Annotated in this window: 107 protein-coding genes and 2 pseudogenes (1 of these 109 cut by a window edge); 57 read left to right on the top strand and 52 right to left on the bottom strand. The window is 62.7% G+C overall.

Features of this window, described 5'->3' with window-relative positions; genetic code table 11:
- A protein-coding gene (locus tag ABDW49_RS10765; RefSeq protein WP_343611828.1) for an asparagine synthase C-terminal domain-containing protein crosses the window boundary here: on the top strand, positions 1-712 show its 3' end. Its footprint begins 1052 nt before the window's first position; only the last 712 of its 1764 coding nucleotides appear in the window; the start codon falls outside the window, past its left edge; the stop codon is at positions 710-712.
- On the opposite strand, the gene ABDW49_RS10760 is transcribed toward ABDW49_RS10765, so the two are convergent.
- The 5 genes from ABDW49_RS10760 to ABDW49_RS10740 form a co-directional block, all read right to left on the bottom strand.
- A complete protein-coding gene (locus ABDW49_RS10760; RefSeq protein WP_343611826.1) occupies positions 695-2827 on the bottom strand; it encodes an Atxe2 family lasso peptide isopeptidase in 2133 nt (710 codons plus the stop codon). The genes ABDW49_RS10765 and ABDW49_RS10760 overlap by 18 nt on opposite strands.
- 17 nt (positions 2828-2844) lie before the next feature.
- Positions 2845-5271 (bottom strand): TonB-dependent receptor, encoded by a 2427-nt coding sequence (locus tag ABDW49_RS10755; RefSeq protein WP_343611825.1) that lies wholly within the window; start codon positions 5269-5271, stop codon positions 2845-2847.
- Between the two features lie 242 nt (positions 5272-5513).
- A complete protein-coding gene (locus tag ABDW49_RS10750; protein WP_343611824.1) occupies positions 5514-6542 on the bottom strand; it encodes a FecR domain-containing protein in 1029 nt (342 codons plus the stop codon).
- A complete protein-coding gene (locus ABDW49_RS10745) occupies positions 6539-7135 on the bottom strand; it encodes a sigma-70 family RNA polymerase sigma factor (RefSeq protein WP_343611823.1) in 597 nt (198 codons plus the stop codon). The genes ABDW49_RS10750 and ABDW49_RS10745 overlap by 4 nt, the downstream gene beginning before the upstream one ends.
- A 353-nt stretch (positions 7136-7488) precedes the next feature.
- Positions 7489-7902, bottom strand: coding sequence for a hypothetical protein (locus ABDW49_RS10740; protein ID WP_343611821.1), 414 nt, complete (start codon positions 7900-7902; stop codon positions 7489-7491).
- Positions 7903-8190: 288 nt separating this feature from the next.
- Between ABDW49_RS10740 and ABDW49_RS10735 the strand changes: the two genes are divergently transcribed.
- Positions 8191-8694 (top strand): hypothetical protein, encoded by a 504-nt coding sequence (locus tag ABDW49_RS10735; RefSeq protein ID WP_343611820.1) that lies wholly within the window; start codon positions 8191-8193, stop codon positions 8692-8694.
- A gap of 350 nt (positions 8695-9044) precedes the next feature.
- Here ABDW49_RS10735 and ABDW49_RS10730 read toward each other — a convergent pair whose 3' ends face one another.
- From ABDW49_RS10730 to ABDW49_RS10700, 7 genes are all read right to left on the bottom strand, one after another.
- Positions 9045-11147 carry a catalase gene (locus ABDW49_RS10730; RefSeq protein WP_343611818.1) on the bottom strand — a complete coding sequence of 701 codons (2103 nt, stop codon included), beginning with the start codon at positions 11145-11147 and terminating at the stop codon, positions 9045-9047.
- Between the two features lie 522 nt (positions 11148-11669).
- Positions 11670-12404: a Crp/Fnr family transcriptional regulator gene (locus ABDW49_RS10725; protein WP_343611816.1), complete on the bottom strand. Its 735-nt coding sequence runs from the start codon at positions 12402-12404 to the stop codon at positions 11670-11672.
- A gap of 130 nt (positions 12405-12534) precedes the next feature.
- Complete coding sequence (locus ABDW49_RS10720) at positions 12535-13068, bottom strand: hemerythrin domain-containing protein (protein WP_343611814.1); 534 nt, start codon at positions 13066-13068, stop codon at positions 12535-12537.
- A 169-nt stretch (positions 13069-13237) separates the two neighbouring features.
- On the bottom strand, positions 13238-13753 hold the full coding sequence (locus ABDW49_RS10715) for a cupin domain-containing protein (RefSeq protein WP_343611812.1): 516 nt from the start codon (positions 13751-13753) through the stop codon (positions 13238-13240).
- Between the two features lie 324 nt (positions 13754-14077).
- Entirely contained in the window at positions 14078-15073 is a 996-nt protein-coding gene (locus ABDW49_RS10710) for a hypothetical protein (protein ID WP_343611810.1), read from the bottom strand.
- 470 nt (positions 15074-15543) lie between these two features.
- Positions 15544-15729 carry a hypothetical protein gene (locus tag ABDW49_RS10705; protein WP_157098851.1) on the bottom strand — a complete coding sequence of 62 codons (186 nt, stop codon included), beginning with the start codon at positions 15727-15729 and terminating at the stop codon, positions 15544-15546.
- Between the two features lie 354 nt (positions 15730-16083).
- Positions 16084-17319, bottom strand: coding sequence for a cation:proton antiporter (locus ABDW49_RS10700; RefSeq protein ID WP_343611808.1), 1236 nt, complete (start codon positions 17317-17319; stop codon positions 16084-16086).
- Between the two features lie 135 nt (positions 17320-17454).
- Here ABDW49_RS10700 and ABDW49_RS10695 point away from each other — a divergent pair, with 135 nt between their 5' ends.
- A complete protein-coding gene (locus tag ABDW49_RS10695; RefSeq protein WP_343611805.1) occupies positions 17455-17871 on the top strand; it encodes a DUF4186 domain-containing protein in 417 nt (138 codons plus the stop codon).
- A gap of 64 nt (positions 17872-17935) precedes the next feature.
- Here the strand turns inward: ABDW49_RS10695 and ABDW49_RS10690 are convergent, their stop codons facing one another.
- A complete protein-coding gene (locus tag ABDW49_RS10690; RefSeq protein ID WP_343611803.1) occupies positions 17936-18199 on the bottom strand; it encodes a DksA/TraR family C4-type zinc finger protein in 264 nt (87 codons plus the stop codon).
- A 269-nt stretch (positions 18200-18468) separates the two neighbouring features.
- Between ABDW49_RS10690 and ABDW49_RS10685 the strand changes: the two genes are divergently transcribed.
- The 10 genes from ABDW49_RS10685 (at position 18469) to ABDW49_RS10640 (ending at position 30084) form a co-directional block, all read left to right on the top strand.
- Positions 18469-20382: a methyl-accepting chemotaxis protein gene (locus ABDW49_RS10685; protein WP_343611801.1), complete on the top strand. Its 1914-nt coding sequence runs from the start codon at positions 18469-18471 to the stop codon at positions 20380-20382.
- The gene (locus ABDW49_RS10680) at positions 20342-21784 is read left to right on the top strand and encodes a chemotaxis protein CheW (RefSeq protein ID WP_343614239.1); all 1443 of its coding nucleotides are present in this window, start codon (positions 20342-20344) and stop codon (positions 21782-21784) included. The genes ABDW49_RS10685 and ABDW49_RS10680 overlap by 41 nt, the downstream gene beginning before the upstream one ends.
- Complete coding sequence (cheB, locus tag ABDW49_RS10675) at positions 21781-22866, top strand: chemotaxis-specific protein-glutamate methyltransferase CheB (RefSeq protein WP_343611799.1); 1086 nt, start codon at positions 21781-21783, stop codon at positions 22864-22866. The genes ABDW49_RS10680 and cheB overlap by 4 nt, the downstream gene beginning before the upstream one ends.
- The gene (locus ABDW49_RS10670; protein WP_343611797.1) at positions 22863-23708 is read left to right on the top strand and encodes a protein-glutamate O-methyltransferase CheR; all 846 of its coding nucleotides are present in this window, start codon (positions 22863-22865) and stop codon (positions 23706-23708) included. The genes cheB and ABDW49_RS10670 overlap by 4 nt, the downstream gene beginning before the upstream one ends.
- Positions 23705-25645 carry a chemotaxis protein CheA gene (locus tag ABDW49_RS10665; RefSeq protein WP_343611795.1) on the top strand — a complete coding sequence of 647 codons (1941 nt, stop codon included), beginning with the start codon at positions 23705-23707 and terminating at the stop codon, positions 25643-25645. The genes ABDW49_RS10670 and ABDW49_RS10665 overlap by 4 nt, the downstream gene beginning before the upstream one ends.
- Positions 25642-25905: a hypothetical protein gene (locus ABDW49_RS10660; protein ID WP_343611793.1), complete on the top strand. Its 264-nt coding sequence runs from the start codon at positions 25642-25644 to the stop codon at positions 25903-25905. Before ABDW49_RS10665 ends, ABDW49_RS10660 begins: the two co-directional genes overlap by 4 nt.
- Before the next feature lie 60 nt (positions 25906-25965).
- Complete coding sequence (locus tag ABDW49_RS10655) at positions 25966-26349, top strand: response regulator (protein WP_343611791.1); 384 nt, start codon at positions 25966-25968, stop codon at positions 26347-26349.
- Positions 26346-26984: a chemotaxis protein CheX gene (locus ABDW49_RS10650; protein WP_343611789.1), complete on the top strand. Its 639-nt coding sequence runs from the start codon at positions 26346-26348 to the stop codon at positions 26982-26984. The genes ABDW49_RS10655 and ABDW49_RS10650 overlap by 4 nt, the downstream gene beginning before the upstream one ends.
- 7 nt (positions 26985-26991) lie before the next feature.
- Positions 26992-28941, top strand: coding sequence for a PAS domain-containing protein (locus tag ABDW49_RS10645; RefSeq protein WP_343611787.1), 1950 nt, complete (start codon positions 26992-26994; stop codon positions 28939-28941).
- A gap of 159 nt (positions 28942-29100) precedes the next feature.
- On the top strand, positions 29101-30084 hold the full coding sequence (locus ABDW49_RS10640) for a cation diffusion facilitator family transporter (protein WP_343611785.1): 984 nt from the start codon (positions 29101-29103) through the stop codon (positions 30082-30084).
- On the opposite strand, the gene ABDW49_RS10635 is transcribed toward ABDW49_RS10640, so the two are convergent.
- Positions 30081-31382, bottom strand: a complete 1302-nt coding sequence (locus tag ABDW49_RS10635) for a Gfo/Idh/MocA family oxidoreductase (RefSeq protein WP_343611783.1) — start codon at positions 31380-31382, stop codon at positions 30081-30083. The two genes, ABDW49_RS10640 and ABDW49_RS10635, sit on opposite strands and share 4 nt — an antisense overlap.
- A gap of 312 nt (positions 31383-31694) precedes the next feature.
- Between ABDW49_RS10635 and cyoA the strand changes: the two genes are divergently transcribed.
- The 6 genes from cyoA to ABDW49_RS10605 all read left to right on the top strand — a co-directional run bounded on the left by cyoA (position 31695) and on the right by ABDW49_RS10605 (position 36561).
- Positions 31695-32588 carry a ubiquinol oxidase subunit II gene (gene cyoA / locus ABDW49_RS10630; RefSeq protein WP_343611781.1) on the top strand — a complete coding sequence of 298 codons (894 nt, stop codon included), beginning with the start codon at positions 31695-31697 and terminating at the stop codon, positions 32586-32588.
- Positions 32578-34596 carry a cbb3-type cytochrome c oxidase subunit I gene (locus ABDW49_RS10625; RefSeq protein ID WP_343611780.1) on the top strand — a complete coding sequence of 673 codons (2019 nt, stop codon included), beginning with the start codon at positions 32578-32580 and terminating at the stop codon, positions 34594-34596. The genes cyoA and ABDW49_RS10625 overlap by 11 nt, the downstream gene beginning before the upstream one ends.
- On the top strand, positions 34593-35261 hold the full coding sequence (gene cyoC / locus ABDW49_RS10620; protein WP_343611778.1) for a cytochrome o ubiquinol oxidase subunit III: 669 nt from the start codon (positions 34593-34595) through the stop codon (positions 35259-35261). Before ABDW49_RS10625 ends, cyoC begins: the two co-directional genes overlap by 4 nt.
- Positions 35258-35638: a cytochrome o ubiquinol oxidase subunit IV gene (gene cyoD, locus ABDW49_RS10615; protein WP_343611776.1), complete on the top strand. Its 381-nt coding sequence runs from the start codon at positions 35258-35260 to the stop codon at positions 35636-35638. Before cyoC ends, cyoD begins: the two co-directional genes overlap by 4 nt.
- A gap of 75 nt (positions 35639-35713) precedes the next feature.
- Entirely contained in the window at positions 35714-35884 is a 171-nt protein-coding gene (locus ABDW49_RS10610; RefSeq protein WP_157098850.1) for a hypothetical protein, read from the top strand.
- A 68-nt stretch (positions 35885-35952) separates the two neighbouring features.
- Positions 35953-36561, top strand: a complete 609-nt coding sequence (locus ABDW49_RS10605; RefSeq protein WP_343614237.1) for an NAD(P)H-dependent oxidoreductase — start codon at positions 35953-35955, stop codon at positions 36559-36561.
- A gap of 49 nt (positions 36562-36610) precedes the next feature.
- Here the strand turns inward: ABDW49_RS10605 and ABDW49_RS10600 are convergent, their stop codons facing one another.
- From ABDW49_RS10600 to ABDW49_RS10575, 6 genes are all read right to left on the bottom strand, one after another.
- Positions 36611-38137, bottom strand: coding sequence for an efflux transporter outer membrane subunit (locus tag ABDW49_RS10600; RefSeq protein ID WP_343611772.1), 1527 nt, complete (start codon positions 38135-38137; stop codon positions 36611-36613).
- On the bottom strand, positions 38134-39708 hold the full coding sequence (locus tag ABDW49_RS10595; RefSeq protein WP_343611771.1) for a DHA2 family efflux MFS transporter permease subunit: 1575 nt from the start codon (positions 39706-39708) through the stop codon (positions 38134-38136). The genes ABDW49_RS10600 and ABDW49_RS10595 overlap by 4 nt, the downstream gene beginning before the upstream one ends.
- Positions 39708-40901, bottom strand: coding sequence for an HlyD family secretion protein (locus tag ABDW49_RS10590; protein ID WP_343611770.1), 1194 nt, complete (start codon positions 40899-40901; stop codon positions 39708-39710). The genes ABDW49_RS10595 and ABDW49_RS10590 overlap by 1 nt, the downstream gene beginning before the upstream one ends.
- 155 nt (positions 40902-41056) lie before the next feature.
- Positions 41057-41410, bottom strand: coding sequence for a response regulator (locus tag ABDW49_RS10585; RefSeq protein ID WP_343611769.1), 354 nt, complete (start codon positions 41408-41410; stop codon positions 41057-41059).
- 4 nt (positions 41411-41414) lie between these two features.
- Positions 41415-42572 (bottom strand): HWE histidine kinase domain-containing protein, encoded by a 1158-nt coding sequence (locus ABDW49_RS10580; RefSeq protein ID WP_343611767.1) that lies wholly within the window; start codon positions 42570-42572, stop codon positions 41415-41417.
- Positions 42573-42602: 30 nt separating this feature from the next.
- Complete coding sequence (locus ABDW49_RS10575; RefSeq protein ID WP_343611765.1) at positions 42603-42869, bottom strand: hypothetical protein; 267 nt, start codon at positions 42867-42869, stop codon at positions 42603-42605.
- Between the two features lie 263 nt (positions 42870-43132).
- Here ABDW49_RS10575 and ABDW49_RS10570 point away from each other — a divergent pair, with 263 nt between their 5' ends.
- A complete protein-coding gene (locus ABDW49_RS10570; protein WP_343611763.1) occupies positions 43133-43522 on the top strand; it encodes a response regulator in 390 nt (129 codons plus the stop codon).
- Between the two features lie 24 nt (positions 43523-43546).
- On the opposite strand, the gene ABDW49_RS10565 is transcribed toward ABDW49_RS10570, so the two are convergent.
- Positions 43547-44692: a carbohydrate porin gene (locus tag ABDW49_RS10565; RefSeq protein ID WP_343611762.1), complete on the bottom strand. Its 1146-nt coding sequence runs from the start codon at positions 44690-44692 to the stop codon at positions 43547-43549.
- Positions 44693-45084: 392 nt separating this feature from the next.
- Here ABDW49_RS10565 and ABDW49_RS10560 point away from each other — a divergent pair, with 392 nt between their 5' ends.
- A complete protein-coding gene (locus tag ABDW49_RS10560) occupies positions 45085-45279 on the top strand; it encodes a hypothetical protein (protein ID WP_343611760.1) in 195 nt (64 codons plus the stop codon).
- 61 nt (positions 45280-45340) lie between these two features.
- Entirely contained in the window at positions 45341-45514 is a 174-nt protein-coding gene (locus ABDW49_RS10555) for a hypothetical protein (protein WP_343611758.1), read from the top strand.
- Positions 45515-45711: 197 nt separating this feature from the next.
- Here the strand turns inward: ABDW49_RS10555 and ABDW49_RS10550 are convergent, their stop codons facing one another.
- Positions 45712-47589 carry a CocE/NonD family hydrolase gene (locus tag ABDW49_RS10550; protein ID WP_343611756.1) on the bottom strand — a complete coding sequence of 626 codons (1878 nt, stop codon included), beginning with the start codon at positions 47587-47589 and terminating at the stop codon, positions 45712-45714.
- 199 nt (positions 47590-47788) lie between these two features.
- Between ABDW49_RS10550 and ABDW49_RS10545 the strand changes: the two genes are divergently transcribed.
- The 6 genes from ABDW49_RS10545 to ABDW49_RS10520 all read left to right on the top strand — a co-directional run bounded on the left by ABDW49_RS10545 (position 47789) and on the right by ABDW49_RS10520 (position 54282).
- Positions 47789-48157, top strand: coding sequence for a hypothetical protein (locus ABDW49_RS10545; RefSeq protein ID WP_343611755.1), 369 nt, complete (start codon positions 47789-47791; stop codon positions 48155-48157).
- Positions 48158-48324: 167 nt separating this feature from the next.
- Positions 48325-49047, top strand: coding sequence for a DUF4142 domain-containing protein (locus tag ABDW49_RS10540; protein ID WP_343611753.1), 723 nt, complete (start codon positions 48325-48327; stop codon positions 49045-49047).
- A gap of 451 nt (positions 49048-49498) precedes the next feature.
- Positions 49499-50050 (top strand): PAS domain-containing protein, encoded by a 552-nt coding sequence (locus tag ABDW49_RS10535; RefSeq protein ID WP_343611751.1) that lies wholly within the window; start codon positions 49499-49501, stop codon positions 50048-50050.
- Positions 50047-53478: a chemotaxis protein CheB gene (locus ABDW49_RS10530; RefSeq protein WP_343611749.1), complete on the top strand. Its 3432-nt coding sequence runs from the start codon at positions 50047-50049 to the stop codon at positions 53476-53478. Before ABDW49_RS10535 ends, ABDW49_RS10530 begins: the two co-directional genes overlap by 4 nt.
- Positions 53475-53837, top strand: a complete 363-nt coding sequence (locus ABDW49_RS10525; RefSeq protein WP_343611747.1) for a response regulator — start codon at positions 53475-53477, stop codon at positions 53835-53837. The genes ABDW49_RS10530 and ABDW49_RS10525 overlap by 4 nt, the downstream gene beginning before the upstream one ends.
- A gap of 91 nt (positions 53838-53928) precedes the next feature.
- On the top strand, positions 53929-54282 hold the full coding sequence (locus ABDW49_RS10520; protein ID WP_343611746.1) for a response regulator: 354 nt from the start codon (positions 53929-53931) through the stop codon (positions 54280-54282).
- A gap of 93 nt (positions 54283-54375) precedes the next feature.
- On the opposite strand, the gene ABDW49_RS10515 is transcribed toward ABDW49_RS10520, so the two are convergent.
- The gene (locus ABDW49_RS10515) at positions 54376-55941 is read right to left on the bottom strand and encodes a glucan biosynthesis protein (RefSeq protein ID WP_343611745.1); all 1566 of its coding nucleotides are present in this window, start codon (positions 55939-55941) and stop codon (positions 54376-54378) included.
- A gap of 315 nt (positions 55942-56256) precedes the next feature.
- Between ABDW49_RS10515 and ABDW49_RS10510 the strand changes: the two genes are divergently transcribed.
- Positions 56257-57984, top strand: a complete 1728-nt coding sequence (locus ABDW49_RS10510) for an FAD/NAD(P)-binding protein (RefSeq protein ID WP_343611743.1) — start codon at positions 56257-56259, stop codon at positions 57982-57984.
- Between the two features lie 158 nt (positions 57985-58142).
- A complete protein-coding gene (locus ABDW49_RS10505; RefSeq protein WP_343611741.1) occupies positions 58143-58376 on the top strand; it encodes a hypothetical protein in 234 nt (77 codons plus the stop codon).
- A gap of 9 nt (positions 58377-58385) precedes the next feature.
- Here the strand turns inward: ABDW49_RS10505 and ABDW49_RS10500 are convergent, their stop codons facing one another.
- From ABDW49_RS10500 to ABDW49_RS10490, 3 genes are all read right to left on the bottom strand, one after another.
- Entirely contained in the window at positions 58386-58694 is a 309-nt protein-coding gene (locus ABDW49_RS10500; RefSeq protein ID WP_343611740.1) for a hypothetical protein, read from the bottom strand.
- A gap of 110 nt (positions 58695-58804) precedes the next feature.
- Positions 58805-60112, bottom strand: a complete 1308-nt coding sequence (locus tag ABDW49_RS10495; RefSeq protein WP_343611738.1) for a sorbosone dehydrogenase family protein — start codon at positions 60110-60112, stop codon at positions 58805-58807.
- Positions 60109-60588 carry a DUF2231 domain-containing protein gene (locus ABDW49_RS10490; protein ID WP_343611736.1) on the bottom strand — a complete coding sequence of 160 codons (480 nt, stop codon included), beginning with the start codon at positions 60586-60588 and terminating at the stop codon, positions 60109-60111. The genes ABDW49_RS10495 and ABDW49_RS10490 overlap by 4 nt, the downstream gene beginning before the upstream one ends.
- Positions 60589-60794: 206 nt before the next feature.
- On the opposite strand from ABDW49_RS10490, the gene ABDW49_RS10485 reads away from it, so the two are divergent.
- Positions 60795-61046: a DUF2171 domain-containing protein gene (locus tag ABDW49_RS10485; protein ID WP_343611735.1), complete on the top strand. Its 252-nt coding sequence runs from the start codon at positions 60795-60797 to the stop codon at positions 61044-61046.
- A 57-nt stretch (positions 61047-61103) separates the two neighbouring features.
- Here ABDW49_RS10485 and ABDW49_RS10480 read toward each other — a convergent pair whose 3' ends face one another.
- A complete protein-coding gene (locus ABDW49_RS10480) occupies positions 61104-61868 on the bottom strand; it encodes an SDR family oxidoreductase (RefSeq protein WP_343611734.1) in 765 nt (254 codons plus the stop codon).
- Positions 61869-62054: 186 nt separating this feature from the next.
- Between ABDW49_RS10480 and ABDW49_RS10475 the strand changes: the two genes are divergently transcribed.
- The gene (locus ABDW49_RS10475) at positions 62055-63458 is read left to right on the top strand and encodes a dihydrolipoyl dehydrogenase (RefSeq protein WP_343611732.1); all 1404 of its coding nucleotides are present in this window, start codon (positions 62055-62057) and stop codon (positions 63456-63458) included.
- Between the two features lie 30 nt (positions 63459-63488).
- A complete protein-coding gene (locus ABDW49_RS10470) occupies positions 63489-63887 on the top strand; it encodes a hypothetical protein (RefSeq protein ID WP_343611731.1) in 399 nt (132 codons plus the stop codon).
- Positions 63888-63893: 6 nt separating this feature from the next.
- On the opposite strand, the gene ABDW49_RS10465 is transcribed toward ABDW49_RS10470, so the two are convergent.
- The 4 genes from ABDW49_RS10465 to ABDW49_RS10450 all read right to left on the bottom strand — a co-directional run bounded on the left by ABDW49_RS10465 (position 63894) and on the right by ABDW49_RS10450 (position 66403).
- On the bottom strand, positions 63894-64454 hold the full coding sequence (locus tag ABDW49_RS10465; protein ID WP_343611730.1) for a flavin reductase family protein: 561 nt from the start codon (positions 64452-64454) through the stop codon (positions 63894-63896).
- 72 nt (positions 64455-64526) lie between these two features.
- The gene (locus ABDW49_RS10460; RefSeq protein ID WP_343611729.1) at positions 64527-65462 is read right to left on the bottom strand and encodes a hypothetical protein; all 936 of its coding nucleotides are present in this window, start codon (positions 65460-65462) and stop codon (positions 64527-64529) included.
- A gap of 133 nt (positions 65463-65595) precedes the next feature.
- Entirely contained in the window at positions 65596-66087 is a 492-nt protein-coding gene (locus tag ABDW49_RS10455; RefSeq protein WP_343611728.1) for a nucleoside deaminase, read from the bottom strand.
- Positions 66088-66178: 91 nt separating this feature from the next.
- On the bottom strand, positions 66179-66403 hold the full coding sequence (locus tag ABDW49_RS10450) for an SDR family oxidoreductase (RefSeq protein ID WP_343611726.1): 225 nt from the start codon (positions 66401-66403) through the stop codon (positions 66179-66181).
- Between the two features lie 36 nt (positions 66404-66439).
- Between ABDW49_RS10450 and ABDW49_RS10445 the strand changes: the two are divergent.
- Together ABDW49_RS10445 and ABDW49_RS10440 are read left to right on the top strand one after the other, a co-directional pair.
- A pseudogene (locus ABDW49_RS10445) lies at positions 66440-67607 on the top strand (IS3 family transposase).
- A gap of 834 nt (positions 67608-68441) precedes the next feature.
- Positions 68442-69515 carry an aspartyl protease family protein gene (locus ABDW49_RS10440; RefSeq protein WP_343611724.1) on the top strand — a complete coding sequence of 358 codons (1074 nt, stop codon included), beginning with the start codon at positions 68442-68444 and terminating at the stop codon, positions 69513-69515.
- Positions 69516-69724: 209 nt separating this feature from the next.
- On the opposite strand, the gene ABDW49_RS10435 is transcribed toward ABDW49_RS10440, so the two are convergent.
- A complete protein-coding gene (locus tag ABDW49_RS10435) occupies positions 69725-70600 on the bottom strand; it encodes a LysR substrate-binding domain-containing protein (RefSeq protein WP_343614235.1) in 876 nt (291 codons plus the stop codon).
- Between the two features lie 125 nt (positions 70601-70725).
- Between ABDW49_RS10435 and ABDW49_RS10430 the strand changes: the two genes are divergently transcribed.
- The 5 genes from ABDW49_RS10430 (at position 70726) to ABDW49_RS10410 (ending at position 75181) form a co-directional block, all read left to right on the top strand.
- Positions 70726-71403, top strand: a complete 678-nt coding sequence (locus ABDW49_RS10430) for a peroxiredoxin-like family protein (protein ID WP_343611723.1) — start codon at positions 70726-70728, stop codon at positions 71401-71403.
- Positions 71404-71489: 86 nt separating this feature from the next.
- Positions 71490-72158: a glutathione S-transferase family protein gene (locus ABDW49_RS10425; RefSeq protein ID WP_343611722.1), complete on the top strand. Its 669-nt coding sequence runs from the start codon at positions 71490-71492 to the stop codon at positions 72156-72158.
- A 613-nt stretch (positions 72159-72771) separates the two neighbouring features.
- Positions 72772-73326 carry a CGNR zinc finger domain-containing protein gene (locus tag ABDW49_RS10420; RefSeq protein ID WP_343611720.1) on the top strand — a complete coding sequence of 185 codons (555 nt, stop codon included), beginning with the start codon at positions 72772-72774 and terminating at the stop codon, positions 73324-73326.
- On the top strand, positions 73323-74234 hold the full coding sequence (locus ABDW49_RS10415) for a cyclase family protein (protein ID WP_343611718.1): 912 nt from the start codon (positions 73323-73325) through the stop codon (positions 74232-74234). The genes ABDW49_RS10420 and ABDW49_RS10415 overlap by 4 nt, the downstream gene beginning before the upstream one ends.
- Before the next feature lie 62 nt (positions 74235-74296).
- Positions 74297-75181: an NAD(P)-dependent oxidoreductase gene (locus tag ABDW49_RS10410; protein ID WP_343611716.1), complete on the top strand. Its 885-nt coding sequence runs from the start codon at positions 74297-74299 to the stop codon at positions 75179-75181.
- Here ABDW49_RS10410 and ABDW49_RS10405 read toward each other — a convergent pair whose 3' ends face one another.
- The 3 genes from ABDW49_RS10405 to ABDW49_RS10395 are packed head-to-tail and all read right to left on the bottom strand — an operon-like array spanning position 75182 to position 77589.
- Positions 75182-76015 (bottom strand): EamA family transporter, encoded by an 834-nt coding sequence (locus ABDW49_RS10405; protein WP_343611714.1) that lies wholly within the window; start codon positions 76013-76015, stop codon positions 75182-75184.
- A gap of 6 nt (positions 76016-76021) precedes the next feature.
- On the bottom strand, positions 76022-76804 hold the full coding sequence (locus ABDW49_RS10400) for a GNAT family N-acetyltransferase (RefSeq protein WP_343611712.1): 783 nt from the start codon (positions 76802-76804) through the stop codon (positions 76022-76024).
- Positions 76805-76836: 32 nt separating this feature from the next.
- Positions 76837-77589, bottom strand: a complete 753-nt coding sequence (locus ABDW49_RS10395) for an NAD(P)-dependent oxidoreductase (RefSeq protein ID WP_343611710.1) — start codon at positions 77587-77589, stop codon at positions 76837-76839.
- Between the two features lie 206 nt (positions 77590-77795).
- Here ABDW49_RS10395 and ABDW49_RS10390 point away from each other — a divergent pair, with 206 nt between their 5' ends.
- The 3 genes from ABDW49_RS10390 to ABDW49_RS10380 are packed head-to-tail and all read left to right on the top strand — an operon-like array spanning position 77796 to position 79337.
- The gene (locus ABDW49_RS10390) at positions 77796-78236 is read left to right on the top strand and encodes a GFA family protein (protein ID WP_343611708.1); all 441 of its coding nucleotides are present in this window, start codon (positions 77796-77798) and stop codon (positions 78234-78236) included.
- Between the two features lie 34 nt (positions 78237-78270).
- On the top strand, positions 78271-78561 hold the full coding sequence (locus ABDW49_RS10385; RefSeq protein WP_343611706.1) for an NUDIX hydrolase: 291 nt from the start codon (positions 78271-78273) through the stop codon (positions 78559-78561).
- Positions 78558-79337 carry a PhzF family phenazine biosynthesis protein gene (locus ABDW49_RS10380; protein WP_343611705.1) on the top strand — a complete coding sequence of 260 codons (780 nt, stop codon included), beginning with the start codon at positions 78558-78560 and terminating at the stop codon, positions 79335-79337. Before ABDW49_RS10385 ends, ABDW49_RS10380 begins: the two co-directional genes overlap by 4 nt.
- 280 nt (positions 79338-79617) lie before the next feature.
- Here the strand turns inward: ABDW49_RS10380 and ABDW49_RS10375 are convergent, their stop codons facing one another.
- The 7 genes and pseudogenes from ABDW49_RS10375 to ABDW49_RS10345 form a co-directional block, all read right to left on the bottom strand.
- Positions 79618-80247 (bottom strand): MarC family protein, encoded by a 630-nt coding sequence (locus ABDW49_RS10375; protein WP_343611704.1) that lies wholly within the window; start codon positions 80245-80247, stop codon positions 79618-79620.
- 92 nt (positions 80248-80339) lie between these two features.
- A complete protein-coding gene (locus ABDW49_RS10370; RefSeq protein ID WP_343614396.1) occupies positions 80340-80927 on the bottom strand; it encodes a hypothetical protein in 588 nt (195 codons plus the stop codon).
- A 217-nt stretch (positions 80928-81144) separates the two neighbouring features.
- Positions 81145-81414: pseudogene (locus ABDW49_RS10365) on the bottom strand (NADH dehydrogenase ubiquinone Fe-S protein 4); the annotation flags it as partial.
- Positions 81398-81919 carry an Hsp20/alpha crystallin family protein gene (locus ABDW49_RS10360; RefSeq protein WP_343611703.1) on the bottom strand — a complete coding sequence of 174 codons (522 nt, stop codon included), beginning with the start codon at positions 81917-81919 and terminating at the stop codon, positions 81398-81400. The pseudogene ABDW49_RS10365 and the gene ABDW49_RS10360, both read right to left, overlap by 17 nt.
- Before the next feature lie 93 nt (positions 81920-82012).
- A complete protein-coding gene (locus tag ABDW49_RS10355; protein ID WP_343611702.1) occupies positions 82013-82486 on the bottom strand; it encodes an Hsp20 family protein in 474 nt (157 codons plus the stop codon).
- A 210-nt stretch (positions 82487-82696) separates the two neighbouring features.
- Positions 82697-82966: a protein usg gene (locus ABDW49_RS10350; RefSeq protein WP_343611701.1), complete on the bottom strand. Its 270-nt coding sequence runs from the start codon at positions 82964-82966 to the stop codon at positions 82697-82699.
- Positions 82963-83199, bottom strand: coding sequence for a hypothetical protein (locus ABDW49_RS10345; RefSeq protein WP_343611699.1), 237 nt, complete (start codon positions 83197-83199; stop codon positions 82963-82965). Before ABDW49_RS10345 ends, ABDW49_RS10350 begins: the two co-directional genes overlap by 4 nt.
- A 271-nt stretch (positions 83200-83470) precedes the next feature.
- On the opposite strand from ABDW49_RS10345, the gene groES reads away from it, so the two are divergent.
- Positions 83471-83785: a co-chaperone GroES gene (gene groES / locus ABDW49_RS10340; RefSeq protein WP_068081727.1), complete on the top strand. Its 315-nt coding sequence runs from the start codon at positions 83471-83473 to the stop codon at positions 83783-83785.
- Between the two features lie 55 nt (positions 83786-83840).
- Complete coding sequence (gene groL / locus ABDW49_RS10335) at positions 83841-85460, top strand: chaperonin GroEL (RefSeq protein ID WP_343611696.1); 1620 nt, start codon at positions 83841-83843, stop codon at positions 85458-85460.
- A gap of 101 nt (positions 85461-85561) precedes the next feature.
- On the opposite strand, the gene ABDW49_RS10330 is transcribed toward groL, so the two are convergent.
- Positions 85562-85954 (bottom strand): response regulator, encoded by a 393-nt coding sequence (locus tag ABDW49_RS10330; RefSeq protein ID WP_343611695.1) that lies wholly within the window; start codon positions 85952-85954, stop codon positions 85562-85564.
- 313 nt (positions 85955-86267) lie between these two features.
- Here ABDW49_RS10330 and ABDW49_RS10325 point away from each other — a divergent pair, with 313 nt between their 5' ends.
- Positions 86268-86657: a hypothetical protein gene (locus ABDW49_RS10325; RefSeq protein ID WP_343611694.1), complete on the top strand. Its 390-nt coding sequence runs from the start codon at positions 86268-86270 to the stop codon at positions 86655-86657.
- 680 nt (positions 86658-87337) lie between these two features.
- On the opposite strand, the gene ABDW49_RS10320 is transcribed toward ABDW49_RS10325, so the two are convergent.
- From ABDW49_RS10320 to ABDW49_RS10310, 3 genes are all read right to left on the bottom strand, one after another.
- The gene (locus ABDW49_RS10320) at positions 87338-88672 is read right to left on the bottom strand and encodes an amidohydrolase (protein ID WP_343611693.1); all 1335 of its coding nucleotides are present in this window, start codon (positions 88670-88672) and stop codon (positions 87338-87340) included.
- Between the two features lie 11 nt (positions 88673-88683).
- Positions 88684-91002 carry a TonB-dependent receptor gene (locus ABDW49_RS10315; RefSeq protein WP_343611691.1) on the bottom strand — a complete coding sequence of 773 codons (2319 nt, stop codon included), beginning with the start codon at positions 91000-91002 and terminating at the stop codon, positions 88684-88686.
- Positions 91003-91161: 159 nt separating this feature from the next.
- Positions 91162-93624, bottom strand: a complete 2463-nt coding sequence (locus ABDW49_RS10310; protein WP_343611690.1) for a TonB-dependent receptor — start codon at positions 93622-93624, stop codon at positions 91162-91164.
- Positions 93625-93756: 132 nt separating this feature from the next.
- Between ABDW49_RS10310 and ABDW49_RS10305 the strand changes: the two genes are divergently transcribed.
- From ABDW49_RS10305 to ABDW49_RS10255, 11 genes are all read left to right on the top strand, one after another.
- Positions 93757-94254: a sigma-70 family RNA polymerase sigma factor gene (locus tag ABDW49_RS10305; RefSeq protein ID WP_343611689.1), complete on the top strand. Its 498-nt coding sequence runs from the start codon at positions 93757-93759 to the stop codon at positions 94252-94254.
- A complete protein-coding gene (locus ABDW49_RS10300) occupies positions 94251-95183 on the top strand; it encodes a FecR domain-containing protein (RefSeq protein WP_343611688.1) in 933 nt (310 codons plus the stop codon). The genes ABDW49_RS10305 and ABDW49_RS10300 overlap by 4 nt, the downstream gene beginning before the upstream one ends.
- 149 nt (positions 95184-95332) lie before the next feature.
- Positions 95333-96520 (top strand): TetR family transcriptional regulator, encoded by a 1188-nt coding sequence (locus tag ABDW49_RS10295; protein ID WP_343611686.1) that lies wholly within the window; start codon positions 95333-95335, stop codon positions 96518-96520.
- A gap of 30 nt (positions 96521-96550) precedes the next feature.
- Positions 96551-97900: an MFS transporter gene (locus ABDW49_RS10290; protein WP_343611684.1), complete on the top strand. Its 1350-nt coding sequence runs from the start codon at positions 96551-96553 to the stop codon at positions 97898-97900.
- 73 nt (positions 97901-97973) lie between these two features.
- Entirely contained in the window at positions 97974-100376 is a 2403-nt protein-coding gene (locus tag ABDW49_RS10285; protein WP_343611683.1) for a TonB-dependent receptor, read from the top strand.
- A gap of 25 nt (positions 100377-100401) precedes the next feature.
- Entirely contained in the window at positions 100402-101601 is a 1200-nt protein-coding gene (locus ABDW49_RS10280; RefSeq protein WP_343611681.1) for a Ca2+-dependent phosphoinositide-specific phospholipase C, read from the top strand.
- Between the two features lies 1 nt (position 101602).
- The gene (locus ABDW49_RS10275; RefSeq protein WP_343611680.1) at positions 101603-102361 is read left to right on the top strand and encodes a hypothetical protein; all 759 of its coding nucleotides are present in this window, start codon (positions 101603-101605) and stop codon (positions 102359-102361) included.
- A gap of 105 nt (positions 102362-102466) precedes the next feature.
- Complete coding sequence (locus ABDW49_RS10270; RefSeq protein ID WP_343611678.1) at positions 102467-103033, top strand: chromate transporter; 567 nt, start codon at positions 102467-102469, stop codon at positions 103031-103033.
- A complete protein-coding gene (locus tag ABDW49_RS10265) occupies positions 103030-103566 on the top strand; it encodes a chromate transporter (RefSeq protein ID WP_343611676.1) in 537 nt (178 codons plus the stop codon). The genes ABDW49_RS10270 and ABDW49_RS10265 overlap by 4 nt, the downstream gene beginning before the upstream one ends.
- Before the next feature lie 75 nt (positions 103567-103641).
- Positions 103642-104463, top strand: coding sequence for an alpha/beta hydrolase (locus ABDW49_RS10260; protein WP_343611674.1), 822 nt, complete (start codon positions 103642-103644; stop codon positions 104461-104463).
- A gap of 177 nt (positions 104464-104640) precedes the next feature.
- Positions 104641-104790 (top strand): lmo0937 family membrane protein, encoded by a 150-nt coding sequence (locus ABDW49_RS10255; protein ID WP_343611672.1) that lies wholly within the window; start codon positions 104641-104643, stop codon positions 104788-104790.
- On the opposite strand, the gene ABDW49_RS10250 is transcribed toward ABDW49_RS10255, so the two are convergent.
- From ABDW49_RS10250 to ABDW49_RS10225, 6 genes are all read right to left on the bottom strand, one after another.
- Positions 104787-105116, bottom strand: a complete 330-nt coding sequence (locus ABDW49_RS10250; RefSeq protein WP_343611671.1) for a P-II family nitrogen regulator — start codon at positions 105114-105116, stop codon at positions 104787-104789. The genes ABDW49_RS10255 and ABDW49_RS10250 overlap by 4 nt on opposite strands.
- A gap of 14 nt (positions 105117-105130) precedes the next feature.
- The gene (locus ABDW49_RS10245; RefSeq protein ID WP_343611669.1) at positions 105131-108241 is read right to left on the bottom strand and encodes a CusA/CzcA family heavy metal efflux RND transporter; all 3111 of its coding nucleotides are present in this window, start codon (positions 108239-108241) and stop codon (positions 105131-105133) included.
- Entirely contained in the window at positions 108241-109371 is a 1131-nt protein-coding gene (locus tag ABDW49_RS10240) for an efflux RND transporter periplasmic adaptor subunit (protein WP_343611668.1), read from the bottom strand. Before ABDW49_RS10240 ends, ABDW49_RS10245 begins: the two co-directional genes overlap by 1 nt.
- Positions 109368-110651 (bottom strand): TolC family protein, encoded by a 1284-nt coding sequence (locus tag ABDW49_RS10235; RefSeq protein ID WP_343611667.1) that lies wholly within the window; start codon positions 110649-110651, stop codon positions 109368-109370. The genes ABDW49_RS10240 and ABDW49_RS10235 overlap by 4 nt, the downstream gene beginning before the upstream one ends.
- 381 nt (positions 110652-111032) lie before the next feature.
- Complete coding sequence (locus ABDW49_RS10230) at positions 111033-111932, bottom strand: OmpA family protein (RefSeq protein ID WP_343611665.1); 900 nt, start codon at positions 111930-111932, stop codon at positions 111033-111035.
- Between the two features lie 435 nt (positions 111933-112367).
- A complete protein-coding gene (locus tag ABDW49_RS10225; RefSeq protein WP_343611664.1) occupies positions 112368-113321 on the bottom strand; it encodes a GNAT family N-acetyltransferase in 954 nt (317 codons plus the stop codon).
- Positions 113322-113340 lie beyond the last annotated feature (19 nt).

The raw sequence follows: 113340 nt of genomic DNA, 5'->3' as shown, positions 1-113340 counted from the left end.
GCAGTCAGGTGCCCCGGCTGCGGATCGCCTGCTGGCAGAAGGCATTGGCCGGGGCTTCCTTCACACGCTCAGCGATATCAGCCAGTCGGCATCGGCCAGCATTTGGGCCGTGCTGCGCGATGCGCTCGCCCGCGCCTGGTTTGGCAGACCAGCCTTCCGCCACCGTCCTCGCTTCGATCTGCTGACCGATGCGGCACGTCAGATCGCCACAGCCGGCCCGGCCCACCCATGGCTAATCCCTCACGGAAACGTCCTTCCGGGAAAGGCTTTTCATGTTTGGGGCCTGGCGTTTTTCAAAAGCTATGTCGAATGCCTCGATCCTCAAAGCGAGCTGCAAGTCGTCGCCCCTCTCCTGAGCCAGCCACTGGTCGAGGCCTGCCTCACCATTCCCAGTTGGCTGTGGTTCGATGCGGGCCATAATCGCATAGCCGCGCGCCGGGCATTTGACGGCCTGCTACCCGCCGAAATCCTCTCGCGCCGCTCCAAGGGCGTGCCGACCAGCTTCAGCTTCGAAATCATGGAGACGCACCGTGACGCGATCCGCAGCATGCTGATCGACGGGCAACTTGCCCGGCAGGGCTTGATCGACCTGCCGGGCGCTTTGGCCATCCTTGACGCGCCGCAACTGGCGAGTGAAGACGATGTGGGTCGCGTGCTCGGCTTTCTCGATGTCGAGGCGTGGGCTTCGAGCTGGTCAGCTCCCGCCGGATGAATCCGCCTGATCGCGCCTGGCCTTCATCGCCTCCCAGCGCGCAAATTGCGCCGCCTTCGCCGGGTCCGGATCGACCTGGCCCTGAAGCCAGAAGGAGAACCAGTCGAGATTACGCTCATAGACCGCCTGCCGGTGAACCGGTTGCCATTTGTTGTGGTACTCGTCGGGATAGATATACATCTCGACGGGCTGCCCTGCCTCGCGGAGCGCCGTGAAGGTTTCCAGCGCCAATTGCGTTTCCCGATCCGCGAGTTGCATCAGCATTGGTCTGTCCATACGCGTTGCCGAAAGCGACATGGACCATGGGGCCCAGAACGCCTCATCATGGGCAATCGTCCTCGGGTAGCCGACAGCGTGCTCGGCATCGGCAAAGGCAATGCCGCCGGCATTCATCATGGCATTGGTGTCGGTGCAGCATGTGCTGATGGCCGCCGCAGCAAAGAGGCGGGTGTTGACCAGGGCAAAGCGCGTTCCCGATGCGCCATCGCTCAGGCCCGTGATGCCGATCCGTGCCGGATCGACAACACCGCGTGCCAGCACGGCTTTGACTCCGGTGACGAGCGACGACAGGAGACTGCGCCGCTCATTCCAGTCCTTGACGCCAGCTGCGATGATGGCGGTTTGGTCATGAAGATCGGGGTTGTCACTGCCGTAGGGAGCCGGACGGTCGAGGCTCAGCACCGCAAAGCCGCGGGCTGCAAAGGCATAGACGGGGTACTCGTCCCCCGTGCCGCCACGCAGGAACCCGAGGCTATGATATTGGGTGATGACCAGCGGCAGTTTCGTGCCCGGCTTGTAGTCGGGCGGCAGCACGAGATCGCCCCAGGCCGGCAGACCGATGTCATTGGCCCAGGTCAGACGCGTCACCGTGCCAAGGCGGAGTGACTTGAATTCAGGATTGGGATCATAGACCGTCCGCTGCTTGCCGCTCTTGAGGTCAATCTCGACAATATGGCGCGGTGTCACTGAATTCTCCGAGGCGCAGACCAATGCCTCTCCGCGCGACAGGCACCCCCGCAACACATCATCGGTGAGCAGGATGCGATGAAACTGCGATGTCCCTGGCACCCAGCGGATCAGAGACATCTGTGACAGGTTCCAGCCCTCGCGACGCAGAATGATCAGCGAGCGCCCGTCGCCGGACCACCAGAGCTTGTGGAAGCTGCCTGTGCAATCCTGACCGGTGCAGGCCATCCGCTTCCCATCAGCCCCCTCGACCAGAAGCCGCAAGGGGCTGTTCGGGTTTGCCGAGACGTGCTCGGTCCATGCGTGAAGGCCAGAGGGCGATCGGGCTGACGGCAGGCTGTCCTCCGGAGGGAGCAACAGATCACGCTGAGCCTGTGTTGCAGCGGCGATGGTTCCCCCCTCCAGATCGGCAGTCGAGACCACCTGGGGAAGCGACGCCGGTGCCAAGGGGCGGACCGATTGGGTGGTCATGATCCGCGCATCATTGAGCCAGCCGCTCCTCCCTTCCCGGTCGATTGCCTTCTCAGCCTCGACCAAGGCAGGCGTCGAGCGATAGATCAGAAAACGGCTGTCCGGACTCCAGGCAAAGCGCTCCACATCGACAGGTGACTGGGTGACGGGGTGCCCTCGAGCCCCCACGCCCGGCTTGCCGTCGGCGCGCGCGCGCCAGAGCTGGGTCACGCCGTGATCGCGGCGCAGATAGGCAACCCACTGGCCATCAGGTGACCAGACGGGCGGAGGCGCCACCGGTGTACCGCTGTGCTGGATGACACCACCGGGGGCGCCAGGCACGACGCCGGTCCCCGTGAGGAGATCGCCGCCCTGATCAAGCGCATGAGGCGCAGGCGGGCCGTCGAGATTGACCACCACCAGAGCGCGGCAATAGCCATTGCTCTCCGGGTCCGCCTGATTGAGCACCAGGGCAAGCCTGCGCCGATCGGGCGAAAGCGCAAGCGGCATCGAATAGGACCAATAAGCCGCGTCGGGAACACCGATGTCCCTAAGCCGCAAGATGTCATTCGCGGTGACAAGCCGCGAGGCAAACGGCTTGTCTCGGGATCCGGAAACCAGATCATCGCAGGAGGCCTTGGCCTGGGGCGCGGCGCCAAGGCAGGCGATGGACAAGCCCACACTCGCGGCCAGGCGCATGCGGTAAAAAGCCGAATTTACCATGACTTGGTCACTCCCATGCCGATGGTGCGGCCGATGGCCGAATAGTTCGTGCTGTCGAAAGAGGTCTCGTAATAAAGGCTTGTGGCGATCACCGGCGGCTTGTCGTTGAGCAGATTCTGCACCGTCAGGCTAAGCGCCAGTCCACGAAGCGGACCCTCGGTCGCGCCAAAGGCATAACGGGCGGTGAGATCCTGCGTCACCATGCCGCCCAGGCGGATCGGCGTCGCGGTGCGGGTGTCGGTGACCCCGCCAATCACAGTGGTCACCGTGTTGAGGGTGAGCCCCCCCTTGCCCCAGGTCAGATTGGCATTGCCGCGCCAGTGCGGCGGATTGTAGAGCGTCCCGGCCAGATCGGTGGTTGGGCCCCCGGCTATGAGCTGCTGATGGCTGACGAGATAGGCGACATTCCCGCTCAGCCTGAGGTCCCCGCCGTCGCGTCCCAGGCTGGTCTTGTAATCGACAAGCATATCAATCCCATGGATCGTCTGGCGACCGGCATTGAAGTTGGTGTTGTAGACGATCGCGGCGACACTGGCAGGGTCGAAGGCGCCACCGACGTAATTGGTGAAAGAGGTCTTGTTGGTCACAGTAGAGGTGATGTCTGCCGATGTCGGCGCGAAATCTGTCCATGGTGCGTAGGCAGGCGTGCTCAAGGCCTGCGTCGGATACTGGATCGGCGAGACGATACGATCCTTGTACACCGTCGAAAAATAGCTGGCCTGTAACCGGAGACCGGGCACCTGATGCGGCGTGAAATCCATTGTTGCCGCCCAGTTTTCAGCCCGCTCCGGCTTGAGGTTGACGTTGCCCCCGGCAACATAGATGACCGTGGCGTTCGATGAGTACCCCGCGCCACCTCGGCTGGCAGCGGTGTAGAGCGAGGCCGTGAGCCCCTGGTGTTGTTGATAGAGGGTTGGCGCCCGGAAGGAGCGCCCCCAGCTTCCCTTGATGCTGAGATCGGGCACCGGCGCGTAGATGATGCCCAGTTTGGGCGTCACCACCGAACCGATGCCGGGATAACGCTCATAGCGCAGCGCACCGCTCAGGCTAAGGCGATCGATCCCGGCCATGCTCTGCTTGGGTGACACCACCGGTATGCTCACCTCGCCATAGGCATAGGTGCTGCTTTGCGACCCGATAAAGTTGAGGGCATTCCCCTGCCCCGCAAACAGGTTCATACTGTTGGCGCGATACCCCGCGCCAGTGGCCACTTTCACGGGCCCCGCCGGCAGATCGAACAGTCGCCCGTCGGCCGCCAGCTCCACCGATTTGCCCTCGTTGCAATAGCAGGCCGATGACACCGTGCTGAGCGTCGTGCCCACATAGATATCATTGGTGAGATGGACCGTTTCGGTGCCGTAGACACCGGAGAGCGCAAGATGCCAGTCCTTCCCCAGTTGCAATTTGAGCGACGGGGCGATCGCGCCCGATCGGCTGGAGGAATAGCTCTCCTGATGCGCCGTGTCCCAGCTTCCATCGGTGCTCAGCGTCACGCCCGAAGCGCTCCAGCGCTTGTTATAGAGCGCATCCACCTCGAAGGTCAGCGTGTCGGTCAACGCCTGATGCGCGGAGAAGGCCGCCGCATGATGATGCATCGCCGGATAGATGATGATGTTCGGGCGCCCCGCCGTGAAGCTGCGCTGCGAGGAAAAGATGTCGCTGTTTTGGCCATATTCGTAAGCCGCAACAAAGCCGCCGGTGGACCATTTGTGCCCGGTCACCACGCCATATTGCTGCTGGAAATCGCCGCCATCTGTTGCGCCGCCCAGATTGGCGCTGGTCTGCAAGCCCTCGTAGTCGCGCTTCAGGATGATATTGACCACCCCGGCCACGGCATCGGAGCCGTAGAGGGCAGAAGCGCCATCGGCGACCACCTCGACCCGATCGACCATGCCGAAGGGCACGGAGGACAGGTCGACACCCTGCCGGGTGCCATTGTAGGCCAGCCGGTGACCGTTGAGCAGGGTGAGCGTCGCATCGCTGCCAAGACCGCGCAGATTGGCCGTCGATGCACCGGCAACATTGACACCGCTTGCAGACGGCACGCTGAGCGCAACACCTGGGTTTTGACCTCCCCCGAAATCCTGGGGCAGACCCCGCATGACATCGCCAAGGGTGCTCTGGCCGCGTTCCTCCATGGCCTGATGATCAAGTACGATCACCGGAGAGGCAATCGGTGCCCCCCGGATACGGCTGCCGGTGACCACGATGTCGCTGCCGCTCTTGGCCTCGTCGCCCTCCTCCGATCCGCCGGCGTCGGCCTCGATAATCAGGCCTGTTCCAATCGAACGGGCATGGAGACCGCTCCCCGCCAGCAGCGCCAGCACCGCCGCATCGAGCGTGAAGGAACCCTTCAGCGCGGGCGCCTGTCGCCTGGCAAGTAGCCTGGCATCTCCACCGATGGACTTGCCCGTAGCCATTGAAACAGCACGCAGTGATGCCGCCAGTGATTGAGCCGGAAGTTGATAAGTGTGCGCCTGCTCTGTCTGGGCAGCAGCTTGGGGCGCGGCAACAATCAGCGAGATAAGACTTGTCGACATGGACGCGGCGACAGCCGCCTTACGCAAGAACCTCATGGAAAACTCCCCGCGCGGTCCGCAGATGCGGTGCCGCTGGGAGGGTCAACAAGTCAGCCCGCTCGATGTCCGGGAATTTTTTCGCATCAATTTCGCTGGGCCAGAAGAATGGTCCCTTGCTGCCCGCGCGCAATATCCAGCCCGAAGGTCGCTGCGATCATCTGGGCGATATCCTGATTATCGCGTGTTCTGATGGTGCCTGTATAGCGCAGGGACTGGAGTGCCGGCTGGGCCAGCACGATCCGGCCGGAGCCGTGACGATTGGCCTGGGCAATCACTTCGGAAAGCGGCCGGTCGTCAAAGGTCAGTGTCGGCGTCGTCCAGTCTGCCTCATCCGGAGGCATCGCAACGGGTTGCGCTTGCCTATCGTCCTTCTCGATCACCAGCCGCTGTCCAGGAAGGAGATATCGACCGGGCGGCGGGGATGCCTGAGGCTGTTGTCCAGGCCCAGGCCGGGTGGGCGTGCGCACTTCGATCGAACCCCGGATCAGCGACACCGCCAGACGCTGAGCGCGCAGATCGACATCGAACACCGTGCCGTGGGCCACAACCTCCCGTCCGCCGGCGGTGACGATGAAGGGATGATCGGGATCATGGGCGACATCGAAACGAGCCCGCCCGTGCAGGAGGGTCACCCGCCGCTCGGCGGCTGTGAAATTGGCCGCCAGTTCGCTTGCGCCATCAAGGGTGACTCGCGAGCCATCCGGCAGTGTCGTCGTGCGAATGTCATTGGCCCCGCTCGCCAAACGCTCCTGCCTGACGACAGAAGGCGCGTTGTTCGTCATCCAGATCCGCGCAATACCGGCAATGACGACAAGTCCCAGCACCAGGCTTGCGGCAATCGCAAGACAATTTCGGAACCTGCGCCCGGCATCATATTTGGCAAGCCGGTCGGGCACGTCGGCGGTTGGTGTTAACGCCGAGGCCCCATTGAGCCTCCAGGTCGCGAGAACAGATTCAAACATGGCCTTGTGGCGGGGATCGGCTTCATGCCAGGCCCGGAAGGCTCGCTCGGTTTCAGGATCCGGACCTGCGCGGACCTTGCCCAGCCATTCGAGGGCTTCCCGACGCAACGGATCTTCGGCAGGTTCATCCTGCCCAAAGGGCGCCGTCAACGAGACCTCAGGGTTCGGTCGAGGTGAGCGATCGCTTTCGTCATGTGCCACACCACCCCTTTCCTCCGCAGCCCCATCCGCTGTCCTATTTCCTCGTAGCTAAGCCCATCCACGCGGTGGGCAAGAAAAATGTCGCGGGTCTTGGGCTTTAGCTGCATCAACGCAGACTGGACCCGGTTGATCATGTCGCGCGCTTCAAGCGTTTCAACCAGATCCGGCGCTGTTAACCCCGCGTCCTCGACCGGCAAGGTGTTGGCCCGCGCGCGCTCATAGGCCGACTTTGACTCGTTCCTGAGCACATTGCTTGCGATGCGGTTGAGATAGGCCTCGGGCCGCTCAATGTCATGATCGCGACGCGCATCTGCATCGGCCAGACGCACGAAACTCTCCTGCATCAGGTCATGCGCGTCCTGATGATCGGCGCGGTGTTTGAAAAAGCGCAGCAAACCCGGCGCTTCACGGCGATAGATATCCGCAAGAACCAGCTTTGAAACACGCGACACCCGGTCTTCGGGCGGCAGGGGCTCAGTTTCGAGGGGCCGTGGCGAAAGCGATGCGATAAACTGCCGAAAGAGGGTCATGCCGGCCACCATACCGGCGCCATCGCCGCGGTTCCCTGACCGTATCCAATCTTCGTGATCTGCAATGTCGACATCGGCTTGCCTCAAATCATGAGGCGATGCCGACCGAAGCCGGGTGTTGAGAACACACTAGAGGCAGCATGCGCCGATGCCTTTAGCTGCAAGCAGCCTGAACATACACATCGGCCACCCGGACACATGTCGGCGGACCAGAAAAACATTTCCTCTAGCGAGGTTCTCACGCCTCGGCATAGTCCGAAAGACTATGCAAAGGGGAGAATATGACGGAACAGTGAAATAGCAAGCGCAAATATCAGCAAGACATTTTCGTTATTTGTATCACATAGGTCCGTTCTTATGACCGTCTAGCAAAGCTTGGGCCAACCGAACTCGACAACATAAACAATGTTCTCAAAAGGCGGATTGGACAAAAAATTACCGCGCATCCCAACTCTACGCATCGAAATTACCACTTCCGGTATTTCCCGCCAGGGCTCATCTCGCTGCGAACATACTGGCCGCAGCACCGAACGTGATGCGCAGATGCTCCGGGGCCCCGGCAGGTGGCAGGCCGGCACCGCGGCGAAGCCAAGAGGAGCTGCCGACAGCGCGGCGGCTGTTCCCCAAGCACCGCCCACACGGGGGCGCCACGATGCAGCATCCTGTGGCATCAGCAAATCGGCGAAGGCCTGCGCCAACGCCTCCCACAGAATGGCCAATTCACGGGACTGGATGCGAATGGCCGTTCCCCTGCCGAGATTGAGCAGGCCATCGGCCATCGCGGGCGGGGGCGTGTCCGTGAGTCATCTGGCCAAGGCGTTGTTTCAGCTCGGACTCACACAAAAGGAACCTGCCGTTTCAGCATGGAAGGTACGCCTGACAAGCATCAGAGCCCCGACGCATACACTGCATCTTTCGGGCCCAAGGGCATCTCCATCTGCGCCTCGATCCTGCCTAGGCGCAGATAGAGATTATGCGGTCCGATGCGCTCTGGCGCCTGCGCTCGGTGATGAGCGCAGGCGCCGCGCCTGGCTCAACTGTCAAATGATCGTATTCGATACGGCAGAATGGCTGCCTGCCTCCTCGGGTTGCCATTGATAACGCTAGCGATCACCTCATGTTTCGTCATCAGCTTTGTTGAGGCGGGCCTGCGCATCCAAGGGCGCGCGCACTTTTGCGCTTTACCTCGCCGGCTTTCCATCGCGGAGCAAAGAGGAGGATGTTGCACCCAGGCCCTTCACGCCTACATTGGGGAGATGCTTCGTCCTGTCTCTGCCAAAACCCGTTCGGTCGTGCTCGTTTTCAGAAAATGCTCGAAAAAGCTTGGCGGCGGTTTCGGCAAAAAGGGCAGCAAGTCTCAGGCGAAGGAAACTGCGCAAATTGGCTGGCGGCGGGCAAGGGCGAAAGGAAGACCTGCTTATCCTCGAGACCGCATGTCTGAAGCTCTGCTCCAAAGGTGCCGCGTCGTGATGGATGCGACGAGACCTGAAAACTGGCTTATCGTGCCGGCGCAAACCGAAGCGGAAGCGGTGCTTGAAAAGACGGGATTGCCTGCCATCTCTCGCGGCTAAGATGGATCCCTGGCAGCCTAGCGGGACCAGTTACTGGGCGGTGTCCCCCAGCGCATTGAGGGTCTGGAGGCTGGACCATGTGGCGATGCCGGGCAAGGAAGGCCTGCGCCCATTCCGAGTTAGTTTGCCTAGGCCGTAAACACGCGAGCCAGTTTTTACTTTGGCATGCATCGTAGCGGCTGGTCCCAGCATAATATCCTGCACCAACATATTGGAGAATGCCATGCCAGGGAAGAGCCGAGGCGGATGCGATTCAAGGCATCCGCCAAAAGCAGCCCCCTGCTCCGTCATCATGATCCTGATTGGCCATGATTTAACGGATTGATATGGACCCGGCTACCAAAACGGGCTCAAGCCAGCAAGCGTATCTTGGGCTCACGATCCCAATGGCGAGCCGGGGCCGTTGAGGCAAAGTCCTCGATGCCGACCACACCCTCATCCGATTCCAGCCCCCATTGCTCCAGCAGCGCCTTGGTGGCGGGGCAGGCGCCAATGGTTTTACAATGGGCGTAGGCATCGGCGAACCAGGCTTGCGTCGTGCTGCATTTGGCCATGGCTTGCGCCGCGTCGGGCATGATGATCGAGGCCACCGCATCGAAGATCACCGAGGGGCTGCCCGCCAGTTGCCCATCTGCCTTGAGCGTTCCGCCCTTGACCTTGATCCCGCCCACCCTGGGCGCGACCAGCAACACCGATCCACCTGCCTTTTCGATCTGGGCCTTCAGCTTTTCGATGGCCTCAAGGTTCGATCCTTCCGCAAACAGGATGCCCACTTTGCGGCCCGAAAGCGAGGGCTGTCCCTGCTCCAGGATCGACAGCGCGGGTGAAGGTTCCATGTCGATGGGTGGGCTGGCCGCTTCCGCCGCTTCGGGCAGATCCATCGCCAGTCCGGCGGCGACGCGCGCGGCCAGCTCCTCATCCACATTGCGCAGCCGCGAGAGCACGCGCAGCCGCACCGGCTCCAAAGCCACCTTGGACAGCTCGAAGACGATGGCGCTGGCCAGATGCGCCTGCTCGGGTGCGGTCTGCGAGCGGTAGAACAGCCGCGCATGGCTGTAATGGTCGGCAAACAGATCGGGGCGGATGCGCAGCCGCGTGTCGGCCTCATTGGGCTCGACATTGCCGGGGAAGGAGGTGAAGGCGGTCGCCGGGCATTCGCGGGGACCGCCATCCTCGTCCGCTGCGGTTAGCGAGTTGGGCTCGTAATTGGCGCGGCCTTTGGGGACCTGGGTCTGCATCATACCGTCGCGCTGGAAATTGTGGAACGGGCATTTGGGCGCGTTGACCGGGATCTGGTGGAAGTTCGCCGTGCCCAAACGCGACTTCTGCGTGTCGAGATAGGAGAACAGCCGCCCCTGCAGCAACGGATCGGCGGAGAAGTCGATGCCGGGCACGATGTTGGCGGGGCAATAGGCCACCTGCTCGGTCTCGGCGAAGAAATTGTCGGGGTTGCGGTTGAGCGTCATGCGCCCGATGATCCGCACCGGCACGACCTCCTCGGGGATCAGCTTGGTGGCGTCGAGCACATCATAGGGTTGCTCCGCAGCCCAGTCCTCGTCGAAGATCTGCACGCCCAGATCCCAGGCCGGGAAATCGCCGCTTTCGATGGCTTCGTACAGGTCGCGGCGGTGATAGTCCGGGTCGGCGCCCGCGATTTTGACCGCCTCGTCCCAGCAGGTCGATTGCATGCCCTGCACCGGCTTCCAGTGGAACTTGACAAGCTTGCTTTCGCCCTTGGCGTTGACAAGCAGGAAGGTGTGGATGCCGAAACCCTCCATGAAACGCAGCGAGCGCGGGATCGCCCGGTCCGACATGGCCCACATCACCATATGCATGGTCTCGGGCATCAGGCTGACGAAATCCCAGAAGGTGTCATGGGCGGATGCCGCCTGCGGATAGCCCTTGTCAGCCTCCATCTTCACGGCATGGATCAGGTCGGGGAACTTGATCGCATCCTGGATGAAGAACACCGGGATGTTGTTGCCGACCAGATCCCAGTTGCCCTCATCTGTGTAGAACTTGACCGCGAAACCGCGGACGTCGCGCGGGGTGTCGACGCTGCCCGCGCCGCCCGCCACGGTGGAGAAGCGGGTGAAGACCGGCGTCTGCTTGCCTTTTTCGGCAAACAGTCCGGCGCGGGTCAGTTCGGGGATGGGATCGGTGCATTCGAACACGCCATGCGCCGCCGATCCGCGCGCGTGGACGATGCGTTCGGGAATGCGCTCATGGTCGAAGTGGAAGATCTTCTCGCGCAGCACGAAATCTTCGAGCAGCACCGGGCCGCGCGCGCCGGCCTTCAGGCTGTTTTGATTGTCGCTGATGCGGATGCCCTGATTGGTGGTGAGATGGGCCTGATCGTCCTGATGCGCGCCCTTGGCGGGCACGTTCTGATGGGTTTCGCCACCGTTGCCGATGCTGGTTTCAAACGCGGGGTCTGTGGTTTTTTTCGACATGTCAGTATGATCCCTGATCGGACTGGCACATAAGCCTTGTGCCGGACGTAGGATGTTCAAAAGATCAGGTGGCTGGGTGTTCCATGGATTAGGCGCATGAGAGACCAAGCGTCACACTGCCGCGACGAAACATGTGCGAGGCATGAAACCAAGATTGAAGCTGTTCATGTCTCGGCTGTCAAAGCAAAGCCATAGTGGTTTTTAAGGGGCAGTTCCAGGAATCAGAATAGGTCGGCTATTCCTGACCTCAGTGTGAGAAGCTGCTGTTTCGGTTCCCACGACAACGACGGCAGTCGCAGCCCCGGTCCGCCCTTTCTACCGGGCAGCGCGAGTCGCTTGTTCATAGGCCAGCCGCGCCGCTGACATCAGGCTGTGTCCAGTGAGCGATGCCGCTTCTGGCGTCATCGTGATAGCCACGCCGGCAGGCCCATCAAGGATGACAAGACCCTCTTCCGCAGTTGCAACCCCCGGCTCGGTTTCTGGCGGGGGAATGCTCGATTGCGTCCTCATGCAACCATCCTTTCAGGTGATCGAGACCGCATTCGCAGCCTTTTCATTGTAAAGATAGGCGTCCTTGAACTGCCCGCGGGCGCTCAGACGTTCCGGGTCGAACAGCTCGACCACCGATGAGCGAAAGGCACAAAGGCCCTCATCGCGCAGTTGGCGCACGACCCGATTGATATGAACAGACGTCAGGCCGCAAATCTCCGCCAGATCCGCCTGGGTCAGATCAAGATCAAACCGCCGGCCGTCGCTGAGCCCGGCCGACACAAGGCGCGCATTGGTTTCACAGAGGAAATGTGCCACCTTCCCAAGTGCATCAAGACGCCCCATCCGAAACAGCCAAGCCCGGTGGATCGCCGCATCGATCAGTGTGGCGAACCACAACTTGCGGTTCATCTCAGGAAAGTCGGCGAGCAGCACCTCCAACGCGGCGTGGGGAACGACTGCGACCGTGCACGGCGTCATCGTCGCCACGTCATGTTCGAGAACCTTGAGTGGAAAGGCGTGCAGGTCAACGAAATCGCCAGGCACATGGATGGCAACCAGTTGCCGCAATCCATTCCGGTCATCGATGTAGCGTGACATGATGCCATCGACCAAAAGAGTACTTTCATTGACTTGATGCCCTGCACGCATAAGCGTCGTGCGGGCTGGAACATGCCGGACTTCACTGATGGCCTTTTCGAGCGCAGCCCGCTCCGGAGGCATCAGCTTGACGCCCCGCTTGTCTTTCAGGAATCGTTGACTGAACATGATCCTTGCGTCTCTCCCTCGCGGTCTCGTCCAATGTCCTCGAACATTAAGAGAGGAAAGCCGGCAAAGTTTCGCGGAAGCCTGATAAAGAGCCAGGAGCATGTTGGCGCGATCAACGCCCCCCGGCACTTTATTTGGTTTGTTTCATCAACTCAGCTTTCCGAGCTGCCATCTTTTCGCCCAGAGCCTTGAGATCCAGATCCGTATCCCTGCTTTCAGGAAACATCTCACTCTCCTCCTCCTCGACGTGATGGTTGATGTATTCACCCAGCACGGTGACCTTTGCATCAAACAGCTGGTCGCCGGCTTTCATGCTGCGGATTTCGGCAATCAGTTGCTTGGCGCCGGCGTGCTCGACTTCAGCTTCGTCGAGAAGATCATCATCGTCGATCGCTTCGCGCGTTGCGGGATAATAGATTTCTTCTTCGATCTGGGTATGGACGATGAGCGCCAGGCAGATCTTGTCCGCAAGCACCTGCTTCTCCGCGTTGTCTTCGAGATCTTCGTACTGCTTGAACCAGGTTTTTACCTCTTTATGATCCGCCTTCAGAAGTTTGATGGCGTCGGCAGGCCTGGCTGCTGTCCGCGCCGCCTTGCGGCCCGACTTCGATCCGCTTCTTGTGGCATGAGTCGCGTTACTGGTCTTGGTTTTGGTCGCAGTCATTGGTTCTCTCCAAGATGTCTGTTGGGTATTTGGAGAAGGAACCGACTGTGGCGCGCAAAGACCCATTGAGTTGAAGCAAAGTTAACCTGCATCAGTACGATTGTCGGCCCTACTGGCATAGGAGCCTACATGTGACCCGCCAATTTCCAGGAGGGCCTGCGCGCTGCTGCTAATCGTCCAGTTGCGCAGCCCGCTGCACACAGGCCGGACCGCCAGGCCCCATCACAGGATCATGCTCCGGGTAAGGCAGCGATGTCATGCGCAAACATGCCTCAGGGTCAGGTGCCTCGCGGCAAATGTCCCAGCTTTGGCCTTCCGGGTAAGCGCCGACCACAAGGAAATCCTTGGAAGATTTCAGCGCCCGGTGGCCGGTGCCGGCTGGAAGGAGAATCGCATCACCTGCGCTCAATTCTATGTCGCGCCCGCCTGGACCGCCAATCGTCAACACAGCTTGGCCTGCAACCACACCCAACGCCTCATGGGCAGTGGAATGATAATGGTGATAGTCATACACGCCGTCGCGCCATTGCGGCGGCCAGCCATGCGCCTTGAAGATCCTTTCGAATTCACCGATCAGGTCTTCTGCTCTGGCGGAGGGCAGTGGCTGCCGATAAATGATGACAGGCAGTCTGGGGTTGTTTGGCACCCAGTCATGCTCGGCGAGGCGGAACGTTATGATTTCCATGAGGATAGAGCCTTTCGCTGACACAAACGGACATTGGCACCCCGGTTCACCGCATAAGCCGTGTTTCTTACCGCATGAAATTCGTCACAAAACATGGATTTCAGCTTGGGTAAGGTCAGCCACAGGCGCGTTTTCGCGACGAGGCAGAGAACGACGCCAGACTGCTCACGACGCCGCCCCTACGCGAAGTGTCTGGCTGAATAGCCCCAGGAGAGTGGGCGTGGGCGTCGTAAGGTCCATACCTAGTTCGCGTCAGGTGCGCGTCTGGAGACGTTGCACCAGCCACGCACCCGATGCGCAATCACCAGATCATCGCTGATTTTGTCAGCCCAGCCGTACACGATCCTCATGGTCATCGCGCTGACGACCGCCGTAAGCTGCGGCAACGCTTGCGATAAAAGCACCGATCACCATCGAGAGCGCCGTGAAGAAGCCGATCGCGGAGGATGCCTTCCGGGCCTTGTCGGCCGTTTCACGCAGCGCCTGGACGGTGTTGCCGACACGCTTGCGCGCCTCCTCGGGTGACAATCCCGTCTGAGCCGCAACCTGGTTCGCCAGATAGGATTGGTCGGCGTCATCGACATCGCCATGAGCAAGGACCCGAGCGATCTCCGCCCGCGCGTTGGCCGAAGACGCTTCGGTCATCGGGCGGTTGGAGCGCATGAGCGTGTCAGCCGCATAGCTTGCCGATGCTGCCGCAGAGGCCGCCGTCGCACCGGTGGCCGCCGCTGCCGCGTTGAGCGCAAGGCCGGCAATCAACACTGCAGAAACCGCCCAGGCCAGGAAGCCATGCGCCGTGTCGCGGAAAAAGACCTCATCCGTGTGGACGTTCGTCCAGCGCGTACGCAACCGACCGGCGAGATAGCCGCCCAGGAATGAGGACAGCCACTGGGTCACGATGAGCCAGATGCCGGTTCCAATGACGAAGCTGGTCGCTGTCACCCCTGCCCCGGGCCAGGGAGAAGCCACGGCAAAGCCCAGACCCGAGCCCAGCGAAAGGAGAATGAGCGTGCTGCCCATCGCCACCGCCGCGCCGGCAAAAACCGGCCCCCAATTGACGGCGGAGCGGCTCGACTCGACCGCTCCTGCAGCGGAGGGGGCCAAGGAATAATTTGGATTGGTCGCCATGTTCCGTCTCCTCAGTGCCAGAGCAGCAGCAAAAGGATGATGACCGGAATGGGAACACCAATGAGCCAGAGTAAAATCGGCATGTCCTGCCTCCTGCTTGATCGGCCGTTTCACAGGCCGCTTTTTTTTCACCTGTTGAAAGATGCAGGGAGGCGTTTGGGTCCTTGCTCCTAGTTTGATGCCGCGATCCATGCCGCTATTTGACGCCCGCTCTTGCCGATCATCCTGAGCAGCGCCCGGCTTGTGGCTATTTTCAAGGCCTGAACAGCCGAACCGAGCATGGGAGGAAGAAAGGAGAGCCTGCAAAACCCATGCTCGCGGCCCCCTACCATCCCGCCTTAAGAACTAAATCTCAGATAAGGGCGCAAATGTTTCGCATGAAAAACGACAGGAGAGCACTTTCAATAAACACTCTTCCCTCGCCCAGGAAAACCACGATCTTTCATCGACGGCCATTCCCCACAAAACAGGATGAACCGTGTTAGCAGACTTTCTACACTTCGTTGCAGCGTTTGGTCCGGCAAAGAGATCGCTGGTCTCTCCTGCGAGAAAACCCCTAAAAGCCCACGCATCGATGGCTTCGCCGGAGCGCTCTGGACAAAAGCCAAACATATTGGCCGCAGAAAATCCTGGTCTCGGCAGTAGAAATCTTGGCGCAGAATTCAGACGGTCGGCCTGAATCCAATGTCCCATAGATAGTCAAGCATGGCTTGAGCTTCTATTTCCACCAACTCTCGTGCTCCATCATCGCTTAACGCAACCAAAGCAGCACGTGCCAGCAAATTTGCTTTCCAACTGGTTTCATGAATGAGAGGATAATTAAGAATTCTGGGCGTTCCGATGGTCATTTAACGCCCATAATATTTGTGTGAGAACATCGGATTTCTTCGCGGCGGTGTCGACGGCTTGATGATATCAACTGAAACGACGATGCACATAGATCGTAGAAGCCCTTTGTGTGTCCCACGGCTTCTAAAAGACCAATCGACAATCACCAAAAAACTTTCTTATGAAAATTAATCTATGTTATGCATTTTTCGCTGCATTAAGAGAAAGCTGGCGATGGATGTTAGGGGTTTCAAGGATTTTTCCACTCTCCCGTAACAAAGAACCCGAAGAAGAGCATACCTTAATCGATGACCCGACCCTCTTCAGGAGGGTTCGCTTGTGATGGGAGGATTAAAGCCCCGCGTCATGCTCATTCACCCTTCCTGGTTTTGCAACCTTCGCGCATCAGCCCTGGCCATGGCAGGTTTTGAAAGTATCCCATGAACGAAGACGGAAGCTGCGATCGCCAATGAGCAAATGGCCCAGATCGCCTGTTTTTCGGCGAAGGGTTGCCTGTTAAAGGCATACTGCAGATAGAAGAGCGTACCGATTCCTCTGATCCCGAAAAATCCGATCAGCATCCGCGCATAACGGCCCTCGCGTGAGCCTGCAAAACCGATCAGCGCCGAGGCAGGCCTGATCACGGCGATCAGGACGAGTGCCACGCAGACGCCCATCGGCGTGATGGCTTGCAGCAGTCCCGATCCCAAGCCCCAGCCAAGCACGAGCAGAATTAGCATCACCAACACACGCTCGACCTGCGCGGAAAACTCCGCCATGGTGACATGAAATGCATCGTCCGGGCAGGTTGAACGGATGGCGATCGCAGAGACAAACACCGCGACAAAACCATTGCCTTGCAGCATCAGCGTGACGGCATAGCACAACAGGGTGGCACCGATGGCAGCGAGCCCCTCTCCGGTGTTGGACAGTTTGATCGCAGGCAATTCGAACAGAAGATAGCCGACCGCTCTTCCCACGATGGTGCCTACCAACAGACCGACGGCCAGTTCCCCGAACAGATCGGCCGCCAGCCAATGGCCGATGTCGGCAACGCCCCGTTCCAGCAAAAGCGCCAGCACAATGAACGGAAAAGCGAAGCCATCGTTGAGCCCGGCTTCAGCGGTGAGGGCAAACCGCGTCTCACCATCCTCGCCGGCGCCGGGCGGTCCTGTCTGGACATCGGCGGCAAGAACCGGATCTGTGGGCGCCAGCGAAGCGGCAAGCAGCAGCGAAGCGGGCCAGCCAAACCCGAGAGCGTAATGGCCAAGCAGGAGCAGGGTACCAATTGTCAGCGGCATGGCGATCAACAACAGGCGCCAGACGGAAGCCCAGCGCCGCAGGCTGAAACGCCGATCGAGCCGCAACCCGGCCTCCATCAGGGCAAGAACGACGATCATCTCATTGATTTTCTCCGCCACACCGCCATCGCCCAGGGGGCCGGCGGGCAATCTGACGAGGTTGGTGAAAGACAGGCCGAAGCCTGCAAGCAGGCAGAGCATCGGGAGGGACAGCGGCAGACGCCGCAACATCATCGGTGCCCAGCTTCCAAGCAACAGCAGTGCGCCGATCACCAGAAGCAACAGAGGATAGGAGACAGCCAGCATCATCTATTCAAGTCTCACGAGCACATATGGCTCCCCACCGCGTTGGAGATAATCGTTCCATGGTACGGACCTGAGCCCATCGCGATCAATTTCACGGACGTAGCCCTGATCATGGATATGAGCACAATGAGCCAAGCGATGCGTGACCTCGATCTTGTCTTTTCGCGTCTCGCACAGTCGAGGTTTCGGAGTCGGTTCAAGCTGGGAAGCAAGGAGCGGGAGTATCTGGAACCGCGTGGGCTCGACACGGTGCTGGATCACGCCCGTGATTTTATCGTCAAACGTCTTGCCCCCGCCCTACCGAAGAATGATGGCAAGCAGACCCCGATGCGCGGCCACCCGGCCCTTATCACCCAGCACGCCACCGCGACCTGCTGTCGCGGCTGCCTCGCCAAATGGCATGGCATCCCCGCCAGGCATGAACTCACCCAACAGCAGCAGGAGCACATTGTGGCTGCAATTCGGGGCTGGTTACAGGCAGCAATGTCTCAGCCAACGACCGGCACCGGTGGGATAGCCTCCGGGGGCACGAGCGCGGCCTCTTCGCGCGAATAGGTGCCGACATAACTCCGGCGGCCAACCCTGCGCGAGACAGCTGTCGCGGCCATCATAGCGCCTGTCACCGCAGCTGGCTGTCCTTGCTGCCGCGACGGTTGAAGGAGGACCTGGCCGCGCTGCTGTCTCGCTTTTCCTGGCAGGCAACGCAGGTTCGTGCGCCCGGGAGTGCCTTGCGCCGAGCTTCGGGGATTTCCTCTCCGCAAATCATGCAGAAGGGTTCGCCATCGCCGGCAGGCATGCGGGATCGCGCGAAATCCACCGCTTCTTTCACACTATCCTCGATCTGGTCCTCCACTGCTCCGTCGCGGGTCCATCCTCCAGCCATAGTCTCCGTCCATTTTCCCAATCCTGATGGAAAAGACCAGCGGCCCTATAGGTCCCTTGGCTTTCTGGGGCTCGGGATGGAAATGATCACAAAGGCCTTCGCCATGGATGCGCTAGCTGGTCGCATCCGCGCTATGATCGAAGCCTCCCAAGACTTTTGCGCCGGCCCTGCCGAAGCGGAGACAGCGGATTGGAAAATTGGTCATCCCCCCCTAGCGCCGCGCGCACGGCTCCCTTAGAACCAGCGCAACTGATGATCGGGACTGAATAATGGCGCTCGTAAAGAAATCGACCCTCGGCGCTCGCGCAAAATCTGTGGCTGAGGCCGTTGTTGCGCCACCTGCACAGCCCCGACGGACATCCGTTAAGTCGACCGGACGGAAAGCTGTCACTGCTGCAGGCAGGATCGATCAGGCGACGCAGGAATTGGCAAGCGGGCTGGGCGAAGCCTCCGCGGCGACGCTGGAATTGCAACACACCATGGACCATATCGCGAGCAGCGCGGAGGAAGCAGCAGGTGCCGCTCAGGAATCGCTTGGGCTGATCGCATCCCTTGGATCCGGTTTCAAGGATGCGCGAGATCGAGCCGACGAGGCGCGTCAGCAGACAGACAGGGCAGCTATAGCCTTCGGCGAGATCGGCGCATTGATCGACAGTTCAGTCGCGGCAATTACCCTGAGCGCCCAGCGCCAGTTGTCCAGCGTCGAGCTGATCGATGCTCTGGAAGCAGCCTCGCGCAACATCGACGCGATCGGGGCAGAAGTGGCCGATGTGTCGGATCAGACCAGCCTGCTCGCGCTCAACGCTGCCATTGAAGCTGCGCGAGCCGGCTCCGATGGAGTCGGTTTCTCCCTCGTCGCGGACGAAGTCCGGGCGATTGCCGAAGCTTCCGAGGCTGGAGCCGGCACAATTCGCGCGCTTTCAGCCGTGATCGCGCAGGATGTGCTCCGCATCGCCGAGAAATTACGCGCCGCATCTGTCCAGGCAACCGAAGAAGCCCAGGCTGGAAGTAAGGTCGTGTCAGAGCTCGCGGCGGGGCGTGACAATCTGGTCGAACTCGGGCTCGCCGCGCAGGACATTCTACAGGCTGCCAGCGAATCCGAATTGGCGGCGCGCGAAGCCGAACGGGGGGCTGAGCAGGTCGCCAGTGCCGCAGAGGAGCAGACGGCAGCCGCCGCCGAGGCACGGCGGGCTACGGAGCAGCAGGCAATCTCACTGGAAGAAAGCCAGAAAACCGCAGAAGCATTGGCCAAAATGACTGGCAAACTTCAGGACGACGGGCAATCGGCTCTTGCCGAACAGGTGGCGGCGGCTGCCGAGCAGCTTTCTGCGACGGTGCAGGAACTGTCGGGATCGGCAACCCAGATCCTGACCGCTCTCGATCAAATTGGCCGGGGCACCGATGTTCAGGCCGCTGCAACTGCACAGTCCAATGCTGCCATTGCGCAGATCGAGGCTGCCGCCCAGCGTGCGCAGGACCGCGCCGCTCTTGCCAATGAAAGTATCGTCGGGATCGTGCAGGCTGCGCGCGATAGCGCCGCACTGGTCAATCGCCTTGCCAATGGCGTGGCTTCAGCGATCGCTGAGATCAATGCGGTTCTGAGCTTGCTCTCCGGCCTTCACAGCACCAGTCGCAAAATCGAGACCATCACCGATCGCCTGGCGCTCGCCGCTGTGCAAACGAGCATGCTGGCCGTCAGCGGCGCAGTAGAGGCCACCCGTGCCGGTCAGGCTGGGCGCGGTTTTGCTCTGGTTTCTGCCGACATTCGTAAACTCTCGCGCGGAGCCGCGGACAGCAGCGAGCGCGGCAAGGAGGGCGCGCGCGATATTCAGGACCAGATCGCCACGATCCGCCGTGAGCTGGAACAGGTCGTCGGCGCAGCAGAAGCCGAAATCGAGCGCAACCGTGCCATGGTCGAGCGTTTTGCGCAGGTCGTTGCCGGATTGGAAACAGCACGCGAGAAAAATGGCGTAATCCTGACGGGAGCTCAGGATATTCTGCGCGCCGTCCGCGAAATCCAGAGTGGGACGCGGCAGATCGCAGAAGCTGCCGATCTCGCCTCGGTCGCCGCTCGAGATGCCAGCGCTGCGGCTCGCCAGCAAAGCGAAGCGGCAGAAGCCCTGGCTGCGTCCATCGAGGATATTGCTTCGATCGCCACCGTGCTTGCCGCTGGCGAGGCCTGAGCGTTTGCCCGCCGCGACTGCCTCCACCACCAGGTTGCTGACCTTCCGCCTCGGCGCGGAAAGGTTTGCCATGGCGGCGGAAACGGCGCTGGAGGTCTTGCCAACGCCCAGATTGTCGCGGGTGCCTCATGCGCCCGAAGCCTTGCTCGGCGTTGCCGGTCTGCGCGGTGACGCCATTCCAGTGTTCTCGTTCGCGCGGCTGATGGGGCGCGAGGATGTGCCGTGCGAGCGAATCATTCTTACCGATCTGGACGGGCAGGTCGGGCTGGCCGTCACAGCGGTGTCGGAGCTGCTGGATGGGCGTGTAGCTCCCGGAGTTCCGCTGCTCGATCCTGCAGCCCTGATCACAGGCGCCATGCCCGATCGCAGGAGGCGCGCCACATCCGGTCGTTCCGTCCCAACGGTGGAAAGCGGCAAGGAGGAGGTCGAAAGCCTCGCCATGCTTGCCTTCACCGTAGGGCAACAGGACTTCGCGCTTCCCCTGTCGGCGGTGGAAGAGGTTCTTGCACTCCCCGAAGACGTCACGCTGATGCCGCATGCCGATGCGGCGACCGTGGGCAGCATCGCCTGGCGGGGCATGATCCTGCCTCTGGTCTCGCTTGCCGGTCTGCTGGGTATGGAGAGGGCCGAGGGGCAGCGACGGTCGGCGGTGGTGGTCGCGCGCGTCAAGGCGCATCGGCTCGGTCTCGTTGTCGATGCGATCCAGTCTGTGGAGCGGGTGGTCGAAACGGCCATCGATCCGGTCCCCCAGCTGCTCAATCGCGGCAGCGAGGCGCGCATTCAGGCGATCTGCAGGCGTGGCGACAGCCAGCGGCTCCTGTCGGTGCTCGCTACCGATCATCTGGTCGGCCAGGACTTAACGACTGGGCTGCTTACAGACGATACGGGGACTGGCGAAACCATGAGCGATGCCCTCACGGCCGAGGAAGACCTGTCCTTCCTGACCTTCATGATCGGCGAGGATCATTTCGGTCTGCCCATCGAAGCCGTCCTCGAAGTCACGGCCCTGCCACCCCGCCTGACCGCCTTGCCGCGCGCGCCTGCCTTCGTGAAAGGCGTGATGGAGGTCAGAGGCCAGATCGTGCCCGTGATCGATCAGGCCCAGCGTTTCAAGGGCGAAGGCGTGGTCGCGGAGAGGCCCCGTGTGATCCTGGTGCAAATCGGAAAGCTCACCGCCGGATTTCTGGTCGATGCCGTGCGGGAGGTAACCCGCCTGCCCGCCTCCTGCTTGCGCGAAGCGCCCGATCTGGGGGTTGAGGGAATGCGCGTGTTCGACAGGATCGCGACGGTTGAGGGGCAGGATGGTCTGGTGCTGATCGTGAGCCCGGAGGAATTGCTCGACAAGGCCGAGCGCGACCTGCTGACTGAACTGGGCAAGAAGGGTGCGAAATCCCGAACGTGACCAAATTGCTGATCGTCGACGATTCCGCCCTTATGCGGCGCCTGCTGACGGAAATCTTCACCACTGCCGGTGATTTCGAGATCGCCGTGGCCCGCAACGGCGCCGAAGCGCTCGAGCAGCTTGGCACCTTCCGTCCGGATGTGATCACGCTCGACATCCATATGCCGGAAATGGACGGGCTTGCCTGTCTCGATCGCATCATGGTGCTTCACCCGTGTCCGGTGGTCATGGTTTCCTCACTGACCGCCGAAGGGGCGGAGGAAACACTTGAAGCGCTGGCACTGGGCGCGGTGGATTTCATTCCCAAACCCAAGGGCGCCCTCTCTCTCGAGATCGACGCCATTGCCGCGGATCTCGTGACCCGGGTCCGTTCCGCCGCGACAGCCCGCGTTCCGCGCAGTCATCGACTGCGGGAAAGGCTGCGCGCGCGAGCACCGCGCCGCCTTCCGGCCCCATCTAACCCTCTCGCGGCGGTCCAAACTACAATCGCCCCCTCACCCACGGATATGCCCGGTCTGGTGCTGGTCGGCTGCTCGACCGGTGGCCCTCCCGCGCTCGACAGGTTGCTCGGAGGCCTGCCAGCCGGCTTTCCCTGGCCCGTGCTGATTGCTCAGCATATGCCCGGCTCCTTCACGGGCCCCCTGGCGCGAAGGCTTGACCGGCTCTGCGCGCTCGATGTCATGGAGGTCGATAAAGCCACCCCGCTGGCTTCCGGACATGCCTATATCGGGCGGGGGGATGCCGATCTCATCCTTTCCCGGCGGGCCGGTCATTTGGTCGCCCTGCCCGCGCCAATGAGTGAGGCCCATCTCTGGCACCCCAGCGTGGATCGCCTTGTCGACAGCGCGTTGCGCCTGGTCGCACCCCAACGGCTGATCGGGGTGTTGATGACAGGGATGGGCAATGACGGAGCAGCAGCCATGGCCAGATTGAAGCAGGCAGGCGGCCAGACCATCGCCGAGGCCGAAAGCACTGCTGTCGTCTGGGGTATGCCTGGCGCCTTGGTGAGCCGGGGCGGGGCATCGCGCATCTGTGCGCTTGACACGATCGCCGGCGAGTTGATGGCGCTGCTGACGCCGTGACCAGACAGTCCTCCCCGCCTTTGCCGGCCCTCACCGCTCTGGAGCTTGCGCGGGTTTCAACCCTGATCCACGGCTGGACCGGCATGGTCTTCGGAGAGAACAAGCGCTATTATATCGAGCGACGCATTGCCGAACGGATGGCTCGACGGCGTGCGGCAACCGCCTCCGCCTATCTTGATTTCGCTGTTGATGATGACGGTGAGCGGCAAGCGCTTATCAACGCCTTCACCATCAATGAAACCTATTTCTATCGCGAAGAGCATCAGCTTGCCGCGCTCTCGCGCGATATTCTTCCCGAGATCACGCGGCATCGAACGCCTGGCGATCTGGTACGAATCTGGTCGATGCCCTGTGCCACGGGGGAAGAGGCCTATTCGATCGCCATCTGGTTGCTGGAAAACTGGACGCTGGTCGATGCCTATAACATCGAGATCGTGGGATCCGACATTGACACTGCCGCCTTGGCCAGAGCGGTGGAGGGCAATTTCTCGCAACGCTCGCTCGCACGTCTGCCCGAAGCCCTCTTGAACAGCTATTTCGAGCCCGAGCAGCATTGTCAGCGGCGCATCATTGCGGATCTTCGCGAATCCGTGCGCTTCACCCAGGCCAATCTCATTGATCCGGCCAGCGTGGCCCCGCTTGGCCGATTCGATGTTATTTTGTGTCGTAACCTGCTGATCTATTTCGATGATGATGCACGCATCGCAGCAGGCGAAACTCTTTATGATCGACTGAATCCGGGCGGTTATCTCTGCCTCGGGCACAGCGAGTCGATGAGCCGCATCTCGGATCGCTTCACGGTGACTCGCCTTGCCGACGCAATCGTCTATCGTCGGCCATGATGGACGAGTTGCTCGAACAATTCCTGATTGAAAGCCGGGAGCTGGTTGTCCAGGCGGCCAAGGATCTCGCAATGCTGGCCCGCGATCCGATCGACGGCGCTGCCATCGACAGCGCCTTTCGGGCAATCCACACGCTCAAGGGCTCTTTCGCGATCTTCGCGCTCTCGCCGGCAGAGCGACTACTGCACGCGGCGGAAGATGTGCTGGAACAGGCCCGCAAAGGCGCTGCCTTGCTGCGATCGGCAACGCTGGATGGGCTGACAGCCTGCCTCGACCAGACCGACCGCTGGATCGATGCCATGGAACAAGACGGTGCCTTGCCCGGCGATGCCGAAGAGCGGGCGAGCGCCGTGCTCGCTCTCCTGCGCGGGCATGTCGCGGATCAGCTGCCAGAAGCCAGTACATCCGAGCCCCCTAGCCAGGCGACAGACTGGCTCACCGCCCTTGTTGCGCGCGAAGCCCATCAGATCGATCAGTCCATCGCCGATCTGATCGCTTTTCGCTATCGTCCCGATGCGGATTGCTTCTTTCGCGGTGAAGACCCCCTCGCCGTGGTGGAAGCGATACCGGATCTGGTCGCACTGGCGATCCTGCCTGCCGAGGGATCATGGCCAAGGACCGCCGAACTCGATCCGTTTGCGTGCCTTTCGCTGATCGAGGGGCTGAGCGCCGCTGATGAGGCCGATCTGCGTGCCGCCTTCCGCTTGCAGCCCGATCAGGTCGAGTTCGCCGCCCTGCCCCGCGCTTCCCGCAAGCCAGATGGGGAGAAGATCACGGCTGACGGCGCCCTTCTGCGGATCGAATCCACGCGCATCGACGCGCTTGCGGATGGCCTTCGTGATCTTGCCATCGCCATCAATTCCCTTGCACCTCTCGCCAATGAAATGGGTCAGTTGGACCGCGCCATGGCTTCCCGGCTGCGCAGCGCTCAAGCCAGCATCGAACGTGTCGCAACCAGCCTGCATGGACATCTGGCCCAGATCCGGCTTGTGCCGCTCGAAGGCACGCTGCGCCGCCTGCCGCGCGCCGCCCGCGAAATCGCTGACGCCCTTGGCAAGTCCGTGGCCTTCACGATGGAAGGCGAAACCATCGAAGCCGACAAGCAGATCGCCGAGGGCCTGTTCGAGCCGCTGCTACATCTGCTGCGCAATGCCATCGATCATGGCATCGAAATGCCCGCCGTTAGGCAAGCGGCTGGCAAACCGCCTCAGGGCCGATTGCGGCTGACCCTTGCGAGGGACGGCGACGCCATCACCGCAACCCTCAGCGACGACGGCTCCGGCATCGACCCTGCTCGCATCCACCACATGGCCGTCGAACGCGGCCTGCTCGACCAGGACGCCGTCTTGAGCGATGATGAGAGTGCGCTACGCCTGATTTTCGAGCCCGGCTTTTCCACCGCCGCCGCCATCACCGATCTCTCCGGACGGGGCGTGGGCATGGATGCGGTGCAGGTGGCGGTGCGTCGCCTGCGTGGCACCATCACAGTCGAGAGCAAGGTGGGATCGGGCACCAGCTTTCATATGCGCTTCCCGGCACATGCCCTTACCACCCAATTGCTGGTGGTCGAGATCGAAGGGGACCGCTTTGGCATTCCTTTCGGGCAGGTTCGCGAGACGCTGCGGATCGACGCCTCCGCCATCAAGCCGGCCGGGCTTGGGCAGGTCTGCGTGCTGCGTGGTTCGGCCGTTCCAGTGGTCGATCTTGCCGGCCTGCTTGGTTTACCCTCGATGACCGCCCCCACCGCCCGTTTGGTGGTGACGCATGTCGAGGGCAGTCCTGTCGCGCTGCGGGTTGGAAACATATCCCAACGCCTCGATACGGTGATCAGACCGCATGGCGGCGTGCTGGGGCAGGCACATGGCATGCTTGGCTCGGCGATCATGGGGGACGGCAGCGTGCTGCTGGTGCTTGACGTCCAGGAGCTTCTGGCATGAGTGTCAGGGTTGAAGGCGGAGTGATTTACCTTGCCGGGCGATGCCCTGCCGAGGATGCTGAGGATCTGCTTCGCGCGCTCGAGGAAGACGCGCAAGCAACGATCGACATCTCAGGTCTGCAGCGACTGCATATGGCGCTCATGCAGGTGCTGCTGGCCGTTCGCCCTGTCATCCGGGGACAGGCTACCGCAGGCCCCCTCTCCCGAGAAATCTTCCTCCGCCTCATTTCAGATAACGACACGACGCCAAAAAATCCATAATACGCAGGTCAAACCCCATTTCAATGCAGGGCCGCGACCATAAGCCGCCCGGAGAAGCCAATGCCGATCACCGTTCTGATTGTTGATGACAGCAAGCTCGCCCGGATCGTTGCGGGCAAGGCCCTTGCCGCCCTCCAGCCGGAGTGGGACAAGCTGGAAGCCGGCAGCGCGGCGCAGGCTTTCGACGTCATTGCCAGCCAGGCTCCTGACCTCGCGCTGATCGATTTCAACATGAGCGAAAAGGACGGGCTTGAACTTGCGGGCGAGTTGCGCGTTCTCTACCCCGACATGCCCATTGCCATCATCACCGCCAACATTCAGGATGAGATCATCGCGCGTGCGCGTGAGATCGGCGCCGCTTTCGTGGCCAAGCCGGTGACCGCCGACGCTTTGGAACCCTTCCTTTCGGGCTCGGCGCTGCGCCTGCGGTCGAAACGGGCATGAGCGGCGAGAGCATCACGCTTGGCGAGCTTGAGCGCGATGCGCTGACGGAGATTGTCAACATCGGCGTCAGCCGGGCTGCCTCCAGCCTGCGCAAGATGATTGGCGATCAGGTTTTGCTGTCCGTCCCCTCCATTGAGGTGGTCAGCCAGCGCCGCGCCGCGCGGCTGATCAGCGAGCGTGAAATCACCGATCTGGTGGCCGTCAGGCAGGATTTCTCCGGGCCTTTCTCGGGCCGGGCCTTGCTGATCTTCCCCGAGACCAACAGCCTTGAGCTTGTCCATGCGGTGACCGGTGGCGAGGTGGCCATTGAGGATCTCGTCGAAATGGAGAGCGAGGCCTTGTGCGAGACGGGCAACATCATCCTCAATGCCTGCCTCGCCACCATGGCCAATATGCTCAAGCGCTCGCTGACGATGACGCTGCCCGAAGTGCTGCGCGGCAGCAGCGCCAGCCTGTTCGATGTGACAGCCGAAACCTCTGAAAAGAGCCTCGTGCTCTTTCTCTATATCGATTTCGCGGTGCGCAGCCGGGACATTCGCGGCTATATCGCGATGATCATGGACCTGCCCTCCCTGGAGATCCTGAAAGACCTGCTCGACGAATTCATCGCCCGCGTCGTCGGCGATGACGCTTGAGCCTGGCATGGTGACGCCGCGCAACTTCGCTTCCGTGCCGGCAGCCGCAGGCGCCAGCGGCACCTGGGACTGGGATATCCGGCGCGACATCCTGCATATCGACGAGAATTTTGCCGAGCTTTACGGCCTTCAACCCGAAGCGGCACACGCAGGGCTACCCACCAACATCTTTTTCCAGGCGATCCATCCCGATGATCGCCCGCGTATCCGTATTGCCGTGGCGGGGCTGCTGGCCGGGGCGGAGCTTTTCGCCAAGGACTTCCGCATTGTAACGGCCGCCGGCGCCGTGCTGTGGATGCACGGGCGGGGCCATTGCCATCTCAGCGACAACGATGAGCCGCTGCGCTTCACCGGCCTGCTGGTGGACATCACCGAGCGCAAGCGGGCCGAGGAAAAATTACGAATTGCGCAGAGTGCGGGCGGCATCGGCAGCTTCGAATATATCGACGGTTTTGCCACCGTCACGGTCTCGGGCGAGTTCTGCCGCTTGCTTGGTCTGCACCCTGCCCCGGTGCTGCCCGTGCAGACGATCAACGGCGTTTTGCTGGATGACACAGCGCCGCTGGTCCCGGGTCCGGGAGACACACGGATTCCAGAAAGCGTCGATGCCGAATTCCGCATCGCGCGAAGCGATGATGGCGAGGAGCGCTGGATCGCCCGCCGCGGCGAGATCATTCACGAGGGCGCGGGTTTTCGGCTGGTCGGCGTGATCTATGATGTCACCGCCGCCAAACGGCAGGAGGCCGAACTTCGTGAGTGGAGCGACCGGTTGGAAAGCCGGGTTGCCGAGGAGGTGGCGATCCGTCAGCAGGCCGAGGAAGCGCTGCGCCAGGCACAGAAAATGGAAGCTGTGGGCCAGCTGACGGGCGGCATTGCTCATGATTTCAACAATCTGCTGATGGCGGTCATGAGCAGCCTTGCCCTGCTGCGCAAGCGTCTGCCCGCCGATCCCGCGACCGATCGTTTGCTCGATAGTGCGATGCAGGGCGCCGAACGCGGCGCGGCCCTCACCCAGAGGATGTTGGCTTTTGCCCGGCGTCAGGACCTGACGTCGGAAAGGGTGGATATCTCTGCACTTGTGACCGGCATGCGTGAGTTGGTCGAGCGTACCTTGGGTCCGGCATGGTCGCTCAATCTGCTGTTCGATGAGAACCTGCCGTTTGTCCTCGCCGACAGCAATCAGCTCGAAATGGCGGTGCTCAATCTGGCGGTCAACGCACGTGATGCCATGCCTCAGGGGGGCACTATCATCGTTTCGGCGAGACTGTGCCACGACGGTTCGGTCCGTCATGCGCGTCTCCGCCCTGAGCCCTACATCGCTCTGTCGGTCATCGACCATGGCGAGGGCATGGATGAGATCACCCTCGCCAGAGCAACCGAGCCCTTTTTCACCACGAAGGGCGTTGGCAAGGGGACGGGGCTTGGGCTCTCGATGATTCATGGGCTTGCCGAACAGCTTGGCGGCGCCTTCACCCTGCACAGCGTGCTGGACGAAGGAACTGAAGCGACCTTGCTGCTGCCGGTTGCCTCGGCGGGCTCGCTTCCCGTCAAAGCTCAGCAGACGTCGGCGGACATTGTCGCTGATCTGACATCGCTCAAAATTCTCGCCGTCGACGACGATGGACTGATCCTGATGAACACCGTCGCCCTGCTTGAAGACCTTGGTCATGAGGTGCTCGAAGCAATCTCAGGCCAGGAGGCACTCGAACTGATTGGTGAAAATCCTGACCTCGATTTGCTGATCACCGATCAGGCCATGCCGAAAATGACCGGCACACAGCTGGCTGATCTCGTCACGCTCGAACACGCGAATCTTCCAATCATCCTCGCCAGTGGCTATTCTGAACTGCCCGAAGGTTGCCAACCGCGCATCGTCCGGTTGGGCAAGCCCTTCACGCAAGAGATGCTGGAGCAGGCCATCATTCAGGCCATGAGAAGCGCCGCGCAGCCGGCCTGATTTGACAGCCTGCCCAGAGGCACCCTTCATCGCCGACTAAGCCATCGACGGCGACATACATCGTGCCTTGCAAGGCATGTGTAAAACCTTTTGGCCTTCCGAAATGGAACTGGGCCACCCGCGGGCAGCTTTCATCACGATACGAGAGATGGACTGGCCATGGCGACCGATGCTTCGAAAACGACCTTGCTTGCCGCCCTGGGGGCAAATACCGGTATAGCCATCGCGAAATTCTGCGGGGCGGCCTACACTGGCTCCTCCGCGATGGCCTCAGAAGGCATCCACAGCCTTGTCGATACCGGCAACCAGATCCTGCTGCTCTTCGGGCTGAAAGACGCCAGCCGCCCGGCAGACGCTCCCCATCCTTTCGGCTATGGATTGCGCTTGTATTTTTGGGCCTTCGTGGTTTCGGTGGCGATCTTTGCTCTGGGTTCTGGCCTCACGATCCATGAGGGGCTGGCGAAGATCGGCCATCCCACGCCAATCAGTCATGCCTGGGTCAATATGCTTATCCTGGCGGTCAGCATCCTGCTGGAAGGCACGTCGTTGCTGGTGGCAATCAAGGCCGTGAAGAAAGAGGCCCGCAACCGCTCCCTCAGCTTTCTGGAGACGCTGCGCACCCATCGCGATCCGACCATCTTCGCGGTGATCTATGAAGACACCGCCGCCATCGCGGGTCTGCTGGTCGCCCTCGCCGGAACCGTGCTCGCACTCGTGCTCGACATGCCGGTGATCGATGGCTGGACCTCGATCATCATCGGTCTCATTCTGGCCGTCACTGCAATCAGCCTGGCCCGGCGCTGTTACACGCTGCTGACCGGCCAGGCCGCCGATCCGGTGATCGAGGAGCGCCTGCGCGAGATCCTTGGCGAGATCGCGGTGATCGACCATGTCAATGAGGTACGCACCATGCACTTCGGCCCCTCCGAAGTGCTGCTGATCGTTTCGGCGGATTTTCGCGATGATACGCCGGCAGCGATCGTGAAGCGCATCGTCGCACAGGTGGATGAGAGGATGCGCGACGCGTTTGAAGATGTGCGCCGGGTCTATCTCGAGGCGCAATCCATCCAGAGCCATCTGGAGGTGCTCGACGATCTCGGCGAGGACGCTGACGCCCTCGCCTGGGACAATGTCGAAACCTAGGCCTCCCGCACAGGCGGTGGCCCGCGAAAGCGATCAAGCCCGGCCATGGGGGGCAGATGCACGGCTTTGCCGCTGCGCGCGCTGTCGTAGATCGCTTCCATCAAGCGGTGATCCTGCACACCCTCTTCGCCTGGCGTGTAGGGATTCCGCCCGGTCAGCACACACTCGGCCATATGGTCGATTTCGGTGGCGAACTGGTTTTTGGCCGTCAGGACCAGTTCGTTGCGGCTGGTGGCATCGCCTTCGCGCCCGATCACGCTCATCTGCTGACCGACATATTGGTAGCAGTTGGGCAGATCGATGGCGGCCTTCTCCAGGTTCATCCGGGCATGCTTGTCGTCGCGCCCGCCGTAACTGGTAAAGCAGTTTGCCACCGTGCCGGAGGGAAAGCGCAGCATGAAAGACACGGTTTCCTCCACCTCTGCGAAGCGGGGATCACCAGGCGGCGAGAATGTGGTCGCGAAAATTTCCACCGGTTCCTCACCGGTCATGAAGCGCGCCGTGTTGAGGCAATAAAGGCCGATGTCGAAGAGCGAGCCGCCCCCCGCCATGGCCTTCTTGTGTCGCCACTGCAGATGGCCGTCCTGCGCCACGGTCTGGGTGTTGATCCCGTGATAGGCGAGCAGCCTGCCGTGCCCGTTGTCGCGCACCATCTCCATGGCGCGGCGGTTGTAGGGCTCATACTGGATACGATAGGCGACCATCAGCTTGACACCCGCCGCGCGGCAGGCCTCGACCATCGCCTGAGCATCGACGGAACTGACCGACATCGGCTTTTCGCTGAGAACATGCTTGCCGGCCCTTGCCGCGCGCTCGGCAAAAAGCCGGTGCATGGCATTGGGCAGTACGATGTAGACGACCTTGATTTCGGGGTTGTCGCGGATGCTGTCGAAGCTCTCGTAGCTGTAACAGGCCTCCGGCTTGATCCCATATTGGGTGGCAACCAGCCTCAGTTTCTCGGGCGAACCGGAGACGAGGGCGACAGGACGGGCCTTCATGGATTGGGCAAAAGCAGGCAGGATTTCCTCCAGCGCCAGCCGCCCCAGCCCGACAATGGCAAAACCCACGCGCTGTTCCGGCGGCAAGGGCGCGGGCGTCGGGCCCGAAGGCGTGTCGGCCGGGTCGCGCCACGCGGGGAACACCATCTTGCCCTTCTCGACATGGCCGGTATCGACCGCGCTGGGCGGCGTGAAGCCAGGCACGCCCGCCATCGCGCGCGAAGAGAGCATCAGTCCCCCGGCGCCCCACCCTGCAACACGAAACAGAGAGCGGCGGTTGAGGCGATCAAGTCGGTTCACAAGCTTCGCTCCTTCGCGGATATCGCAAGATGCAATGCATGAAGGCGCGACGAGGTCGCGGCGCGAAAAGCACCATGCCGTCCATGAAGATCGGCTGATCGATTTCGGTACTGCGCAGCGAGGGGAACCTCAGCCCCTCACCTCTGTTCGGAACCTTGACGCAGCGAACCGCCGACCCACAGTTCTGACGCAAGGATGACGCTCTATGCCTCTGCAGACAAACCGCAAAGGCAGCGGCATGCGGCGTGGCACAACGACACTGTCTTGAGGGTGAGCCGCCGAACCTTCCTTTCGCATGGCATAGACCGCACCGTGCCACTCGCTCCGGCATTGCTGCTCGCGGGATGCGGAGGTCCGGCCAGCATTTTGGCGCCGGAAGGCCCAATCGCCTCCGCCGATCTGGCGATCCTGCTCAATGCGCTTGCCATCATGCTCGTGATCGTGGTGCCCACCATCCTTGCCACGCTGGGCGTGGCCTGGTGGTATCGAGCCGGTAATGCGCGGGCGCATTATCGGCCCGATTTTGTCTATTCGGGGCGGGTCGAGCTTATCGTCTGGTCGATCCCGATCATGGTGATCCTGTTCCTTGGCGGCGTGATCTGGATCGGCAGTCATGACCTCGATCCGGGCCGGCCGATCCCGTCACGCCAGCCGCCGCTGGAGGTGCAGGTGGTCTCGCTCGACTGGGCCTGGCTGTTCATCTATCCGGAGCAGCAGGTGGCATCGCTCAATGCCCTTGCCTTGCCGGTGGGTGTCCCGGTGCATCTGCGGCTGACCTCGGCCAGCGTGATGAACAGCTTTTTCGTGCCGCGCCTCGGTTCTCAGATCTATGCGATGAACGGGATGGAGACGCAGCTCAACCTGAGGGCTGACCGGGCGGGTCAGTTCTATGGCCAGTCCGCCCATTTCAGCGGCGACGGCTTTTCCGATATGCATTTCGCAGTGCAAGCCCTGCCCGGCGTTGGTTTCGCGCAATGGGTGAAGGCAGCCCAGGCGAGTCAGTCGATCCTCGAGGATCGCTCCTATGCCGATTTAGTCCGGCAACATCGCCCAATTGCGCACTCAACGATGCGCGCGCCGCAGGGCACCCTTTTCGATGCCGTCGTTGCGCAGCACATCGCCCCCGCGCCCGGCCCGCAGGCCGGGCCCAGGGGTCACGCGCAAAGCGCCCCTTCCAGTTCCGGAGCGTCGCACCATGCTGGGTAAACTCGATTGGTCGGCCATCCCCTTTGCGCAACCCATTCCGCTCTTTGCCGCCGGACTGGTGATGCTGGCGCTGCTGGGGGCGGCGATCTGGGTGACGCGGCGCGGCTTGTGGCCCTATCTCTGGCGCGAATGGATCACCAGCGTCGACCACAAGCGCATCGGCATTATGTACTCCATGCTGGCGCTGTTGATGCTGCTGCGCGGCTTTATCGATGCGATCATGATGCGCAGCCAGCAAAGCATCGCGGTCCACGGGGCCAAGGGCTATCTGCCGCCCGAACATTACGACCAGATCTTTTCCGCCCATGGCACGATCATGATCTTCTTTGGCGCCATGCCTTTCATCATCGGCCTGATGAATTTCGTGGTGCCGCTGCAGCTGGGCGTGCGTGACGTGGCCTTTCCCACGCTCAATTCGGTGAGCTTCTGGCTGACGGCCTCGGGCGCGCTGCTGGTCAACATGTCGCTGGTGGTGGGGGAGTTTGCCCGGACCGGCTGGCTACCCTACGCCCCCTTGAGCGAAACGACCTATTCGCCGGGCGTAGGCGTCGATTACTACCTCTGGGCAATCCAGATTTCCGGCGCGGGCACGCTGATGACGGGTATCAATCTGGTGACCACCATCCTCAAGATGCGCGCGCCGGGCATGTCCTATATGCGCATGCCGATGTTCTGCTGGACGGCGCTGGGGTCGAACATGCTGATCGTCGCGGCCTTCCCGATCCTGACAGCGACGCTCGCGATGCTCACCCTCGACCGTTATCTGGGCTTCCACTTCTTCACCAATGAGGCGGGCGGCAACATGATGATGTTCGTCAACCTTATCTGGGCATGGGGGCACCCGGAGGTCTATATCCTGATTCTCCCGGCCTTTGGTGTCTTTTCAGAGGTGTTCTCGACCTTTTCGGGCAAACCTTTGTTCGGCTACCGCTCGATGGTCGCGGCCACGCTGTTTATCGTGGTGGTTTCCTTTTTCGTCTGGCTGCACCACTTTTTCACCATGGGCGCGGGCGCCGATGTGAACGCCTTCTTCGGCATCGCCACCTCAGTGATCGCGGTGGGGACGGGGGTGAAGATCTACAACTGGCTCTTCACCATGGTGGGTGGGCGGCTGCGCTTCCCCACCCCCATGCTGTGGTCACTGGCCTTCATGGTCACCTTTGTGGTGGGCGGGATGAGCGGCGTGCTGATGGCCGTGCCGCCCGCCGATTTCCTGCTGCACAATTCGATGTTTCTGGTGGCGCACTTCCACAATGTGATCGTCGGCGGGGTGATCTTCGGGGCGTTTGCAGGCTACAGTTTCTGGTTTCCCAAGGCCTTCGGCTTTCAACTCGACGAGCGCTGGGGCAAGCGCGCCTTCTGGCCCTCGCTTCTCGGTTTTGTGCTGACCTTCGGAGCGCTCTATGTTGTCGGGCTGGAGGGCATGACCCGCCGCCTGCAACGCACCGAAGTCGACGATTGGATTCCCTGGCTGCATGTTGCGCTGGCCGGCGTGGGCTTCATGATGCTGGGCGTGGCGGCGCAGGCCATCCAGCTCTGCGTCAGCATCCGCGACCGCGAGCGCCTGCGCGATCTCACCGGCGATCCCTGGGACGGGCGCAGCCTGGAATGGTCCACCGCTTCCCCCCCGCCTGCCTTCAACTTCGCGGTGATGCCCAATGTACATGGCGAGGAGGCCTATTGGGGCATGAAACAGCGCGCCATTGAAACCCAAACGCTTGGAGAGGAACCAGACTATGAGGCGATCGACATGCCGCGCAATTCGCCCACCGGCATCGTCACGGCGTTTTTTGCGACGCTGATCGGCTTTGCGCTGATCTGGCAAATCTGGTGGCTGGCCATTCTGGGTTTTCTTGGCACCTATGCCACCTTTGTCGTCTTCGCCTGGCGCGACCGTGACGAGATTGCCATCCCTGTCGAAGAGGTCGCCAGGATCGACCGCGCGCGCCGGGCCGCCCGCGCGCCGCGACTGAGCCGGAATGGCAAGAATGGCGAGGAGCCGGCATGAGCAGCGCAGCGGGCACACGAAGCGATCCCCACAGGCTGGGCCACAACCGCAACGAGGAGGACAAGCAGCGCCACACCACCGGTCACGGCAAAGGCGGCCCCGCTTCCAAGCGGATCGTCGTTGGCTATGGTTTCTGGATTTATCTCCTCTCCGATATTGTGCTGTTTTCGGCCTTTTTCGCAGCCTATGCGGTGCTGGCCCATGCCACGGCGGGCGGCCCCAGTGGTCCGCAGATCTTCACGCGCACCCGTGTCGCGGTCGAGACGGTGTGCCTGTTGCTCTCCAGCTATAGCTGCGGGCTGGCCAGTCTGGGGGCCGAGCGCAAGAACCAGATCGCCACCCAGCTGTGTCTGGCCGCCACCGGCTTGCTGGGCGCGGCTTTCCTCGCCATCGAGCTGAGCGAATTTGCCGAACTCCTGGCCCGGGGTGCCACGCCCACGCGCAGCGCCTTTCTCTCCAGCTTTTTCGGGCTCGTGGGGCTGCATGGGCTGCATGTGACCGTCGGTCTGCTATGGCTCGGCACGATGATGGCGCAGATCTGGGTCAAGGGCTTCCGACCCGCCATCATGCGCCGCCTGCTGTGCTTCAGCCTTTTCTGGCATGCGCTCGACATTGTGTGGGTCGGCGTCTTTTCCATCGTCTATTTGCTCGGGAGCCGGGGATGAGTGATCCACACAAGAAGGATAGCGGCGATACCGTTCCCGGTGAGGGGCAGGATGGCGCGGCCAGCCTGCGCGGCTATACGCTGGGCCTTGCCCTCGCACTGCTGCTGACAGCCGCTTCCTTCTGGGTGGCCTCAACCAATCTGGTCTGGGCGCCTTCGGTACCGGTGGCCATCTTGATGCTTGCTGTGGCTCAGATGGGCGTACATCTGGTGTTTTTCCTGCATGTCACCACCGGACCGGACAACACCAACAATGTGCTGGCGCTGGCTTTCGGGACGCTCGTCGTGCTGCTGGTGATCGTCGGCTCGATCTGGATCATGGGGCATCTGAGCCACGGCATGGCGATGGATCATGCCGCCATGGGCAATATGCCCTGAGGCCAGCGTGGATCAAACCAGCTCGGGAGGACTTGTTTTCCAAGAGACAATTCAGTCGCAAGAAGGAGCAAGACCATGGAAGATCCATTGAAACCCGCCCCCAAGCGACGTGTGCGTGGCGGCGTTGTGGCAGCCGTCATCGTGTTGTTGATCCTCATCTTCGGCTTTGTGGGCCGTAACCTGGGCCATATCGAACAGAGCAAACATCCCGATACCGCCGAGGTTGCCACCCATGAGGGACAATAAGGCCGTTTGACGACGCTCTTCTCCCTGACTGCCCATCGCAGCACCGCACGGTTTTCGGAAAGGTAAACCTGATTCTCAAGGCTCTGGCCCTCAACTGCACGCTCAAGCCCGATCCCGCGCAGACCTCGTCCACCGACGCGATGATCGCGGTGCTGGGCAAGGCTTTTGCCGACAAGGGCGTGGCGTTGACCGAAACCGTGCGGGTCGCTGGGCTGAACATCAAACCGGGCGTCACTTCCGATGAAGGTGACGGCGATGACTGGCCTGCGCTGCGTGCCAAGATCCTTGCCCATGACATCGTCATCTTCGGCAGTCCGATTTGGCTAGGTCAGATCAGCAGCGTGGCCAAGCGCGTGCTCGAGCGCATGGATGCCTTCCTGGGTGAAACCGACGATCAAGGCCGCATGCCCAGTTATGGCCGACTGGCGGTGACTGCGATCGTCGGCAATGAGGATGGCGCGCATTATGCCTGCGCCCAGCTTTTTCAGGCGCTGAATGATGTGGGCTGGACCATCCCTTCCATCGCCGCCTGCTATTGGGTGGGCGAAGCCATGGGTTCGACCGATTTCAAGGATCTGACTGAAACGCCCAGGATCATCGCCAAAACAGCAAGCATGGTAGCGGGGAATGCTGCCTATCTTGCCAGCCTGCTGAAGCAGTCGCCCTATCCGGGTTGACGGTGTCCCGAAATTCCACGTGCCAGTTGGCACGCCAGAGTTCAGCCCATCAATGTTTAGGGCCGGAGGTATACGAAGGCATCGCCGGCGGCGCCTCTGGCATAGGCAAGCCTTCCCATCCGCCGCCCAGCGCCTTGGTGAGCGCCAGCGTGTCGCGGCGCAGGGCGCCATCGCTCTGGATCAACGCGTCATGCGCTGAAATCTCGGCAGCGCGCGCATCCAGCACCGCGCCGTAATCGACGAGCCCGGAGGCATAGCGCGCCTCCACCACCTGACTGGCACGCGTAGCATCGGCAAAGCTGCCCCGCAGGGCCCGGTTGCGCTCTTGCTCGCTGCGGATGCGGATCAGTGCGTCCTCCACATCGCGCAGCGCGCCCAGGACTGCCTTCTGGAAGGCGTAATAAGCTTCATCAGCCTGAGCCTTGCGCTGGGCGACCTGCCCTTTGCGCTTGCCCCAGTCGAGAATAGGGAACATCGCCTGCGCCTGCCCAGTCAGCTGCAGGCTGTCTCCGGTGAAGAGATTGCCCAGGGCGGTGGAAATCAACTGAGAGGCGCCCGTCAGCGTAAAGCGCGGATAGAGATCGGCCACGGCCACGCCGATATCGGCGGTCGCGGCAGCCAACTGCCTTTCGGCCATCCGGACATCGGGGCGGCGTCGCAGCAGATCCGAAGGCAGTCCAGCGGGCACCTGAGGCGGCGCGGGCAGAGGCGGCGGCACCACGGCCAACTCGGCAATCAGCGTATCGGGCATGCGGCCCACCAGCATGCCGAGACCATGCATCTGCGCCTTGCCTTCCGCCACGATGGGGGCAACGGCGGCCTGTGCTTGTGCCAGTTGCGCGCGCTGGCGGATGAAATCGCCTTGCGGGGTCAAGCCGGATTGGGCTGTATGGTCGAGGATGGCCAAGCGTTTTTCCTGCCGGTCCACCTCCTCGCGCGCCACCTGTTCGCGGGCCTGAAGGGTGCGCAATTGCAGATAAGCATCGACAATTTCGGCGATCAGCGAGAGCTGGGCATCGCGCGCACTCCACACAGCCGCCTCAGCGCGAGCGCGAGCGCCCTGTACGCTGCGGCGAGTGCCGCCAAAGAGATCCAGCTCCCAGGTGGCGTCGAAACCGGCGGAATAGACGGTGATGTCATCGCCGGGCGCGGCGATGCCGCTGGTCGAACTGTTCTGCAGACCGGCCGAGGATGCCCCCGAACTGCCGCCGCCGCCCAGCAGGCTGGCCAGCGAGGACAGGCCCGCGTTCTTGCTGAACTGCTCATAGGTGCTGCCCGCCGTGGCATTGACCTGCGGAAAATAGGCCGAGCGCGCGACCCTTTCCTGGGCGCGCGCGCCGCGAATACGCGCGGCGGCGGATTTGAGGTCCGGATTGTCAGCCAGCCCCATGGCGATCAGCCGCTCCAGTTCGGGATCGTGATAGGCATGCCACCAGCCTTGCAGGTCGGGCGCGGCCTGCGGGCCCTGATCTTCCGCGAAAGCAGCGGGCATCGGCGGTTTCGGTGCGCTGTAATTCGGGCCAACGGTGCAGCCCGCCAAGGCCAGAGGTCCAAGCAGGAGAATGCGCCGCTTCATGCATGGCCTCCCGCGCTTTTGCCCTGCCGGATCAACAAGCCCAGCGGCAGCACCAGCAGCACAAAGATCATAAAGCCGTGAAACACATCGATGTAGGAGAGCATCTCGGCCTGCTGCTGCACCTGCCGGTAGATCACCGCTGTCGCCCCATCCGGGTCGCTCAGCCCCAACGAGGGGCCCGCCTGCGCCACGGCCTCGGCATAATTTGGGTTCAGCGGGCTTAACGTCTCGACCATGCGCGACTGGTGGAACTGGCCGCGCTCGATCAGCGCGGCCTGGGTGATGGCGATGCCGAAGCTGCCCCCCAGATTGCGGGCAACATTGAGGATGGCCGAGGCATCATTGGTGCTCTCCGGCTTGAGCCCCACATAAGCCGCTGTCTGGATCGGAATGAAGAGAAACGGCAACCCTGCCGCCGAGATCAGCCGCCCCATTGAGGCATCGTGGAAGCTGATCTGCGTATTCCAGCCCGTCATATACCACAGAGCCGCCGCCTGCGACGCTAACGCAGGGATCAGCAGCAGGCGCGTATCGACCCGCCCCGCGAGCCGGCCCACGATGACCATGGCAACCAGCGTGGCCAGCCCGCCCATGGTCATCGCCATGCCCGCCGTGCTGGCATCATAGCCGAAGACCTGTTGCAGCATCTGCGGCAGGATGGCGGTGGTGCCGAACAGCACCGCACCGGTGGTCAGCATAAAGGTGGTGGTGATCGCGAAATTGCGATTGGCCAGCAGCCGCAGATCGATGATCGGCTCCCTATGGTGCAGTTCCCAGAACACCAGCCCAATCAGCGACGTGCCGCTTATCATCGCAGTGGTGCAGATAAAGCCGCTCGCGAACCAATTGTCGGTTTCGCCACGGTCCAGCGTGATCTCAAGGCAACCGAGGCCCAGCACCACCAGCAGAAAGCCGATATAATCGACCCTGAGGCCACCCTTCCAGCGCTCGCGCCGTTCCTTTTCCAGCACCTCGGGCTCCGAGACGATAAAATGGACAAGGAACAGCGAGAGGATCGAGACCGGCACATTGATCAGAAAGATCCAGTGCCAGCTGAAGTTGTCGGTGATCCAGCCACCCAGCGTCGGGCCCAGCACCGGGCCCACCACCACGACGATGCCATAAGCGGCAAAGGCCTGCCCGCGCTTTTCGGGCGGGAAGGTGTCGGCCAGGATCGATTGCTCGGAAGGGGCAAGCCCGCCGCCGCCCATGCCCTGAAAGATGCGGGCCGCGACCAGCATCGCGAGATTGGGCGCAAAGCCGCAGCACAGCGAGGAGACGCCGAAAAGCCCCACCGAGATCATGTAATAGCGCTTGCGCCCGATCACATCGGACAGCCAGCCCGAGAGCGGGATCACCACCGCATTGGCCACAAGATAGCTGGTGAGCACCCAGGTCGATTCATCCTGACTGGCCGACAGGCTCCCCGCGATATGGGTGAGCGAGACATTGGCGATCGAGGTGTCGAGCACCTCCATAAAGGTCGCCATCGAGATGATGCCGACGATCAGCCAGGGATTGCGCTTGCCGGCGGCTGAGCGTTCGTCGGTCCAGCCAGATGCCTGGGCCATCAGCGCACAGTCACACGCGGCACAACCGACATGCCCGGGCCGATGACATAGGCGGGGTTGGGCCGGTTGTTGAAAAGGATACGCACCGGAACGCGCTGCACCACCTTCACATAATTGCCTGTGGCGTTCTGCGGCGGCAGCACGGCAAAGGCCTGACCCGCACCGCGCTGGATCGAATCGACATGACCGGGGAAATCCACGCCGGGATAGGCATCGATGCGGATGCGCACCGGCTGGCCGGGCCGCATTTGGTCGAGCTGGGTTTCCTTGAAATTTGCGGTGACCCACAGATCGTCGGGCACGATGGCCAGCATCTGCTGGCCCGGCGCCACATAACTGCCGACATTGACCGAGCGGTTGACCACCTGCCCGTCGATGGGCGCGCGGATCGTGGTGTAGGAGACCGTCACATTGGCCTGTTGCTGCCGCGCCACGGCGGCCTGCCGGTTGGCTTGCGCCGATTGCACCTCTTTGCGCGCGGCCAGCACATTGGCGGCCGCGCTTTCGATCTGGCGCCTTGCTGCCAGCGCCTGAGCCGCGCTCGCCTCGGCTTGGGCACGGGCGGCATCGACCTGTGTGGGGGCCACGGCCATGCGGTCGCGGGTTTGCAGATCGAGATAGCGGCGGTAATCGGCCTGAGCCTTGGCGGCATTGGCGGCGGGCCCCAGCGCATCAGCCCGCGCCTGCTTCTGCGCGGCGATGGCGGAGAGCACCTTGGCCTGCGCCTGCGCTATCGCGGCATCGGCCTGCGAGACGTTGGATTTCGCTTCCTGAAAGGTGGCCGCGGGGGTTTCCGGCTCGATGGTGGCCAGCAGATCGCCCTTGCGAACATGGCGGTTGTCGGCGGCATAGACGGCGGTCAGGCGGCCCGTTGTTTGCGCCGCCAAGCGCACAATATGGGCATCGACAAAGGCGTCGTCGGTATCCTCATACTGGCGCGCATCGAGCCACCACAGAAAACCGCCGATCAACACGACAGCGGCCACACCGCCGCCCACGATCCAGAACATCGGGCGCTTGAACAGCGGGGTTTCCTGCTCGCCCTCATCCTTGGAAGGCTGGTCTTTGGAATCCTGATGTTCCGATTCCTGCTGGGGATTGTCGTCGGACGCTTCGCGCTTGGGCTCTTTGCTGTCCTCCGCCATATCAGCGGCGTTCCGGTCGGAAAGGGGATCGTCGGTGCAAGGCGTCATCCTTTCCCGGAAACTTGGCAGGCCTATGGCAGGAAAAGGGAACGGGTCGATTTGTTCCTTGAGAAGCAAGCAACTGCACCCGGCGAAGATGCTTCGCGGTGGTGCAGACAGGATTTGGAAGGATAGAGCTTCGCTGAAAAGCCCTTCCCGGGCGCCTAGCCCGGCACCACGATCTGCCCGATCAACGCTTCAAGATCGACCAGACGAAAGGGCTTCTTGAGGATGGGGTGCCGCCGGAAACGCTCCTCAACGCCCATGGCACCATAGCCTGTCGCGAAACCAAAAGGGATGCCGCGCTCCTCCAGCACCTCTGCCACCGGAAAGGAGCGCAGACCGTCCAGATTGACATCGAGGATCGCCAGATCCGCCTCGACCCGCCGTGCTACCTCCAGCGCTTCTGGCAGGCGCATGGCAATCTCGACCACCTCATGGCCGAGCGAGATCAGCATATCCTCGATCATGAAGGCGATGGTCATTTCGTCCTCCACGATCAAAATGCGGTGGACCATGGGCTCATTCATCCGCCACGATGGTCAGCGGCGCCTCGACTTCGCACACCAGTCCCTCGGGTTCAAAGCGCATCGCAACTGTGCCTCCCAACTCTCCGGCCAGGCCGCGCTCGATCAGCCGCGAGCCGAAACCGCGCCGCGCGGGAGGCGCGACGGGCGGCCCTGCACGTTCTGTCCAGACGATGCTGAGGGTGGGGAGACCATCGCGCTGCGTTTCGCGCCAGTCGATGGTGACCACGCCCTGATCGTTGGACCAGGCGCCATATTTCACTGCATTGGTCGAAAGCTCATGCATGGCGAGCGACAAAGCCAGCGCCGTCTTGGGCGAAATCCGCAAATCCGGGCCGCTCAGGATGCGCCGCGCGGCCTCGGGTTGATGGGGCTCAACCGCCTGCAGGATAGCCGTCTCCAGCGAAGCCCCTGCCCATCTTTCGCCGGTCAGCAGATCATTGGCGCTGGCCAGCGCCACCAGCCTTGCGGCGAATTGCTTTTGCGCGCTGCCAAGATCCTCATCCTCACGGAAGGTGCGCATGGCGATGGCCTGAACCATGGCCAGCGTGTTCTTCACCCGGTGGTTAAGTTCATTGACCACCAACCGCAGATGCTCATGGGTGCGACGGCGCTCGGTCACGTCGCTGGCCGCGCCGAACCATTCCGTGATCTCGCCCGCCTCGTCGAGGATGGGCACGGCGCGTGAAAAGGTCCAGCCAATCGAGCCGTCGGCCTGGCGCACACGGTGCTCCCGCTGATAGGGGCGTTTCTGGGCGATGGCCGCGCGAATATCCGCCCCAATCTCCTCCTGATCCTCGGGCAGCAGATAGGCATCCCGCCAGTGGGGATCGGGCTCTCCAGTGCTGCGCAAAAAAGAGCGGCCCTCCAGTTGCAGCATCGCGGACCAGTCGGGGGTCAGCTGATAGATCACATCGGAGGAGGCCTCGACCAGCGCGCGGAGCTTCCGCTCGCTTTCGCGCACGCGGCGTTCGGCCAGCACGCGGGCGGTGGTTTCCACCACAATGGCAATCACGCCCGCCGGCGCCCCGGATTCATCGAGCACGGGGGAATAGTCAAGGTCCATCCACACCGGCTCGGGCTTGCCGTGGCGGTGGAGGGTCAGTTCATGGTCGCGATAGGCCAGCGTTCCTCCGCCGAGCCCCACGCGCATCACATTGTCGTTGAAATCGGCGATCTCGCCTCAACCCTCGCGGACTCGAGAGCCGAGCAACTCCGGATGGCGCGCCCCGGCAAAACCGGAATAGGCATCGTTGTAGATCATGATGCCGTCCTGCCCCCACAGCAACACGATGGGCACCGGCGAAAGAAGAAGCATTTCAGTCACCGTGCGCAGGCTGTGCGGCCAATTGCTCAAGGGGCCGATCGAGGTCTGCGACCAGTCGAAATTGCGGATCAGCTCTCCCAGCTTCCCGCCCCCAGCTGGGAAGGATCGTTCATGCCCAGCCATCACTATGCTACCCTTTTTCTTGGGACCCAATGGTCTAAAGCCGCGCCCGTTTCCGATCAAAACGACATCGCTTCAAAGGTCAAGACGTTCCTGCCATGGAACAAATTCCCCCACTGTGTAGCTTTGCCAATCGCGGAATGGATCGTTCAGCCCCCTCGCCCGTCACCGCGACGGTATCAGGCATTTTTGCTGTCTGAAGTGGTGGCCCCTGTTGCGGATGATCCCGCACAGGATTATTGGTAAGGGGCACCCCTGGAGCAGATTTGACGGTTCGCGACGACACCATGCATGCGCTCATTATCGAGGACTCCGTTCTCATTTCCATGATGGTCGAGGACCATCTGCGGGAACTTGGCTTCACCTCTATCGCCATCGCGGACCGCGAGAGTACGGCTATTGCCTCGGCCAGCCGCCAGCCGCCCGACTTTATTGCCGCCGACGACAGCCTGGTCGAGGGCTCCGGCATCGATGCGGTTCGCGAGATTTGCTCCAAGCGGACCATCCCGACCGTCTTCATGCTCGGCGACCCGGAGAAGGCCCCGGAAAAGCATGCGGCGCCCCATGGCTATGTGGTGGCCAAGCCCTTTCTCTTCGATACGTTCAAGGAAGCCGTCGATGGCGCCTTCGCGCGCGTCGAGCGGAGCAACGGCTGACGCCGCAGCGCCTCTCAAGTCTTATCAGGACGTTTTTCCGTCGGGCGCTTTGGGTTCCGGAGCATCGGAAGGCACGGTCGTGTCCGACGCATCGGTCGCCGGTGCCGGTTTGGGGCCGCCGAGCGAGAGGATCAGGCGAAGCCCCATGACCAAAGCGTTCGGAGCGTGAGCGATGGCTGCCGGGTGATGGAGATATTGTGCGTCAGGCTGAAGGGCCAGCTGGGCGCTCAGCTTGTATTGGTAGCTCAGCTCGAACGAGGTTTCGGTACGCGGCAAGCCACTTATGCGGACTGCCAGAGGGCTGATCGAAGCTCGGGCAAACGCCAGGCCGAGCCGATCATCCTTGCGCGTGGGCAGCAGGCCCTTGCCGGTCACGCCGCCGCCCCAATAGCCATCGACCTGCTGCATCGAACCGGCTGCCCTGCCGAAACGCAGCCAGCCGGTCCAATGCGTCGAGCCGGGAAGCGCGCTTTCGGCTTCCATATAGAAACCCTGATCGTGGCGCGCAGTCACACCATCCAGCGTGGGGCGCGAAAGGCTGTAACGCCATAGGCCGATGGCCAGCCGCCCCGTCTCCGACCACCGGTAATCCACCTGCCCGATGGTGAGCGCACCATCCTCAGGCGCCAACCTCGCCGCCACGAAGGCACGCGGACGATCTGGATCACCCGGAACACCATCAAGGATAGCGACGCGTCCGGTCCAATGCTTGTTTGGTGTCCAGCTCAACCGCAACCCGAGCGAGGACACAGGATAAATCGAGGGCCCGTTTACGCCACTGCGCGCGATATCGGCACCGATCCCTTGCGAGGAGTTCACCAGCCAGTTGGCCGTCACGATCGAATCGAAATCGGCATTCACATCCATCAGCCCTGCGCGCAGGGCGACATTGTGCTCTTCCGAACCGAAGCGCTGTTCGATCCAGGCTTCGAAGAGCCGGGTCATGGGCACGGCTTCGATGGCGTCCGCCGTCTGGATGTCCCCCGTCCGGCTGCTGAGACCTGAGCCGGCATAGTTGAAAATCTGCGCGTGGATCGCCAAGCCGGGCAAACCCAGCCGGTCACCCGCCAGAGTGGCGGCCAGTTGGGCCCTGTTCATCGCCGCGCTGGTAGGAGCCGCTCCCTTGGCAATCAGCCATCCATCCAGAGTGTCGCGGAAGGTTGCGGTCAAGACGGGCGGTGGCGCATCGGCATCCGCAAGAGCTTTGGATGGAGAGGCGATAAACAGTACGATGGCCGCCAGCGCCGTCGCGCCGATGGATGCGATCCACCGTGAGAAAGTGACAGTCGGTGGCGGTCCGGGCGCAAGGTGGTCCATGGTTTTTGACCGATGTCATGAGGAGAGAATGCGGTCGCTTCGCCGCAGCCCGGCAAACACCCTGGCTTTCGCGAAACGGAGCATGGTTGGCAAAGGTCCCTGGCCGCCCTTTGAGCCTGCTCCGATCCGGATCAGAGCCTTGAAGTCCGCTCACCTCATTTCTGCAAGCAAGCGACCGATCCCTTGCACCCTTTGACGTCCCCGTGGCTTTCAAATCCGACATCTGCTGATGAAAGGATGCTGTTATGAGTGAGGAATCCCGCAAGGACCCGGCACTGAGCAACGGCCCGGGACATATGGTCGACAAGGACCCGCCCGCGCCCTCCACCCTGCCCGAGGAACGCGACAATCCGGGTATGGACGAGAAGAAGCGTGGGGAGCTGGGCGCCTCCAAAACAACGCCTCACACCGCCGATACCGATGTGGCACGCAAGCTCTGACGATGAGGGCTCACTGTCGCCTCTCCCACGTTCCGAATACAATCCATCCTAGGAACAAAGCATGAGCAAGAACAGCAAAGACGACGACCATCCCACCGCTGACAGCCCGGCGGGTGGCGGGTTTGAAAGTGTCCGGGTCAAGCTTGAAGATGCTCTTGAAAAAGATCGGCAAGACACCGACCAGGCCAGAAAGCGCCTTTTGCACGGCGGCAACCGAGCCAATCAGGGCCGTTGACGCATGGCGCAGCAAACCCATCATGGGACAGGAGCGCAGGCCGCTCGATAGTATCTGATGTTCCTATGCAAGTGGCTCGCTCCGGGGCCAGCGAGACAGACCCCGTCAGATCGCCACGCTTTGCGCCACGGCACCAGCACATTGCCCTTTTAAGGGATGCCGGCCGGCGAGATATCTCACCGGCCAGCCATCATGTCCTATCGCAATGTGTCTATCGCCACCACCGGCAGTTCAAGGGCGCTTGCCTGCGCCGGAGCGTGATAAATGCGGATCGTCGCCTTGCGGTAATCCTCTGGCTTGGCGTCAAATACATTGGGCACGAAGCTTTGGGGATTGCGGTCATACAGCGGGAACCAGCTGGACTGGATCTGCACCATGATCCGGTGCCCGGGCAGGAACACATGGTTCACATTGGGCAGCGTCAGGCGATAGGTCAGCGCGGCATTGGGCGTGATGGGCTTGGCCTGCGAAAAGCCCTCGCGATAGCGGCCGCGCAGAATGTCCATGGCGATGGGCAGCTGATAACCGCCCATCTCGGGCTTTTCGGGCACCTCGTCGGGATAGAGATCGATCAACTTGACCACGAAATCGCCATCGCTGCCCGTGGTTGAGGCGACAAGTTCGGCAACCGGCGCGCCCGCTAGCGTGAGCGGTGCCTCCAGCGGCGCGGTCTGATAGGTCAGCACGTCAGGGCGATCGGAAAAGGCCCGCTGGTCATCGACCAGCCATTGCCGCCATGTCGATCCCGGCGCATCCGTGGTGCGAATGGGGCGCTGGCGATAGGGAATGGGCTTGGCCGGGTCGGAGATATAATCATCCGCTCCCTCGGCCGTTGGCGCGGCGAAGGACAGCGTACCATTCTCGCGCAGATAGAGCTTGCGGCTCGGAGTGCCGCAACCGCTGTCGCAAGCCACCGGCCAGCTTGGCAGGCGCTGCCATTCATTCGTGCCGGTCTGGAAGGCCGTGACGGGCGCGATCTGCGCAGGCTGCCCACCGCTCTTGAGATAGCCGTCGAGGAAAGGGATCAGCACATGCTGGCGAAACCATGTGCCCGTATCCGACTGGAACCGGATCGCGCCGAGGCTGTCTCCCGCCCCTGACCAGCCGCCATGCGCCCAGGGGCCCAGCGCCAGATGGTTGAGGTGGTTCGGATCATGTTTGCTGACCGCCTCGAAAGCCGCCACCGCGCCATACATATCCTCCTGATCCCACAGGCTGCCGATCCACAGGGTGGGGACGGTCTGCGGCTGTTTGGGAAGGATCGTCTCCAGCGCCTGCCCCTGCCAATAGGCGTCATAGGCGGGGTGGTCGTGCAGGTCCCTCACGAAGGGGATCTGGTCGAGCCCGCGGCTCTTGACGAAGCCACTCGCTGAGCCGGCACGCAGGAAGGTGTCGTAATCGTCATAGGCACTGCGCCACAGGTCGCCCGCGCTGCCGCGCGCCGTGTCCTGGCCGAAGTAATAATCATAGCCGATCATCCGGAAGGCGCCGCCGTGAAAATCGTCGTCATTCATCCAGGTGTTGATGACCGGATTCATCGGCGCAGCGGCCTTGAGCGCGGGATGGGGATGAACCAGCGCCATCGCGGCCATCATGCCGTCATAGCTGGTGCCAATGATGCCGACGCGGCCATTGGCTTCCTTCACATTCTTGCTCAGCCAGTCGATCGTATCGAAGGCATCGGTGGCATGGTCCACCTTGGTGCCATTGAGCGGGCCGATCAGCGGGCGCTCATTCACATACTCGCCCTTGGAGCCATATTTGCCGCGAATGTCTTCAACGGCGAGAATGTAGCCCGCCTTCAGAAACTCGGCATAAGCCGGATTGACCAGCATGGCGCCGTGGCTGCTTTCCTGACGGCTGGTCATCTTTTCAGCGCCGTAGGGCGTGCGGTCCAGCAAAATGGGGGCATCATGCGCGGCCTTGGGCACGATCAGCACCATATGCAGCGCCACGCCATCGCGCATCTTCACATCCACCTCGCGCCGGTCGTAATCGAAGGTTGAGGTGACGGGCGTGAATTTGGCCGGGATACCGTTCGGCAAGGTCTGGGCATGGGCCGTCGACCCGAGCATCAACGCCAAACCGCTTATCAGCAACCCGGTGATACGCATAAATTCCATTTCCCTTCGCTGTCCTGAGCAGGTGGCATACCCATGGCTTTTCGAACAGGTCTTTGTTGGGAAGACATGGGATCAGACTGTGCAAGGAACCTGCCGGTCGATCATCGCTTCCCATAAATCAGCCCTGCGCTTAGCGGAGCAGAGGAGCGGGATGATGCGAGACCTGAACGAAAAAGGTATGGCTGCGGTCGATGGCGCGGCGGCCCGCCAGGGCATCGATCATGATGCAGCTATCATCCTCTTTGAATCCCTTGCAAAAGGAGGCGGCCACTATGCCCAGTTCAACCATCCCGGCCTGGGCGGAATGGGCCAGTGGTCACAGGGCGCGATGGCGATGATCGGAGATATGTCGGACAACGATCTCAAACATCGCCTCGATGCCTTGTGTGTTGATTTCACGGCGGTGCTCGCGGACGACAGCAATTTCTCTGATGATCCAATCTCGGGGACAGATGAGCAGCAAAGCCAGGAGCGAGGTATGCGGCCGGTGTTCTTCCAGAAGCCGCCGTTAGTTAAATAGGCTTATCGAGTGGAAAGCAGGTAAGGCTTTCTTTGGATGCCTTTTGAGACACTTACCGCGCGTAACTCCAAAAGCAGCATGCGCGATTGGTAAGGCCAGGGATAAATGCCGTACCGTCATCAACCGCCCACGCAATCCGAGCGGACGCGGGGCAGTTCATTCCTAATATGCTCACCCCGCAACGGCGCCGCATCAGCCAGGCAGCTTCTTCAACGGGCCCGCGAACCCAAGGACGATGCCGATCGTTAGCACCTCAACAAACATTTTGCTCAACGGAGAGCTTTGCCATGAAAAATCTCGTCTGGCTTGTTCTGCCCGCGCTAGCGTTATCCGCCTGCCAGAAGGCGACGGATCAGACAGCAAGCTCAAGAGGCGCGAGCGATGCCTCCTCGGTCACACCCCAGGACGGCATGCCCACCATGAGCGCATCCTCAAACGCAGGTGAAGAAGCCAATGCCACCCCTGGCAAGGACCCGGATACGTATCTGGCCAAGGCCGGTGCCGGCGACCTTTTCGAAATCGAAAGCTCGCGCGCCATCCTCAAGACGACAGAGGATCCTCAGGTCAAGGCCTTCGCCCAGATGATGATCAAAGATCACGAGGCGTCGACCACCTTGCTCAAAAAGACGGCGAAAGCGGCGGATATCGCCGTCGCCGCGCCCCGGCTGCAGCCAGCCCAGCAGCAGAGCCTCGATGCGATCAAGGCGGCCAAGGGCAAGGATGCCGACAAGATCTATCTCGACGCCCAGCGCGATGGTCATGCCGCAGCGCTGATGCTTCACAAGACCTATGCCGCCGATGGAAACAACGAGGAACTGAAAGCCGCCGCCGCCCAGATCGTTCCCGTGGTGCAGCAGCATATCACGATGCTGGACAAGATCGGCAAGTGACGGCGGGCCGCCGCCTTCCGCAACGGTATACCGATCCATACCCTGCGCGGATGGCGGCACAGTATTGTCCGGACGCGCGCCAGCGGTCACAGGGTCGGCCTCGAGGTGATGCAGGTTGTCGCTTTTGCGGTGGTGGCGGATGACGGTCTGTTGATCAGTTTCACCTGGCTGCATAGCCTGATCGATCGCCGCCATAGGGCAACTCTGGTAACAAGGCGGCCTTACGCCGTCCCGGACAGCTGCCGAAAAAGCGTCTGTCGTTAAACAGTTTTCTCTCGCCGACCAGCGATAGACATCCACGCTGGCGAGGCCTAACCCTCACGTCGCCCGAAGGAGTTCCGTGACTCTCCTGTAGAAATTCTCCAAGGCGGAAACCATGGGTGCCTGTTGAGCGTTCGACCTTCAGGCACCGTCTGCACGGTGCAGGCTGGAGACAAGTGACGTGCCGGATGTGACGATACCTGCTGAACTGGAAAATTTTTTCGAGAATTCGCCCATCGCCCTGACCTTGGCATCATCTGGTGATGACACCCCGCTGGTTCTGATAAACCGCCGATTTCTCGAATTCACCGGCTATGCGCGGCAGGATCTGCTCCATCGCAATTGCCGGGTGCTGCAACGCGACGCCGACGACCGCGATGCTCGTGCCAAGCTGCGCGCTTTTCTGGCCGACGATACGATCGCCAATGTCCGTACCCCCATCGTCAATTTCAAGAAGGATGGCACGCCCTTCGTCAACCTGCTCTACATGTCGCGACTGCGGGCGCTCTCGGGCGAAACCCGTTTCATCTTCGCCTCGCAATTCGATATCAGCCGTGCCCAGCCCGAGCGCCTGCAGGCCTATGACCAGGATCTGGGCCAGACGCTGACCCGCCTCAGCCCTGTGGTGGCCGAAAGCGGCATCATCGTCGAGGGCACGCTGACCACCGTGGCCAACTCCGCCCACGCCATCGCCCAGGCCAAGCTAATCCTTGCCAATCTTGACGACAGTTCGATCCTGTGACCTCAACCAAAACATGTGCAAAGGACGGTCAGGACGCTGAAACCCGCAGCGTGCCGATTGTGGGCATCGGCGCCTCGGCCGGGGGACTTGAGGCCTTGCGTGACATGCTTGCGGCGGCCAGTCCGCCCACCAACATGGCCTTCGTGATCGTTCAGCACCTCGATCCCAATTACGAGAGCATGCTGGCCCAGTTGCTCGATCGCGCTGGACCGCTCGACGTGCTGCAATGCGAGGGCGGCGAGGCGCTGGAGCCCGATCATGTCTACATCATCCCGCCGGGCCGCGGGCTGGCACTGCATGAGGGCAAGCTGCAGCTGACCGATTTCGCGCAACCACGGGGTCTGCGCCGCCCCATCGACGATTTCTTCGTCTCGCTGGCCACCGACCAGCAGGCTAACGCCGCCTGCGTCATCCTCTCGGGCACGGGCGCCGATGGATCAACCGGACTGCGCGCCATCAAGGAACATGGCGGTGTCTGCGTCGTGCAGGAACCGGGGAGTGCCAAATATGACGGCATGCCGCTGGCCGCCGTGGGCACCGGGCTGGTCGATTACGTCAAGCAGCCGGGCGAAATCCTTGATTGCCTCGGTGCCTTCTTCGGGCGCAGCGCGGGCGATGCTCAGGAGGATGAGGCCGAACTCGTCGCCGATCATGTCGATGATCTGTGCCACACGCTGCGCGGGGCCATCGGCCACGATTTCTCGGGCTACAAGCGTTCGACGCTGATCCGCAGGGTTGAGCGGCGCATGCATGTGCTCAACATCGGCTCGGGCCGTGCCTATCTCCAGCGCGTGCGCTCCGATGCCGCAGAATGCGAGGCGCTGTTCCGCGACCTGCTCATCAACGTCACCCGCTTTTTCCGCGACCCCGAAATGTTCGAGGCCCTGCGCAGCAAGGTGGTCGAGCCGCTGCTGCGCCAGAGCGATGGCGAGGATATCCGCGTGTGGATTCCGGGCTGCTCCAGCGGCGAGGAAGCCTACAGCATCGCCATGCTTTTCGCCGAAGCGGCGCGAGGGATGGATCTGATCAATCCGGTCCAGATCTTCGCCAGTGATATCGACGAGCAGATGCTCAACATCGCCCGCGAAGGCAGCTATCCCGCTGCCGCGCTGGCCGACATTCCCTCTCCTCTACGCGAACGCTGGACCATCCCCCACGGCGAGCGTTTCTCGATCTCCGGCCAGATCCGCGACCTGATCCGCTTCTCGAACCACAGCGTGGTGAAGGACCCGCCCTTCTCGCGCATCGATCTGGTGTCCTGCCGCAACCTGCTGATCTATTTCGACGATCGGCTGCAACAATCGGTGATGCCGATCCTGCACTATGCTCTGCGCCCTGGCGGCTTTCTGTTTCTGGGCCCCTCGGAAAGCATCGGACGCTTCGACCACCTCTTCCCCGCCATCGATCACCACGCCCGCATCTTCGAGCGCAGCCCCGGCAGCCCTGCCTATCCCATCGACCTTCCCGGCGGCGAGCGCACCGCTAGACGCCGGGATGACCCTGCCCGCCGCACGGCAGAGCGCAAGCATGCCGATCCGGCCATCGCGGTCCAGCGGCTGGCCGAGCGCTACAGCCCGCCCTCGATGGTGGTCAATCAGGATGGGGCGGTGCTCTCCGCCTTCGGCAAGCTCAGCCGTTACTTCGACTTCCCGGTCACGCGCGTGGGCGGCGCCAATGCCATCTCGCTGGCCAAGCCGGGGCTGCGCGATGTGCTTGGTACGCTGATGCGGCAGGCGCGCGACAGCAACAAGCGTGTGGTCGCCCGCCAGATCGACGTCGTCACCGACTATGGCACCCAGCCCATCGAGGCCGTGTGCGAGCCGCTGCCCGATGGCACGCTGCTGGTGGTGTTCCATGACCGCGGCACCTTCCAGCCCTTCGAAGACCCCGATCTCGCCGAACTCGAGAACGGCGACGACCATATGGAAGCGCTGGAAGAGGAATTGCGCCTCACCCGCCACAAGCTGCGCACCGCGGTCGAGGAACTGGAAACGGCCAATGAGGAGCTAAAGAGCTCCAACGAAGAAATGATGTCGATGAATGAGGAACTGCAATCGACCAATGAGGAGCTTTCGACCGTCAATGACGAGTTGAAGAGCAAGGTCGATCAGCTCACCGTGGCCAATGCCGACCTGCGCAACTTCTTCGAATCCACCGAACTGGCCGTCATCGTTCTGGACAAGGCACTGCGTATCCGCAGCTTCACCGATGCCGCCACGCGCATCTTCCCGCTCCAGCCCGCCGATCGCGGGCGTCTGCTGGCCGATGTCGCCAGCAAGCTGGAGGATGACGGCTATCTGGCCGATGCACGCGCCGTGGCCGACAGCGGCGAACAGCTGCAACGCCGCGTGCAAACCCGCGAGGGTGGGCGCGCGCTTGCCTTGCGCGTTCTTCCCTATCGTACCCAGCATGGTACCGTGGATGGCGCCACGCTGGTGCTGACCGACATCACCGAAGCGCTCTCGATGGCGCGCGATCTGGCTGATGAGCGTGAGCGTCTGGGGCTCGCGATCAAGGCGGGCGGCATCGGCATCTGGGAATATTGCGCCGACACCCGCGAGCTGGTGCTGGATGCAACCAGCCGCACGATGCTGGGCCTGCCGGATAATTGCGATCTCCACCTCGACGATGCTCTTGACAAGATCGTTCCCGACGACCGCAGGCTCGTCAAGGATGGCCTGCGCGTTGCGGCGGAGCGCAACGAGGATTTCGACGCCAGTTTTCGCCTTGAGACGCAAGACGGACCACGCCATATCAAGACCTTTGGCCGCCCCATCGCCGGGTCACGCCCCAAGCGACTGGTGGGCACCACCATCGATATGACAGAGGAATACACGGTCGCCGAAACCCGCGCGCTGATGCTGCGCGAGATGAACCACCGGGTGAAGAACCTCTTTGCCATCGTCAGCGCGATGATCTCGGCGGTGGGGCGCTCGCACAGCGATGTGCGCACCTACAGCGAGGATCTGCGCGAGCGGATCGCCGCGCTGGGCCGCGCCCATTCGCTCGCCGCGCCATCGGGAGACCAGCAGTCGATCCCCCTGCGTGACCTGCTGGACACCACGCTGGCCCCCTATCGCGAACATGCCCCCATTGAACTGAACGGTCCGGATTTGTTGATCGACCGCAATTGCCTGTCCTCTCTTGCGCTGATCTTCCATGAATGGACGACCAATGCCGCCAAATATGGCGTGCTTGACGGCAAGGATGGCGCGCTGCGCGTCACATGGTCGCTCACTGACCATGTGATCCTGCTCGAATGGTGCGAAGAGAGCGATAGCCCTATCCATGTCAAGGAAGCCACCGGCTTCGGCACGGTTCTGGTCACCGCCTCGGCCCGGCAGATCAAAGCTGAATTAACGCGCCAGATCGACAGCCACCGTTTTTCCCTGACCATGCGTCTTCCTCTTTCGGTGATCCACACGTGACCAAAACCATCATGATTGTCGAGGATGAGCTGCTCGTTGCACTCGATGTTCAGGACATCGTCGAGGATGTGGGCCTCGCGGTCGACGGGCCTTATGAGACGGTGAGCAGCACGCTGGCCGCGCTGGATGGGATGCTGCCCGATTGCGCCATCCTCGATGTGCGGCTGCTGGACAATGAGGTCTTTCCCGCCGCCGACCGGTTGCGCGATGAGGGCATTCCGCTGATTTTCCATTCAGCCCATGCCGATGAAGCGCAGCTCAAGACGCGCTATCCGGCCGCGCAGATCTGCGCGAAACCCAGCTCACCCTCGGAACTGCGAAGGGCCTTGCACAGGGCCGTCGGCGGCGAGATCGGCTGAACTTTCGCCAAAGGGTGGCGGGAAGACCAGGGCTCGAACCGCCTCTTCCCGGCTGCTTATGACTTATATCGAGAACACGGAATCGGTTTGAATGGCTCATGTCCTGATCATTGAGGATGAGATCCTTATCGCGTTGGATCTTGCAGAGCAGCTTGAGGATCACGGCGCGTTCTCTTTCGCATTCGCGAGCTCGGAAGAACGGGCGCTCGCCGCTGCAAAGGAAAGACGGCCGGATGTGATCACCTGTGATGTCACCCTGGCTCAAGGTTTCGGTCCGCGGGCGATCAAGGCGATCCATGAAAAGGTGGGCCCAATCCCTACGATCTTCGTGACCGGAACGCCCGATGATACGCTGATGGCCTATCAGCCCTGCGTGATCCTACAAAAGCCGGTCGACCAGACCTCCCTTGTCGAAGCCTTTCGGAAATTCAAGCGAGCCCGCTAAACAGCACTGACGCAACACTCCGGCTGCTCCATCCGCAAATTTCTGCGAAGTTCAATGTGCATAAAATTCGAATCAACTGGACCTTATTTACGTTTATCCCGCCACCGGCTCGATGACCGTTTCGGACAAGGCGGCGCCTTTATGCTGAAGGAACAGGCGAAACTCGGATTGCGTGATGGCTGCAGGCCGCACATCCAGCATCACACGCCAGCGCTTTGCCGCGCCAACCACAGGATAGGCCGCCTGAGCCAGAACAGCGGCGGCAGGCAGGTTCGTCACCGCCGCGACCCCGCTTGAGCGGTCCAGCCCGGCCAGGCTCTCGCCCTCGAAATCGAAGACCAGCTTATGCGCATCCTGCCGCGCAGCCGCGCCGGGTATGCCGCCAGCGCCGTTCCATTGATCGACTAGGCGTGCGCCGGCTGCCGAGGATGGATCACGCGATGTCCAGCGCAGCCGATAGCGCCATTCGTGATATCCGCCCGCCCGCGCCGGCGTATCGCTGACCCAGAAGGCGGTAACATTGTCGGTGGTTTCGGAGTCGGTCGGAAACTCATAGAGCATCACCGCGCCTGGCCCCCAATCGCCGATCGGCTCCACCCAGAGACTGGGGCGCCGGTCATAGAAGGCGCCATCGTCCTGATAGTCGGTAAAGCGGCGATCCCGCTGCATCAGCCCGAACCCGCGCGGATTGGTGACGGAAAAGGCATTGGTGCGCGGATGGCGGGGGTTGCGCAGCGGGCGCCACAGATGCTCGCCATTGGCCGCAACGATCGCCAGACCATCGGAATCGTGAATTTCGGGGCGCCAGTCGGGCGTCCGGTCGGGTGAGGTCTGATCATACCAGAACATGCTGGAGGCCGGGGCGATGCCCAGCCGCTTGATGTCCTTGCGCATGGCAAAGACCGCCGTCACATCCTGCACCACACCGTCTGGCCCGGTGCTGTTGTCAAAGCGCATGGCGCCCACAAGGCTGGGCCCATCGATCAGCCCGTAGACACGCATGGCGCTATCGCTCAGCGTCTCGATCCAGAATTCGGTGAAGGCCGGGAACTCCTCTTCGCTGGTCAGCGCCGTATCGACCGCGATCCCCCTTGCCGAGATGCCATATTGGTTCTGCGCGCCTGCCGTCCGGAAATAGGATGCGCCCATGAAGGACAGCCAGTCGCCCTCGGCGCGGGCGCTAAGCACGCGAAAGCCAGCCGGTCTGGCCTCGGCGCCTCCCGCGAAAAGGCCTTTGCTGGACAGCAAGGCGCGCGCCTGTCCGCGCTGCAGGACGTTCAGCTTCACGGGCGTGGGCGCATAGCGATTGACCGGCAGCAGGCGAACCGAGCCCGTCAAGGGCGTGGCGGGGCCATAGGTGAGCTTTCCCGCGGCATCGAAATCAACATCATGCGCGCCGGGCGTGGATGCCGCCGCCTCATAAGGCTTGGCGGCCAGCTTGCGCACAAGGCCCGTCAGCTCGTCCCAGGAAAAGCTTTGTGGCGGGCCAAAACGCGTGGCGGCGGTGTCGCCCGCAGCGGCGGTCGCTATGCCCGCCAGCGACGCGAAGGAAAGGCCTGCGATGCCGCCGCAAATGTCGCGTCGGGAAAAGGCGGGCAAGGCAGATGGCCCGGAAGGGGCGCTGGAGTCGATGCAGTCGTCGGAAACAGGGCTTACCATGGTTCTTCTCCTGACAGATCACAGAAGAGACCGCCTGCGCGCAAGTTCCAGATGGGTGTCTCAACATCCGCTTTGGGACCACGATGCGATCAGCTGAACGATAGGCTGCGGAACCTCCCCCTCTCAGCACTGTTCCGAAACTCAACCCGTCAAGGCACCGCCCCTCAACAGCCTTCAGCCAAACAAGATCCGATTGAGGCCCGATGGTGTCAGACAGGCAATATGCAGACCCATTGCTGACCTAATGCCCCCCATTTCAGCCCACAATTGTTTCCCGACCCGCAGACCAGCGCCCAACCGAGTTACGGATAGACCATGGTCCCCTCACCCCAAAGGCCAGCTTCACACACGATCGGCATTGTCGGCACCGGACCGACCGCGCTCTACACCCTTCACGCCCTGCTCGAAAGCGATCGCCCTTGCGACATCCACCTCTATGAGGCGGGAGAGAAAACCGGTCCGGGTATCCCCTTCAGCACCGATCATGTCACCATGCCGATGCTGGCCAACATCGCCGGGATCGAGCTTCCGCCCTTGTGCGAAACACTCAACGGCTGGGCCAGACGCCAGAGCGCCGAACGCCTCGCCGCCTGGGGCATCGCGGACAGTGCGGACGATGATCGCGCCTTCTTTCCGCGCGTGGTGCTGGGTGCGTATTTTGCCGACCAGTTCGATCTGCTGCTTGCCCATCATCTCGGACCGCATCGGGTGAGCGTCCATCGCTCCCATCAGGTCACCGATGTCGCGGCCTTCCCGGATGGGGTGCGCATCGCATGGGACGCGAAGGGCAAGACAGGCACGGATTGGCTGGACAGGCTGGTGATTGCCACCGGCTATCGTTCCCAAGGCCCGGCCCAGCCGCCAAGCGCGCCCGCTGGCGCCGAGAACATCGGCCTTCTGGGCAGTTCCTTGAGCGCAATCGATGCCGTGATGACACTGGCTCTGCAGCATGGCGATTTCGTCGAGACTGCACAGGGCCTGAGCTATCAGGGCGATACCGGCTGGCAGGTGACCATGCTCTCGCGCAGTGGCCTGCTGCCGGAGGCGGATTTCTGGTTTCCCTTTCCGCTCGAACCGCTCGATCTCTTCACCGATCAAGCGCTGGCGCAGATGCTGCAAGGCGGCGATGGCGATCTGGACCGGATCTTCGCCCTGTTCGCCCGCCAGCTGCGCGAGCTCGATGCAGCCTATGCCGACAGCATCGATCTGGACAGCGCCACCGCCGACAATTTTGCCGACCGCTATTTCGCCCAAAGGCAGAGCATCGATCCCTTCCTCCACGCGCGCACCAATCTTGCCGAAGCGCGGGATAGCCACCGCCAGCGCCGCACTCAGGCCTGGCGCTATGCCATTTTGCGGATGCATGAACCCTTTGGCCGCATCGTCCCCCGGCTGTCGCCCACGGACCTCACGCGGTTCGAACAGGGTATCAAGCGCTGCTTCACCGACAATTACGCAGCCGTGCCCCATCTTTCCATCGACCGTCTGCTGGCCCTGCGGGAGGCAGCCGTGCTGCGGATCGAGCGACTGGGCCCCCACTATGGTCTCCATGACCGGGGAGAACAGGGCTGGCACATCCGGATTGGCGCGCGCTCACTGCAGTTCGACAGCCTGATCGACGCGCGCGGGCAGCAACCGCTGGGTCTGGATCTTTTCCCCTTTCCCACGCTGCGACTGCAGCTCTGTGCGCGGGCCAGAGATCAGGGGCTGGACTGGAATGACGGCCTTCCTCCCGGTGAGGATCTGGTGATCGCGCCTGACGATCCCGCGCTCGGGCGCATCCACTGCCTTGCGCTGCCCTTTCTGCTCAAGCGGCGCCCCTTTGTTCAGGGCCTGTGCGAAAGCGCGGCCATGGGCAGAAGCACGGCAACGGCCCTGCTGCGAACCGGTGATGAAACGCCGGATCAACCGGAAGACGCAAGGTGGCAGGTCAACCACTATCTCGCCACGCTGGACACCACCTGCCCGGTCTATTGCGGCGATGAAGCCGCAATCCGCACGATCCATCTGCCAAAGAAGCCGGTGGTGGGGCCAGCCGCCTGACGCTTTGTCGCTTTGCAACGAGGCGGCAACGTATGGGTCTATACCGGGAAAGCCCATCAGGCGTCGCTGAAACGCAACGCCTCATCTGAAGGCCCTGTCTATCGCGCGACGAGCGGAGCATGCGTGGCATGCACAGCGATCGATCAACGGGGCAAACCATGACCCATGACAGCACCAGTGCTGATGGATTTCACGATCCGCACTTCCCGCCTATGCGCATCGTGGGTTCGGATGAGACAGGCCTGTCCGTGGCGCGGCAAGCCTATCTCAAGGCGATGCGGGCCGGTGTCGCCGAAACCCGCGAACAGGGGGGCGAACCGGATTACGATGTGCTGGCCGAAGTCGCCTCAGACATCGCGCAAGAGGCCTATGACAGCTTTGCGGGTCGGTGACAGGCCTGTTCATTCTGATGGCGTCTCGCTTTCAACGGGCGTCTTGCGCCCCGTATCATCCCGGCTGGCATTGCGCCGCTCCGAGATCATATCATTGGGCTCATCGGGCGCCATATCGCTGTCGCCGGGGCGGTGCGGGGGCAGATGATGACCCTCCTGCCCGGCTTCGGAGAAGGGCTTCGCTTCCTCCCCTGCCCGGCCTTTGCGCGCATCGGCAGCATTGGCCTGCTGGGCATCCACCCGGATCGTGGAGGCTCCTTCCTGCTGCTCCACAGGCTTCACAAGATGCTGCGCGGGTCTAACCGAGGTGTCGCTCATGATCTCTCTCCTCTCAGGGGCAACGCCCGGCGGGAGGCCGATGTTCCGCCCGCGCCCTCAGCGCGGCCTGCCCGAACCTCCGGTGATCGCGGTCATGCGCCGGGCAGCGCTCAAGGCCGTTTCGCGCTCACCCGCCAGACGGTGTTGCCCACATCGTCGGCCACCAGCAGCGCGCCATGCGTGTCCATCGCTACGCCCACCGGGCGGCCATGCACGGTGTTGTTGCGGTCGAGGAAGCCCGTCAGCACATCCACCGGCTTGGCGACCGGCCGCCCATTGGCAAAGCCGACAAACACCACCCGGTAGCCGTTGAAGGGATCACGGTCCCAGCTGCCATGCTCACCCACGAAAGCGCCATTGCGCATGGTGTCCGGCAGCAGGCCGCCATTGTTGGCAAAGGCCAGCCCCAGCGGCGCGACATGCGACCCCAGCGCATAATCGGGCACCAGCGCGCTCGCCACCAGATCGGGGCGCGTCGGCTTCACACGCGGATCGATATGCCTGCCGTAATAGCTGTAGGGCCAGCCATAAAAGCCCCCAGGCCGCAGCGAGGTGATGTAGTCGGGCACCAGATTGGGGCCGAGTTCATCGCGCTCATTCACGGCGGTCCAGACGGCATGGCTCTGCGGCTCGATGGCGACGGCGGCGGGGTTGCGCAGCCCCCCGGCATAGAGCTTCCAGGCGCCGCTCGCCCGGTCGATCTCCCAGACGGCGGCGCGGTTCAGCTCCGCGCCGATGCCGTTTTCGGTGATGTTGCTGTTCGAGCCGACACCGACATAGAGCTTGCTGCCATCGGGGCTCGCGACCAGACTCTTGGTCCAGTGATGATTGATCGGCCCGCCGGGCAGGTCGACCAGCTTCTGCCCCGGCGCGGTGATCCGCGTGTCACCCGTGACATAGGGGAAGCGGATCAGCGCATCGGCATTGGCGACATACAGATCATTGCCCACCAGCGCCACGCCGAAGGGCGAGTTCAGACGATCGAGAAAGACGCTGCGCTGCTCATACTTGCCGTCGCCATCGGCGTCGCGCAGCAGGGTGATGCGGTTGGCGGATTTGGCCTTGGCCCCCGCGGAACCCTGCACCAGCCCCATGATGATCTCCTTGGGGCGGAAGACCGGCGCCGGCGGGCCATTGCTCTCCACCACCAGCACATCGCCATTGGGCAGGGGATAGACCTGGCGCGGATGTTCCAGCCCGGTGGCCAGCGCCTGCACCTGCAGGCCCGGCGCGGGCGTGGGCATGCTATTGCCCCAAGGCACCACCTTGCCCACCTTCATCGGCGGCATCAGATATTGCTGCTGATCGGGCAATTGCGGGTTGGGGCCGGTCTGCGCGTCGGGGCTGGCGGCCGGGCCGTCGCAGGCGGCAAGCGCCAGCAGCACGGTCAGGGCGGCAAAGGGGAGCGCGCGCTTCACGGGCGGATCTCCAGCGCTTGCATGGTCTGCCGCGTGCCCAGCCAACTGGTCACCAGCACCAGCACGGCGGTCAACAGCGAGAGTAGAATGCCCCAGGGCATCACCGAGGTATAGGCATCGCGGCTGTGGACGAAGGCATTGAGCAGCGCCAGCAGCATCACCAGCCCATTGCCCAGCCCGTGCCACCATCCGGCCCTTGGCCGCCGCATTCGCCGGCTGCTGAAGAAATCGACCAGCCCGGCAGTCCCCGTCAGCACGCCCATCACCAGCCCGGCCACGATCAGCCAGGCCGAGAAATTGGCCCATTGCATCTCATAGCTTGCCAGATAGGCCCAGTCGGTCAGGAAAGCGCCAGTAAAGCAGGCGATGGGATAGGCCGAGAGGATCACATGCAGCGGATAGCTGGCCGGAAAAACCGGGCGGATCGCCTCGGGGCGACGGGCGTGAGGAAAGGCGGGATCGGGGGCGGTTGCCACAGGCGCGTTCCTTTTTGACGATGCCGGGCCACTGGCCCATCGGCCGGAGCGGGCCGGTCTTTGCGATACAGTCCGGCTGCCGGGATGTTCCGCTGCAGCTGACATCCGTTCCCCATCGAAGCGACGGATTTTTGCGACGAAAAGCGCGCGCCCTTCCCCCGCACTGGTGCGTTTCCCCTGCGCCACACCGGCAACAGGAGCGTGACATGGCCAATCTCGATCAGATCAAGGAACATATGGACATCATCGGCGCCGACGGCGTGCATGTCGGCACGGTCGACCGGATCGAGGGCGACCGCATCAAGCTGACGAAATCCGAGAGCGGATCGCACAGCGGCCACCATCACTATATTTCCGGCGGGCTTGTGGCCGAGGTCGAGGGGGATACGGTGCGGCTTTCGGCCAACGCCGATGTCGCCGTTACCTTCGAGGAAGAAAAGGACGACGAGGGCATCTAAGCCCGACCTTTGGGAACTGGATGGCCGTGGGGCGATCTGGCCCCACGGCCATCCGCCCTATTCCGCTTCTTGCCCGCGCGGCACGATGGTCAATTGTTGCACCACAGTACGCCTTGGCTGGGTCAGCAGATAATGCACGCCCACCGCGATGTCCTCGGCGCGCAGCATGGTCTCTTCCGCGATCATCGCCCGCTGCTTTTCTTCGGGGATATCGGGGTACTGGAAATCCGCCCCGGTCTTGCCCGGCTCGACCAGACTGACCCTGATGCCCTTGGGGCCCAACTCCCGCCGCAAGGCCTCGGCAAAGCCGGCAATGCCCGCCTTGATCCCGGCATAGACCGTGGAGCCCGGCCCCAGCACATGGGCGCTCATCGATCCGATCAGCACGATATCGCCCCCCTTGCCCAGCATCGCCTGAGCGGCATGGGCGCTCAGCAGATAGGCGGTGAAATCGACGGCGACGGCATAGCGCAGCTCATCCCGCGTCATATCGGACAGAGCGCGGGCGGGCACCGCGGCATTGACCACCACCAGATCGGGCTGGCCCAGCGCCTCGCGCGCCGCCGAGAAGAAGGCCTCCAACTGCTCGGGATCGGCCAGATCGGTGCTGAGGCCATCCCCCTTGCCCAACTGCCGGATGCGCTCCAGCGCATCGGCCAGATGATCGGGGCTGAGGCCGCAGATGAACACCTCCACGCCCTCGCTCGCCAGCAGCACCGCGATGGCCCGGCCAATGCCGGTGGTGCCGCCGGTGATGATGGCCTTGCGCCCGTGAAGGCTGGTGCGCCGGGTATGCGCGTCGGAGAGATCGATGGTGGCCATGGGGGTTCCTTCGCGCAGGGCTTCTCTTCGCAGAATGGCCGCCTGCCCCTGGTGTTCCACGCCGGGTGGCGCGGCGTCAGGGAACCTCGGGCCTGCCTGTCTCTTCGCAACAGGGAGACGTTCCCCGCCCGGACCGCCGCGCAACCCAGATTGCCGCGCCCGGCCTGTTTATGAAAGTTGCCTTCCATGGATCTATCTTGTGACGTCGCCATCATCGGCGCCGGCACTGCGGGCCTGTCCGCCGAGCGCAGCGCCCGCCGGGCCGGAGCACGCACGCTGATCATCGATCCGGAATTTTCTGGAACCACCTGCGCCAATGTCGGCTGCATGCCCTCCAAGCTGCTGATCGCGGCGGCGGATGCCGCCTATGCGGTGCGGCAAGCGCCCCTGTTCGGCATTGCGGCCAGCGCGCAGATCAGCGGCCATGGCGTGATGCAGCGCCTGCGCCGCGAGCGCGACCGCTTCGCCGAGGCGACGCGCGAGGAGATCGCCAAAATCCCCTCCAGCAGCATGCTGCGCGGCACGGCCCGCTTTGCCGATGCGGGCACGCTGCTGATCGACGATGGCACCCGCGTTACGGCCCAGGCCATCGTGATCGCGACCGGCTCGCGCCCTACCATCCCTGAGAGTTTCGTGGCGCTGGGCGATCTGGCGCTGACCAATGAGACGCTTTTCGAGCTGGAAACCCTGCCCGAAACGCTCGCGGTGATCGGCGCCGGGCCGCTGGGGCTGGAACTGGCGCAGGCCATGGCCCGGCTGCGTGTCAAGGTGACCTTGCTGGACGAGGGCACCCGGCTGGCCGGTCTAGAAGACGAGCCCATCGCCAGCCGCCTGAGCGATGTGCTGCGGCAGGAGATGACGGTGGTCAATGGCGTCAAGATCACGGCGCAGATCAGCGAGGGCAAGGCCCGCCTGCGCTGGACAGGCCGCACATCGGGCGAAGGCCTGTTCGACAAGGTGCTGGTGGCAACGGGTCGCCCGCCCGCGCTCGATGGCCTCGATCTGGGCGCGACAGGGCTGGCGCTCGACAAGCATGGCGTGCCCGTTTTCGACCGCGCCACGGCGCAATGTGGCCAGAGCGCCATCTTTATCGCCGGCGATGCCGATGCCGAGCGCCCGGTGCTTCACGAGGCTTCGGCGCAGGGCGCCATTGCCGGTTACAATGCGGCACGCTTCCCCAATGTGGAACAGGGCCATCGCAACGTGCCCTTCTCGATCATGTTCACCGATCCCGCGCTGGCCAAAGTCGGGCAGGTGCATGGCGAGGATCTGGTCGTCGGCACCGCCGATTACAGCGATCAGGGCCGGGCGCGCATCGAGGCCAAGGCGGTGGGTCTGGCCCATCTGCACGCGGATCGCGCCGATGGGAAGCTGCTGGGCGCGATCCTGCTGTGCCCCGGGGCGGAGCATCTGGCGCATCTGCTGGCCTGGTCGATCGAGAGCGGATTGACCGCCAGCGCCCTGCTGGAACGCCCCTTCTATCACCCCACGCTGGAGGAAGGGCTGAAACCGGCGCTGCGCATGATCTGCAAGGCGGTGGGCAGCGAGGCGCCCGGTGCCAGCGACGAAGGACATCCCTCTGGCGGATGAGGTTATCCAAGCTTCGGGAAAGGAAAGAGCATGACCGAGACGATCACACGCCTGTTCGACACCCCCGCCCTCGCCCGGCAGGCCGCCGGGGAACTTGAACGGGCGGCGGTGCCGCGCGAGGCGATCAGCATCATCGCGCCGGGGCCCGACCTGCATGGCCGCGATGCCCTGCTGGCGGCTCTCATGCGCGCGGGTGTCGATGCGCAGGACGCCCAGCCCCTTGCCGAGGCCGTGCATCGCGGCGGCGCCGTGATTCGCGTGACGGTCGATCAGGACCGGCTGGGGCAGGCCTGTGCCGCGCTGCACAGCGTGCCCTTCATCCCCCTGCAGCCCAAGCGCGCCTCCTATCAGATCGGCGGCACCAGCCCCGCCGCCGAGGGCGCCACGCCGCCCGACGAGCAGGCCATCAGCCATGACCGGGCGCGGTAGAAGCCGCTAATCCAGCATCTCGGGGCGAAAGAGCCCGCGCCGGCTGATCACCTTGCCCGAGACCATAAAGCTGCCGTCGCCCCGGTAATGCAGGGTTTCGGGATGTTTGGGCGTGGGGGCGACATGGGCCTTGACCACCTCGAAGACAAAGAAGTTGAGGCTATCGACCAGCGCCGCCTCATGCAGGCGGCATTCGAAGCTGGCGTGGCATTCGGCGATCAGGGGCGCTTTTACCTTGTCGGTCTTGAGCGGCGTCAGGCCGAAATGAGCGAATTTATCGATCTGCGCGCCGGTCGTGTTGCCGATGCCCACCACGATGTCGGTCAGGGCGGTGGTGGGCAGATTGATCACGCATTCGCCGCTCTCCCGGATCAGCGAAAAGCTGTGATTGCCCGCCGAGATCATCAGCCCGACCAGCGAGGGCGAGAACTCCAGCACCGTATGCCAGCCCAGCGTCATCACATTGCGCTGCTCGCCCAGCGCCGAAGAGACCAGAACGATGGGCCCGAGCTCAAGATAGCGCCGCACCTGGCTGACCGGGAAATCCTGCTTGGCGGGATGCTTCATAACACACGCCTTCCCTAACTTCGGTTGCCGATGGAGCGCCTGAAGCCCGCGATAGGTCCGGCCCAACCGGCGCTAGAAATAGGCCAGCGTCTCGCAGCCGGTGCCCACCTTCACCTTGCGCAGCACTTCCGCCTGCGCCAGATCGATCTGCGTCACCGAACCCTCGCCCTCATTGGCCACCAGCGCCGTGCGGCAATCGGGATGGAAGGCCGCATCCATCGGCTTGGCGCCCACCTCGACGATGCGCTGCTGCCCGCTCTCCAGATCGAGCAGCGTCACCACCGGCTCGTGATCGCCGATCACCATCAGCGAGCTTTGGTCCGCGCTCAGGCGCACCACCTGCGCGCTGCGGTCATGGCCGTGCAGCGCAATCGGCGGCTCGACCTTGCCATCCGCCAGCCGGATCGGCCAGAGGCGCGGCGCGCTGGCATCGGTGCAATAGATCCGGCTTTCATCGGCGGCGGCGGTGATGCCCGCAATCGCGCCGGGCAGCTCCACCTTGCCCAGCAGGCGGTGATCGCTCAGGCTCAGCAGGGAGACGCTGGCGGCCTCCTCATTGTCGGTACAGATCAGCCCGCGCCGGGACAGCACGATCAGGCGATGACTCTTGCGCGATCCGGTCGGGATACCGCCGATCATATGGTCGCAGGCGCCATCGACCACCGCGATCGCCGCGCTGTCCTCACAGGCGACGAACAGCAGCCCATCGGGCCCGAAACGCCCGGTGTGGGGGGCCGTGAGCGGCGCGAGATCGATATCGCCCTGCCTTTCGCGGCTGTCGAGATCGATCACGCTCAGCACATGGCCGGGATGCGGATTGTCGCCATGCACGCCATCGCCATAGGCGGGCACATAGGCGCGGCGCCGGTCGGGCGCCACGGCCAGTTCATGCGGAAGGATCGGCATCTGCTCGATGCCATCGACCACCTCCAGCGTGACGGGGTCGAGAAACAGGATGCGGTCACCCTGCTTGTCCACGGCAATGATGCCGCGCGGGATAAACTCCATGGGGCCCTCGCTGTCGTTTGCCTGGTTCCTCTGGAGGAAAGGGCTGGCGGCGCGCCATGGTCCGATGCAAGTTTTGCAATCGGTTTTGTCGTGCGCGGCAAGGGTTAAGGCGATGGCGGCGGCGCATCCATCGTCAAAGATTGCCCTGCTGCTCCCTCGGCACATCGTCCCAGGGGCGGAAATAGAGGCTGGCGCAATCCTCGCGCAGCACGCCGCCGGTCAGCGAGAGATCATCGCGCCAGGCATCGGCGATGATGTTCAGCGTATCGATATGGCGGTCCTCGAAATACATGCGGTGCACGTCCTCGCGCCCGGCGCCATAGACGATGCGCCCCACCTTGGCCCAGATCGAGGCCATGGTGCACATGCCGCAGGGCTGAAGCGTGGAATAGAGCGTCGCTCCGCCCAGATCGCCCTTCTCGAACCCCGCGCCGCTCTCACGCAAAGCCAGCATTTCGGCGTGGGCGGTGGCATCATGCAGCCGCTCCACGGCGTTTTTGGTGGCGCTCAGCACCCTGCCCTCGCGCACGACGACGCAGCCGATGGGCGAGAGCGCCGGGTCACGCCCCTCCGCAGCGGCGACGGCAATCGCCATCCGCATGAAATGCTCATCCTGGGTCAGCAAGGGCCATCACCTTTCCGGTCGCCGCGAGGAAGCGGCGATCCTGTGGCAGGTTTAAGCCCGTGGCCTGGGCAATGGTTCCACCGCCCCAGGCCTATTCGGCATAGATCATCTTGCGGGTCATGCCGCCATCGATGGTGAGGACCGTACCCGTCACAAAGCCGGCATCGGCAAGGTAGAGCACGGCATCGGCAATATCGTCGGGCCGGCCCACGCGCCCGGCGGGATGCTGGGTATGGTCGATGGGCCGCAGATCGGTGGCTCCGCTGATCCAGCCCGGCGCGATGGCATTTGATCTGCCCCCTTCTGAGTGGCCCATCGACTATCATAGTCTGGATCACGAAGGAGGAATGGAATGGCTCGGAAGCACAAGCCGGAGGAGATCATCGGCAAGCTGCGTGAAGCGGAGATCGTGCTGGCGCAGGGTGGGACGGTGGCGGATGCCTGCCGACGGATCGGCGTCACCGAACAGAGCTACTATCGCTGGCGCAAGGAGTATGGCGGCCTGAAGATGGATCAGGCGCGGCGGATGAAGGACTTGGAGCGCGAGAATGCTCGGCTTCGGCAGGCGGTGTCGGACCTAACGCTAGACAAGATGATCCTCCAGGAGGCTGCACGGGGAAACTACTGAGCCCCGCGCGCCGACGTCGCTGTATCGACCACATCCAAGGGATGATGACTGTCTCCGAGCGGCGGGTCTGCCGTGTGCTCGGCCAGCATCGATCGACACAGCGCAAGGCCCCCGCGGGGCAGACGAGGAAGCAGCTCTCACAGAGGACATCATCGCTCTGGCTCGGCAATATGGTCGTTATGGCTATCGCCGGGTGACGGCCTTGCTGCGCGATGCCGGCTGGCACGTGAACCGCAAGCGGGTCGAGCGCATCTGGCGGCGCGAGGGGCTCAAAGTGCCGCAGAAGCAGCCGAAACGCGGCCGTCTCTGGCTCAATGACGGATCGTGCATCCGGCTGCGACCCGAGTATCCGGGGCATGTGTGGTCCTACGACTTCGTCGAGGGCCGCACCCACGAAGGCCGCAAGTTCCGCATCCTATCGATCATCGACGAGGCCAGCAGGGAGTGCTTGGCCTTGCCGGTCGCGAGACGGCTCAGAAGCGAGGATGTGCTGGCGGCGCTGGCCGATCTGTTCATCACTCGCGGCCCGCCGGCACATATACGTTCGGACAATGGTCCTGAATTTATCGCCACGGCCGTGCAGCAATGGCTGGCCAGGATCGGTGTGAAGACGCTCTACATCACGCCCGGCAGCCCATGGGAAAATGGCTATTGTGAGTCCTTCAACGGCTCGATGCGCGATGAACTGTTGAACGGGGAGATCTTCTACACGCTGGCCGAGGCGAAGATCCTGATCGAAGCCTGGCGGCGGCACTATAACACCATCCGCCCGCACAGCTCGCTCGGCTATCGACCGCCGGCACCGGAAACAGCGACGCCGCCATGGCCGCCCTCCGGTTCCGCTGCGCTCCACCTACGGTCGGCCATGGCGCCGGAAGCAACAATGCACTAACAATCAACACGGACCACTCAGTGGGGGCCGATCAAGGGTCGAGGTAAAGCTCAAATTGCGGATCACGATTGCTCTGCAGCGCCCATCTGATCTCAGTTCGGCTAATGTCGCAGTTTACGAGTGCCCGAGTGGACCCGAGAAAAGGGTCGGCCATGAGGGCTACAGCCAACATCAGCATATCCGTAGATCCTTCGATTTTGTCGTGGATGCAGGCCTAATGCAGTATGCGAAATATCAGGAACTCGCTTAGCCGAATTGCGCCATCCTCTCTGGTATGGCGCTTCAAATCAGAGAAAAATTGTATAAATTCGTACCTTGAGATGTCACAATAAATATGCATTTTGAGCCACGGTTTTCATCTCGAAATTTTGAGGCTCACCTTGATTGTAGCGGCACTGCTCTTGGCGCAGGCAACTGCTTCCACCACGCAGCCTTTGTTGAGTGACAGCATTACGCTGGGCGGCGAGAAGGTGTGTTCAGTAGCATTTGATGACCCAAATGCGTCTTCCACGAAGTTCTGGCTAGCGGGTTTTTGGTCAGCATTGCAGTCAGCCGGGGCTCAAACGCGGACGGCGATCAGAAACACGGATGACCTTTTCCACAAGATCAAAGGCGAATGCGCGACAAATCCGGCCAGGAGCATTCAGGCGACGACATTGGACTTGTATCGCCGGAAATAACGCCGCCTACGAAAATGATTCTTAATATCATTGGCTTTGTATCATCCGCAGCCAGCGGGAAGGTAGAAAATTCCCTGCTGCGCTGTCTGATTGGGGTTGGAGTATGCCGGTTGATCGTCGGGTCTTTCTTGCCGGGGCAGGAGCAACTGCTGCCATGTCCGGGATCGCACGGGCAGCCACGGCGCCCTACCGCATTCCCATCACCCTGACGGACTCGCGGGTGCTGGTCGATTGCACCATAGGTTCTCAGGGGCCATTTCGCTTTGTCGTCGACACGGGCGGTACGGTAGGACTGATAGAGCTTGAGATAGCAAAGAAATTGAAGTTGAAGCAAATGGGATCCACTTTCCTCAACCTACACCAGGGTGCTGGAAACTATCCCATTTTCGTCGTGCCCGATCTGATTTTTGCCGGCCAGGTGCGGCAGCCTGTCTCGGTTATCGCCGGCGTCGATGTGGTCAATTTCATGGACGGTGCCATCGGTTCGCTGGCCGCCGGGGTTCTGACAGCGGGCGATTGCGAACTGGATTTCGAAACCAGGGAATGGCGCATCTATCGTGATGGCGCGCCGGACCGCAGTGGCTGGAGCCGCTTTGAGAAGGGCATCTTTCACGCGGGCAATGTGAAGGCGTCAGCCTTTATTGCTGCCGATGCGACGCTGGCGGGCCACAGCTTTCGCTTCGGATTGGACACCGGCTGGACATCGCCAATGCATATCTATCGCAAAACGGCGGATGCGACCAGCCTGTGGAATGCTCCGCGATGGGCGCCTGCCGCGCCCGACGGTAAGGGACGGATGGTACGCGCGCCCTTGCAACTTGCAGGTACGATGACAGACGTCATCGTGACCATCACCGAACATCCCGACTGGGACATCTTCCCACACGGCATCATCGGATTGCCGGTATTGAGCCGCTTTAACATGGCCACGCAGACCAAGGATGAGACGCTGTATCTTAAGCGAAATGCGCTGCCATTCGCCCTTCAAAAGTACAATTTTGCGGGGTTGTGGATCGAGCCTGCCGGTCCGAATGTAAAGATCGGGGTTGTCGGCGCAGGTAGCCCGGCCGCAAAGGCGGACCTACTAGCTGGCGATCTGCTGATCGGGGCCGATTTTAGGAAGCTTCGCAAGCAGATGTTCGAGTCCGCCGGAACCGTGATCCCCTTAACGGTCGAGCGGGCCGGTGCGCGGCGAGACATCAGCCTCACCTTGGAAGATTACCTGTAACATCAGCCCTTGAGGTGGACGATAGCCCGATGTTCGGCCGCCGCTGAACCTTGGCATGATGGCTGCCGGCAGCTGGCTGGCACCACGCTCAGGCAATCGTCGCTGACAAAGCGGCCTTTCAGACCTAAAAGCGACCTCGCCGCAAGCAGTCATCCATTCATGCGGCCTTTGGTTTCTTGTCTGGACTAATATTGTCACGGCAGGGCATTTCAGGCCATTGTCCCCAGTGTCATGGCCAGATGCTCGACAATCGCCCGGACTTTTGCAGAGGGTCTGGGTCCCGCCGGGAAGACCGCATAGACGTGCGCCGGGTCCAGCCGATACGCCTCAAGCAACCGCACCAGCTGGCCGGAGCGCAACTCCTCGCCAGCCATGACATTGGTGGCCAGCGCAACCCCCAGCCCGGCCACCGCCGCCGCCAGAATGCCCGGCGCCGAGTTGATCCAGAGCTTGGCGGGCACATCGACCGATGTCACCGTCTGGTTGTGCGTAAAGCGCCAGCTTTCCGGACCGAAAACGCCATGCTGGACGATGCAATGATGCCGGGCCAGCTCGCCCGGATTGGCGGGCATGCCATGGGCGGCAAGATAGGAGGGGGCAGCAACCACAAGCCGCTCGACCTGGGCGAGTTTGCGCGCGCCGAAGGTCGAATCATCGAGCGTTCCCACGCCCAGGCGGATGGCGACATCGACGCCTTCGGTGATGAGGTTCTGGCGCGCATCGCTCATGATCATCTCGACCCGCAGGTCCGGGTGGCGGGCCAGGAAACTCGCCAGTGCGGGGATCACGGCCCGCGTGCCATACAGCACCGGCATGGCCAGCCGGATCACGCCATGCAGCGAGTCAATGCCCCGCGTCACCTGCTCGGCCTCCTCCATCTCGGCGAGCAGATGTTTCGCGCGCTCCAGATAAAGGGCACCGGCTTCGGTCAAGGAGATGCTGCGGGTCGTGCGCAGCAGCAGCGTGGTCCCCAGCCGGGCCTCCAGCGTGGCGATGATCCGCGAGACCGAGGGTTGAGACAGTTTCAACTCCCGCGCGGCGCGCGACAGGGCGCCGCTTTGGGCGACGCGCACGAAAACCGCCATTTCCTGCCAGCGGTCACTCATTCGAAATACGGATATATGTTGTCCATATTCAAGGAATACACGAGAATTTATGAATGACCTAATTCCCCTTTCACGGCGATCATGCCGCGAGACGGAGAATGGTGATGAAGCTTCAGGACAAGCTCGACGCGCTGCGCGAGGATTTCGAAAACGGGCGCTTTCCGCTGGTGCCCACCCGCGACCAGCTCGACACGATGCAGGGCGCGACCCAGACGCTGATCGACAGCGGGCAGGCCGACTATGCCCTCAAGGCGGGCGATACCGCGCCCGAATTCACCCTGCAGGACGCCGATGGACGCAGCGTCCATTCGCGTGACCTGCTGGCCAGGGGGCCTTTGGTGGTGACCTTCTATCGCGGCGTCTGGTGCCCCTATTGCAACCATGACCTTCAGGCGCTGGAAGAGATCCGCGCGGAGATCGAGGCGCGCGGTGCCAGCCTTGTCGCCATCTCGCCCCAGACGGCAGCCAACAGCCGCAAGTCTCAGCGTGACAACAAGCTAAGCTTCCCGATCCTGAGCGACACGCATACGGCGGTCGGCGCCGATTTCGGCCTCCGCTTCGCCCTTCCCGTCGATCTGATCGAGGTCTACAAGCAGTTCGGCAACGATCTGCCCAAGATCAACGAAGACCCCGCCTGGGTGCTGCCGATGCCCGCGCGCTATGTGATCGGCACGGATGGGGTGATCGCCTATGCCGAGGTCAATCCCGACTACACGCGCCGTCCCGATCCCTCCGAACTGCTGCCGGTGCTTGACCGTCTGCGCGCCGCTTCGCCGGCCTGAAACTCCCCCAGGATTATCATCGGGCCGCGCCATATTGTCCCTATCGACGGGGCGAGCGCGGCCCTCCCCCTTCAGGATGTCTTCTCATGTCCATCAAGATTTACGGCGATCCCGGCTCGGGCAGTTTGCGTCGCGTCACCACGGCAGCAGCGATCATGGGCATCGCCATCGAGCGGGCGAACATCGATCTGTTCAAGGGCGAAAGCCATACGCCCGAGTTTTTGGCACTCAACCCGCATGGCCTGACACCGGTGATGGTCGATGGCGATACCGTCCTTTACGAGGCCTCGGCGATCAACCTCTATCTCGCGAAAAAGGTCGGGAGCGATTTGCTCGGCTCGTCGGCGCGTGAGCGGCATGAGGTGCTGCAATGGATGTTCTGGTCCGGTGAGCAGTGGCGTGTCTTTTCAACCCTCACCTTCAATGAGCGGATCGTCAAACCCTTCATGGGCCAGACCGGGGATGCCAGCATTACCGATCTCGCCTTCGCCAACATTCGCGCGGCGGGTGCCGTGCTGGACCGCCATCTGGCGCAACGTCGATTCATTGTCGGCGACCGACTGACCCTCGCCGACATCGACATTGCCGCGCCCTTTTCCCAATCCGCCCGAACGAAGGTTCCCTTCGACGAATTCCCTCATCTGCTGGCATGGCAGCAGCGATTGCTGGACACCGTACCGGCGTGGGCCGAAACGAAGCGGGAACTCGACGGACGGATGGATGCGGCCATCGCCGCTGTCGGCCTCAAATTCTGAAGCGCGGTGCCCGGGCTTCTGCAGGCGTCCAGCCTCCACCTGCAGAAGCCGCTCAAAGCGCGTTCTTTTTGGCTATCTGCCCTGGATATGGCGGCCCAGATGGCGGCCCTGCTGCCTTCCCGGATGCCACAAACCAAAAGTCAAACGACTTCCGGCGGATCGCCCAGCCCTCTCCCGCTGACAAACCCGCCATTCAGGAGCCACGCCGTGCCCACTTTAACCTGCCCTACGTTCAGGCTGCGAGGCAGTTGTCATGGGCAGTCTCGCTTCAGGAAATACTGGTCCGCTTTACGTGGTCTGCTAATTTATCAAATGGTCGCCGATTGATGCACTTATCGCCAAACTGGACCCTGAAAACCCGGTCTTAAAAAGGTATACTTCGAGCAGACCAATCTCTCTATCACTACTAAAACGCACAAATTAGCATCTGAGGTGATTGTTCGAGCGGCCGCGACGGGTGGCGCTAGGCCTCGCTCACCGAGAAATTGAATATACAAATCTCATAAAACTCCTTTAATATCGACGCTATGCGTATCGCGATGATCTCTCTGCGCGGATTTCTTCCAACCGGCGCAATATTGACGTAACCACATCATATTGTTACGTTCTCGTCATGTTCGAATTTTCAGCCGGCTCTCCTTCACTTTGCCTCGTCGACACCGTGGGAAACCGTGGTGGAGCTGACATCGAGCGCTTGGCGACGCCGCAGGATTTCACGCGCTGGCTGCGGGAAGCATCCTTGCTCGATCCCGAAGGTAGAGAAGCGCTCGAAACCGATCTGGTCGATGCACGCGCGCTGCGGGACGCGCTCTATCGAGCGGCTCTCGCGATCATGAACGGCAAAATGCCGGCACCGGCCGATATCGACGGGATCAATGCTTTGGCGCTGGGAACCCCGCCCCGTCCACAATGGGTGAACAGCGAAGTCGTTCACGTCTCCGGGGATCGCGTGCGTGCGGCGCTTGCACTGCTCGCGGGTGATGCGGTCGGAACTCTGGCCGACGCCCAACTCGGCCGAGTTCGCCTTTGCCCGGAATGCCGGATGATGTTCGTCGACAAATCTCCGGCCGGGAGACGTCGCTGGTGCTCGTCCGCCAGCGGCTGCGGCAACCGCGCGAAGGTACGTGAACACCGCGCCAGAAAATCCCAGGAAGGAAGCGCCACATGAGAACCGAACACCGCGTCCAGTTCGACTTCGAGATCGAGTTCGCCAATGGCGGCGCACTTCAGGGGCAGGAATTCCGACTCGACATCGAGGATGAGGACATCACGGACGACGCCCTGGGCGCCTACATCATCGCCGACCTGCGTCTGCTGATGGTCAGCCGTGTCGCTATTCTCAACAAGCGCGTCATCCAGGAACCGCACAAGCGGGCGCGCAAGACGCCGGCCGCAGCGAATGCGGAAGCGCAGCGGATCGATCTCAGCCATGTGATCGAAGCAGGCATGATCACCTACAAGGGCCTGCCGGTGCCGCTCATCTGCGACCATCTTTCACGCGAGGCGTCGCGGCAGAGCTATGATCCCGGCACCGAGTTTCAGATTGATCGGATCGAGATGGTCGGTAACACCGGCACCTATCTCGATACGCCCTTCCATCGCTACGCCGACGGCTATGATCTGTCGGCACTGAACCTCGAGACGGTCTCTGGCTGCCCTGGGGTGGTGATCAACGTGACGGGAACAACAGGCCGCGCGATCGACTGGACGATGCTCGCCGCCATCGACGTGCGCGACAAGGTGGTCCTCGTCCATACCGGATGGGACGCGCATTGGCGCACAGATCAATATTTCGAGAATCACGTCCACCTGACCGAACGGGCGGCGATCCATCTGCGCGATAGCGGCGCGCGGCTCGTCGGGATCGACTCATTCAACATTGACGATACATCCGGTGGGACGCGGCCCGTTCATTCGGTGTTGCTTGCGGCCGGCATCTCGATCGTCGAGCACCTGACCAATCTTCAGTCGCTGCCTGCGGAAGGCTTCCGCTTCTGGGCGGTGCCGCCCAAGTTCAAGAAGGTCGGCACCTTTCCGGTTCGCGCGCATGCGATCATCGATGGGCGCGAGGTCTGATCCGACAGAGTGCTTAATTCCGCCAGCGTCGCGTTTGCGGGGCGGAAGCCGAGGAGGTTTTGATGACTGTCGCGTTTCTGGGACTTGGCCATATGGGCGCGCCGATGGCGGCCAATCTTCTGAAAACACAGCCGGGTCTGACGGTGTGGAATCGTTCCCCGCCGGCGCTTGAAAGTCTGGCCGAGTTCGGCGCAACGATCGCCCCTTCGGCCCGGGATGCCATCCGGGGCGCTGCCACCGTGCTGCTCATGCTCGCCAACGAGGCGGCGATCGATGCGGTGCTGGAACGCGGTTCCGCGGCATTCGCCGACAATGTTCGCGGCCGTCTGATCGTCCATATGGGAACGACGTCGGCCGACTTTTCTCGGGAACTTGCTGCCGCAATCGAAGCGGCGGGCGGTCGCTACGTCGAGGCCCCGGTTTCCGGGTCGCGAGTGCCGGCCGAGCAGGGCTCTCTGGTCGCCATGGTTGCGGGCGAGGAGGCGGACGTCGCCGCAGTGCGCGACTTGCTTCAGCCGATGTGCAGCAAGACCTTTGCCTGCGGCCGCGTGCCCAGCGGTCTGGCCATGAAGCTGGCCGTCAACCTCTTCCTGATCACCATGGTTACCGGGTTGGTGGAAGCGGCACACTTCGCCCGCGCCGCGGGGCTCGATATCGCGCTCTTCCGTGCCGTCATCGATGCCGGCCCCATGTCCAGCGACGTGTCACGCATAAAGCTCGACAAGCTGGTGAACGACGACTTCACGCCCCAGGCCAGCCTCGCCGACGTGCTGATGAACAGTCGGCTGGTTGCCGATGCCGCCCGCTCCTCGGCGGTTGCAACGCCTTTGCTCGACCACGCAAAAGCGCTCTATGCGCAGGCGGACGAGATGGGATTCGGGGGCATCGACATGATCGGAGTGCTTCGCGCACTTGAGGAGGTCACGCACAACCAGCCGGCGGGGTGATCAACTGGCGCGGAGCAGAGCCGCACCGGCGGCAATGAGAATAGCCGCGATAATGCGCGCGGGCCCCACAGATTCCTTAAGAAAAACCGCCGATATCAGAACACCGAACAGGATCGCTGTTTCCCGCAACGCCGCTACGATGGCGACGGGGACCAGCGTCATGACCCACAGCGCGAGCCCATAGGATGCGGTGGTGCTTGCCCCTCCGACAATGCCCAAGCGCCAGTGCCGCCCCAAGTAGGCGCGGAACACCTGGCCGCGCCGCATGATAGCCCAGCTTGTCAGCGGAATGCCGGTCAGCAGGAAGATCCACAAGGTGTAGGCCGCTGCGGATCCTGATTGCCGCACACCAGCGCCATCGACCATCGTGTAGCCGGCAATGACAACCGCATTGAGCAGTGCGAGGCCCGCCCCCTTGTCCAGCGAGCGGAGCGGGTTTCCTGCCACGCCAAGGATACCGGCACAGACGACAGCGACACCGCACCAGGCTTGCCAGCGCAATGGTTCGTCCAGGATGGTGGTGCTCGCGATCGCGACCAGCAACGGCGCGGCACCCCGCATCAGCGGATAGGTGCGGCTCATCTCCGCGACCCGATATGTCCACGCGACCAGCCCATAATAGCTGATGGACAGGATTGCCGATCCGGCCAGGAAGGGCCAGCTTAGGCGCGCGGGCGCCGGCAGGAACGGCAGGCCGACCATGGCGATTGCTGCCGCAGCCCCTGTAACCAGGGCGGTCATCAAGCCCCTGTCCTCGCCGCCCCGGATGATCGCGTTCCAGGTCGCGTGCAGCGCCGCTGCGACCAGAATGACAGGGAAGACCGCGGCAATCACGAGGAGTCAGCGAAGATCGAGGTGGAGAAAACGACTAAAGCCGCCCTCCGTGTAGTGTGAGAAAGCCGGCCCCTCCTCAAACCCCCGACTACGATAGAGCGCAACCGCCGGGTCGAACGACGGCAGGCTTCCTGTTTCGAGGCTTAGCCGCCGAACGCCGCGAGCCTTGGCCACGGCAATGATCGTGTCGAGGATGGCCCGGGCCGCTCCCCGGCGGAGAAAGTCCGGGTGGGTGCGCATCGACTTCACCTCGGCCGTACCATCAGGCATCATTTTGAGGGCGCCGACGGCGGCGACACGGTGGCCGGACCAAGCCGTCCAAACCGAGACTTCGGGCATTGTAAGCCCGGTCAGATCGAGCGCGTGAACATTGTCCGGCGGGGAATCCGCCCGCATACCTGCCAGATGCAGCGCAAGCAGGGCGCGGGTCTCCTCACCGCTCAGATCATCTTCACGCACCTCAAAAGCCGGGCCTCCATCAGCTTTGAACGGGGAAAGGGATCGCTGCCAATCGTACGCATGCTCCACCGTCGCCACGATCACCTGATACCGATCATACCATACCGCCCGCCCCTGCTCGCGGATGAGCGAATGATCGGGATCGTCCTGCCACGCGTGCGCATCGGCATGGTTGCGCCACCAGCTGACGGTGATTCCGACGCCAGCAGCATCACGCGACGAAACGATCCCCAGATATCCGTCACGCGCTGCCGCGGCGGTTGCCATGGCCTCGGCCGCAGCAGCATAACCCTCGGCATCTGCCTGTGTGCGACCCGAGACGAAGATCACGGCGACCGCGCCGGGAGGAGGTGGACGATCCCTCATGCGGTGGGCGCCACCTGCTGTGCGGCCATACGGAAGTCCGGGTTCCAGCCGAGTGCCGAGATCGCCTTGTCGATGCGGACCTCGCCGCCCGGATTGGCGACGTTGTAGATGCCGGGCGCCCCGTGATCGATCGCGAGAACGGCGGCGTAGGCTGCGGCATCGACATGCAGCGGCGACGCGCCATCCGGCGCCTCGCTCCAGGTTCCGGGGCCGAAGAGCTGGCCGTAGCGCAGCACCACGCCTTCGATCCCCGGCGTCTCGAGCACGGCGCGCTCAAGCGGGACGATCCCTTCCCGAATCGTCGTGCCCCGCGCGCCGTCCGCATCGACTTCCAGCGGGTCCTCCTCTGCATAGGGCGGCGTGCCCGGCGCATAGGCCCAGGCAATGCTCTGCGCGATGATCCGCCGGGCGCCGGTTGCCACCGATGCCCTTACCAGGTTGGGCGTTCCTTCGCGGCGCAGCCGAGCATTGGCACGCCGGGCCGCTTCCGGATCCGTAGCCATGTCGCCGGAAAGATCGGTAAGCTGGTGGATGACGACCGTCGGCGCAGCATCTGCCACCGCGCGCGCCAGGGCCTCGGCATCGAACACATCGACGATCACCGGCCGAGCGCCCGCCGCCTCGAGATGAGCCGCACGCTCTGCCGAGCGCGTCGTACCGAAAACCGTGTGCCCTTGCTGCAGCAGCAATGGAACCAATCGCTGCCCGATAACGCCGGCGGCACCCGCCAGGAAGATAGTGTGAGGCATCGCGCCCTCCTTGATGATCTGCGCATCAGGTGCAGCGCAATGCTGCGCCTGGGAAGCACCAAGACCGCCAGCTTTGACTGTACCATCGTCGTGGTACCGACCTCCCTCAAGGCAATGGTACAGTCGAAATCGGATTTCTTGCGGCTGGCCGTCACGCGCCAAACCGCTACTCCTGCAATCTGCCATCGTCGCAAGGGAAAACGCCCATGACAGAAACAGTCACCACCATGCTCGGCGGATGTCATTGCGGATCGGTGCGGTTCGAAGCCACGTTGAGCGATGGCTTGAACACGATCCGTCGCTGCACCTGCTCCTATTGCCGGATGCGCGGCGCGATCGCCGTCTCGGCTGAACTGGGTGGCATCCGCCTGCTCCAGGGCGAAGAGATGCTCACCAGCTACCGCTTCAACACGCAAACAGCACAGCATTTCTTCTGCTCGCGCTGCGGGATCTACACCCACCATCAGCGCCGATCCAACCCGAACCAGTATGGCGTCAACGTTGCCTGTCTCGATGGGGTAAGCCCCTTTGACTTCGAAGAAGTGCCAGTCTTCGACGGCGTCCGCCACTCCCGCGACAATGACGGAGTTACCCTGCGCGCCGGGACACTGCGATACATCCCGAACGATCAGAGCGATCCGGCGTAAGCCGGTCCTACGATAAGATGATGTATATCCAAACATGATCACCCCATCATCCGTTCGCAGACCTGTGCCGGCCACGATTGCCGCCGTGATCCGGGATGGATCCGTCCTGCTGGTCCGTCGCGCCAATCCGCCGGACGTCGGCTTGTGGGGCTTTCCCGGTGGCAAGATCGACTTTGGCGAGACGATCGCACAGGCCGCCGTTCGCGAGCTGCTTGAGGAAACCGGCATCCAGGCCGAGGCAGGTCCGGTGTTTAACTGCGTCGATGTCCTCGATCGGGCCGAGGATGGGACGATCCGTCACCATTATTTCCTGATCGCCGTGTGATCAACTATTCGGAGTGCACCTTCGTCTTCCCCGCTTCCACACCGGGCTGCGATTTCCAAGTGCGCTTCTTCGCGATGAACAGCGGCGCCGAAATTCCCATCGCCGGCCATCCCACCGTCGGCACCGTGTTTTCGCTGGCAGAGCGAAAGCTGATTGCGCCGGGTCGCCACTCGATCATGCTGCAACTGGGCGTCGGACCGACGCAGATCGATCTGGAATGGCATGAGGGTCGTCTTGCCTTTGCCTGGATGCAGCAGCAGCCGCCCAAGCTCGATGGCGTCATTGGCGACCGCACCGCAGCCGCTGCGGCCATGGGGCTCATGGCGGAGGATCTGGCCGATCTGCCGATCCAGCAGGTTTCCTGTGGCGCGCCCTTCCTCATGTTCCCGGTCAAAACCCGCGCGGCGGTGGACCGCGCGCAGCTCGATCGCGGTGCCATGGGGACTTTGCTCGACAAGGCTGGCTTGATCCGGCGCGGCGTCTTGATTTTCTCGCTGGAGGCGGCCGGTGATAATGCCACCGCCTATAGCCGTATGCTGGGCTTCGGCGTGACCGAAGACGCGGCGACCGGCAATGCCACCGGCCCGTTGGGAGCCTATCTCGTGATCCATGGCTTGGTGCCGCTCGCGCGGGCAGGTCGCATGGTGAGCCGCCAAGGCGTCAAAATGCACCGGCCGAGCAAACTCTACATCTCTGCAACCGGGCAAGGTAGCGCATTGTCGATCAAAATTGGCGGGCGCGCCGTCAAGGCGGCGGAGGGGCGGATGCTTGTTTGACCGTTTTTGGACCGACTCCTTGGTGAACTTTATTCGCAGAGCAGCGCAATGCAGTCAGGCTATCATCAGCCAGATTAAGATCACCATGAACATATCCGCCTAACAGTTCCAAAAGGCTATTCGAGCGGCTTGTTGAGCGCGCTGATGTCGGCAGGCGACCAGCTTACGCCGTTCCGATGCATCTTATGTAACGTCGGTTTATACAAACATCTGCCATCAGGCGCGCTCATATACATTCCGTAGTGTCTGATATCTTTTTGTTCAAAAGATTATCTATTTCTCACCGGATAAATGGCGCACTGGCCAAGCCGTCAAAGACGAATTGTGCTGCAAGCCCTGCCAACAGCACGCCGGAAATCCGGCTGACGACGTCCGCGCCGGTTGCTCCCAGAACCGCGATCAAACGCTCGGCCACGCGCATGGCCCCAAAGGTTAGCAGCATACAGGCCAGAATCATGGCCAAAACGCTCAGGCCTTCGATCCATCCCGCCGTCCGGCCCATGACCAACACCGCGGCAGACAAACTCCCGGGTCCGGCGATAAGAGGAAACGCAAGTGGGAAGACGGCAATGTCACCCGGGCGTTCCGCATCCTCCCGTTCCTTGGAGTTGAGTGAAGAGAGACCGGGACTGGAGAAAGTGAGCGTCAGCGCCTGAAGAAACAGCAAGATGCCGCCAGCGAAGCGAAACGCAGACAAAGAGACATGCAGGAGCGAGAGCACGAGGGCTCCGCCGGTCGCAAACAGCAACAGGACCAGGCCTGCGATCAGAATCGAGCGCCGCGCGAGACTGCCTCGCTGCTCGTGATGGACGCCGGCGGTAAGACTTGCGAAGACAACGGCGGTTTCTACCGGGCCGATCGTCACAAGCAGCGTCACGAAGGCGGACAGGATGTTGGGTGGGACGTGCATGAGTGCTTGTCGAAAGATTCAGAGGCAGGGGTGCAGCCGGGCACGGAGCCCGGCTGCACGGGATTACGGCAAGTAAGCGTCGCTTGGCCTGATCAGATTGTGACGGCGGGTTTGTTGGATGCCGCGTCCTGATCGGGATTCGGCGCGGTCAAGCCATGCGGCGTGGCCGTCGGTGCCACCGTGCCCTCTGGCGCGCAATCGCCTGAGCTTGTCGAGACCAGTTTGGGCTGGGTCGCGCCACCCTGCGATGTGAGCTGCCACGAGCGACTGCAGGTGTGCCGACCATCCGAGGTGGAGACGAAGCTGTAGCTCACGGTTCCGGCCGGCATTTTTCCGAGCGCTGTCAGATCCGCTTTGCCACCTTCAGTTAGACTTGCCAGTCGCAGCGCATCAACCTGACGCATCATCGCGGCGGCCTGCTGGTCCATCTGTGCGAAGGCCCAATCCATGCCAAATGGTGTGAAAGCGACCGGATCGAACAGCGCTGGCGGCATCAAGCGCTTCGGCGGATCGATTTTCACCTGGGGCGCCACATCGCCCTGATATTCGATATGGGCGAGCGAGCCATCGGGGAGATTGACGGTCATGACCTTGCTGGCACCAGAGGCAGCCAGCGCGGTTCCCGCAACTGCAAGCATCGCGACGCCGAAAAGAGAGGCTGTACGAAACAACTTGTGCATCAGTCGTCCTTCCATGATTGGTGTGTTGAAGGGGCAAGCCCGTTCGCTTCAAAGGGCGCGGCCGATGCGCCAGCAAAGTTCGGGCTTCGGATCCGACGCAAGACCCGAGTGCAACGTCACGCGAGCGCGTCGGAGACGACGTTGGGCTTTGGACACATCCATGAACGAGGCAGGAGAGACCCTGCCGATGGCAATAATCGACAGCCGCCTGCCGATCGGAGAAGTGCAGTTCGATCTGCTCGAGCGGATCGCCACCGCCCGTCCAGCCCATCAGCGGCTCGGCAACCGGGGCCCAGCGCGGCAGGAACCGTACACGCCATTGCCCTGCCCTGGCCTTTCCTCCCTGGCTTACCGCACCAGGCAAGGGTTCGATCAGTGCCTGCGCGTCGCGGGGTAGCGCGCTCGCGGGACACGGCGGCGCCTGATTGTCATTGGCGATGGGCCCGGGACCGAAGTCCCGGACCGTTTCATCACGCCGCCTTCCCATGGATCGGGATCCGACGAACATTCTCGTTCGTCGCCTCCGTCACGGGCAAGATGACGGTCAGCACGCCGTTCTCGAACGTCGCACTGACGTTATCGCCGACGATACCGCTGGGAAGGCCGATCCGGCGTTCGAAGCGGCCATAACTCCGCTCGGAATAGCCGCGATCCTTGTCCTCGACTTCGGCGCGCTTCTCACCGCTCAAGGTGAGCGCACCATCCTTGATGCCGATCTCGATGTCGTTCTCGTCGAGCCCAGGCAGTTCGGCGGTGATGCGCAGTTCCTTGTCGGTCTCGGCGAGTTCAACGCGCGGCCATGAGGAGCCGCGGTCGGCTCCGTCGAAGGCCGGCACGCCAAAACCGCGAAAGACATCGTCGAACAGGCGGTTTACCTCACGGTGGAAGTACAGCAGTGACAGCATCTGCGCATCCTGCTGCTGTTCAGCGCGCACTGGAACCGGCAGCCGGTTGTCCCGCCGGCTCCAGGGAATGAGATCACGAAAAGCCATGATGGTCATCTCCTTTCTGGCTGGATGTAAGGCTGAACCTGCCGACGCCGCCGCCGGAAGGGCCGGCAGTGCGTCGGCAGGTCGGTGAGCAGGTCAGGCGGCTTGGCTGACTTGCTCCTTAACCTCGCTGAGGCGCGGGGTCGCCAGCTCGCCGCTACCGATCTCGATACGGCGCGGCTTCATGGCTTCGGGCACGACCCGCTTGAGATCGATCGAGAGAAGGCCGTTCTCGAAGGCGGCGTTTCCGACCTCAACGAAGTCCGCCAGCTGGAATCGGCGCTCGAAGGCCCGCAGCGCGATACCGCGATGCAGATACTTGCCCTCACCATCGTCGCTCGCCCGCTTGCCGGTAACGGTGAGCAGGTTCTGCTGGGCGACCACCTCGATCTCTTCGGGCCGGAAGCCCGCGACAGCGAGCGTGATGCGGTAGCTGTCCTCACCGAGCTTGAGGATATCGAAAGGCGGAAACCCTTCTTCCTCGCGGGCGCTCGTTTCAAGCATGTTGAACAGGCGGTCGAAACCGACCGTGGTTCGCCGATAGGGCGTAAAGTCAAACGTGGTTCTCATCGTTCCAAATCCTCTGTTGAGCGATCTGGGCATGAGCTGCGCCGGTAACGCAAAGAGCCGGCGCCCTCCATGACCCACCGGGCCCGACAGTGGCACCCGGCGCTCGCAATCTAATTTTGTCAAAATCGGCTTCAAGATGGCCTGAGAAAAATTTTTCAAGACCAAGGTTCATCGGCTGCCACTCTCAATCACCGCGTGCGGAATCGCCTGTCATGGCAGCGGCAGAATGGGGTGCGCGGCGCGCCATTCGGTGGGGCGAACGAGCTTGTCATGCGCGATACGCACCGAATGGAGGGGGGCTTCGATCTCGCGCCGCCAGTGGTCGAGAAATCCGAACAGCACCGGAAAGTCGGGCGCGAGATCATAGTCCTGCCAGACGAACAGCTGCAGAAGCGAAGGGGCGTCAAGACGGAAGAAATGGATTTCCGCCGTGGTCAGCCCATAGCCCTTCAGCTGCGCCAGAAAGCCTCTGTCGGTCATTGCAGGGAGCGGTTTGTGTCCTGGCCTTGGTCGAGTTCTCGCATGGCGGCGAGAATATCATCGATCGGGAATGCCCGTTTCGCGCCAGGCGGTTTGCGCAGGGCCGGCTTGTTGCGCACGGCGGACCGATCAGATGCCCAGGAAGCAAGGATGGCACGCTTCACTTCGGGCTCCAGGCTCGGGTGATGCGCGACATCGAAGGGGTGAAGAAAACGTGAGAATGGCTGCGACATGGCCGTCTCTCCTTTCCATGTGTCGCTCTTTCGATGCGTCGGTCGATGCCGACGGCCCGGTATTTTGGTGCGTCATCGAGTCGCGTCAAGATCCGAAATCGGCGAGGGGGGCGTGCCCGAAGACGGTGATCTGGCACTCAGCGAATGTGACTGCCAAAATTTTTTCGGCCCCCTCTTGAACCCGAAAAAGGCTTTTCATAATTTACGCCCACCTGTCGCGCAGATGAACGACAGGCTCATCACATCTTGTTTTGCATCTGGAGGTTTTGCCATGCATTTCCGCCCCTTGCACGACCGTGTGGTCGTTCGCCGCATCGAAGCCGAGGAGAAAACCTCGGGCGGAATCATCATTCCCGATACAGCCAAGGAAAAGCCGCAGGAAGGCGAAGTCGTTGCTGTTGGCCCAGGCACGCGCGACGAGGCCGGTCGGCTCGTCGAGCTGTCGGTCAAGGCCGGGGACCGCGTCCTCTTCGGCAAGTGGTCGGGGACCGAGGTCAAGATCGGTGGCGAGGATCTGCTCATCATGAAGGAGAGCGACATCCTCGGCGTCGTCGAGACCCAGGCTGAGCTGAAACAGGCCGCCTGAGAGCGCTTGTCATCCTCTAACATTCAGGAAGGAAAAATAGGAAAGGAGTTTGGCAATGGCTGCCAAGGAAGTGAAGTTTGCGTCAGACGCGCGTGATCGCATGCTGCGCGGCGTGGATACGCTGGCCAACGCAGTGAAGGTGACGCTAGGCCCCAAGGGGCGCAATGTCGTTATCGAAAAGTCGTTCGGCGCGCCGCGCATCACCAAGGATGGCGTGAGCGTCGCCAAGGAAATCGAACTGAAGGACAAGTTCGAGAACATGGGGGCGCAGATGCTGCGCGAGGTTGCCAACAAACAGAACGACAAAGCCGGGGACGGCACGACCACCGCGACGGTTCTGGCTCAGGCCATTGTGCGTGAGGGCTCTAAGGCGGTTGCCGCAGGCATGAACCCGATGGACGTCAAGCGCGGTATCGACCTTGCCGTGACGACCGTCGTCAAGGATCTTGAGGCACATTCCAAGCAGGTCAGCGCCAACAGCGAGATCGCGCAGGTCGCGACAATCTCCGCCAATGGCGACGAGGAAGTCGGTCGCATTCTTGCCGAGGCGATGGAAAAGGTCGGTAACGAGGGCGTCATCACCGTCGAGGAGGCCAAGAGCCTGGCAACCGAACTCGAGACGGTTGAGGGCATGCAGTTCGACCGTGGCTATCTCTCGCCCTACTTCGTGACCGACACCGAGAAGCTGAAGGTCGAGCTCGACGATCCCTATATCCTCATTCACGAGAAAAAGCTCTCGAACCTGCAGCCGATGGTGCCGCTGCTGGAGAAGGTGGTGCAGTCGGGACGGCCCCTGCTCATCATCGCCGAGGACGTCGAGGGCGAGGCGCTCGCGACGCTTGTGGTCAACAGGCTGCGGGGCGGCCTCAAGGTTGCGGCGGTCAAGGCTCCCGGATTTGGTGACCGCCGCAAGGCCATGCTCGAAGACATCGCCATTCTGACCGGCGGCAATGTCGTCAGTGAGGAGCTTGGCACCAAACTGGAGAGCATCACCATTGATATGCTTGGCCGTGCCAAGCGGATCATCATCGACAAGGACAATACGACCGTCGTCGATGGCGCCGGAGTCGGCTCCGACATCGAGGCCCGCGTCGCCCAGATCCGGGCGCAGATTGAAGCCACGACCAGCGACTACGACCGCGAGAAGCTCCAGGAACGCGTCGCCAAGCTTGCGGGCGGCGTCGCGGTGATCCGCGTCGGCGGAGCCACCGAAGTCGAGGTTAAGGAGCGCAAGGACCGCGTGGACGACGCGCTTCATGCGACTCGTGCCGCTGTCGAGGAAGGGATCCTGCCGGGTGGTGGTATCGCTCTACTGCGCTCCATCAAGGCTCTGGACGGCCTCAAGGTGGCCAATGACGATCAGCAGTCGGGCATCGACATCGTGCGACGCGCCTTGCGGGCGCCGGTCCGCCAGATCGTCGACAATGCCGGCGAAGACGGCGCCTTCATCGTGGGCAAATTGCTCGAAAGCGACGACTACAATTGGGGCTTCAATGCCGCGAGCGGGGACTATGAGGATCTCGTGAAATCGGGCGTCATCGATCCGGCGAAGGTCGTGCGCACCGCTCTCCAGGATGCGGCATCGGTTGCTTCGCTCCTGATTACAACCGAGGCCCTTGTTGCCGAATTACCCAAGGAGGAGAAAGCCACGCCCATGCCGGCGATGGATTTCTAATAGGACAGGCGGGCCCTTGCCTGGGCAGGGGCCCGCCCCATCGGGATTGCCAGCTCCACCCCGGATAGGCGCGTTGGCACACTATAAGGTGATGCGGTCAGTCATGCCGATCCGCAGTTTGGGCATAGGCGGCTGACCTCAACGAGAAGTGCATCGATCTCATAGGGCTTTTCAAAGACGGCCTCGAACAGGTCCGGTCGCCCCCGGCCAATTGCGCCCTGCGCGCCGCTCACGAGAATGATCGGGGTGTTGCCCAGGTCTGGCAGAGCCCGCAAAGCCGTGGCGAGCTCAAGCCCGGTCAGACGAGGCATCATGAAATCGGTGATCACAAGATCGGGCCTGAAAGTTGAAACGTGGGCGAGCGCTTCCTGACCATCCGACGCGGTCTGCACCAGATAGCCAACGTCCTCCAACGCCTCTGCAAGCCACGTCGCTAGAAGCCATTCGTCATCGACGACCAGTATCCGACGCGGATTTTTAGCATCTGCAGCCATTTGCACCGCCTGGGTCGGCTGATTGGCGCGGTGGAAAGGGCTGCAAATTCATTCGATTTCCACCTTGCTCGACAGCGATTCGTCGGGCCCAATGAGGGGATTTCCGGCGAAAGCGGATCTTGGCTATCGGGTATAATACTTAACTGTGCTCAAAGATCCTATCCCTTTGGGTTACGGCGGGTGGTATAACGAAATTCCTTTCGTCACACAGATGGCTCAGTTGGTCGAGCGCGTGGCGCCATAGTGGCGATTTGTCATGCGGCTCGAAGGGCTCTCTGTTGCGTTCGCCTCCTGCGGATGCAACACCTCGCGCATGAACACGATGACCTTTATCGTTTTCTGCGCGTCAGTCATGTGCAGGCGCAGGGGATTGTCGGCACGGTTTCGGATCTGCTGGTGGTGCTGGATAGCAAGCAGCCTCAGCGTCCAGGCCGCGAGCCGCGCATTCTTCGAAACCTTCGGGGTTGATAGCGATGACACCATCGGCCAGCCTTTTTATGCACTGGGCAATGGACAATGGGACATCCCTGAACTTCGGCGCTTGCTGGAGGATGTGATCCCGAGAAGCGCGGCACTCATCAAATATCAGGTCGAACATAACTTCCCGCGCCTGGGTCAACGAACAATGCTGCTCACCGCTGATCCAATGTCTGATATGCCCACCTTTATCATAGACAGCGGACCTTCCGGACGCCACGACTAAGGCGCCATTGGTTCATCTGCCTCATGTGAAACGGAGCCCCGCTCACCTCAGAACGGCCGCCAATCGAAGACGAAATTCTAATAGTTGACCAGACAGATAGAGCGGCTAAAACTGGAGTGCCGAGGAAACCAAATTCGGCAGGCATACTTAGGGAAATTGTGGCTTTTCAAACGCAGGGCGCATTGCGTGGAACAGTTGAAAATTCATCCAACAAGTTTCTTTGAAATCAGATACTTTTTGGATTATTTCGAATCCCACCCTGTCCGCCAATGGTCAAAATCAATGGCTTGCTTGCCTTGGTGCAGGATTCGAGGCGCTTTGACGACCAAGAGAATCCCAATCGGCGCCGTGGGCTGGCATGGATGAATGCTTATTTTTTCGCTAATTTACACGCACAGTTGCAAGATTCGTTGATCAGCCTTTCCGGGCAGTTCGCATCGTTATCAGGAGCGCGCGCGAACCTTCCGATGACCAGAATCGAAGAGCAACCGAAAAGCAGCTTTTCTCTGCATAAGTTGTCGCTGTTCGAATAGATGCGGCTCCTTAACCAGTGGCAGCTTGACTAGGTTTGGGCATCGATAGCGGACTGTCCAGGCACCACAACGAAAGCGCCGCTTCCGGTCCTGGAGCCCGTATCTGAATTGGCGGGCTTCCATTTCTCTGGAAGCCCGCTGCCTCGGTCAGGGTTTTGGTGCAGCCGTCACCATCAGCACCGCCAGCGCCAGCGTTTCCGTCCCGGCGCGAATGGCCGGTTCCGGCACCGGCGCGAAGAAGGGCGAGTGGTTCACCGGCAGCGGCTTGCCTTGCGCCTTGTAAGCCTCGATCATCTTGGGATCGGTGCCTCCCACGCCGAAGAACACCGATTTGGTCACGCCTGCCGCGACGAATTCGGAATAATCCTCGCTTCCCGTGCCGCCCGGCTTCGTGGCCGGCTCCAGCTTGACCTTGCCCGCGCCCATCGCCGCGCCCAGCACGTCTGCTGCCTTAGCCGCCAGCGCGTCATCGTTCAGCACCGAGGCTGTGCCATATTTGTGCACCACATCGGGCGCCGCAGCATGCGACATATCCGCCACCGCCTTGGCCGTGGTGGCGACGCCCTCATTCAGCAGCTTGCGCACATCCGGATCAAAAGAACGCAGCGAGAGCTGCAGATCGGCATGGTCGGGAATGATGTTGGCCACCGTGCCCGCCTGGAAGGCGCCCACCGTCACCACGCCGAATTTCTGCGGGTCTTTCTGGCGGCTGATGACGGTCTGGATATCCTCCACGAAGCGCGCGCCCATCACCACAGGATCAACGCTCTTGTCGGGCATCGAGCCATGCGCGCCCACCCCATGGAAGGTCACCGCCAGCGTGTCCGAGGCCGAGGTCACCACGCCCTGCTTTACCGAAACCTCGCCCAGCGGCGTCGGCCCGACGTGGGCGGCAAAGGCGTAATCGGGCTTGGGGAATTTGGTGAAAAGCCCGTCATCCAGCATGGCCCTGGCGCCGGAAATGATCTCCTCGGCAGGCTGGCCGATAAACATCAGCGTGCCGTGCCACTGGTCCTTCATCGCCAGCAGCGCCTGAGCCGTGCCGACCCACCAGGCCATATGGCTGTCATGCCCGCAGGCGTGATCGGTGTAGGTCAGCTTGCCGTCCACCGTCTGCTGGGCCTTGCTGGCATAGGGCAGGCCGGTCTTTTCCTCCATCGGCAGCGCATCGAGTTCGGTGCGCACCATCACCACCGGGCCGGGGCCGTTTTTGTAGATCGCCACCACACCGGTCTTGCCGACATGCTCGGTGACGGAGAAGCCCAGTTTGCGCATTTTCGCGGCCAGCAGGGCAGCGGTGCGCTCCTCCTGAAAGCCGACTTCGGGGTGGCTGTGGAGGTCCTTGTAAAGCGCATCCAGTTCGGGATAATTCTTGTCGAGACTGGCATCGATGCGGGCTTTGGCGGCAACGGCATCGAAGGTCTGGGCACAGGCAGGCGAAGCCACCAGAGCGGCGGCAAGCAGAAGCATGGTCTTACGCATGAATGTTGTCCTCAAATGCCGACATGAAGATTGATGCCCACCGTGCGGGGCTGGATCGAATAGGTGAGGCCGGTGTAGCCATAGCCATTGCTGACGCCGACATTGCCGACCTTGTCGCCGACATTCTGGCAGAAGATGTAGACGCCCCAGCGGTCCTTCTCGACACCGGCGCGCAGGTTCATCGTCGCGTAATTGCCATAGGCGGTGTAATAGGGATCGGTGGTCCGGAAGGTCGACTGCATCGCGCCGGTGTAGGCGAAATCGGCCCGGATCATGCCGTTCAGCGCCGAACTGATCGCCCAGTCATAGGAAGCCGAGGACGATGCCGTCCAGGCTGGCGTATTGGGGATCAAATCGCCCGCCTTGCCTGTCGAGGCCGTCACCAGCACCGCCGCGTTGGACTGGTCCTGCGTGAGGCGTGCATCGGAATAGCCCGCCGCGCCCGTCAGCGTGATGCCGCGCATCGGCTTGGCGGTGATGTCCACCTCGCCGCCGCGAATGCGCGCCTTGCCCGCATTGGTGAGGAAGGAATAGAGCCCGTCGGCGGTGCGCGCCGCGGTCTGCATATTGCTCCATTCCACATCGAAGACCGCGCCATTGACGATCAGGCGATTGTCCAGCCAGCTGGATTTCAGCCCGATCTCATAGTTCCACAGGCTGTCGGCCTTATAGGCCAGCAGATTGGCGGGCAGCACCGGAATGTTGTTCGCCCCGCCCGGACGGAACCCCTTGGATGCCGTGGCATAGGCCATGATGCGCGGGGTGAACCTATAGCTGATGTTGGCCTTTTCCAGCCAGCCATTGGCCGAGGCCTGCACGGCGGTGTAGGGCGCGGCGATGCTGCCGGTGTAGACGCTGCCCAGATAGGACTGACCGCTGGTGGTCTTCTGATAGTCGTAATAGCGCGCGCCGCCGGTAACCGTCAGGCCGGGCAGCGGCTTGAGCGATACCTCGCCGAAACCGGCGACCTGCCGCTCATCGGTCTCGACATAGCGATAGGAGAAATAGCGCAGCGGCTGATAGACCGCACCTGTCGCAGGATCGGCGCTGACGGTCTGGCTGTCGATATGGTCGTGGCGCTTTTCGTAATAGGCCCCCACGGTCCATTGCAGCCATGCGGGCATATGGTCGTCCGAAGCGAGGCGGACCTCGTAATTCTGAGAGCGCACATAGGCGGGCTGATAACCAATGGCCGGAAGCTGGGCGAGGCCATTGGCGCGATAGGCGCTGAACTGCGCGGCGCTGCAGGCGGCCGACTGGCCATAATAGCTCGGGCAGGCAGCGGTGGAATTGGCATAGGCCTGCGTGCTGGGCGTGAAGTCATAGGCGCGCAGGAACTGATATTTGTAGTAGCTGGCCGTCGCCGTCAGCGTCGCAAAGCCCAGAGCGCGATCGCCCTTCAGGTTGTAGAGCTGCATCTTGCTGTCGAAGGGCAACTGCGTGGGCGAATTGGTCTGATAGAGGCCGACCGAAGGATACCAGCCCTGCTGATCCTTGGCGGTGGACTTCTGATAGGAGACGGTGCCGGTGATCGTCGTCTTGTCGTCCGGCGTATAGCCGATCAGCCCGCGCACGCCCCAATTGCTGCTGTCATTGATGTTCTTGGTGCCGAACAGCACATTGTCGATCCAGCCGGGGCGCTTTTCGTAATAGCCCACCACGCGCACCGCCAGCTTGTCGCTGATGATCGGCGCATTGACCATGCCCTTGACGAAGTATCCCATCGAACCATGGGCCGTGGTGGAGACCTGCTCCTCGGTGGCGGCCTCATACTTCTTGGCATTGGGCTTGTTGAAGATGATGCGCAGCGTGCCCGCCATCGAGCTGGAGCCATACAGCGTGCCCTGCGGCCCGCGCAGCACCTCCACCCGCTCGACATCGAAAAGGTTTATGTCCGCCGCGACACCGCCGGAATCTTGCGTGGTGCCCGAAGGACCGGTGACCGGCGTTTCATCGTAATAGAGACCCACGGTGGCCTCACCCGCCGCATTCACGCCGCGAATGCTGATGCGGCTGGACCCGCCCTGCGCCGAGGTGACGTTGAGGTTGGGCACCTGACGGAAATAGTCCGCCAACTGGGTCGCCCCGGTCTTGGCCAGCGTATCGCCCGAAAGCGCCGCAATGCTGAGCGGCGTGGTCTGCACGGTGGAGGCGCGATGCAGCGCCGTCACCACGATATCGCCGGGAACCGCGGGCTGCGCATCGCCAGCAGGCGGTGTGGTGTCCTGAGCGCTGGCCGAAGCGCTCAGCAGCATGGCGCCGCTCAGCAGGCCCGCGCCCGTCATGCCGCCGCGCAGAAGGCGCGCAAGGCGAGAAGCTGTTCTTGTCACGATGGGGTCCCCTATGTCTTTTGTCACCTGACCTGCCGGTCATCCCTCCCGTGGCGGCATCCTTCCCCGGCCGCCCGGACCCATGACGCAGGCCCGCAAAAGCCCCTCACCGCGCATGACAAATTTTTTGCAGATTTTTTTCGGAGAGCGCCCGAAAGGTCAGAAATTATGGCGCAGCGAAAGCCCGATGCTGCGCGGACGGGCGCGCTGCAGCGAGTCCGTGCTCAACCCGCGCCCGGTCCAGATGATTGCCCGGCTGTCCGCCAGATTCTGCACAAAGAGGTCGATCTGCGAAGGCCCCCGGCGCAGTCCCAGATCCATATCCAGCGTGGCATTATCGCCCATCGCCTGACGCGGCCCATCCGCGCTGCCGCGAAAACTGTCGTAGGAACGCCCGGCGTAACGGGCATTGAGCGAGGCCAGCAGCACCAGATTGCGCGCCACGGCATGGTCGTAGGCCAGCTCGAAACTGGCTGCCAGCGGCGCCACATTGGGCAGCCGGTCACCCCGCTTGCCCGGCGTGGCGGCAATGGCGTTGACCTGATCGCTGGCCAGCCGCGCGTCGGTCAGCGTCGCATCCAGCCGCGCCAGAAAATGCCGCCCCGGCTGCCAGTTGAGCGAGATTTCCCCGCCATCGATCCGCGCGCTGCCGATGTTGGTGATGAAGGAATAGGCGCCATCCGTGGTGGAGGCCGCATATTGCATCCGCGACCAGAGCTGGTGATAGGCGGCGACATCGATCCGCAGCCGGTCGCCATGCAGACGCAGGCGCCCACCCCCTTCCCAACTGGTCAGCCGGTCGTCGCGATAGGCTGCCACGGCGGGATCGAGCCCCGGCACCACATTGATCCCGCCGGGTCTGAAACCGCTCGAAAGCTGACCGAAGATCAGCAGGCGCGGATTGGGGCGCAACTCGATCCGCGCGCGGCCCACCGTCCCATCGGCGCGATAGGTCTCCTGAAAGGAGGTGGCGGCAAACGGCCCGGTGATGGGATTGGGGATCGTCACCAGCCCGGCCGCCTGCCGGCGGTAATCGAAATAACGCCCGCCCGCCGACAGCGCGAGCCACGGCCGCACATGCCAGCTTCCATCGCCGAAGAGCGCGAATTCATCGAGGCTGGTGTCGAAGCTGCGCGTGGCGGTGGGCCCGGTGCCGGGCGTCACCAGCCCGCTTTCGGGATCGACCGGCCATGCGGTGCTGCTCCCCGCATCATGGCGATGGCTGAGGAAAGCGCCGACCAGCCATGTCAGCCGCCCGCTGCCAGACAGGCGGGCCTCCGCGCTGTTCACCCGCACGGTAAAGGGCTGCTCCAGCACGGCTGGCGTCTGGCTGTCCACATAGGCGGCGAAAGCGCCCATATCCTGCGTGCCGCAGGCGGCCTGACGCAGCCAGGCGGCGCAAGCCACGCCGTCGGCGCGATGGCTGTTTTCCGAAGCGGAGAAATCCAGCCGACGATCGGGCGCCCAGTCGAAATGGGCCAGCGAGAGATTGACCTGCAACCCACCGATCGTGCCGTTCATCTCCGCGCTGCCCAGCCAGAGCCGGTCGGTGAAGGGAATGCGGGCCTGTGCCATGGTCTGGTCCAGCCCGGCGCCCACGGTCGCATTGGCGGCGTCAGCGATGTGGCCTGCCTGATAGGCCCCCGTCAGATCGAGCCGCCATTGCGGCGCGGCCTGCCAGCGCAGCGCCAACCGTCCGCCGCTGCGCGTTTGGCGATCGATGTTCGAGCGTCCAAGGCCGGGATTGTCGATCACCCCTCCCCGCGTTTCGCGATAGGCGACGGCGCGCAAAGACAGTTGGTCGGTCAGCAAGGGCAGATTGGCCACTGCCGTCAGCGATCCTCCGGGGCCGCCGCCCTGTGTCACCGCTGTGGAGGCCGCCACCACCGCCTCGCGTCTGGCCAGATCAGGCACCTTGAACAGGATACGCACCGTGCCCGCCAGCGAATTGGTGCCGAAGAGCGTGCCCTGCGGCCCGCGCAGCACCTCGACCCGGTCGATATCCACCAGCATCAGATCGGGGGTCATCAGGCCGGGATCGGTGGTCGAACCACCGGGCCCCGCGACAGGCACAGTGCCGTAATAGAGGCCTACCGTCGGCTCCCCAGCGGCATAGACCCCGCGCAGCGACAGGCGGTTCATTCCCGCTCCCATCGCGGTCAGCGTCAGGCTGGGGGCCAGGCTGGCCAATGCCTGCATGCCGGTGGCGCGGCTGCGCTCCAGCTCATCGCCGGTCACCGCGATCATGCTGACCGGCGTGTCGGCCAGACGTGTCGGGCGGCGCATCGCCGTGACCATGATGTCGCCCGGCGCGATGGCGAGCGGCAGGGGCGGAACGTGCGGGCGAGGCTGGCGCACCGGCGCCGCCTCGATCAGCATGGCATGGGCGTTGATGATCCGCACCCTCAGCCCCGTGCCTGCCAGCAGATGGCGCAGCATGGTCGCCGTATCACCTTTCAGCCGCTGCTGCCCGGTGTGGCGCCCGGCCACCAGCGCGGGAGCGAACAGGATCGTGGTCTGCGTTTCCCGGCCGACCCGCCGCAGCGCATCAGCCAGCGCACCGCCCTCGATCCTCACCACGCCGGAAGCGAGGCTCTCACAGCGGGCCTGTCCTCCGGGCATGCCGATCCAGGCCACCGCAACCATGCAGCGAAAAAATCGGGACCGGGTGGTCAAAAAACGCATAGGCGAGCTGTCTGCCAAAAGCGAAAAGACCTGACCACAAGGTAAACAACGGGGGCCACGGGACGCAGGGTGGCGACAGGGAAAGCAATCTCCACCGGGTTTGAGCGCCAGATCTCGGCGTTGCGCTCGTTTTTCGGGCGCCGCTTGCGCAATCCGGTCGATGTCGACGATGCCGTGCAGGATGTCTGGCTGCGCAGCCATCGCCATATGGCGGGCGGGCATATCGAGAACATCCCTTCCTATCTGTTCCAGACCGCGCAAAGCGTGCTGGCCGACCGCGCCCGCCGCGCCGCCGTGCGCCATGAACACCGTCATGAGGCGCTTGAGGAATTTCATCATCCCGTTGAGTGGATCACGCCCGAACGCGTCCTGATGGGGGAAGAGGCGGTGGAGAGGATCATCGCGCTGCTGGACGACATGCCCGAACGCACGCGCGACATATTCGTTCTCCACCGTTTCGAGAACATCGGCTATGGCGAGATTGCAATGAGGATGAACATCTCGGTGAGTGCGGTCGAAAAGCATATCATGAAGGCGCTCAAGCTGCTGATGGATGAAAGGGCGTGAACCCTGCGGATCCGCAAGGCGACGGCGCGCGCGATCGCGCCATCGCGCGCTTTGCCTCGGCGCCCGAGCATGCCGATGCCGTTTCGACCACGCCCGAGGATGCGGCGGCGCTGAAGCAGGTGAGCGAGGTCTGGCGCGATCTGGACGGCGTGGCCGAGCATCCGGCGATCAAGGCGATGCGGGCACAGGCGCTGGCCCGTCTGGAGGCCGGCAGCCCTGACGAAACCCTGCGCGTCCCCCGCTGGCGTGTGCCAGTGATGGGGGCTCTGGCCGCATCGCTGGTGGCGGTGGTGGCGCTGGGGATGATCTGGCACCCGGCCCGGCCGGTGGTCTCTTCCGACGATGGGCAGATCATCGCCAATGGCCAGCATTTACCGCGCGACGTCGATCTGGCCGATGGCACGCGCATCACGCTCGACAGCCATACGCAGCTCCATGTCAGCCGCGACGGGCGATTGGCGCGGCTCGATTATGGCCGGGCCTTTTTCAATGTCCATCATGACGAGGCTCACCCTTTCGCGGTGAAGGTCGGCGATATGGTGGTCAGCGATATCGGCACCCATTTTGAAATCCGGCAGGCGGGCGATGTGACCGCAGTCACGCTGGTCGAGGGCAAGGTGCGCGTGACGCGCGGCAACGCCTCCACCGATATGAACCCCGGCAGCCGCCTGACGCTGAGCGGCGGGCAGCAGACCATCTCCACCCTCGACGCCGGACGGCAGACCCTGTGGCAATCGGGGATGGTCAGCGCCGATGATGTGCCGGTGGCGGAGATCGTCGCGCAGTACAATCGCTATCTGGCCCGGCCGATCGTGCTCAAGGACCCTGCCCTGGGTGCCCTGCGGATCAGCGGAGAGTTCCGGCTTGATGACCCGCAAGGTTTTCTCGACACGGTGGCAGCCCTTCATGAGCGCAGCCCGACACAATGAGCGAGACCGCCGGAGCTTTTCCATCGGCGGGCATTCCCACCTAAGACTTTGCCGGTTCTTCCAAACCTGACCAACAGCCCGGGCAGTCCGAGGTGACAAAGCGGTTGCGCTCCCCTAGAGGAGTGGCTGTTGACGATCCTGGGACGCTGATGACACCTGTCGATGACAAACACGCCACGCAGCCCATCATCGCGTCGGCGCTGGAGCTGATCGCCGTTCATGGCCTGACCGAACTGACCCTGCGTCCGCTGGCCGAGGCCGTGGGCATGAGCCTCAATGCGCTGACCCAGGCCATGGGCTCGAAGGAGCAACTGGTGGCGCAGGTCATCGCCAGTGCCATAGAGCAGGACAGAAACTTCCGCGAAAGCTGGCTGGAACGCCTTCGCACTCTGGCGCCGGTCGGTGCGGGCCTGCGCGCGGTGCTGGCCGAGACCATTCTCGATCATTGGGTGACGACGCATCGTCCCCTCGCCTGCCTGCTGATCGATCTGGTGCAGGAGGCCGGACGGCAGGAGGGCTGCCCCGAGGCTCTGAGCACATGGCTGGATGAGGTGGGCCTGTTCTGGGCGCAGGTGCTGTTCGACGATCCGCGTCTGGCCGATGCGGCGCTGGGCTATATGCTGGATGAGGCGGGCTTTTCGCTCTTCGCCCATGCCGATCCGGCCTATCGCATGCTGCGCGCCCTGTGCCTGCATCGCTTCACTGGCGGCATCTATCCCCAACCGGACGAGGACATCGGCAGCGGTCGCCATCTGGAGCAATGGATCGCCGCGCTGGCACCCGAACAGACCTATCCCGACACGCCCGACCGCAGCAAGCGCGGCCTTATTGCGGCGCAGGCCGGGCGCCTGATCGTCACCCAGGGGCTGGAGGCGCTGACCCATCGCTCGGCGGCGGCGGCGGCGGGGGTGCCCGCCTCCACGGTGGTCTATCATTTCGGCACGCGTGACGCGCTGATGGTCGCGGCGCTTCACGCGGTTGTCACGAACTTCCGCCATGGGCTGGCGGATAACTTCGGGCAGCCGCATCCCTTCCATGCCAATTATGCTCACTCGCACGATCTGGTCAGGGCGACCTCGATCATTGCCATTGCCGCCGCCCGGCATCCTGGGCTGGCGCATCATGCGCTCGACATGCGGCGGCGGCGCGGGGAGAACATCGTCACCACCGTGCTGTGGGATATGGGCCTGCCGCAAGGCCGCGTGGCGGATCGCACCACATCGCAGGTCGTTTCGGTTGCGCTCTTCGGCATGCGGATGGTGGCCATGGCGCGCGGGCTTGATGAGCATCAGGTGCTCTCGGCCGCCTTTGTCCGGCTGGCGGAGGTCTGCCGCTAAACCTTTGCCCCTCCCTGACAGGATGGGGCGATGAGGCAGGATGACGCCCCGCCCGGTCGCGCGGAACTGCTGGCGCTGTCGCTGCCCAGCTTCGTGTTTTCCGGCTATGAGCTGGCGCGCAAAAGCTATCTGCCCGTGCTGCTCTCCGGAGCTGCCGGGCTCGATCTGGCGCAGACCGGCCTGATCCTGACCATCGTCCACGGCTGGAGCATTCTGGTCGAGGTGCTCTTCGGCATGATCTGCGATATGGCGCCCGATCCGCGCTGGCGCCGCAGCTTCTGGGTGGCGACAGGCACGGTGCTGCAACTGCTGGGCGGGGCGGTGGTGTGGCTGGCGCCGGTGCATGACCGGTCGGTGACCCTGTGGCTGCTCGGGCTGCTGCCTTTGGCCAGCGGCTGGGTGCTGTCCAATCTGGCGCATGGCGCCTGGGCGCTGGAGCAGGCCAGCGGCGTGCCGGCACGCGGGCGGATCTTTGGCGGCAGGGCTCAGGCCGGGATGGCCGGGTCGATCCTGTTTGCCATGGTCCTGCTGTGGAGCAAACATGCCGCCAGGGGATTGGACGACTTCTATGTCATCCTGCTGCTGACACTGATCGGCGCGCCGCTGGTGCACGGCTTGCTGATCTGGCGCGTGAGAGAGCGCGGCGGTGGCGGGATTTCGCCCCGGCTCGATTGGGCGGGCGTGGTGAAGCCCTTTCAGCTCTGCATCGCCTCCCCGGCGGATCGATGGTTGGCGAGCCTGTTTCTGCTGGTCGGCGTGCATATGGCCGTGATCGGCAGCAGTTTTCTGTTTATCGCCCGGCACCGTCTGGCCCTGCCCGAGTGGGGCACGCCCGGCATTCTGACGCAGTCGCTGGCCGCGATGGTGGGCACCGGCATCGCGCCGGGGCTACTGAGGCGGATGCCGCCGCTGCGCATGCTGGGTGTGGTCTTTGCGCTCAATCTGATGCTGGCTCTGGCGCTGCCCTTGCTGCCGGTGGGGCAGGTCGCTCCCTTGCTGGTGTGGTCGGCCGGGACAGGCGCGACCATGGCGGTGGATTTCATGCTGCTGCGCGTGGTGCTGGGGCAGAGGCTGGACCGCGATCGCCTGCGCCATGGCGATGCGCCCGCCGCCGCCTTTTACGCGGGCTTTCACCTGCCGCTCAACATCGGGGTGATGCTGGGCACGACGCTGCTGTTTCAGGGCATGGCATGGACGGGCCTGAGCGATCACGGCCTCGCCCTGACGGAACTGACCTGCGGTCTGGCCGCGCTCTGTCTGGTTCCGGCGCTGGGCTGCGTGCTGATGCTGCGTCGGGCGCTGTTGACGGAGGAGCAGCCTCGCCGGATCAGGCGCGTACTGAACAGTCGTATTTTTATAATGATAAAAAGCTTCATATGAACTGAACATTCGTCTCTGAATTGTCATCTCCGCCGCATAATCGGGCCCCGACGCAACTTGGGGTATCCGAATCATGACCAGTCTTCGCCGTCGCGGTGTTTTCACGCCTGCCTTGCTGCTTGCCGCCACGGCCCTGAGCGCTGTGCCGATGATCGCCCATGCCGCAGATGCTGCCCCCGCCGCTCCGCAGGCTGATGGCCAGCCCGCGCTCGACCAGATCGTGGTCACCGCCGAGCGCCGTCAGGAAAAGATGCAGAATGTGCCGATCTCCATCCTCTCGCTGAGCGGAGAGGCGCTGCAGAACAGCGGCTATCAGTCGCTGACCGACCTGCAATACACCACGCCGGGCCTCACCTATGACCCGACGCAGGGCGCCGCCTTCCAGATCCGCGGCGTGGGCTCGACCTCCTTCGACTTTTCCAACGCCAAGTCGGTGAACGTGGTGGTCGATGATGTGGTGATGGACGCCCAGCGCGATCTGGGCATCACCGGCCTCACCGATATCGAGCGCGTCGATGTGCTGATGGGCCCGCAGGGCACGCTGTTCGGCAAGAACTCCACCTCGGGCGTGATCTCCATCACCACGGTGAAGCCCAAGCTGAACGAGTTCTCCGGCAAGGTCTACGCCAGCTATGGCGAGCGCAACGACCGAACCATCAATGGCACCGTCAACATCCCGCTGGGCCATACCGCCGCGCTGCGCCTGAGCGCCTTCGATGTCGGGCAGGACGGCAAGGGGCGTTATGTGACGCTCAACCGCAATCTGGGCCGCGTCGATGAATTCGGCCTGCGCGGACGCCTGCTGTGGCAGCCGATCGACAATCTCGAAGTGATCCTCGCCGGCGAATACACTCACCATTATGACACATCGGTCCGCACCGCCGTGGGCGGCCCCGCCGGCACCAGCTTTGCGCCGACCGCCGCCGTCACCGCCGCGCAGATCGCCCATGGCGTGACGCCGGGGCCGCAGAATGTCGATACGGCGGATGGCTATCTCGGCTCGATCAACACCACCAACAAGGGCGGATCGCTGCATGTCGCCTATAAGCTTGGCGATCACACGCTGACCTCGATCACCGCCTATCGCGAGACCAAGTATGGCAACGATACGCCCGCCGATCTGCTGCCCAACGATGTCTATTCCTATCTGGCCTACAACTCGGGCCGCCTGAAAACCGACAAGTTCAGCGAGGAAGTGCACCTTGCCTCGCCCACCGGCGGCTTTGTGGAATATCTGGTCGGCGCCTTCTACAATCGCCTGCATGCCGACCAGACGCAAGCCCAGTGGGGGCCGCTGGGCACCAGCCCGCTGATCGTCAATGGTTCGGTGGTCTCGCCGCTCTACGCTAACACCGGCGCCAACGATCCGATCACCGGGCAGTTGCTGGGCAATACGGTGGAGTTCAACGCTCACAATGAGACGCTGGCGGGTTTCGGCCAGCTCAAGTTCAACCCCACGCCGCGCTTCAGCCTGACGCTGGGTGGGCGCTACAACTATGACCGCAACGATCAGCGGATCAGCTATTTCAACATCGATCCGGTCTCGATCTTCGGCCAGTCGGTAAACTTCATCGCCACCGGCACGGCTCCTACCGCCGATTTCCGCTATGGCGTGAGGAGCAGCCGCCGCTTCACTTATCGCATCGCGCCGACCTATCAGTTGAGCAAGGATGTGATGCTCTATGCGACCTATTCCACCGGCTACAAGCCGGGCGGCATCGCCTTCGTGGGCAACAAATACGATCCCTATAACCCTGAATCGGTGAAGAGCTGGGAAGTGGGCGAAAAGGGCGAGTTCTTCAACCACCGCCTGCGTGTGAACGTCGACCTCTTCTCCTCCTCCTACACCAATTTCCAGGCGACCATCCTGACCCCGGTCTCGACGGGCGTGGGCGCCTCGATCCTCGCCTCGGCCATCGGCAATGCGCCGGGGCTGCGCAGCCGGGGTGTCGAAGCCCAGATCGCGGTGAAGCCGACGCGCAACCTCTCGCTCTCGGGCGCGGTGACCTACACCGATGCCAAATTCACCAATTATGTGGCCAGCAGCACCGCCAATTACACCGGCACCCGCCTGACCAACGCCCCGCAATGGATGGCCACGGTGGGCGCCGACTACAACGCGCCGCTGACAGGCAAGATCAATCTGAAGGCCCATCTGGAATACAATTACCGCTCGGACATCCAGACGGTGACCGGCGCCATGCTGGGCGATATCACCGCGCCCGCCGTGAAGCATGCCGATGGCACCTCCACCCCCAATGCCAGCTATTCCTATGTGCCCGGCTATGGGCTGGTGAATGGCCGCATCACGCTGGCCAAGGCCGATGATGGCATTGAGGTCGGCGTCTATGCCCGCAATCTGCTCAACCAGTATTTCTCGACCGGCTGGCAGATCTATGGCGCGCTCGGGCTGCTGCATTACACCTCGCCCGATGCCTATCGCACCGTTGGCGTCTTTGCGCAGATGAAGTTCTAAGGCGCCTTCGGGAGAGGATCATTCCATGAGGAGCAAAGCTTTTTGCGCCGGCGCCGCCATGGTTCTGGGCATGGTGGCCATCGCTGCCCATGCCCGGAATAACGACGATCTGAAGATCAACCAGATCCAGATCGTCGGCACCCATAACTCCTATTCGCAAGGCGTCGATCCGCAGATCATGGCGATGGCCGATGCCATCATCGGCCCGCGCCTGTCGCAGATGGCGGCCCAAATGCCGCCCGAGGCCCGCGCCCAATACAAGGAATATCACCCCAACGAGGTCAGCATGCCCGAGGCGCTGAACTATCGTTACGGGACGCTGACCGATCAATTGGACGCCGGGATGCGCAGCCTTGAACTCGACCTCAACCGCGATCCGGAGGGTGGGCGCTTTCTGCATCCTGCCGCCTATGAGGCAGCCAAGGCCAAGGGCATCCCGGAAAGCCGGTTGCTGCCCCACGACAAGACCGGGCTCGACAGACCCGGGTTCAAGGTGATGCATATCGTCGATTTCGATGTGCGTTCCAGTTGCAATCTCTTCACCGATTGTCTGGCGGAGCTGCGCCGCTGGTCGGACGCCCATCCGGATCACGAGCCAGTCTTCATCCTGCTGGAAGCCAAGAGCGATCCCATCCCGATCTTCCCCGGATCGAAACCACCCCTGCCCTTCACCGCCCAGTCCTTCGATGAATTCGACGCCGATCTCTTCCGCGTGATTGGCCGCGACAGGATCGTCACCCCCGATCAGGTGCGCGGTTCCTATCCCACGCTGGAGGCCGGGGTAAAGGCGGGCAACTGGCCGAAGCTGAAGGATGCGCGCGGCAAGTTCGTCTTCCTGCTGCTGACGGCTTTGGACACCAACGGCCTGTCGGGCTATGTCAGCGGCCATCCCAATCTGGAAGGACGCGCGGCCTTTCTGGAATCGAAGCCGGGGCAAAGCTATGGCGCCTTCCTGCTGATGGACAATGCCACCTTGCGGGCCAAAGAGATCCCCGAACTGGTAAAGCAGGGCTATCTGGTGCGTGCCCGCGCCGATATCGAGACCTGGGAAGCGAAGACCAATGATCTGAGCCGCGCGAAACAGGCCTTTGCCAGCGGCGCGCAGATCGTCTCGACCGATTTCTACAAGAGGGGCAATGCTTATGGCACGGATTATGTGGTGACACTGCCGGGCGGCGGCGTGATGCGCTGCAATCCGGTCAATGCGACGCAGGCCTGCCGATAAGATGACCACACGCCGCACACTCATCAAGGGCGCCACCACTGCGGTGCTGGGGGCAGCAACGGTAAGCACGAAGGTGCTTGCCGCCCCCATCACGCAGCCCTCGCTCGAACCGCTGATGGAGCGGCAACTGGCGCGCGCCCTTGGCGATGAAGGCGTGGCCCGCAAGCTGGCGCCCTTGCTCTTCGATGTGACCATGCTCTGGTCCTATCCGCAGATGCAGGCGCAGGAGGCGGACTCGCTGATCGCCTACAGCTTCGGCAATCGTCTCGCCCCCGGCGCCGATGCGCAAAGCCTGGAGCCCGCGGCATCCCTGCCCGGCCCGATCAACGCCAGTCTGGCCGAGGCCGTGGCCAAAATCCGCGCGAGCCGGACTATTCCCGTCTATGCGCAATGGGAAATCGCGCAAATCCTGCAGCAGGACTATCACATGGATCGGATCACCCCGCTCTATCCGGAGCGGGGCGGGGATGGGAAGATCACCTATCTGAGCACCGAAGGCGTCGCGAAGGCCGCTCTGCGCCATGCGGGCAGCGCATCCGCCCTTGGCCGCGTGGCGATTGTCGGCCATCGCGACCATGTGAAACGCTGCATCCTGACATCGCAGCAGATCGGTCTGGCCGCTGCGGCAATCAGCGGCGTTCCACTGCCGGTCGAATATGACCCGCAGTCAGGCCAGCCCTGGACGCGCGACAGAACGACCTATCTGCTCGGCGACATCATGGCGCAATTGATGATCGAGAGATCAAAGCTGCTGGGATAAGCATCAGCCCGGCGGTTATGGCCAATCCATTCGGCCCATAGCCGGGGCATCAGACTTTCGTGGAGCCCCCTTCCCCTTGCCGCGGCTCGAGCGCATAGGCGCTGCATGAGCGTGACGCCCTCCACCCCGCCGACACGGTGCGACCTGTTTCTGGGCTTTCTCAAGATCGGTCTGATGGGCTTTGGTGGTGTCGCGGCGATCGCCCGGCATGTCATCGTGGTCGAGCGCGAATGGCTGAGCGACGAGGATTACGGCCGGCTGCTCGGCCTCTGTCAGGCCTTGCCGGGGGCGAATACGGTGAATGTCGCGGTCATGCTGGGCGATCGCTATCAGGGGGTGATCGGGGCGCTGGTCAGCGTGGTGGGCATCATGGTCATGCCGCTGACGGTGCTGGTGGCCGCCGCCACGGCCTATGACCATGTGGCCAATCATCCGCTCGCCCGCCTCGTGCTGACCGGCGCCGCCGTGAGCGCAGCCGGACTGATCCTTGGCGCCGCCGCCAAATTGCTGGTGCGCGCAAGGCCTTCACCCGCTGGTTGGGGCTGCGCGGCTGCGGCGATGATCGCGGTGGCCGCGTTTCAGGTGCCTTTGCCATGGACTTTGGCCTGCATCGCTCCCTTGAGTTTGGCCATCGCCGTCTGGAGCTTGCGGCGATCAGAGGGGCGGCGATGAACGGGCGCCTGCTGTTTCAGATCGGCTGGATTTTCGGCTCGCTCTCGCTGATTTCGATCGGGGGCGCCAATGTGCTGATCCCCGAGATCCACCGGCAGGTCGTCGAAACCCATGCATGGCTGGACAGCGAGAGTTTCGCCCGGCTTTTCGCCATCTCGCAGGCCGCGCCCGGCCCCAACATCATGCTGGCGAGCATCATCGGCTGGCACCTGGCCGGTCTGCCCGGCCTGCTGGTGGCGACTGTCGCGATTGTGGGGCCACCTTCGGTCATGGCTCTGCTGGCGGGGCGCGGCATGCGCCGCTGGAGCGAGACGAGAGGCTTGCAGGTGCTGACCATCGGGCTGGTCCCCGTGGCGCTGGGGCTGATGCTGGCCAGCGGCGTGGTGGCGACACGCGCGGCGCATGCCGGATGGGGTGGCTATGTCATCACCGGCGGCGTCGCCCTTGCGGTCTTTGGCACCAAGCGCAACCCGCTCATCTGGATGGGGCTGGGCATCATCGCCTTTGTGCTGTCGCAATCCTTTCAAGCCTGATCTGACGCTGCCTTGATGTTTGGTCAGCAACTGCTCTAGGTCATCTGTCAGCGTGATCGGCCAGAGGGGTGATATATGTTGGGATCGGACGTCATCTGGCCCTTATGGGGCGAAACACCCACAGTCACCTTCGAGAACCCCGACGCCCCGCCCGAAGCGGCGGTGGTTACGGCGGTCGACAACCCGGTTCTTCTCGGCTTTCGCCCGGCCAGGCCCAATGGACGCGCGATGCTGGTACTGGGCGGAGGCGGCTATGTCGCCCTTATGGCGGGGCGTGAGGGTGTTCAGGTCGCGCAATGGCTGACGGCTCTGGGCTATCATGCCTTCGTCCTGCTGCATCGTTTTCCCAATGCCGGGCATGGCATGGCCGCGCCGCTGGATGACGCCATCGAGGCCATGCGCCTCATCCGCGCCAGTGACCCCGCCTTTGACGGTGTGGGCGTGGTCGGCCTGTCCTCGGGCGGCCATCTCGCGGCCTGCCTGTTTGCCACCTATCCCGAGGAATGGACGCAGCAATCCACGACAGCACGGCCTGATGTGGCGGTCATCGGTTATGCGCCGATCTCGACCAATGCCAAGGGGCGCACAATCGTCGCGAACAAGCCGCCGCTGCCGCCGGTCGAAAAGCAGGCGATGTATGACCGGCTGCAGCCTGACGTCCAGCTTCTGCCCTCGCCCCCGCCAGCCTTTCTTGTCTATGCGGGCAATGACCCGGTCGTGCCGGTCGAGAACGCCCATCGGCTGCATGATCGCTGGAGCGCGGCGGGCGGCTCGGCCGAGTTGCATATTTTTGCCGATGCGCCGCATGGCTTCGCGCTCGATACGAAAGGGCTGCCGGTGTCCTTGTGGCCCTCCCTGTGCGAAGCGTGGCTGCGGCAAGTCGGCTTTCTGGACTAGCTGTCCTTACGCCGAGTGCCTGCGTAGCGAGATCGTCACCAGCGTGGCCCCTGCCGACCTGCCGGGGCGGAAGCCATTCTATACCGGTGGCCGCAATGGTTAACGCATTTCGCCTTTATGGAACCTCAGCCCGGCTCAAACCCTTTCCCTTCCAGTACACTGATAGGGAGATATGCCATGTTGTGGACCATTGTCGTCGTGCTGGTCATTTTGTGGGCGCTGGGTGCCTTTGTGGTCCCTGTCGGGGGTGGGTTGATCCACTTGCTGCTGGTGATCGCTCTGGTGGTCATCCTGTTTCAGATTCTGACCGGGCGCCGCGTGCCTTAGTCAGCGGGCGCGGTAATCCTTACGAAACGCTCCACCGGCGTGGTCCAGATCAACCCGTCGCCGACGCGACCGGTATGGGCCACCCGGTGGATGGTGTCGCATAGCAGCGTCACGACATCTTCCGGCGCGACCATCACCACCATCACCTTCGGGGTGTAATCGAGCAGATCGCGCTTGATGCCTGCCGGTTCGGACTGCTCGACCCATGGCGCGCTGCAACCATCGATCTTGATGACGCTCATGCCGGGGAATTGCGGCAACTGGCGCAGAGCGGTGCGCAGGATATCCAGCTTGGCGGGGCGGATGACGGCCTTGATCTCGAACATGCGGAACTATCCTCTCAGGCTTCGAGCGGTTCGCTGTCGAAGAAGCGGTAGATGGTGGGCAGCACCAGCAGGGTCAGCAGGGTGGAGGTGATCAGCCCCCCGATCACCACAATGGCGAGCGGACGCTGCACCTCGGACCCCGGCCCGGTGGAGAAGAGGAAGGGCACCAGCCCCAGCAATGCCACCGTGGCGGTCATCATCACCGGGCGGAAGCGCATGGTGGCGCCCTGCCTTGCGGCCTCGCGCACATCGAGGCCCTCATCGCGCAACTTGCGGATATAGCTGACCAGCACCACGCCATTGAGCACGGCAATCCCCCACAGCGCGATAAAGCCCACCGAGGCCGGGACCGAGAGATACTCGCCCGAAACGAAGAGCCCGATCACCCCGCCGATCGAGGCAAAGGGCAGCACGGTGATGATCAGCGTGGCGAGGCGCAGCGAGTTGAACAGGATGAACAGCAGGAAGAAGATCGCCGCCACGGTGATCGGCACGATGATCATCAGATGGCCCATGGCGCGCTGCATGTTCTGGAACTGCCCGCCCCATTCGAGGTAATAGCCGCTGGGCAGCTTCACCTGCGCGCCCACCTTCTTCTGCAATTCGGCCACGAAACCACCCAGATCGCGGCCCTTCACATTCATGCCGATGACGATGCGGCGCTTGCCGCTTTCCCGGCTGATCTGCGCGGGCCCGTCGACCACCTTGATATCCGCCACATCGGCCAGACGCACGGCGGCGCCTCCGGGCGTGGAGACCAGCAGATCGGAAATCGACTGGATGCTGGAGCGATCCTCAGCGGGCAGGCGGACCACGGCGGGGAAGCGGCGCTCGCCCTCGAAGATTTCGGTGGCCGCCTTGCCGCCGATGGCGGTCTCGATCAGATCGTTCACATCGGTGACGTTGAGCCCGTAACGCGCCACCGCCTGCCGGTCGATGTCGACGGACAGGTACTGCTGGCCCGAGATCTTCTCGATGCGGATGTCCTCGGCGCCCTGCATGCCCCGGCCCACGCGGGCGATGGCCTCTGCGGTGGTTTTCAGCTGGTCGAGATCGTCACCGAAGACCTTCACGGCGATGTCCGAGCGCACGCCCGTCACCATCTCATCCACGCGGTCGGAGATGGGCTGGGCCATCACCACCTGAATGCCGGGGATCTTGGCCAGCTTTTCGCGCATGGCATCGGCAATATCGTCCTGATTCCAGCCCTTGGGCCATTCATTGCGCGGTTTCAGGCTGACGATGGGGGTGGACTCGTTCGGCCCCTGCGGATCGGCGGGGCTCTCGCCGCGTCCCACGCCCGAGACCGCCGATTTCACACCCGGCACCTGCATCACCAGCTTCATCGCCTCCATCTCGATGCGGATGGATTCATCGAGCGAGATGTTGGGCACGCGGTTGATGCCCGGCACCATCGAGCCTTCCTTCATCTCAGGGATAAAGGCCGTGCCGAGGAAGGGGAACAGGCAGAGAGTGGAGACAAAGCCGCCCAGCGCGATCAGCACGGTCTTGCGTTCATTGCCCAACGCCCAGCCCAGCATGCGGGTGTAGCGCGCCTTCATCCAGGCGATCACCTTGGTATCATGATCGCCCTCATGCGCCGGGGGTTTGAGCAAATAGGTGGAGAGCACCGGCGTCAGCGTCAGCGACAACACCAGCGAGATGGCCAGCGCGATGGCGATGGTAAAGGCCAGAGGGGCAAACATCTTGCCCTCCATGCCCTCCAGCGTCATCAGCGGCAGGAAAACCAGAATGATGATGCCCACGCCGAAGATCACCGGCGTTGCCACCTCCACAACGGCGTTGAGGATGATGCGGGCTTTCGATTGCCCCTTGTTCGCCGCCTCGCCCAATTGCGCGAAGGCGTTTTCTACCACCACCACCGATCCATCCACCATCAGGCCAATGGCAATCGCCAACCCGCCCAGCGACATCAGATTGGCCGAAATCCCCAGCCAGTTCATAAACAGGAAGGTCAGCAGCGGCGTCAGGATCAAGGTTGCCAACACGATCAGCGAACTGCGGATATCTCCCAGAAACAGGAAGAGGATCACCACCACCAGCACCGCGCCTTCCAGCAGCACCTTGGTCACCGTATGCAGCGCGGCATCGACCAGTTCAGAGCGGTCGTAATAGGGCACGATCTTCAGCCCATCGGGCAGCATGCCCTTGGCGTTGATCTCGGCCACCTTCTCCTTCACGCGGCCGACGACCTGCTTGGCATTGCCGCCCGCCATCATCATAACCACGCCGCCCACGGCCTCGGCGGTGCCGTTCTTGATGACGGCGCCCTCACGCGTGCCCGCGCCAATCGCCACCTGCGCCACATCGCGCAGATAGATCGGCTGGCTGGCATTCTCACGGATGACGATGGCGCGCAGATCGTCCTCGCTTTTGACAAGGCCCTGCCCACGGATCAGATACTGCTCGGCAAATTGCGGCAGCACGCCGCCCCCGGCATTGGCATTGTTGCGCGCCACGGCCTGAAACACATCGGCCACGCTGACCTGATAATGTCGCAGTCGGTCAGGATCGACCATGATCTGATACTGGCGCGGATACCCCCCTTGCGAGTTGATCTCCGCCACGCCGGGCGTGGAGCGCAACAGGGGCCGCACCACCCAATCCTGCACTATGCGGCGGTTGGTCAGTTCCTCCGCGCTGAGGGCCTTCCCCTCTTCGCCCGCCTTGTCGAGCGTATACTGATAGACCTCGCCAAGCCCGGTCGAGACCGGCCCCAGAACGGGCGCAATCCCCGGCGAGAGCTTCGGCCCTAATTCGGCCAGCCGCTCCATCACCAACTGGCGGGCGAAATAGACATTGGTCTTCTCGCTGAACACCAGCGTGATCAGCGATAGCCCCGGCTTGTTGAGCGAGCGCATCTCCTCCAGCCCCTGCAGGCCGGTCATCGCCACCTCGATGGGGGCGGTGGCCATGCGCTCCACCTCTTCGGGGCTGCGGCCCAGAGCTTCGGTGGCGATCTGTACCTGCACATTGGTGACGTCGGGGAAAGCGTCCACCGACAATTGCCGCGCCGCGCTGAAGCCGAAGCCCAGCAGCACCAGCGCCACCACGACGACAATCAGCCGCTGCTTGAGCGCGGCACGGATCAGGCTCTGGATCATCAGCCTTCGGTCGCCTGACGGTTGCGCTCGGTGTTGAGATGGAAGCCGCCATCCACCACGATCGTCTCGCCCGCCTTCAGGCCGGACTGGACGGCGCGCTTGCCTTCCTCCTCATGGCCCAGGGTGACAGCACGCAGGCGGTAATGCCCCTTGCCTTCGCTGACGAACACGTAATCGGCATTGTTCTCGCGCACCACCGCGGAGGCGGGAACCACCAGCCTGGGCTGGGCCTGCCCCTGCACCAGCATGGTCGAGAGCATCATGGGTTTCAGATCGCCCTTGCTGTTGTCCAGCTCGGTGCGGATCAGCACGGTGCGGGTCTTGGGATCGACGGTATGGCCAACGAAGACCAGCTTGCCGCTGCGCTTTTCATCCTCCAGCGCGGGGATCTCGATCGTGACATTCTCGCCCAGCTTGACCAGATGGACCTGCTGTTCGGGCACCTGAGCCACCGCCCAGACCTTCGAGAGATCGGCCACCACAAAAAGCTGGTCGGAGGGCTGCACCACCTGACCCAGCGCGAGATGCCGCTCCACGATGACGCCACTCATGGTTGCGGTGACCTGCGAGACCGAATTGACCGTCCCACGGCCCAGACTACCCAGGGCCGAGTGGCTCAGCCCCAGCAGGCGAAGCTGATCGGCGGCGGCGCGCATCTCGGCGGAGGAGACGCTGTATTCGCTCTCACGCTTCTGCAATTCGGCGGCGCTGATGACATCGGCGGCGAAGAGGGTGCGGGCACGCTCGGCATTGCGGCGGTTCAGCTCATAGGCCGAACGCGCGCGCACGTAAGCCAGCTGCTGCGTGGTCAGGTCGGTGCTGGTGATCTGCGCCAGCACGGTACCTCGCCCGACTTGCGCCCCGATCTGCCCCGGCATCGCCGAAACGCGGCCGGTGACGGTGGCGCCGATGCGGGCCACGCGGTTTTCGTCGAAATCGATCTGCCCGGCCACGCGCAGGGTTTCCGACACCGGCGCCTCGCCCACCACCGCGGTGCGCAGGCGCTTGGCTATATCGGGCGTAGCGCTCACCAGCATGGGGTCGGCTGGGGCCTTTGCTTCGGGCTTTTCAGCCTTCTCGCCGCAAGCGCTCAGAAGCAGGGGGGCAAGAAGCAGCAGGGCTTTTTTCATGGGGTGTTCCGGGCGGGAAGAGGTTCGGGAGAGGCGACCAGGCGCTGGATATCCACCCAGGCGGCGGCCAGTTCGTAACGGCTGGCGATCAGATCGGCGCGGGCGGCGCGGTAGACGCGCTGGGCATCGAGCACATCGATCAACCCGCGCTCGCCCGCCTTGTAGGCGGCATCGGCAACATTCACGGCAGCGCGGGTCTGGGCGATCAGCCCATTTTCCAAAGCGGCGACCTGCGTCTGCGCCACCTCATACTGGCGCCAGGCGATGCCCAGCTCCTGCTTGATGGCATAGGTGCGGGCGGTGAGTTGCAGATCGCTCTGGCTGCGCCTGGCCTCGGCCTCATGCACCGGGCCCAGCTTGCGGTCCCACAAAGGGATCGAGACGGTGACGCCGACGCGGGTCTGGCGCATTTCGCGATCCGCCTCGCGCGTGGCGCGCAGCGAAACCACGGGAAGGCGGCCGGACTCCTCGTAATCCAGACGGTGGCGGGCCTGCTCAACCTCGGCGCGGGCGCGGGCCAGCGAGGGGTTGGCGGCCAGAGCCTGCTCCTGCAACACACCCAGCGAGGGCAACGGCAAAGGTGCATCCAATTGCCCGGTCAGGGCGAAATCCTCAGGCAGATCGGGCCCGACCAGCGTGCGCAACTGCAGTCTTGCCTGATCCTCGCGCAAAGCCGCCGCCTGAGCCGCCTTTTGCACGTTAAGCAGATCAGCCTCGGCACGGATCAGCTCGATGCGCGGGGCATCGCCCTGCTGAACCCGCAACTGGATCTTGGCATAGACAGACTGCATCAGCGAAAGGTCGGTCTGCGCATTGGCCTTTTCCGCCGTGCGCCGCAAAGCCCCGAAATAGGCGAGGCGCAGATCGGCAATCCAGTCGGTCTCGACAGCGGCATAGCCCGCCTTGCTCGCCTCCAGCCCGGCACGGGCGGCAGCGATGCGCGGCGTGCGGCGGAAAGGCAGGTCGAGAGGCTGCGTGATGCTGTAACTGTCCGATGCGCCCGAAATGCCGCTGGCATAGGGGCGATAGTTCATCGAACCGGCCATATATTCGACCTCGGGGTTCGGATAGGCCCGCGCGGTCTGGATGCCGGCGCGGGCGCCATCGATCTCGGTCGCGGCGGCGCGCAACGCGGGATTGGAGTGCGCCAGCTCTTCAAGCCGATCGAGGGGGAAGCTTTCGCCCGCCATGGCCGCATCCGCGCAAGCCAGGGCCATAAAGGGCAGCAAGGTCTTGAACCAGCGCGCCCGTGACATGCCGAAACCGGCAGAGGAAATCATGAAATAGCCCCGGATGTGATCGTGGCACCGGTTGGCCCGATGCCGATCGGCTCACGCTAGGGCCGGTATTTGTCTGCTTGCTTGCGAGTTTGTAACGAAAGATTGCTAAAAGTTGCATTAATAGCAACGGCAGATGCATCGCGATCACGCGACGGTGATCAGCAAATTAACCCATTAAATCGCCAGATATAGCGTCATTTCAAGCTGGGCATGGCGTGAGACAGGCACCGCCCTGTTCTTGCGCGACGCGCATACCGCTTCGCCTGAACAACAAAAGCAGGGTGTGCAGCAACCGGAAATCGGCTGTTGCCCACTCTGCTTTGTGACGTGCCTGCATCATCCCGCCGGGCAGCCCATGGACAGCCCGGCGCAATGCATGTCTTACGCGCCGTTGACGTCGACAGCCTTGCTGACCAGAATGTTGACCGAGACGCGGCGGTTCTGCGCCTTGCCCTCGGGCGTGTCATTGCTGGCAGCCGGGTCAGCCGTGGCCATGCCGCTGGGGGTCAGCATGCGGTAAGGCTTCCAGTGGCAAGCCTGCTGCAGGTAGTGGATGACGCTGCTGGCGCGCTTTTCGCTGAGCGCCTGGTTGGTGTCATCGCTGCCGGTCGAGTCCGTGTAACCCACCACCAGGATCAGAGCGTTTTCGGTGCTTTCAGCCTGAGAAGCCGTCTGGCAGAGCTGGTTCTTGTCCTCAGCCGACAGCACGGCCTTGCCGGTGTCGAAGTGGACATTCATCGTGCTCTTGATGTTGTACTTGTCGATATCGCCCATGCGGCCACGCAGCGCCTCGGTGGCCTGTTCATTGGCGGCGAAGCGCTGATCGGTGCCGTTGTGGATCATGTTGGCGGTCTTGATGTCGCCGTTGCGCAGGTTGATCTGGCTGGCGAGCAGCGTGCCATCGGGGCCCTGCACCGTCTTCACCGTCACCGGCAGACCGTTCATCAGCGAGGCAACGGCCAGCTTGTTGCTGCCGAACAGGCCCTTGCTGGCCTTGATGACAGTGGCTTCATTGAAGGCGACAGTCTGCTTGGTGCCATCCGGCGCGGTCACCTGCATCTTGTCGGCGTTGCGGGCCGAGATGAAGCCCTTGATCTCCGGACCCTGAGGCAGCTTGGACATATCAGGCGCAGGTTCACCGGTGACGGTGATGTCGCCCCTGGCCGCATTGGCCGGCACGGCGGCACCGCCCTGCTGCTGGGCGAAAGAGCTGGTCGCCATCGGCAAGGTACCGATCGCGAGAAGCGCGAGAATTCCTGCTTTCTTGGACATGACACGCATAACGAGGCTCCTTGTGTAACTCTGTGCTCAAACTCTGTTCATCGTCTTGTCTGTCCAATTCTGTCTCGCAGATGAAGCTCCCACGGGACGGACGGATTCCTGGATGAATGGAGTTTTGCGTGCGGCGAGTTGTGAAGATGCGCTGCCTGAAACTACTCTCTCGACTCAGATTGCACAAGGATGAACAGAGTATTCATGTCAAAGCCTTGGCTGGATGGTTGCCGAAAACAGTGATCGCCACACAAGATTTGTCCTATGACAAGCGCCAGTGGCTTACTCATCTGTTAACGAACAGATTTCTTTGTTTCGCCTTTGCGCAACATGCCGGGCATTTCCACCCGACACTGTCGAAGTCTTTGAAAATGGCCGAAGGCGCGGACCATATCGGACTGTTCGCCACAGCCTTTCGCGACTGGCCCGACCTGATTGCGCCCCCTACCAACGATAGATCATCGCCACATTGCAGCGTTCATAGCGCTTGCCATAGCGCTCCATGATCTCCTCGGAATGGACGAAACCAAGCTTTTCATAGAGATGGATCGCCGCCTCGCATTTGCGGTTGGTGAGCAGATAGAGCGTTTCGATCCCCATGGCACGGGCCCGGTCCAGCGTTGCTGCCAGCAGGAATTCGCCCGCCTTGCGTCCACGGGCCTGCGCGCTCACCCCCATCTTGGTGAGTTCGAACACGCCCTCGCCCATGCGGATCAGCGCGCAGGTGCCGATCACCCCGACATCGGGCGCCTCGACGAAAAGGATTTCGCCGCCGCCGTCGATGATCAACTCGCGCGGGCGGGTGAGGATCTGGATATCATTCTCCTCCAGCGTGAACATGGTCTGCACCCATTCGGCATTGATCCGATAGAAGGCCTCGGCCAGATCATCGGCATAGGGGCGAATGGTCAGCGCGGGCGGCAGCGACAGCACCCGGCTCTCCAGCGATTGCCGGTCCAGCGCTTCCTCCATCTGGCCGACCTGATCGAGGAAGCGGCCATCCAGCCCCTCGCACAGGGTTTTGACCGCGGCATCGACGCGCGGCCAGACCGTCACCGTCGCCTGAGCCATCAGGGCCTGCCCCGCGCTGGTGAGGCGGATCGTCTTCTGGCGCTGGTCGGCGCCGTCGCGGGTGGTTTCGAGAAGCCCCATCTCCATCAGTCCACTGAGCGTGCGAGTGACCACCGGCTGGCTGATGCCCAGCACCTCCACCGCCTTGCCGATCGTGATCGGGCCATAGCGATGGATGGCCGCCAACATGGGGAACTGCGCCGGCTGGATAGGCAGTCCAGCCTCGCGAATGATGCGCGCTGCGTCGGCCTGCAGGCGCTCTGCGAGGCGCTTGAGCCGACTGCCCAGGAACAGGTCACCATAATCTTGCAAAACGTCTGCCATCATGTGCTCCGAATCTATATAG

It is taken from the genome of Novosphingobium sp., assembly GCF_039595395.1.
Lineage (GTDB): Bacteria > Pseudomonadota > Alphaproteobacteria > Sphingomonadales > Sphingomonadaceae > Novosphingobium.
The sequence above is the reverse complement of the archived record's forward strand: the minus strand, read 5'-3'. Positions and strand labels throughout refer to the sequence as shown.

Coding starts and splice junctions, on each gene's coding strand:
- ABDW49_RS10760 (WP_343611826.1), bottom strand. CDS start 2,827: ATGCGCCTGGCCGCGAGTGTGGGCTTGTCCATCGCCTGCCTTGGCGCC.
- ABDW49_RS10755 (WP_343611825.1), bottom strand. CDS start 5,271: ATGGCTACGGGCAAGTCCATCGGTGGAGATGCCAGGCTACTTGCCAGG.
- ABDW49_RS10745 (WP_343611823.1), bottom strand. CDS start 7,135: ATGGTGGCCGGCATGACCCTCTTTCGGCAGTTTATCGCATCGCTTTCG.
- ABDW49_RS10740 (WP_343611821.1), bottom strand. CDS start 7,902: ATGGCCGATGGCCTGCTCAATCTCGGCAGGGGAACGGCCATTCGCATC.
- ABDW49_RS10735 (WP_343611820.1), top strand. CDS start 8,191: ATGGCTGCCTGCCTCCTCGGGTTGCCATTGATAACGCTAGCGATCACC.
- ABDW49_RS10730 (WP_343611818.1), bottom strand. CDS start 11,147: ATGTCGAAAAAAACCACAGACCCCGCGTTTGAAACCAGCATCGGCAAC.
- ABDW49_RS10725 (WP_343611816.1), bottom strand. CDS start 12,404: ATGTTCAGTCAACGATTCCTGAAAGACAAGCGGGGCGTCAAGCTGATG.
- ABDW49_RS10720 (WP_343611814.1), bottom strand. CDS start 13,068: ATGACTGCGACCAAAACCAAGACCAGTAACGCGACTCATGCCACAAGA.
- ABDW49_RS10715 (WP_343611812.1), bottom strand. CDS start 13,753: ATGGAAATCATAACGTTCCGCCTCGCCGAGCATGACTGGGTGCCAAAC.
- ABDW49_RS10710 (WP_343611810.1), bottom strand. CDS start 15,073: ATGGATCGCGGCATCAAACTAGGAGCAAGGACCCAAACGCCTCCCTGC.
- ABDW49_RS10705 (WP_157098851.1), bottom strand. CDS start 15,729: ATGACCATCGGAACGCCCAGAATTCTTAATTATCCTCTCATTCATGAA.
- ABDW49_RS10700 (WP_343611808.1), bottom strand. CDS start 17,319: ATGATGCTGGCTGTCTCCTATCCTCTGTTGCTTCTGGTGATCGGCGCA.
- ABDW49_RS10695 (WP_343611805.1), top strand. CDS start 17,455: ATGCGTGACCTCGATCTTGTCTTTTCGCGTCTCGCACAGTCGAGGTTT.
- ABDW49_RS10690 (WP_343611803.1), bottom strand. CDS start 18,199: ATGGCTGGAGGATGGACCCGCGACGGAGCAGTGGAGGACCAGATCGAG.
- ABDW49_RS10685 (WP_343611801.1), top strand. CDS start 18,469: ATGGCGCTCGTAAAGAAATCGACCCTCGGCGCTCGCGCAAAATCTGTG.
- ABDW49_RS10665 (WP_343611795.1), top strand. CDS start 23,705: ATGATGGACGAGTTGCTCGAACAATTCCTGATTGAAAGCCGGGAGCTG.
- ABDW49_RS10660 (WP_343611793.1), top strand. CDS start 25,642: ATGAGTGTCAGGGTTGAAGGCGGAGTGATTTACCTTGCCGGGCGATGC.
- ABDW49_RS10655 (WP_343611791.1), top strand. CDS start 25,966: ATGCCGATCACCGTTCTGATTGTTGATGACAGCAAGCTCGCCCGGATC.
- ABDW49_RS10650 (WP_343611789.1), top strand. CDS start 26,346: ATGAGCGGCGAGAGCATCACGCTTGGCGAGCTTGAGCGCGATGCGCTG.
- ABDW49_RS10645 (WP_343611787.1), top strand. CDS start 26,992: ATGGTGACGCCGCGCAACTTCGCTTCCGTGCCGGCAGCCGCAGGCGCC.
- ABDW49_RS10640 (WP_343611785.1), top strand. CDS start 29,101: ATGGCGACCGATGCTTCGAAAACGACCTTGCTTGCCGCCCTGGGGGCA.
- ABDW49_RS10625 (WP_343611780.1), top strand. CDS start 32,578: ATGCTGGGTAAACTCGATTGGTCGGCCATCCCCTTTGCGCAACCCATT.
- cyoC (WP_343611778.1), top strand. CDS start 34,593: ATGAGCAGCGCAGCGGGCACACGAAGCGATCCCCACAGGCTGGGCCAC.
- cyoD (WP_343611776.1), top strand. CDS start 35,258: ATGAGTGATCCACACAAGAAGGATAGCGGCGATACCGTTCCCGGTGAG.
- ABDW49_RS10610 (WP_157098850.1), top strand. CDS start 35,714: ATGGAAGATCCATTGAAACCCGCCCCCAAGCGACGTGTGCGTGGCGGC.
- ABDW49_RS10600 (WP_343611772.1), bottom strand. CDS start 38,137: ATGAAGCGGCGCATTCTCCTGCTTGGACCTCTGGCCTTGGCGGGCTGC.
- ABDW49_RS10595 (WP_343611771.1), bottom strand. CDS start 39,708: ATGGCCCAGGCATCTGGCTGGACCGACGAACGCTCAGCCGCCGGCAAG.
- ABDW49_RS10590 (WP_343611770.1), bottom strand. CDS start 40,901: ATGACGCCTTGCACCGACGATCCCCTTTCCGACCGGAACGCCGCTGAT.
- ABDW49_RS10585 (WP_343611769.1), bottom strand. CDS start 41,410: ATGGTCCACCGCATTTTGATCGTGGAGGACGAAATGACCATCGCCTTC.
- ABDW49_RS10580 (WP_343611767.1), bottom strand. CDS start 42,572: ATGCGCGTGGGGCTCGGCGGAGGAACGCTGGCCTATCGCGACCATGAA.
- ABDW49_RS10575 (WP_343611765.1), bottom strand. CDS start 42,869: ATGGCTGGGCATGAACGATCCTTCCCAGCTGGGGGCGGGAAGCTGGGA.
- ABDW49_RS10560 (WP_343611760.1), top strand. CDS start 45,085: ATGAGTGAGGAATCCCGCAAGGACCCGGCACTGAGCAACGGCCCGGGA.
- ABDW49_RS10555 (WP_343611758.1), top strand. CDS start 45,341: ATGAGCAAGAACAGCAAAGACGACGACCATCCCACCGCTGACAGCCCG.
- ABDW49_RS10550 (WP_343611756.1), bottom strand. CDS start 47,589: ATGCTCGGGTCGACGGCCCATGCCCAGACCTTGCCGAACGGTATCCCG.
- ABDW49_RS10545 (WP_343611755.1), top strand. CDS start 47,789: ATGATGCGAGACCTGAACGAAAAAGGTATGGCTGCGGTCGATGGCGCG.
- ABDW49_RS10540 (WP_343611753.1), top strand. CDS start 48,325: ATGCTCACCCCGCAACGGCGCCGCATCAGCCAGGCAGCTTCTTCAACG.
- ABDW49_RS10520 (WP_343611746.1), top strand. CDS start 53,929: ATGGCTCATGTCCTGATCATTGAGGATGAGATCCTTATCGCGTTGGAT.
- ABDW49_RS10515 (WP_343611745.1), bottom strand. CDS start 55,941: ATGGTAAGCCCTGTTTCCGACGACTGCATCGACTCCAGCGCCCCTTCC.
- ABDW49_RS10510 (WP_343611743.1), top strand. CDS start 56,257: ATGGTCCCCTCACCCCAAAGGCCAGCTTCACACACGATCGGCATTGTC.
- ABDW49_RS10505 (WP_343611741.1), top strand. CDS start 58,143: ATGACCCATGACAGCACCAGTGCTGATGGATTTCACGATCCGCACTTC.
- ABDW49_RS10500 (WP_343611740.1), bottom strand. CDS start 58,694: ATGAGCGACACCTCGGTTAGACCCGCGCAGCATCTTGTGAAGCCTGTG.
- ABDW49_RS10485 (WP_343611735.1), top strand. CDS start 60,795: ATGGCCAATCTCGATCAGATCAAGGAACATATGGACATCATCGGCGCC.
- ABDW49_RS10480 (WP_343611734.1), bottom strand. CDS start 61,868: ATGGCCACCATCGATCTCTCCGACGCGCATACCCGGCGCACCAGCCTT.
- ABDW49_RS10475 (WP_343611732.1), top strand. CDS start 62,055: ATGGATCTATCTTGTGACGTCGCCATCATCGGCGCCGGCACTGCGGGC.
- ABDW49_RS10470 (WP_343611731.1), top strand. CDS start 63,489: ATGACCGAGACGATCACACGCCTGTTCGACACCCCCGCCCTCGCCCGG.
- ABDW49_RS10465 (WP_343611730.1), bottom strand. CDS start 64,454: ATGAAGCATCCCGCCAAGCAGGATTTCCCGGTCAGCCAGGTGCGGCGC.
- ABDW49_RS10460 (WP_343611729.1), bottom strand. CDS start 65,462: ATGGAGTTTATCCCGCGCGGCATCATTGCCGTGGACAAGCAGGGTGAC.
- ABDW49_RS10450 (WP_343611726.1), bottom strand. CDS start 66,403: ATGGGCCACTCAGAAGGGGGCAGATCAAATGCCATCGCGCCGGGCTGG.
- ABDW49_RS10440 (WP_343611724.1), top strand. CDS start 68,442: ATGTCCGGGATCGCACGGGCAGCCACGGCGCCCTACCGCATTCCCATC.
- ABDW49_RS10435 (WP_343614235.1), bottom strand. CDS start 70,600: ATGGCGGTTTTCGTGCGCGTCGCCCAAAGCGGCGCCCTGTCGCGCGCC.
- ABDW49_RS10430 (WP_343611723.1), top strand. CDS start 70,726: ATGAAGCTTCAGGACAAGCTCGACGCGCTGCGCGAGGATTTCGAAAAC.
- ABDW49_RS10425 (WP_343611722.1), top strand. CDS start 71,490: ATGTCCATCAAGATTTACGGCGATCCCGGCTCGGGCAGTTTGCGTCGC.
- ABDW49_RS10420 (WP_343611720.1), top strand. CDS start 72,772: ATGTTCGAATTTTCAGCCGGCTCTCCTTCACTTTGCCTCGTCGACACC.
- ABDW49_RS10415 (WP_343611718.1), top strand. CDS start 73,323: ATGAGAACCGAACACCGCGTCCAGTTCGACTTCGAGATCGAGTTCGCC.
- ABDW49_RS10410 (WP_343611716.1), top strand. CDS start 74,297: ATGACTGTCGCGTTTCTGGGACTTGGCCATATGGGCGCGCCGATGGCG.
- ABDW49_RS10395 (WP_343611710.1), bottom strand. CDS start 77,589: ATGCCTCACACTATCTTCCTGGCGGGTGCCGCCGGCGTTATCGGGCAG.
- ABDW49_RS10390 (WP_343611708.1), top strand. CDS start 77,796: ATGACAGAAACAGTCACCACCATGCTCGGCGGATGTCATTGCGGATCG.
- ABDW49_RS10385 (WP_343611706.1), top strand. CDS start 78,271: ATGATCACCCCATCATCCGTTCGCAGACCTGTGCCGGCCACGATTGCC.
- ABDW49_RS10375 (WP_343611704.1), bottom strand. CDS start 80,247: ATGCACGTCCCACCCAACATCCTGTCCGCCTTCGTGACGCTGCTTGTG.
- ABDW49_RS10370 (WP_343614396.1), bottom strand. CDS start 80,927: ATGCACAAGTTGTTTCGTACAGCCTCTCTTTTCGGCGTCGCGATGCTT.
- ABDW49_RS10360 (WP_343611703.1), bottom strand. CDS start 81,919: ATGGCTTTTCGTGATCTCATTCCCTGGAGCCGGCGGGACAACCGGCTG.
- ABDW49_RS10355 (WP_343611702.1), bottom strand. CDS start 82,486: ATGAGAACCACGTTTGACTTTACGCCCTATCGGCGAACCACGGTCGGT.
- ABDW49_RS10350 (WP_343611701.1), bottom strand. CDS start 82,966: ATGACCGACAGAGGCTTTCTGGCGCAGCTGAAGGGCTATGGGCTGACC.
- ABDW49_RS10345 (WP_343611699.1), bottom strand. CDS start 83,199: ATGTCGCAGCCATTCTCACGTTTTCTTCACCCCTTCGATGTCGCGCAT.
- groES (WP_068081727.1), top strand. CDS start 83,471: ATGCATTTCCGCCCCTTGCACGACCGTGTGGTCGTTCGCCGCATCGAA.
- groL (WP_343611696.1), top strand. CDS start 83,841: ATGGCTGCCAAGGAAGTGAAGTTTGCGTCAGACGCGCGTGATCGCATG.
- ABDW49_RS10330 (WP_343611695.1), bottom strand. CDS start 85,954: ATGGCTGCAGATGCTAAAAATCCGCGTCGGATACTGGTCGTCGATGAC.
- ABDW49_RS10325 (WP_343611694.1), top strand. CDS start 86,268: ATGAACACGATGACCTTTATCGTTTTCTGCGCGTCAGTCATGTGCAGG.
- ABDW49_RS10320 (WP_343611693.1), bottom strand. CDS start 88,672: ATGCGTAAGACCATGCTTCTGCTTGCCGCCGCTCTGGTGGCTTCGCCT.
- ABDW49_RS10310 (WP_343611690.1), bottom strand. CDS start 93,624: ATGCCCGGAGGACAGGCCCGCTGTGAGAGCCTCGCTTCCGGCGTGGTG.
- ABDW49_RS10295 (WP_343611686.1), top strand. CDS start 95,333: ATGACACCTGTCGATGACAAACACGCCACGCAGCCCATCATCGCGTCG.
- ABDW49_RS10290 (WP_343611684.1), top strand. CDS start 96,551: ATGAGGCAGGATGACGCCCCGCCCGGTCGCGCGGAACTGCTGGCGCTG.
- ABDW49_RS10285 (WP_343611683.1), top strand. CDS start 97,974: ATGACCAGTCTTCGCCGTCGCGGTGTTTTCACGCCTGCCTTGCTGCTT.
- ABDW49_RS10280 (WP_343611681.1), top strand. CDS start 100,402: ATGAGGAGCAAAGCTTTTTGCGCCGGCGCCGCCATGGTTCTGGGCATG.
- ABDW49_RS10275 (WP_343611680.1), top strand. CDS start 101,603: ATGACCACACGCCGCACACTCATCAAGGGCGCCACCACTGCGGTGCTG.
- ABDW49_RS10270 (WP_343611678.1), top strand. CDS start 102,467: ATGAGCGTGACGCCCTCCACCCCGCCGACACGGTGCGACCTGTTTCTG.
- ABDW49_RS10265 (WP_343611676.1), top strand. CDS start 103,030: ATGAACGGGCGCCTGCTGTTTCAGATCGGCTGGATTTTCGGCTCGCTC.
- ABDW49_RS10260 (WP_343611674.1), top strand. CDS start 103,642: ATGTTGGGATCGGACGTCATCTGGCCCTTATGGGGCGAAACACCCACA.
- ABDW49_RS10255 (WP_343611672.1), top strand. CDS start 104,641: ATGTTGTGGACCATTGTCGTCGTGCTGGTCATTTTGTGGGCGCTGGGT.
- ABDW49_RS10250 (WP_343611671.1), bottom strand. CDS start 105,116: ATGTTCGAGATCAAGGCCGTCATCCGCCCCGCCAAGCTGGATATCCTG.
- ABDW49_RS10245 (WP_343611669.1), bottom strand. CDS start 108,241: ATGATCCAGAGCCTGATCCGTGCCGCGCTCAAGCAGCGGCTGATTGTC.
- ABDW49_RS10240 (WP_343611668.1), bottom strand. CDS start 109,371: ATGAAAAAAGCCCTGCTGCTTCTTGCCCCCCTGCTTCTGAGCGCTTGC.
- ABDW49_RS10235 (WP_343611667.1), bottom strand. CDS start 110,651: ATGATTTCCTCTGCCGGTTTCGGCATGTCACGGGCGCGCTGGTTCAAG.
- ABDW49_RS10230 (WP_343611665.1), bottom strand. CDS start 111,932: ATGCGTGTCATGTCCAAGAAAGCAGGAATTCTCGCGCTTCTCGCGATC.
- ABDW49_RS10225 (WP_343611664.1), bottom strand. CDS start 113,321: ATGATGGCAGACGTTTTGCAAGATTATGGTGACCTGTTCCTGGGCAGT.